The sequence below is a fragment of the Pseudomonas sp. D(2018) genome, assembly GCF_005502555.1.
GTDB lineage: Bacteria > Pseudomonadota > Gammaproteobacteria > Pseudomonadales > Pseudomonadaceae > Metapseudomonas > Metapseudomonas resinovorans.
This window is the reverse complement of the sequence record NZ_SCOK01000013.1, coordinates 1-115,343: the sequence shown is the minus strand read 5'-3', so window position 1 is coordinate 115,343 and position 115,343 is coordinate 1. Positions and strand designations below refer to the sequence as shown.

Here is a 115,343-nt window from a genome sequence, read left to right as displayed (position 1 = left end):
CTCCGGGCCCGCCCGTAATTTCGGCGATAGCGGCTGGGCGGCACACCCGACCAGCGCGGCAACGCATGCGGCAACAAGGACAGGGCGGAACAAACGGCTCAGGACGGGCACGGCAACACTCGCTGTAGGCAACCTCGAACGATCGAAGATGATACTGGCAGGAGCCCACCGGGTACATTGCGGCGCTAGCCCGCTGCTATCAGGAACAATGCCAGAGCACTCTGTATACCCTGCAAACCGACAAAAACGCACAACGCCCGGTACAAAAGTCGCTTACCCGTTCATTTCAGCGACAAAAACTTAGTTTTTCACGACGTGCTGTGACTTATCAGTCGGGTCTCGCCATCCACATTCACGACAGTGCAATAAAGGCGTGAAGCCGCACCGTCACCTTCATTGGGCACAATATGGAGAGACCCCTCCCATGAATACTCCGCTGCGTTTCAACGAAGCACTGATCATCGCAGGTCGTGCTTTCAAACCCTTTCAGTGTGTTGCCTGGGCCCTGCAAGACGGCACCGGCGAACTCAGCATCAGCGTGATCGACCGTACCAGCACCCGCCTGCTCGGCCGTTCGAAGATCCCTAGCAGCACTTATTCCGATCCGGAGCAACTGGCAAGCATCCTCAAGCAGTCCCGCGAGGAGTTGAGCCGCAAAGGCTACAACCTCGAGCCCTGGTCGATGCCGGAATAATCGCACCAGCGCCAGTGCCCAATGCGCGGCGGGCAGGCCTTCCCTGCTCGCCCCGGCCGTTCTTTCCCTGCAGTCCCCCTCCCTCACCCACACCAACACCAACACCAACACCAACACCAACACCAACAAGCAAGCTGACCACCCCAGCGGGTGATTGATTTCGCCTTTGGCGATATCTGTGGGCTTATTGTCATTGTTGCCACCCTCCATTCGCTGCAGACTGACGCCATCTCCTTCATCGAGATCGTCATGGACCCGATTCGCCACATCGCCTGCCTGGCCTTTCCCGAGGTGATGAGCCTGGACGTCACTGGCCCGTTGCAAGTGTTTGCCTCGGCCAATGTCGAGCGCCAGCGCCAGGGCCTGCCCCCCTCTTATGTGCTGCATCTCCTCGGCCCCGAAGCAGGTCCTGTGAAAACCTCGGCCGGCTTTGGCCTGGTTGCTGAGCAGGCTTGGCGCGAGGTCGACCCTGCCAGCCTGGACACGCTGTTGATTCCTGGCGGCACGCACATGCAAAGCCTCTGCGAAGACACCGAGCTTCTGGACTGGCTGCGACAGGCCGAGCCCCATGTACGCCGCCTGGGCTCGATCTGCTCAGGCGCCTTAGTCCTGGCTGCGACCGGGCTACTGGATGGCCGCCAAGCCACGACGCACTGGTCGGATGTAAAGGCACTTAGCCGCCACGCCGAGGTGGACGTGCAAGGAGACCGCTTGCATACCTACGACCCGGAGGGCCTGGACGGCGATACGCATGTTTTTACGTCTGCAGGTGTCACCGCCGGCATCGACCTGGCGCTGGCCCTGGTGGAGGCGGACCTGGGTCGTCCGATTGCACTGGCAGTGGCCCGGCATCTGGTGCTGTTCCTACGTCGCCCCGGCGGACAGGCACAATTCAGCGCCCTACTCACCCCGGACCCCAGACGCACACCGCGGTTGGCCGCCCTGCTGGAATGGATTCCCGCCAACCTGGGTGCCGACTTGTCCCTGGAAGCCCTTGCGGCCCAGGCGAAGATGGCGCCGCGCAGTCTTTCGCGTCTCTTCGCCCAGGAACTGGGCATGGGCCCTGGCAAGTATGTGGAACGGGTCCGTGTGGAAGCGGCCCGCACGCTACTGCAGGACGCCCAGGCGTCCATCGCCACGGTGGCGCACCTGACCGGTTTCGGTCACCCCGAGAATCTGCGTCGCACGTTTCACAAACACCTGTCCGTCAGCCCGCAGGAATACGCGGAGCGCTTCGGACGCCCGACATCTGACTGAGGATCCCGCCATGCTTGAACTGCGCCCCAATTGCGAATGCTGCGACAAGAATCTGCCGCCCGAGTCCACCCAGGCAGTGATCTGCTCATTCGAATGCACGTTCTGCCGCGATTGTGCCGATCAGCGTCTGCACGGCACCTGCCCCAACTGCGGTGGTGAACTGCTTCGACGGCCTATCCGTCCAGCGACGGCGCTCGCGAAGTATCCCGCTTCAGACCAGCGCATCCTGAAAGCCGCCGGCTGCCCGAGCTGAAGACCAGCGCAACAAGCTGGATTGATGCGGTTAGTGACGAATGCCACGCCGCTCGCGATGAATATTTGCGGCTTCTTTCTGGAGTATCGCGCTGAGCTGATCCGCTGGCGTACCCTCGGGACCTTCCTGCCTGCTTTCAAAGCATTGGGCTTCGCGCAGCTCAGCCGCAACTACGATGGGGAGGCCCCATGAGCATGAAAAAGGCGACCCGAAGGTCGCCCTTTCAATGCGCTGCACGCCTTCTTAGTAGTAGGCGTTCTCGCGGTTGCTGTGGTCGGTGACGTCACGCACGCCTTTCAGCTCCGGAATGCGCTCCATCAGAGTCTTCTCGACGCCATCCTTCAGGGTCATGTCGACCATGCCGCAGCCCTGGCAGCCGCCGCCGAACTGCAGCACAGCGATGCCCTCTTCGACGACATCCACCAGGCTCACCTGGCCGCCGTGGCTGGCCAAGCCGGGGTTGATCTCCGTCTGGAGGTAGTAGTTGATGCGCTCGTTGAGCGGGCTTTCTTCATTGACCATCGGCACCTTGGCGTTCGGCGCCTTGATGGTGAGCTGACCACCCATGCGATCAGTGGCGTAGTCCACCACGGCATCTTCCAGGAAGGGTTCGCTGACACCGTCGATCCAGGCGGTGAAAGCGGCCAGCGCAACGGCGTTATCCTCGGGCTTCTGCTCGCCCGGCTTGCAGTAGGCGATACAGGTTTCGGCGTACTGGGTGCCCGGTTGGGTGATGAAGACTCGAATACCGATGCCCGGGGTGTTCTGCTTCTCCAGCAGGTCAGCCAGATAATCCTGGGCAGCTTGGGTAATGGTGATGGCGCTCATGGCAACTCCTCGCAAACATGGGCGCAGTGTACGCCAAAGGGGAACAGGGGTTAAAGCCCTACCAATTTAGTAGGAATAATTCGCGTCCAGCTCGGTCCCGGAGGCTGCTGACGATTTAGCGCACGCGAGAATGGCCGAGGATGCTGGGTTTACGAGCCGTAAAGCACACAGCCGATACCATTCTCAACGCAGTTGTTCTGACGCGAAGCAAGTCGTCGGCAGGTACTCACAGGTTCTGATAGCGGTTCATGTCCAACTCCCCCGCCTCCACCGGCTCCGTTTCGCGGATATGGGCGACCAGGTCGTGGAAGTAGAACCAGAATTGCGGATGGGTACGCCGAATACCCCAACGCTCCACCAGCTTGTCGAACGCGGCACCATCCTTCGCCTGTTCCAGGGCGTTGACGAAAGCCTCCACCTCCTCCGCCTTGAGGTTGAACATGAAGTTCGGGTAGCTGGAGAGCACACCAGGATAGAGGGTCAGCGTGTCCAGCCCTGGCTGGTAGCGCAGCTCCTCACCCAGCATGAAAGCCACGTTGCTGTGGGCGCGATTGCGCAACAGACTGTAGACCTCGCGCTGTCCATCGGGGAGCTCGACGCGCAGCAGGGTTGCTTCCGGCAATTGCTCGATCACCTTCAAGCCCGCTGCCGGCCGGCTCACCAGGCGACTGAGCACCTGCTCCGCATCCTGCAACTCCGGCACGATGCCAGGACGGTAGCAGCGGCCGTCAAGGCAGCGGTTGATCGGATCAGGACGCGCATTGAGGCCCGCATAGCGCATCAGCAGTTCCTGGGCGAAGGTGCGTTTCGGGTCCTTCTCGGGCAAGGACAAGGCCGTTGGGGTGTCCTTGTCGATGCTTTGATAATCCATCCACATCTTCACCTTGCCGCTTTTCTGGTACCAGTCACCCAGCAAGACCGCGCGAGATTCGGCCGGCATCAGACGAAGGAAGTTGACCTCAGCGCCATTGCGGATCAGGTCGAAATAGAGCCGCGTCTGTGCCTGGTGGGAAACGTTGCCGAACACGTCGAAGTTGACCACCAATTGGTAGTAGGTGCGCTCGAGAAGCGGATAGTCCATCCACCAGATGGTCTGGGGGACTTCGCCGATCAGGCCTTTACGCACCGAGGCGCTGTCGTGCTGGCGGAAGATGGACAACAGCGCATTGTCGTTGCCAGTCCAGATGTGCGCCCAGCTTGGCGACGGCGCATCGGCGTACGCCTCCATGCGTAGCGCTTCGTACTCGTTGCGCTTGTCGCGGTAGGTGCGCCAGAGGCCGAGCAAGTCACCGATGTCGTCGAACTGACCCGGCATCGCCAGCAACGGCGTCGCTTGCTCACGGTACTCGGTATCGGTGATGTAGAGGTCGTGGGCGGGAGCCTGGAACAACGCCCAGAAGTTATCGCGGATGACGTCGGTGGCAATCTGCCCACGGCAGACGGGGCCGCGGATGAAGGTACGCACGAAGTACTCGGCGTTATCCAGCATGAACTGGTAGCGCGCTTGTGCCGGAATGGCCTGGAAGGTCTCGAAGGGATTGGCGCGACGCTGCGCACCATAACCAGGCACCTGGTCCACGGCCCAGTCGCCGGAATAGAACAGCTCCTTGACCCGCGCCATCTTCGCCGCGCTCAGCGGATAGGTGATGTGGGTCTTGTGCACGATCACGCCCTGGATGGGCCAGAGACGGTAATAGAACGTATTACCCGGATCTTCGTTAGGCCGGCGCGTGGCAATGGGATCGATGGGTTGCCCACTGGGAGTGCGCGAGCGCACCAACTGGAAGAAATGACCAGACTCTCCGTCCTCGAAATAGAGATGCGCAAGGAACAGGTGCTCGAACAACCAGCGCCCTACCAGCGTTTCACGGGCACCCGGAGCATTCAGCAGCGCCTCCCACTCAGCTACCTGGCGTGCCTCGGCAGCGCTGGGCTGTACCACTTGTTCCTCCACCTTGGCACCTTCGGCGATCCAGCGTTGCAGCTTCTGATACTCCGCCTCGCTGAGGCCAGTCACGGCGAACGGCATTCCGGCTCGGGCGTGCTTGCGTGCGTAGTCGTCAAACTCCCCGGGTAAAGGGCACTGATTCTGCCGGTTGATACTGATATCGAGATTGGCCGGTAGTTTCGCGTTGGGTTTCGGCGGGACGGACCGCCCCAGCTCCAGCATCCGCGCCATCAGCGCGGCCTGGGCGCCGTTGGCGTCCAGTACGGAATGGAAACCTTTGCGTCTCCACGCCTCCGCGCCTTGGGCATCGACGTACAGACGCGTGATTTCCTGGGCCTTGGTGCGCCCACCGTCATATACCGGAAGCTTATTCGCGCCGCGCGCTGCACCTTCAGCACTGCCGAGATTGAGCTGGCAGGGGGCGTCGTAGCAGGCGTGGCATGCCACGCACTTCTGGGTGAAGATCGGCTGGATGTCACGGCTGTAGGACAGCTCGTCCGCCCACGTCGGGCGAATCCACAGCATGAGCAAGACAACCAGGGTGGCGAGGGCTCGCAGCGACATAACTCGATCCATGAGGAGCAAAGGGGCGGATTCTACTGGCTTGCAGATCGGAGCGGTGATCTCGCCCCACCACCAACATGAACAGAATTCATGGAAATGGCGAACAAGCTAAAAATTACTAAGGTTTTGTTATCATCCCCGCCTTTGTTCACGCCACCCCTCAGGTAGTTCCCATGTCCGACCGCATCGCCCGCCAGCAAGCCCTGCAACAGGCGCTCAAAGAGCGCATCCTGATCCTCGACGGCGGCATGGGCACCATGATCCAGAGCTACAAGCTGCAGGAAGAGGACTATCGGGGTACCCGCTTCGCCGACTGGCCGAGCGACGTGAAGGGCAACAACGACTTGCTGCTGCTCTCCCGCCCGGATGTGATCCAGGCCATCGAGAAGGCTTACCTGGACGCCGGCGCGGACATCCTCGAAACCAATACCTTCAACGCCACTCGCGTGTCCCAGGCCGACTACGGCATGGAAGCGCTGGTCTATGAGTTGAACGTCGAAGGTGCACGCCTGGCCCGTGAAGTGGCCGACGCCAAGACCGCAGAGAATCCGGCCAAGCCGCGCTTCGTTGCCGGCGTACTTGGCCCAACCAGCCGCACCTGCTCCATCTCCCCGGACGTGAACAACCCCGGCTACCGCAACGTCACCTTCGACGAGCTGGTGGAGAACTACACCGAAGCCACCCGCGCACTGATCGAGGGAGGTTCGGACCTGATCCTCATCGAGACCATCTTCGACACCCTCAACGCCAAGGCGGCGATTTTCGCCGTGCAGGGCGTATTCGAGGAGTTGGGCTTCGAACTGCCGATCATGATCTCCGGCACCATCACCGACGCCTCCGGCCGCACCCTGTCGGGCCAGACCACCGAGGCATTCTGGAACTCGGTTCGCCACGCCAAGCCAATCTCCGTAGGCCTGAACTGCGCGCTCGGCGCCAAGGACCTGCGTCCGTATCTCGAAGAGTTGTCCAACAAGGCCGAGACACACGTCTCCGCCCACCCGAACGCCGGCCTGCCCAATGCCTTCGGCGAGTACGACGAAACGCCAGCGGAAATGGCCTCGGTGGTCGAGGAGTTCGCGGCGAGCGGCTTCCTCAACATCGTCGGCGGTTGCTGCGGCACTACCCCGCCGCACATCCAGGCCATCGCCGAAGCCGTGGCCAAGTATCCGCCGCGCGCTATCCCGGATATCCCCAAGGCCTGTCGCCTGTCTGGCCTGGAACCCTTCACCATCGATCGCAACTCGCTGTTCGTGAACGTCGGCGAGCGCACCAACATCACGGGCTCCGCCAAGTTCGCCCGACTGATCCGCGAAGAGAACTACACCGAGGCCCTGGAGGTCGCCTTGCAGCAGGTTGAAGCCGGCGCCCAGGTGATCGACATCAACATGGACGAGGGCATGCTGGACTCGAAGGCGGCCATGGTCACCTTCCTGAACCTGATCGCCGGCGAGCCGGACATCTCCCGCGTGCCGATCATGATCGACTCCTCCAAGTGGGAAGTGATCGAGGCGGGCCTGAAATGCATCCAGGGCAAGGGCATCGTCAACTCCATCTCCATGAAGGAAGGCGTGGAAGCCTTCAAGCACCACGCCCGCCTGTGCAAGCGTTACGGCGCCGCCGTGGTGGTGATGGCCTTCGACGAGGTCGGGCAGGCCGATACCGCCGCGCGCAAGAAAGAAATCTGCAAGCGCAGCTATGACATCCTGGTCAATGAAGTGGGCTTCGCACCGGAAGACATCATCTTCGACCCGAACATCTTCGCCGTGGCCACCGGCATCGAGGAGCACAACAACTACGCGGTGGACTTCATCGAAGCCTGCGCCTACATCCGCGACGAGTTGCCCTATGCGTTGTCTTCAGGCGGTGTGTCCAACGTCTCCTTCTCCTTCCGCGGCAACAACCCGGTGCGCGAGGCGATCCACTCGGTCTTCCTGTACCACGCGATCAAGAACGGCCTGACCATGGGCATCGTCAACGCGGGCCAGTTGGATATCTACGACGAAATTCCCGCCGAGCTGCGCGAAAAGGTCGAAGACGTCGTGCTCAACCGCAACCCTGACTCCACCGAGGCCCTGCTGGCCATCGCCGACAACTACAAAGGCGGCGGCGCAGTCAAGGAAGCCGAGAACGAGGAATGGCGCAGCTATCCGGTGGGCAAGCGACTGGAACACGCCCTGGTGAAAGGCATCACGACCTTCATCGTCGAAGATACCGAAGAGTGCCGCCAGCAATGCGCACGCCCGATCGAGGTGATTGAAGGGCCACTGATGTCAGGCATGAACGTGGTGGGCGACCTGTTCGGCGCCGGCAAGATGTTCCTGCCCCAGGTGGTGAAGTCCGCGCGCGTCATGAAGCAGGCTGTTGCCCACCTCATTCCCTTCATCGAAGAGGAAAAAGGCGACAAGCCGGAAGCCAAAGGCAAGATTCTCATGGCCACCGTGAAGGGTGACGTGCATGACATCGGCAAAAACATTGTCGGCGTGGTGCTGGGTTGCAACGGCTACGACATCGTCGACCTCGGCGTGATGGTTCCGGCAGAGAAGATCCTCCAGACCGCCATTGCCGAGAAGTGCGACATCATTGGCCTTTCCGGCCTGATCACCCCGTCCCTGGACGAGATGGTCCATGTCGCCAAGGAAATGCAGCGCCAGGGCTTCACCCTGCCGCTGATGATCGGCGGCGCCACGACCTCCAAAGCCCACACAGCGGTGAAGATCGACCCGCAGTACAGCAACGACGCCGTGGTGTACGTCACCGACGCCTCTCGCGCCGTGGGCGTGGCCACCCAACTGCTGTCCAAGGAACTGAAGGCCGGCTTCGTCGAGAAGACCCGCGCCGACTATGTCGAGGTGCGTGAGCGCACCGCCAACCGCGCTGCACGCACCGAGCGCCTGGCCTATTCCGACGCCCTGGCAAACAAACCTCAGTTCGACTGGACCGGCTATCGCGCACCCAAGCCGAGCTTCACCGGTGTGCAAATGCTGGAGGACATCGACCTGTCGGTGCTGGCCCAGTACATCGACTGGACCCCCTTCTTCATCTCCTGGGATCTGGCCGGCAAGTACCCGCGCATTCTCACCGATGAAGTGGTGGGCGAAGCGGCCACCTCCCTGTTCAATGACGCCCAGGCCATGCTCAAGCAACTGATCGACGGCAAGCTGATCAAGGCCCGCGCAGTATTCGGCTTCTGGCCGGCCAACCAGGTGGATCATGACGACGTGGAGGTGTACGACGGCCACGGCAAGGCCCTCGCGCGCCTGCACCACCTGCGCCAGCAAACCATCAAGCCCGACAGCAAGCCGAACCTCTGCCTGGCCGACTACGTAGCGCCCAAGGAGAGCGGCATCACGGACTACGTCGGCGGTTTCATCACCACCGCCGGCATTGGCGCCGAGGAGCTGGCCAAGCAGTACGAGGCCAAAGGCGACGACTACAGCGCCATCATGGTCAAAGCACTGGCAGACCGCCTGGCCGAAGCATGCGCCGAGTGGTTGCATGAGCGCGTGCGTAAGGAATACTGGGGCTACGCTGCCGACGAGCGCTTGGACAACGAAGCGCTGATCAAGGAGCAGTACAAAGGCATCCGCCCCGCTCCAGGCTATCCGGCCTGCCCGGATCACACCGAGAAAGGCACCCTTTTCCACCTGCTCGACCCACAGGGCACCAGCGGCGTGACGCTCACCGAGCACTACGCCATGTTCCCGGCGGCCGCGGTCAGCGGCTGGTACTTCGCACACCCCGAAGCCCAGTATTTCGCGGTGGGCAAAATCGAGCGCGACCAGATTGAGAGCTACAGTAAACGCAAGGGTCAGGACCAGGCCGTAAGCGAGCGCTGGCTATCGCCGAACCTGGGTTACGAGAACTAGAAAGACCCGTGCTGCACCATTGCGACGGAACTGGTCCGTCGCAATGGTGCTCAGCCGCAGGCCCTATGAAGGCATGGGCACGAAAGTGCGACAGCACGTCAGCACTATCGGTAGCGGACTCTGTAGAGCGGCATTGACCATCCCGCTGCTGCGCTACATCGGCCATTCCGACCAGGACTCCCCGCACCATCGGAGCGTGAGCGGTCCCTCGTGTGACGTCTGCGGTCCAACGCCATGGACCTATCCAAACAGCGCGGCGCAATGGGTATGACTGGCGCGACCTGGTCGCTGCCCAGCGTCGCGCGTTGAAGTGCAGCGGTATTCAGCGGGTTGGGTCGGGAGGTGGCCAGGGTGCTCGGGCGGCGTATACGTGCCGCCCGATCAACCGCGTAACCGGTTAACCCTTGGTGCGCCGCACGAACTTGATCGACCATTCGAAGTTGGGCTTGCGCGTGACACTGATGGCGCGGCGGGTAACGGTGTCGAGGGTGACGTTCCAGAAGCCCGTGCTGGGGATCACGATCTTCGCCGGGAAGCGGTCGAAGGCGCCGCCGTGGTAGCTGTGGCGACCGCCGTTCTTGAAGCTGCGGAAGTTCGCATCGCTCATCAAACGGATGTTGCAGGTCTGCGAGCACTGGATGACGACCAGATCGCCCTCGTTGAGGTGCTCGCGTTGATGGATGAACTTCATGAACAGCTCCAGAATCGCTGAATCGAACAGCGCGCCAGAATACCACGGAGGCAAATGCCACCGCCTCGCCTACGCTGAACAAGCCGACCAGGCGGATTGCCCGGGCGAAACGGAATGTTCGCCACGTGCGCATCCAATCCTTCTGGAACCCGAACGACCAAGGTGAACACAACATGCCCTACGCTATCCGAATTCCCGCACTCCTGATTGCCTTCGGACTAATCACGGCCTGCAGCAGCCATGCCGAGAACGATGGTTTGAACGTGACCACCAGCGCCGCCGAAGCCTACGCCCAGGGTGTGCCCGGCGGCGTCGCGTCCGAGACTGAGCAGATCTCGGCGGTTGTCACGGCCGTCGATCATCAGAAGCGGACCTTCACTCTCGAGGACGAGCAGGGTAACCGCCAGACCTTCAATGCGGTGCCGGAAATGCGCAATTTCTCGCAGCTTAAAACCGGTGATCGGGTCAAGGCGGTGGTGACTCACGAGCGCGTTATCCAACTGCGCGCACCAGGCGAAGCCCAGGAGGATGGCGCGGCGGGACTGGTGGCGACGGCGCCGGAAGGCAGCAAGCCGGGGTTGCTGATCGCGGACACCATGGAAATCACTGCCGTGGTCAAGGCCATCGACACCACCCAGCACACCGCCACCCTGGAGTTCGCCGATGGCAGCCGCAAGGTCGTGAGAGTGCGTCCTGACATTGAGCTCAAACCCACCTACCTCAACCAGGAAGTGGTGATTCGACTGACCTCAGCCCTGGCCATCAGCGTAGAGGCGCCCTGACGCGCGTCTACCGGCTGCTCGGCGGGCCTGCCACCTCATGGGGGACAGTGGTAGGATGCGCGCCCCATGCGTATCAGCGATATCCACCAACGCCTCGCCGACCTAGGCGCCCTCCCCGTCCACAGCGGACGGGTGGTGCGTGCCTGGCTGCAGGGCAAGCCCCTGGATGCCGGCACCCGCCGCCAACACACCGAGCACTTCCTGCCGCTCAGCGTCCGTGACGGCTTGCCCGCGCTGGCCGACGAGTTGGAGGCACTGGTTCACCTACGTTCGGAGCACCCCGGCGTAGACGGCTCTGCCCGCCTGCTGGTGGCATTGCGCGACGGCCAGATGGTGGAGAGCGTGCTGCTGCCCCGCGACGGGCTTTGCGTATCGACCCAGGTCGGCTGCGCCGTGGGTTGCGTGTTCTGCATGACCGGCAAGAGCGGACTGCTGCGCCAGGTGGGCAGCGCCGAGATCGTCGCCCAGGTCGCCCTCGCCCGCCGCTTCCGGCCGGTGAAAAAAGTCGTGTTCATGGGCATGGGCGAGCCGGCGCACAACCTGGAGAACGTGCTCGAAGCCATTGATCTGTTGGGCACTGACGGCGGTATCGGCCACAAGAACCTGGTGTTCTCCACCGTCGGCGACATGCGCGTCTTCGAGCGCCTTCCCCAGGAGCGGGTCAAGCCGGCCCTGGCCTTGTCCTTGCACACCACCCGAGCCGACCTGCGCGAACAGCTGCTGCCCAAGGCACCGCGCATCGCTCCGGATGAGTTGGTTGAACTGGGCGAGCGTTATGCCCGCACCATCGGCTATCCCATCCAGTACCAGTGGACGCTGCTCAAGGACATCAACGACAGCCAGGAAGAAATGGACGGCATTCTGCGCCTGCTCAAGGGCAAGTACGCGGTGATGAACCTCATCCCCTACAACAGCCTGGATGCAGACGAATACCAGCGCCCCGATGGTGACCGAATCGTGCAGATGGTCCGCTACCTGCACAGCCGCGGCATCCTTACCAAAGTGCGTAATTCTGCTGGCCAGGACGTCGAGGGTGGCTGCGGCCAGTTGCGCGCCCGAGCTGTGGAACTGGTCAACACTCGCCGCTTGCGGCACCCCGCCTCCTGAGCGATCGGGCAACAGGTTCGTGCCGACGAGCTAAGCTCAGGCCAGGAGGTGTCCCATGGACGACAAAAATCACGACCAACCCCTGAGCTTCCGCGAAATGCTGCAGAGCGTGCTGGCAGCCGCCTTCGGCGTGCAGAGCGGGAAGAATCGCAGCCGCGACTTCAGTCGCGGCAAGCCCAGCCACTTCATCATCCTCGGCGTGCTCTTCACCGTGGTCTTCGTGCTGGTGCTCTATGGCCTGGTGCGCCTGGTGCTCCACTTCGCCGGCCTCTGAAGCCTCAGTCGATCAGAGGCGCCAGGGAGAAGCGATAGTCGCGCGCGCCTTTCTTGCCCACCAGGCTGAAGGCCCGGAAGTCCAGGTCGAAGCCATACCGCTCGATATGTTGCAAGAGCCGCGTTGCCTTGTCCCGGTCCAGGGCCATGAACAACCGCACTTCGCGATCCTTGCCACCATGACGGGCGAAATCCACGCCAGCGTCGTAGTCATGCAACAGCACCATGGCCCAGCCGCCCAAAGTGAAGTGGCCACTGACCAAGGCGCTGATCTTCCCATCAAGATAAGTACGCAAGACTTCCGGTGAATTGTTCAGTGCGGAGAAAAGGAGGTCCTGCCCAGGCTTGCGCCCCAACTCGGTGGCGGCCTGCATCGCGCCAAAGGCCATTTCATCGTTGGCCGACCACACCAGCTTCACGTCCGGATAGCGCTGAAACAGCTGCAGGGCCTGGGTGTAGGCGCGCTCACGATTCCATTCGCTGTAGACCAACTGGCGCAGATGGGCATTGGGGAATTCGGCCAGGGCCTGCATGAGGCCTCGCTCACGTCGCTGGGCCGCGGGCGTCTGTTTGACGCCGGAAAACGCCAGCATGTCGAAGGGCTGGCCAGGCGCCAGGCGCTCCTGTTGTTCCAGCAGCGAGCGCGCCATCAGGTAACCGGCCTCCTCATCATTGGGGACCATGCTGCCAATCCAGTCGGGGTAGCGCTCCCGGGTGCCCCCGGTCAGTAACTGCTGATCAGGCGTCAGGTTGCTGTTCACGGTAAACAGCTTGACCCCACTGCCGCGCGACAGACGCAGGATTTCAGGCGCCGCGTATTGCTCGTTGACGAACACCAGGTAATCAGGACGATCCGCCCCCTGCAGCACTTCGCGGGCCTGGTCGAGCATCAAGTCCAGGTCGCGCTCGGCATAGCGGATTTCAAGATCCATGCCGAGGTCATTGGAGGCCGCCTGCATGAACTGCGCATAACTCGCCCAGAAGGGTTCGTTGTGACGCCCCGGATTGAGAAAAACCACGGAAGCGGCGCTCAGCGTCTGGCTAACGCCCAGGCAGAGGCACAGTAGAAGGCAGGCACCCAGTCCTTTCATTCCATCACCCAGGAAAAATCGGCGGCGCAGTATAACTGCTTCTTACCGGGTGATCGGAGGTAACGGGGCCGCCAGGCCCCGTTCTTTACTGGTGGCTGACCCAGAACACCGCAGTGGAAACGGCGATCAGGATCAAGAAGAAGATGGCCCAGGCATCGACCTTGCTGTCGTGGCTGGAATCTTCGGAATGCTCGGTCATGACGTCCCCCAATTGTTGTGGTTATAGGCGGCTTGCACTTCGAGTAAAGACCAGCCCCCGCCGGGCCTCAAGCCGAAGGGTTATGCGCGACCCCAAGGCAATAACTTCTGGTTCTTTACATATACTCAAACATCACTTTTGCGCATAACCCCGAACTGGTATCTTCCTCCGGCTCCGCGGGGAGTGCGCGGCCGTGCGCGCAGAAAAGCTGTAAGCAGCCTGACAACAGGACATTTCATGTACGTATACGACGAGTACGATCAACGGATCGTCGAGGACCGCGTCAAGCAGTTCCGCGATCAGACCCGCCGCTATCTGGAAGGCGAGCTTTCGGGTGAGGAATTCCGCCCGCTGCGCCTGCAGAACGGCCTGTACATCCAGCGCTACGCGCCCATGCTGCGTGTCGCCGTGCCCTACGGCCTGCTCTCTTCCGTCCAGGTGCGCAAGCTGGCGCAGATCGCTCGCGATTACGACAAGGGCTACGCCCACATCAGCACCCGCCAGAACGTCCAGTTCAACTGGCCGGAACTGGAAGACGTGCCGGAAATCCTCGCCGAGCTGGCCACCGTGCAGATGCACGCCATCCAGACCAGCGGCAACTGCATCCGCAACACCACCACCGACCAGTTCGCCGGCGTTGCCCGTGACGAACTCGTCGACCCGCGCCCCTGGTGCGAGATCATCCGTCAGTGGTCCACCTTCCACCCGGAATTCTCCCACCTGCCGCGCAAGTTCAAGATCGCCGTCAACGGCGCTGTGAGCGACCGTGCAGCCATCGAAGTCCACGACATCGGTCTGGAAGCGGTGCAGAACGAAGCCGGCGAACTGGGCTTCCGCGTATCAGTCGGTGGCGGCCTGGGCCGTACCCCGATCGTCGGCAGCTTCATCAACGAGTTCCTGCCCTGGCAGCACCTGATCAGCTATCTCGACGCGATCCTGCGCGTGTACAACCGCTACGGCCGTCGGGATAACAAGTACAAGGCGCGCATCAAGATCCTGGTCAAGGCGCTGACCCCGGAAGTGTTCGCCGAGCGCGTGAACGCCGAATGGGTACACCTGAAGGATGGCCCGACCACCCTGACCGAAGCCGAAGTGGAGCGTGTCGCCAAGCACTTCGTCGACCCGACGTACAAGACCCTGGAAGACCAGGACGCCGCCCTCGCTGCCCTGGATGCCGAGCACCCGGGCTTCGCCCGCTGGCGCGAGCGCAACGTGATTGCCCACAAGAAGCCCGGCTATGCCGCCGTGACCCTGTCGCTCAAGCCCACTGGCGTCGCGCCGGGCGATGTCACCGACAAGCAGCTGGACGCCATCGCCGACCTGGCTGATCGCTACTGCTTCGGCGAAGTGCGCAACAGCCACAACCAGAACATCATCCTGGCCGACGTCGAGCAGGCCCAGCTCTTCACCCTCTGGGGCGAGCTGCGCGAACTCGGCTTCGCCACCCCGAACGTGGGTCTGCTGACCGACATCATCTGCTGCCCGGGCGGCGATTTCTGCTCCCTGGCCAACGCCAAGTCGATCCCGGTGGCCGAAGCCATCCAGCGTCGTTTCGACGACCTGGACTATCTGTTCGACATCGGTAACCTCGACCTGAACATTTCCGGCTGCATGAACGCCTGCGGCCACCACCACGTCGGCCACATCGGCATCCTCGGCGTGGACAAGAAGGGCCAGGAGTTCTACCAGGTGTCCCTCGGCGGCAGCGCCGGCCGTGATGCCAGCCTGGCGCAGATCCTCGGCCCGTCCTTCGCCCAGGACGAAATGGCCGACGTGATCGAGAAGATCATCAAGGTCTACGTGGAACAGCGCACCGAAGACGAGCAATTCCTCGACACCTTCCGCCGCATCGGTATCGACCCGTTCAAGGAGCGCGTTTATGCAGCGAATCATTAAAAACGGTCAGGTCATCGACGAAACCTGGCATCTGCTGGCCAAGGACGCGACCCTGGACGGTATCCCCAACTGTGACGACATCATCATCCCGCTGGCGCTCTGGCGCGATCACGCCCATGCACTGAAAGCCCGCGACGGTGGCCTCGGTGTCTGGCTGGACAGCGACGAAGAGATCGAAGAGATCGCCGACGACCTGGAACACTTCCAGGTCATCGCGCTGAACTTCCCGGCCTTCACCGACGGCCGCCACTCCTCCACCGCCTACCTGCTGCGCCAACGCTACGGCTACAAGGGTGAAGTACGCGCCATAGGCGACGTGCTGCGCGACCAGCTCTTCGCTCTCCAGCGTTGTGGCTTTGACGCCTTTGCACTGCGGGCGGACAAGGACCCGTACGACGCCCTCAAGGCCTTCGAAGAGTTCTCCGAGGTCTACCAGGCATCCAGCGACCAGCCCCTGCCGCTGTTCCGCCGCCGTACGGACTGAGTGATGCGCCAACAAAGAGCCCCGCACACGCGGGGCTTTTTGTTGGGCCAATCGATCTCTTGCAGGTGCGAGTAAACATCCACGTTCGTAGAACGTGGACTTGCTTTTAACCCCCCCCATAAGGGAGCGTCTCGGAGGCGGCCGGCAAATCGTAGCCCAGATAAAATCCGAGAACGGCGGTTGGACTTCTCCCGGACTTCATTCGGGCTACTGACGTGCAGGAGCGAGCTTGCTCGCGAAACTTCGTGCCTGGGCTGTTCGCGAGCAAGCTCGCTCCTACAGACAGTCCGATTTCATCCTGCTAGTGGCTTCCCAAGTTCAAATGAATCCGCCCCTGCCGTTTCCAGCTTACGGCGCGCGAACCGCATCCCAGGCCACCTGTATGAACAGCTCGCGGCAATCGGCCAGACTGGTGCGGGTACGCCCCGCCAGCCAATTGCGGGTGAAGTCCTGGACCGGCCCGATGACGACAGAAACGAAGCAGTCGCGTGGCATCTCGCGATAGGCCCCTCTCTCACGATAAGGCCGCAGTATCTCTTCAATGCGCCCATGGTGCAGACGGTTGGTTTCCCGTAGCTGCTCACCCAGCTCGCTCGCCTCCACCCTCCCCCGGCTGTGCAGGATGAACCGTGCCCAGTCCGGGTTCTCCAGCACCCAGTCGACATAACAGGCCACCAGCAGCTTGATGCAACCCTCGGCGCTATCCACCTTGGCGAACCCCGCCTCCAGCAAACGCGCATAGCCACTCACCCCCTCCAGATAGAGAGCGGCAATGATGCGTTCCTTGTTGCCGAAATGGTGGTAGAGGCTGCCGATGCTGGCACCGGATCGGTCGCGGATCATCTCGATGGTGGTGGCATCCACGCCCTGTTCACTGAAGCAGGCCAGCGCGGCCTGGAGGATGTCGTCTTTTCGGGAGGGACGGCCCATTGGATTCCTCTAATGAAACTAGAATATTTTTCTAGAATAACTTTCTATCTTTCGTATACTGCCCGGGTTCGCGTTTTTCCAGAAGCCCTTTCCAAAGCCAGGACGGATGCAATGATCAGTTCGACAGAATCCCGGATCGACAACGGCAACGGCCACCTCATCAGCACCAATTGGTTCCGCCCCGAAGGCGAGGCCCTGGCCGCGGTGCTGATAGTACCCGCCATGGGCGTACCCCAGCGCTATTACGCGCCCTTCGCCACCTGGCTAGCGGAACGCGGCTATCTAGTTGCCACTTTCGACTATGTCGGTATGGGCCAATCTCGCAACGGCCACCTGCGGGACCTGGACGTGGATATCCTCGATTGGGCCCGCCATGACTGCAGCACCATGCTTTCGCTCGTGGCCAACGCCGCCGGGGACAAACCGCTGTACTGGATCGGCCACAGCCTGGGCGGGCAGATCCTGCCCTTCGTCGAAGGAGCCGAGCGCATCAGCAAGGTGCTGACCATCGCCACCGGCAGCGGCTACTGGCGGGAAAACACCGCGGAGCTGCGTCGTCGGGTCTGGCTGTTGTGGTTCCTGGTGGCACCGCTGGTCACGCCGCTGGCCGGCTACTTCCCTGGCAAGCGCCTGGGCATGGTGGGCGACTTGCCCAAGGGCGTGATTCAACAGTGGCGCCGCTGGTGCCTGAACCCGGAATACGCGGTGGGCGCTGAAGGTGAGCGTGTGCGGGAAGCCTATTCCGCGGTACGCACACCGATCACCTCCATCTCTTTCACCGACGACGAGATGATGTCCGGGCGCAACACCGAGTCGCTGCACAGCTTCTATCGCCAGGCGCAGAAGAGCTTCAAGCGCATCGCCCCGGCAGATGTGGGCGAGAAAAGCATCGGTCACTTCGGCTTCTTCAAGCCGCAGTACGAACGCTCCCTGTGGCAAAGCGTGCTGCTGCCCGAGCTGGCCTGAGCCAGCCCGGGCCCGTTGGGCTCATTGCCAGAAACGCTGCTGGCTGAGGCGTCCCCACCAGTTCAGCAGCACTCGATCGATGGCCACACTGGCGGCAAGGCCGACGCGCTCCTGCAAGCTTTTGCGCGCCGCATAGTGCAGGTGGAACAGCTCGGCTTCCTTGGCGCGTTCAGCCAGGTACTCGTCGCTGGTGCGCAGTTCGTCCACCAGTTGCTTCTCCAACGCCGCCATGCCCAGCCAGACCTCGCCCGTGGCGATTTCGGCCATGTCCAGCTGAGGTCGGTAGCGACCGACGAAACCCTTGAACAGCTCATGGGTGGTCTCGAGGTCTTCCTGGAACTTCTGCCGTCCCTTCTCGGTGTTCTCACCAAACACAGTGAGGGTGCGCTTGTACTCGCCGGCAGTGAGCACTTCGAAGTCGATATCGTGCTTCTTCAGCAAGCGGTGCACGTTGGGCAGCTGCGCCACGACGCCAATGGAGCCGATGATGGAAAACGGCGCGGCAAGGATCTTCTGGCCGATGCACGCCATCATGTAGCCGCCGCTGGCAGCCACCTTGTCCACACAGATGGTGAGCGGCACACCGGCGTCGCGAATACGGGCCAGTTGCGACGACGCCAGGCCGTAGCTGTGCACCATGCCGCCGCCGCTCTCCAGGCGCACCACCACCTCGTCCTTGTCCGTGGCCATGGACAGCAGTGCAGTCACTTCATGGCGCAGGTGATCGGTGGCCGAGGCCTTGATATCGCCATCGAAGTCCAGCACGAAGATCCGCGACTTCTGCCCTGCCGACTTCTTCGCCTGTTTCGCCGCTTTGGCTTCGGCCTTGCGCAGTGACTTCAGGCGCGCTTTGTCCAATACCGAGTGCTCCAGGCGCTCGCGCAAGTCCTTGTAGAAATCGTTGAGCTTGCGGACATCCAGATGGCCGCTGGCCACGCGCCGGTTGCGGCCACGCAGTGCGGCGATAGCCGCCAGCACCACCAGGATGGCCACCAGCACGGTTACCGTCCTGGCCAGAAAGCCTGCATACTCGGCAAAGAATTCCACGTGTATCCCCCTTGTCATCCCCGCTGGCGCCAGCCTTTCGGCGGCGCAAAGACCAGCAAGCATAACGGCGCGAACCCCTGCTCGCCAGCGAGCTGAAACGTCTGCATAAACAGTGGGAATGCATTCAAACAAGCGTATGTTTTTTCGTTGACAGGCCTAAGGCTTCCTCATACCCTCGCGGAACTTTCAACCTCGCGGGACGGCAGCGTACGTGGGCAGCATCTACCTGATTCGACATGGCCAGGCTTCCTTCGGTGCCGACGACTACGATGTGCTTTCGCCCATTGGCATTCGTCAGGCCGAGATACTTGGTGAGCATCTCGCCCGACTGGGCCTGCGCTTCGATCGCTGCTACAGCGGTGACCTCCGTCGTCAACAGCACACGGCACAATCCGCCCTGGCGCAATTCAGCGCTACCGGCCTGACAGCACCCGCCATCGATATCGACCCGGCCTTCAACGAGTTCGATGCAGACGCGGTGATCCGCGCCCTGCTCCCCGACCTGCTGCCGGAAGAACCCGAAGCCTTGCACGTCTTGCGCAATGCCGCGCAAAACCGCGCCGATTTCCAACGACTGTTCTCCAAGCTGATCCTGCGCTGGGTCTCAGGCGCCCACGACAAGCCGGGGCTACAAAGCTGGCTGGAGTTTGTCGAGCAGGTTCGCGGAGGCCTGGAACGCATCCTGGCCCAGGCGGACAGCAAACAGAACATTGCCGTATTCACCTCCGGCGGCACTATCACCGCCCTGCTCCACCTGGTTGCCGGCATTCCGGCCGAAAGCGCCTTCGGGCTCAACTGGCAGATCGTCAATACCTCGCTCAACCGTCTGAAGTTCCGCGGTAGCGAGGTGACCCTGGCTTCCTTCAACAGTCATGTGCATCTGGAACTGTTGAAGGCGCCGGAGCTCATCACTTATCGCTGAGCCCGGCCCATTGCGGCTGGAACAAGCCGCTAGAAAAAACCCTAGAAAAAGGAAAACACCATGACCAACGTTGCTGACATCGTCAAAACCATGCAGTCCAAGTTCAACGCCGGTGCCGCCGCTGGCCTGGATCTGGTATTCCAGTTCAACATCGAAGACGGCGACAACCACTACCTGGTGGTCAAGGACGGCACCTGCGACGTACAACAAGGCGACGCCCCGAACCCGAACGTCACCCTGATCATGGACAGCGCTACCCTGAAGGGTATCACCAGCGGTGAAACCGACGGCATGCAGGCCTTCATGGCCGGCAAGCTGCGCGCCGAAGGCGACATGATGCTGGCCATGAAGCTCGGCGAACTGTTCCCGGTCTAAGCTTTTCCCGCGAAAAGCCATGCACCAAGAAACCGGAGTCCATGGGCTCCGGTTTTTTTTCGCCCAACACAAGCGGCACGGGCGAATCAGGCAGCCTGATTGTGCTGCAACACCTTTGTCTATAACGGCTCGTTCGGCTTGTGACGCCCCTGAGGCGGCATTAGATTAGCGAATAGTCTCGGGCCCCCATCATAAGTAGAAGGGATAAGCATGACGCTTACTGATCAGTCCACCCGTATCCGCGAAGGCGAAGAGCTCGACGCCGCCGTTATCGACCAATACCTCAAGGCCAACATTCCCGGCCTGGAAGGCACCCCGAGCATCAGCCAATTCCCTGGCGGCGCCTCCAACCTGACCTACCTGCTGGAATACCCCAACCAGGAGTTCGTGCTGCGCCGCCCTCCCTTCGGCCACAAAGCCAAGTCCGCACACGACATGGGCCGCGAGTTCCGCATCCTCAACCAGCTCAACGCCGGTTTCCCGTACTGCCCCAAGGCCTATGTGCACTGCACCGACGAATCGGTGATCGGCGCCGAGTTCTACGTGATGGAACGGGTCAAGGGCGTGATCCTGCGCGCCGACCTGCCGGCCGACATGACGCTCGATGAAGGCCAGGCCCGCGAACTGTGCCTGAGCTTCATCGACAAGCTGGTGGAACTGCACAACGTCGACTACAAGGCCTGCGGCCTGGGCGACCTGGGCAAACCGGAAGGTTATGTGCAGCGCCAGATCGCCGGCTGGACCGACCGCTACGAGAAGGCCCTGACCCCGGACGCCCCGACCTGGGAACCGGTCAAGGCGTGGCTGCGCGACAAGATGCCGGCCGACCACCACAAGCCGGCCATCGTCCACAACGACTACCGCTTCGACAACGTGATCCTCGATCCGAACAACTCGATGGAGATCATCGGGGTACTGGACTGGGAACTGACCACCATCGGCGATCCGCTCATGGACCTGGGCAACACCCTCGCCTACTGGATCGAAGCCAAAGACCCGGCCCCCGTGCAGTTGATGCGTCGTCAGCCGAGCCACCTGCCAGGCATGTTGACCCGCCAGGAGTTCGCCGACTACTACGCCGAGCGTGCCGGCCTGCCGCGCATCGACAACCTCGACTTCTACTACACCTACGGCCTGTTCCGCCTGGCCGGCATCGTGCAGCAGATCTACTACCGCTACTTCCACGGGCAGACCCAGGACAAGCGCTTCGCACAGTTCATTCACATGAACAAACTGCTGGAGCAGATGAGCCTGCAAGTCATCAACCAATCACGGCTGTAAACCGGCTTACAACAAGGGGAACCCCATGTCCAAGACCCATCTGTTCGACCTCGACGGCAAGATCGCCTTCGTTTCCGGCGCCAGCCGCGGTATCGGTGAAGCCATTGCCAAGCTGCTGGCCCAGCAAGGCGCCCACGTGATCGTTTCCAGCCGCAAGATCGAAGGCTGCCAGGCCGTTGCCGACGCCATCATCGCCGAAGGCGGCCAGGCCACCGCCATCGCCTGCCACATCGGCGAAATGGAACAGATCCAGAGCGTCTTCGCCGAGATCCGCGAGAAGTTCGGCCGCCTCGACATCCTGGTCAACAACGCCGCCACCAACCCACAGTTCTGCAACGTGCTGGACACTGACCTGTCGGCCTTCCAGAAGACCGTGGACGTGAACATCCGTGGCTACTACTTCATGTCCATCGAAGGCGGCAAGCTGATGAAGCAGAACGGCGGCGGCAGCATCATCAACGTCGCCTCCATCAACGGCGTTTCCCCCGGCGAGTTCCAGGGCATCTACTCGGTGACCAAGGCCGCCGTGATCAGCATGACCAAGGTCTTCGCCAAGGAATGCGCCCAGTTCGGCATTCGCTGTAACGCCCTGCTCCCGGGCCTGACCGACACCAAGTTCGCCTCGGCCCTGGTGAAGAACGACGCCATCCTCAACGTCGCCCTGCAACGCATCCCGCTCAAGCGCGTCGCGGACCCAAGCGAGATGGCCGGCACCGTCCTCTACCTTGCCAGCGATGCCTCCAGCTACACCACAGGCGTTGCGCTGAACGTCGACGGCGGCTTCCTTTCCTGAGGATATCGCCCATGAATAAGGGAGCCCGAGGGCTCCCTTTCTCGTTATTGCGCATAGCACCGTAAGATGGGTAGAGCGGAGCGAACCCCATGCAGTCACGGGCGATGGGTTGCTCAGGCGCGCGGAGCGCCACCCGCCCCCTACCGCTTGCAGCCCGGAATCAGCGCCAGTCCTTCAACGCTTCCTTGGCCACCTGGTTCAACGGCTGAGCCAGCAGACCTGTGGGCGACAGGCTCACGGAATAGACGGCTCCATCGGCCATTGGCAGATAGGTCACCCGCTGCGCCTCAGGCACGAACAGGAAGAAGTCGCGCTGGGCCAGTCGCAACCAGCGCCACAGATCAACGCCGTATGGACTCGCCGCCAATTGCACGCGAGGATGCTGGGCCAGCGCCTGCTGTTCGATGGCGAGGAAGCGCCCCGATAGTCGCTCCAGGCGATAGCCCGGTTGCAGACCGAGCAACTCACCCAGGCCTTTCCACTTGAACAGTCGCGCATCCAGTTGCCAGAGGTCGCCATCCAGCAACACCTCACGCTCGGTGCCGCCCTCCAATAGCGTGACCTGGTAGCTCTGCGGGCCCGTGGACTTGAAGTTCAGGGTCACCAGCGGCTTGTCTTCAGGCAGTGCGTTGTAGCTCCACAGGTCCTTGGCTACCAATGCCACCAGCAGCGCCAGAACCAGGAACGCCAGGCCGCAGGTACCGCGAAGCCAACCCAGAAACCAGCCGCGATCGAAGAGGATACGTCCCGCCACCACCGCGACCAACACTGCCAGCAGGGCGGTTGCCCAGGCCAGGCCGTCATACTGCATGGAGCCCATTCCTTATGCGTGAAAATGCCGGCATTATGCGCAACTCCCCACGCCGCAGCCACAAGCCACGCGGCAGTTGTAGACACGGACCTCGTTTTCCATGCCATTCCCCATTGAGCTGGCGGTCGATCCCGCCACACTGGCGATTCTCGCCGCTGTCGCGTTTCTTGCCGGATTCATCGACGCCATCGCCGGTGGCGGCGGACTGCTGACCATCCCTGCCTTGCTTACCGCCGGGCTGCCACCGCACCTGGTACTGGGCACCAACAAACTCTGCGCCACCTTCGGCTCGGCCACCGCCAGCTTCACCTTCTATCGGCGCAAATTGTTCGATCCCGGCAAATGGCGCCATGCGCTGATTGCCACCGCCATCGGTGCCGCCCTGGGCGCGGTGATCGCCCATTGGCTTCCCGCCGCCTGGCTCAACCAGATGCTGCCGGTGGTGGTCTTCGGATGCGGCCTTTACCTGCTGTTCGGCAAGACCCCGGACGTGGCGCATAGCCAGGATGCTGTCATCCCTCGCGGCCGCCAGTGGCCCCAGGGCCTGGGCCTCGGTTTCTACGACGGTGTCGCCGGCCCGGGCACAGGTGCCTTCTGGACCGTCAGCAGCCTGCTGCTCTACCCGCTGGACCTGGTACGCGCCAGCGGCGTCGCCCGCAGCATGAACTTCGTCAGCAACGCCATGGCCCTGGTGGTCTTCATCGCCGCAGGACAGGTGGCCTGGGCGCTGGGCATCAGCATGGGCGTGGCATTGATGGCAGGCGCTTTCCTGGGTGCGCGCACCGCCATCAAGGGCGGTGCCAAGTTCATCCGCCCGGTGTTCATACTGGTGGTATTGGTGCTGACCGCGCGCCTAGCGTGGCAGCACTGGATCGGCTGAGCCGAGGCGCCGCGCCACGTAGAGATCGATGAGGTAACGCGCGATGGAGCGCTGCGCCGGCAAGGGCGGCAGCGCATCCACGGGGAACCAGCGGGCATCTTCTATCTCACCCGGTTGCGGCACGATCTCGCCGCTACGGTATTCAGCATGGAAACCGAGCATCAGCGAATGCGGGAAAGGCCAGTTCTGGCTGGCGATGTACTGGATATTGCCGATTTCCACGCCGACTTCTTCCCGCACCTCGCGGGCCACGCACTCCTCCACCGACTCGCCCGGTTCGACGAAGCCGGCCAGTGTGCTGTAGACGCCGCTGACGAAGCGCGGAGAACGCGCCAGCAAAAGCTCATCACCACGACTGACCAGCACGATCATGCTCGGCGACAGTCGCGGATAGTGGTGGACTTCGCAACTCGGACAGCGCATCGCCCGCTCGCCCGCAACCGGCTCCATGCGCTGGCCGCAGCTACCACAGAAGCGGTTCTGGTCAGCCCAGGTTCCGATCTGACTGGCATAGCCGAGCATGCGGAAGACATCGGGATCACCCTGCAGCATGACCTGGCGCAGGCCCTGCCAATGGCAACCAGGCACTTCAGCCGGATGGGCCAATTCAAGCAGGTAGATGGAATCGCCGTCGAAGTGGCCGATACCATGCTCGGCCAGCACCGGCAGTTCCTGGCGCTTCAGCCACTCACGTGGGAAGAGCACGCCGTTGCTGTCGGTGAGAAATTGCTGGCGACAATGGGCCACCGCCCAGCCTCCAGGCTTGGAGACATCCAGCAGGCCCGAATGCCAGCGTTCACCAGTCATGTCAGGCTGCCACTGGCAGGCCCAGGGCCCGCACACTGTTGGCAGCCAGGTCGAGGACGTCGACCTGGAAGCCACGGCGCATGCCGGCACCGCCTTCGAGGTAGTACTCAAGGCTGGTCAGGGCATCCGCCAGGGTTTCCAACATCTGCTCCGAAGGCATGAGAGAGGTCTCCAGCATCTGCTGTTGGATGTACTCGGCACAGGCACCGACCAAGGCAGCAGCACGCTCCTGACCAAGGAACCAGAGTCCTCCGCGAACGGCCTGCAGGCTCACCGGCACGTTGGCCAGATGCGGTTTTTCGCCGTTGGACTCCAGGTAGGCGGTAATGGCGCGCTTGGCCAGGGCGAGTCCGGCCTGGGCTTCGTCCAGTACCACGATACGCGCTTCGGCCAATTGGTGGTTGGCAAAGGATTCCGCCTCGTGTCCCGGTTCAGCCACCAGCCGCGCACCCCGGCGCTCACCACTGTCGAGACCGGCCACCATGCTTTCCACATAGAGCACGGCATCGGCCAGCTTGAGCAACTCGCTGGACTCGACCGGCGCGCTTGCGCTCCAGGCGGCAACCATCGGCAATTGCGACTGCAAGGCGTTGCCGGGGGAGTTCAAGCCAACCATGACCAGAGTCTTGGCCAGCTTGCCCAGCAGGGTATGAAGACTCTCGAAGGACTCGCTCGGCGCAGTGCCACGCTCGATCAGGTCGATCATGTCCTTGACGCTGTTCAGCTCTTCGAAGATGGCCGAGGACAGCGAACGCATCACCGCCTGCCCCGGCCCTGACAGGCGCTGGTATTCCTGCTCCAGAAGCTGATCGGAGAAAGGTAGCGCGGTCATGCCGAAGACTTCGCGCAGCTCGCGGGAGCGCGGCCCCTGACTGTCGGCGAGCGCCACCAGGTAGAGGAGTTCTTTCTGCAAGCTGCGTGGCGCCTCGTAGGCCGAGTTGGCCAAAAGCAGCTTGAGCTCTCGGTCCAGGCGCGAGAACAGTTGCTTGCGCGACTTGCGCGCCAGCAACTGGCCGTCGAGCTGCGACTCGATGGCCGCCGCGCCGATCCAGCAGAGACGGCCACGGGACTGCTCGGCGAACAGGCGCTCCAGGCCACCCAGGGCGCGCTCCATCATGCGCAGGGCACTGGGCACCTTATGCCCCCGCAGGAAGCCAAGCAGACCCTGCTGGTAGGCTTGACGGAAACGTCGGGCCAAAGCCTCCGGATCGGCACCCGCAGGCAAACTGCATGCAGTCGCCCCTTGGCGCGTCTGGTCCAGGCGCACGCTGAAAAAATAGCTTTCCGGCAGCGGCGGCTGGCCGCCGGCCTGGCGCAAGTCATTGATCGCCGGTAGCAGCAGCTCAGGCATTTCCTGGCGGTGCACATCCAGGTTTTCCAGGTAGCGACGCAGCACGTGCAGCGCATTGCTCTGGGCCGCCAACTGGACGTCGCGCTCCTCACCGGCCCCGGCGGGAATGTCCGTAGCCTGGTCCAGCAGCTCCTGGGCCAGCAGTTCAGCGCCGGTCAGCTCAATCAGTTTGAGTGTTCCACGCACCTGGTGCATGGCCTCCACCGCTTGCTGCAACAGGCTGCCATTCTGGCGTTCGGCGATGAACTGCTCGAGGCTCTGTTCAGCCTGCTCCATGGTGGCGAACAATTCGTCGCGCACCAGCCCCAGCGAAGTGACTCCGGTGACCATGCCTTAATGCGCCTCCCGCGCGAGTGTGCGGTAGCGCATCAGTCAGCGAACTCTGGCTTCTGTTTGCTCATGTGGGCTGCCATGGCCACGCGCAAATCGGCCGATTGCAACATGGCCGCGTTCCAGGTGGCGATGTACTCGAGGCCATCGTCGACGCGGTGGTCACGCATGTAGCGGATCATTTCCTTGGTGCCGCGCACTGCGATGGGGGACTTGGCGGCAATCTCGTGGGCAATGCCGAACACCCCATCGAGCAGGGCATCCTGATCGGCGTAGGTTCGATTGACCAACCCCAGGCGCTGGGCCTCCTCGCCCTGGATGGTGCGACCGGTGTAGGCCAGCTCACGCATCATGCCGTCACCGATGATGCGTGGCAGGCGCTGCAACGTGCCGACGTCAGCCGCCATTCCGATGTCGATTTCCTTGATGGCGAACTGCGCATCGACAGTCGAATAGCGCATATCGCAGGCGGAGATCAGGTCGATGGCACCGCCCAGGCAGTAGCCCTGGATAGCCGCGATCACCGGCTTGCTGCAGTTGTCGATCGCGTTGAACGAGGCCTGCAGTTCGAGAATCTTGCGGCGCAGGGCACGTGCGTTGCGACCGGCATCCGGACCAAGCTGGGCGCCGACCGAGGCCAGCATCATCAGGTCGATGCCGGACGAAAAATGCTTGCCCGCACCGGAAATCACCACCACCCGCACTTCGTCGTTGTCTTCGATCTCGCGGAATATCTCGACGATCTCTTTCCAGAAATCGGCGTTCATCGCGTTGATCTTTTCCGGACGGTTGATCTGCACATGGGCGATCTTGTCTGCCAACTCTACGCGGAAGGCTTTGTAATCAGGCACGGGACAGTCCTCGGCGTGCGCCACAGAAATGGAGTCGTTCAGGAAGCCCGGCAACTATAACAAGCACGATGTAAAAGTCGATGCTGCCCACTGTGACGCAGGCCACGCCATGCAACTGCCACTTCACATCGAAAACCCGGCTTAAACGCTTGATCTACAGGGACCGGGCTGGCACCTTCCCAGCGCCCTCCAACAATTAGAAGACCAAGGACAACCTCGATGCCCGCCTCGCCCGCCGCCGCACTCGGTCGCAACTTCCTCGGCAACTCGCCCCGTTGGTACAAGCTGTCGATCATCGCGTTCCTGGTGCTGAACCCGCTGGTGCTCTGGCTGTTGGGCCCCGTTCTGTGTTCGTGGCTGCTGGTGGGCGAGTTCATCTTCACCCTGGCGATGGCGCTCAAGTGCTATCCGCTGCTGCCCGGCGGCCTACTCGTGATACAGGCCCTGCTACTCGGCCTGGCGACTCCCGACGCGGTGTACAAGGAGCTCGAGCACAATTTTCCGGTGCTTCTGCTGCTGATGTTCATGGTGGCGGGGATCTACTTCATGAAGGACCTGCTGCTCCTGCTGTTCTCTCGCCTGCTGCTCGGGGTGCGCAGCAAGAGCATGCTGGCGCTGATGTTCTGCCTGTTGTCGGCCTTCCTGTCGGCTTTCCTCGATGCCCTGACCGTGACCGCGGTGATCATCAGCGTCGCCGTGGGCTTCTACGCCGTCTACCACCGTGTGGCCTCCGGCAAGGGCGCGGGTGACGAGCACAGCCACGACTCCGACCATGAAGTGACGAGCGCCAGCCGTGAGGACCTCGACGCCTTCCGCGCCTTCCTCCGCAGCCTGCTGATGCACGCCGCCGTGGGTACCGCCCTGGGCGGCGTCTGCACCCTGGTGGGCGAGCCGCAGAATCTGCTGATCGGTCATGAGGCCGGCTGGCACTTCAAGGAGTTCTTCCTGCGCGTGGCACCGGTCTCGATGCCGGTGCTGGCTGCGGGCCTGCTAACTTGCGTGCTGCTGGAGAAGTTGCGCTGGTTTGGCTACGGCGCCGAACTGCCCGAGAGCGTGCGCCAGGTGCTGGCCCACTTCGACGATGAAGAAACTGCCCGACGCACCCAGTCCCAGCGCATCGCACTTATAGTGCAAGGCGCTGCTGCGCTGATCCTGATCCTCTGCCTCGCGCTGCACCTGGCCGAGGTGGGTCTGATCGGCCTGCTGGTGATCGTGCTGATCACCAGCCTCAACGGCGTGACCGATGAACACCAGATCGGCCGCGCCTTCCAGGACGCCCTGCCCTTCACCGCCCTGCTGGTGACCTTCTTCGCGGTGGTGGCGGTTATCCAGCAGCAGCACCTGTTCACCCCGATTATTCACGCTGTGCTGGCACTGCCGGCGGATGAGCAGCCAGGCATGTTGTTCATCGCCAATGGCTTGCTCTCGGCCATCAGCGACAACGTCTTCGTCGCCACCATCTACATCACTGAAGTGAAGAACGTGCTGGACTCCGGCGGCATGACCCGCGAGCACTTCGACACGCTGGCAGTGGCCATTAATACCGGCACCAACCTGCCCAGTGTGGCGACCCCCAACGGCCAGGCAGCCTTCCTCTTCCTGCTCACCTCATCCATCGCACCGCTGGTGCGCCTGTCTTACGGACGCATGGTGTGGATGGCGCTGCCCTACACCATCGTGATGGGCGTGCTCGGCTGGTGGGCAGTCAGCCACTGGCTCTGACGGCGGCGTCCGCCTGTACCCGGTTGCGCCACTGGCGCCAGGTGTAGAGCGGGATACCGGCCATCAGCACGAGGAAGCCCCAGAAGATGGCCTGCTCGCCGGTGCCATACAGGGCCCAGATGGAGTAGACGAAACCCAGCACGCCGATGGCCACCAGCCGCCCACGTTCGCCTTCGGAGAAGTCGCCGGGTTTCACCGCCAGTTGCTGCAGCAGGGCGGCGGTGCAGAAGGCATACGGCACGACGCCCGTCATGGTGCCGAGCAGGATGATCACGTTGAACACGTCCACCAGGTCGCCCTGGCCATCCACCAGCACCAGCGCGGTGACCAGCACCCCGGAAATCAGCAGGCCATTGGCCGGCACGCCGTGCTTGTTGGTCTTGGCCAGGGACTCAGGCAGCAGGCCGTCGCGGGCGGTGGCCATGGGGATCTGGCCCTGCAGCAGGACCCAGCCGTTCAGCGCACCGAGACACGCGATCACCGCACCGCCGGCCACCAGGTGGTAGCCCCACTCCCCTACCAGCACCCGCGCCGCGTCGGCGAAGGGTGCGGTGGAGCGCGCCAGCACCTCGGGTGGCAACACGCCCTGCACAGCAGTGATGGAAAGGATGTACACGCCGGCCGCCACCAGGGTGCCGAATACCGTGGCTCTTGGGATGGTGCGCTTCGGGTTGTCCACGTGATCCGCCGGCACGGTTGCCGACTCAAGGCCGATGAAGGACCAGAGGGTCAGCGCCGCCGTGGTGGCGATGGCCTGGGCGTAGCCAACCCCACCGGGAAGCTCACTTGCCTCGGGTATTCGCAGGTACTCGGGATTGAAGGAAAACCAGCCCAGCACGCCCACCAGCAGCAGGGGCACCAGCTTGAGCACCGTCAGCAGGTTTTGCGCCAGGCCGAAGGCGCCGATACCGCGCAGGTTGATCAGGGTACAAAGCCAGATGGCGCCGATCGCCGTGGCCACCATCAGCACCGGGTCGCGCAAGGCCGGAATGAATACCTGCAGATAACCCACCAGCGTCACTGAGATGGCGGCATTGCCGATCCAGGCCGCCTTCCAGTAGGTCCAGGCACAAAGGTAGCCGGCGAAGTTGCCGAATCCGTCTCGCGTGTAGGCGTAAGGACCGCCCGCCGCCGGGCTGAGCCGCGCCAGGCGGGCGAAGGTGAGGGCGAGGATCACGGCACCAGTGCTGGAGATCAGCCAGCCGAACAGGCTGAGCCCACCGTAGGCCGCGAGGCTGGAAGGCAGCAGGAACACCCCCGAACCAATCATGTTGCCGACCACCAGCGCGGTGCAGGTCCAGAAGCCCATGCTGCCCCGCGTCTTCTCCCCTTCCCCAGTCGCCATCGCGTCCCCCGCTGGCCGATTTATTCCCTGATGCAGTCCACTGTATAGCAGCGACCTGTAGGACTTTCCTGACAGTGGAGGCCATGCACATCGATATCGAAGCCAGGGAAGCTCAGGTCGAAGATGCGCGCGAATTCCAGGTAATCGATTATTGCGCGGGTTTCCGGGGTGAAGCGCTCACCCGGCATGATCAGTGGTATGCCCGGCGGATAGGGCACCAGCATCACAGCCGCGATGCGCCCTTGCAGCTTGTCCAGCGGCACGGCCTCCACCTCGCCGCGCACCAGCTTGTCGTAGGCATCGGCGGGCTTCATCGCCAGCTCCGGCAGTTTCGTGTACATGCGTCGCAACGCTTTTGGCGTAGCGCTGTTGCGGTAGCAGGCATGCAGCGCGTCGCAGAGGTCACGCAACCCCATGCCGGCATAACGGGCCGCATGAGCGGTGGCGATCGAGGGCAACGCCTCGGCCAGGCTCTGGTTGGCGTCGTAGCCGCGCTTGAACTCCAACAGCTCAGTGAGAAGCGTGCTCCACTTGCCCTTGGTGATCCCCATGGAGAACAGCACCAGGAAGGAATAGAGGCCGGTCTTCTCCACCACCAGCCCGCGCTCCCAGAGGAACTTGCTGACGACGGCCGCGGGAATGCCCTGGTCGCCCAGCTTGCCATCGGCCGTCAGGCCCGGCGTTACCAGCGTGACCTTGATCGGGTCGATCAGCACATAGTCTTCCGACACATCGCCGAAACCGTGCCAATCGGCATCCGGGCGCAGTAGCCAGTCCACCGTGGCGACGCTGTCGGCGCCCTCCACCAGCGGCGGCTGCCAGATGCCGAACCACCAGTCGTCGGTCGTCAGGTTCTGTCGCACATTGGCCAGTGCCCGGCGAAAGCGCAGCGCCTCGTCGAAGGTTTCCTGGATCAGCGAGCGCCCGGCGGGACCTTCCATCATCGCCGACGCCACATCGAGCGAGGCGATGATGCCGTACTGGGGCGAGGTGGAGATGTGCATCATGAAGGCTTCGTTGAAACGATGCCGGTCCAGCTGGCGCGCGCCGCCATCCTGCACGTGGATCATCGAAGCCTGGCTGAACGCCGCCAGCAGCTTGTGGGTGGAATGGGTGGTGAACACCAGCGGCGAGCGTTCATCCCGGCCAGTACACATGCCGTAGCGCCCAGCGTAGAACTCGTGGAAGGCGGCATAGGCGTACCAGGCCTCATCGAAATGCAGCACATCCACCGAGTCGCCCAGGGCCTGTTTGATCAGCTCGGCGTTGTAGCAGAGGCCGTCATAGGTGGAGTTGGTCACTACTGCCAGCTTGACCTTGGGCGCGCGGCCTTTGGCCAGGGGGCTGGCGTCGATTTTCGCCTGGATCGCCTCACGGCTGAACTCGCTGAGCGGGATCGGTCCGATGATGCCCAGCTCGTTGCGCTCCGGCGTCAGGTACAGCGGAATGGCACCGGTCATGATGATCGAGTGGACGATGGACTTGTGGCAGTTGCGGTCCACAAGCACCAGGTCATCGCGGCCCACCATGGAGTGCCAGACGATCTTGTTGGCCGTCGAGGTGCCGTTGATCACGAAGAACGTGTGGTCGGCACCGAAGTTTTGCGCTGCCCGCGCTTCGGCTTCGGCCAACGGACCGGTGTGATCGAGCAGAGACCCCAGTTCCGGCACTGAAACAGAAAGGTCCGAGCGCAGCGTGTTTTCGCCAAAAAACTGGTGGAACGCCTGGCCTACCGGGCTCTTGCGATAAGCAACGCCGCCACCATGCCCCGGCGTGTGCCAGGAGTAGTTGGACTGCGCGGTGTGTTCCACCAGGGCGCGGAAGAACGGCGGCAGCAACCCTTCCAGATAACTGCGCGCGGCGCGGGCCACCTGGCGTGCCAGGAAAGGCACGGTGTCTTCGTAGAGATAAAGCAGGCCGCGCAGTTGGTTGAGGTCGGCCATGGCCTCGGCCGGCGCATTCTCGATGGTCACTTGCTCGCCGAGGGCGAAGATCGGTAGCTGCGGCGCGCGCACCCGTGCAACGCGGATCAACTCCACCATGTCCTGCAACAGCCGCTGGTTCTCCCCGGCGCCTTCGGCAGCGACCAGGATGCAGGCGAGACCATGGTGGGTCGAGGCAACGATGCGCCCTTCGGCGGAGCTGGCGGTGGAGAGAATGGTGAAGCCTTCCTGCTCGAGCTCCCGGGCGATGCAGCGCACACGGTCGCCGGCAACGGTGTCGGCCTTGATGTCACGGTGGACGATGAGGACGGGGAACTTGAGCTCTTTATACATTGTGGCTCCCTGAGGGGCGGGCCTGCCCGCCTATGCCCTCAGGGTAGAAGCTCGTTCGCAGGGGCGGTACCCCTGCTGCCACTGCCTGTACGTAAAAGTCGCAATCAGGAAGCCGGCGGCGCGTCCATCTGAACCCAGAGTGCGGGTGAGCCGGCGGACTTTTCGATGGCCGCCAGGCGGGAAGCATGGGCAGCCAGCTCTTCTTCGCTGGCGCGGATCACTCGGCTGCGTGTGCGATCGGCCGGCAGACGGCGGATCGGCGAAGCCTGAGCACGGCCACCGCCGCCGTCGCCACCATCGCCGGCGAGGGACAAGTTGGTCTGACCACCGGTCATCGCCAGGTAGACGTCGGCAAGGATCTCGGCGTCGAGCAATGCGCCGTGCAGTTCACGATTGGAGTTGTCGACGTCGTAGCGCTTGCACAGGGCGTCCAGGCTGTTGCGCTGACCCGGATGGCGCTCGCGGGCCATCATCAGGGTGTCGAGCACCGTGCAATACTCGGTGACGTCGCTGCGGTCGGACTGCCCCAACAGGGCGAATTCGTTATTGATGAAGCCGATGTCGAACGCCGCGTTGTGGATGATCAGCTCGGCGCCCTTGATGAATTCGAAGAACTCATCGGCAACATCCTTGAACCGCGGCTTGCCCACCAGGAACTCGTTGGTGATGCCGTGTACCGCGATGGCGCCTTCATCCACCTCGCGATCGGGTTGCAGGTAGACGTGGAAGTGCCGCCCGGTGAGGCGCCGGCCTTCCATCTCGACGCAGCCGATCTCGATGACCCGGTGACCATCGGTAACCGGCATGCCGGTGGTTTCAGTGTCGAGGACTACATAACGCATGTTCAGAACCTATGAAGGAGATTGCCGCAAGGGCGGAATTCTAGCGGGCATTCAACTCAGCGACACCCCGATTGGCCAACTGGTCGGCCCGCTCGTTGCCGGGGTGGCCGGTATGGCCGCGCACCCACTGCCAGCGCACGTTGTGGCGATTCACCTGCTCGTCCAGGGCCTGCCAGAGATCGGCATTCTTCACGGGCTGCTTGGCCGCGGTCTTCCAGCCGCGCTTCTTCCAGTTGGGCATCCATTCGGTGATGCCCTGCATCACGTACTGGGAGTCGGTGATGATTTTCACCTCGCATGAACGCTTGAGCGCGACCAGCCCCATGATGGCGGCCATCAGCTCCATGCGGTTGTTGGTGGTATCGCGCTCGCCACCCCAAAGTTCGCGCTCGGCGCCCTTGTAGACCAGCAGCGCACCCCAGCCGCCAGGGCCAGGATTGCCCTTGCAGGCGCCATCGGTATAGATCTCGACCAGATCGCTCACTTATGCCTCATGTTTCGAATCGCACCGGCTGACTTTGGCCACCGGCATGGGAACCAGCTTGCCCATGGGCTCGCGCCGGGCCTGACGCAGTGGCCGCAAGCCGATCACCAGCTTGCGCGCCACCAATAGATAGAAGCCCGCACCGAATCCTTGTCCGGCGGCGCCCCAACGCTCCAGGCGGGCCAGGCGGGATTGCCAGGCGGCTGAAGCGAGCGGCGGACGATAGCACCCGAAGCGTCGTTTCTCCAGCGCGAACCCCAGCAGGTTGAGCCAGTCGTTGACCCGCGTTGGCGAGATGCAGCGCGCCTGGCGCAGGGCGTCGCGAGCGAAGAAATGGCGCACGCCCCAGGCACTCCATGGATTGACTCCGACGATGATCAGATGACCGCCGGGCCGCACACTGCGGGCAGCCTCGCGCAACAGGCTATGGGGAGAAAGACAGAAATCCAGGCCGTGCTGCAGCACCACCACGTCGGCGGCATGCTCGCTCAAGGGCCAGGCGGCCTCTTCGCAGGCGATTTCCACCCCCGGAAGGGGCGCCCCCAGGTGCACGCTGCGCTGGATCTGCTTGGCACCGGGCGGTAGTTCCGCGCGCGGGCCGTAATGCACCAGGTAACCGCCGAAGTAGCGCGCCAGTTCGTCCTCCAGCAACCGCTGTTCTTCGAACAGCATCAACCCGCCCAAGGGGCCTGCGAACCAGGAACGGGCCCCGGTGATTAGCTCGAGCCAGTCGGCATCGGCTTGAGCGAATGCTTTCTCGGTCATGGCAATCTCCTGCGTCAGAGCCCTAAGATGCTCCATTGCTCTCTGCTTGGCGACTCCCTTCATGATCCAGATCGATGCCCTCCCCGCCTTTTCCGACAACTACCTCTGGCTGCTGCAAGATGCCGAAAACCGTCACTGCGCGGTGGTCGACCCGGGTGACGCCGGGCCGGTACTGGCCTGGCTTGAAGCCCATCCCGGCTGGCAGCTGACCGACATTCTGGTCACCCACCACCACCACGATCACATCGGTGGCGTGGCGCGCCTGAAGGAAGCCTGCGGCGCCCGCGTGCTGGGGCCGTCCCGGGAAAAGATCCCCTTGCGCGACCAAGCGCTGGACGAAGGCGACCGGGTACAGGTGCTGGGCCTGGAGTTCCAGGTGATCGAAGTCCCCGGCCATACCCTGGGCCATATCGCTTACTACCATGCGGACGCCACGCAACCGCTACTGTTCTGCGGCGATACGCTGTTCGCCGCCGGCTGTGGCCGTCTGTTCGAAGGCACCCCGGAACAGATGCACCACTCCCTCACCCGCCTGGCAGCGCTTCCGGTGGCCACCCGCATCTACTGCACCCATGAGTACACGCTCAGCAACCTGCGCTTCGCCAAGGCCGTGGAACCCACCAACCGCGCTACGGCCACGCGATTCGACGAAGTCACCCGGCTGCGCGAGCAAGGGGGGATCAGCTTGCCCTCTACCATCGCCCTGGAACTGGCCACCAACCCCTTCCTGCGGGTAACCGAAACATCCGTTAAACAAATGGCCGACGAGCGGGCCGGCCGGGATAACCCTACGCCAACCGAGGTCTTCGCCACCCTCCGAGCCTGGAAAGACCAGTTCTGAACAGTCGGTCAAGCTTTGGTGGACTGGTGAAAACTTGACCAACCATAGGTCGATTTCTAGAATCGCCGGACTTTTTTGCCGGAAAAACCTCACAGCCAATGTTATCTACGCCGATCAAAACCTTCGACCTGGATGCATTGGCACGAGCCGCGCGGGCGCTCGTGGTGGTGTGTGCGGTTACGCTTGCAGGCTGTTCTGGCATGGGCCAGAAGGACGATGACCAGGGCCGCGACACCGACCGCGCGCTGGGCATGAACCAGCAGCCCCAATGGCTGGAAGAAGCCGAAACCGAGCGCGAGCCCCAGGACATCTGGGAGCGCATGCGCAACGGCTTCAAGCTGCAGGATGAAATCGGCGTCAATCCGCGCATTGAGCGCCAGCGCCTCTGGTACGTCAGCAAGCCCTCCTTCCTGGAAAGCGCCAGCGAGCGTGGCAGCCTCTATATCCACTACGTGGTAGAGCGCCTGGAAGAACGCAACATGCCCCTGGAGCTTGCCCTGCTTCCGGTGGTGGAAAGCGCCTACAACCCCTTTGCCTATTCGCGCAGCCATGCTGTGGGCATCTGGCAGTTCATTCCGTCCACGGGCCGCTACTTCAACCTGCGCCAGACCAACTGGTACGACGGCCGTCGCGATATCACCGCCTCCACCAACGCCGCGCTGAACTACCTGGAACGCCTGCACGAGATGTTCAACGGCGACTGGCTGCTAGCACTGGCCGCCTACAATGCGGGCGAAGGCACGGTCAGCCGGGCCATCGAGCGCAACCAGAAACTCGGCCTGCCGACCGACTACTGGAACCTGCCATTGCCCAAGGAAACCCAGGATTATGTGCCCAAGCTGCTGGCACTATCGCAACTGGTGATGGCACCTGAAGCCTATGGCGTGAACCTCGATCCCATCGCCAACGAACCCTACTTCGAGGTGGTGGAAGTCAAGCAGCAGCGCCTCGACCTGTCGCAGGTGGCCGAGCTGGCCGACATGGAAGCCGACGAGATGTACCAGCTCAACCCGGCCTTCAAGAAACGCATCACCATGGACGGCCCGCAACACCTGCTGGTGCCGACCGAGAAGGCCGAGCTGCTGACCGCCAACCTCGCCCTGATGAAGCCCCAGGAACTGGTGGACTGGCAGCAGTACCGGGTGCGCAATGGCGACAGCCTGCACGGCATCGCCAACCGTTATCATGTAACGGTCAAGACCCTGAAGGAAATCAATGGCCTTTCCGGCAACCACCTGCGTGTAGGCCAGCAATTGAGCATTCCGGTCGAGCCAGGCCTGAAACCCGGGCAGCCGCTGTTCCAGAACGTCGCCAGTGCTCCTGCACCCGCCCCGACGCGCAGCCACAAGGTGAAGAGTGGCGACAACCTCTGGTCCATCGCCCGCGAGTACAAGGTGAATGTGCAGGACATCAAGCGCTGGAACCAGCTCAAGGGCAATCACCTCAAGGCCGGTCAGGTCCTGAAACTGCAAGGCGGCGCCCTTCAGGTCGCCAGCGCCAGCCAAGGCGGCACGTCCAAGGGCAAGGGCCGCGAATCAGTGACCTATTACAAGGTCAAGCGGGGCGACTCCCTCTACCTGATCGCCAAGCGTTTCAACGTCGAGATGAAACACCTGCAACGCTGGAATCCGCGCAGTGGCACCGGCCTGAAGCCGGGCCAGACCCTGACCGTCTATCTGCCCTGACGCCCTCCACCCACACGGTGTAAATCGGCGTCGAGCAAAGCGCGACCCAGTATCACCTGCAGCCCCCCGCTGGGCCTCACGGCCCCTGACCGCGGCTATTTCTGCGCCATCGCCGCCAGGCACCGCCCCGCTGCCTGAGCGAAATGCTGAAATGCCACGAACTGCTCATGCCTGAGCGCCCGGCCAGAAAGTCGGCAATCAGCGTAGATCACCCCGATCTCGCGCTTGCCGGCCAGCAGTGGCGCGACGAAGAACATCCCCTGCCCCAGCCACTCGCGCATCGGGCGCGTCACCAGGTCGTTCAGGCTGTAACTGGCGGGAACGCCCATCCACAAGGTCTCGCGGGTACGCAAGACGTAGCTGAACAGGTTGGCCTGCTCGGGCAAGTCGGCCGGCAAGGCGAAGTCACTCAGCCACCGCTCGCTGCCCTCACCCACTGCGCGGCGCGCCGTGAAGCGACTGCGCTGGTCTGCCAGCACAGCCACCATTACCCGCTCTATCCCGGCCCCCCGGTGCAAGCCCTGAAGCAGGGTATCCAGCACCAGGTTGACGTCGGCCTTGCGCGACACCAGCATGCCGAGTTCCTGCAGGGCCTGCTGCATGACCAGCAGGTTGGGTTGAAGCAACTGCGCCTGGCGCTGCTCGCGCTGAACGCGAATCTGTTCCGGGTCGGTGTGGGGAATCAGGTGGCAAAGCTTGCTGGCGCCAAAGGTCGTCGCCACCTTGACCGCCTCATCGGCATTGGCCAGAACCTGCTGAAGCGCCTCCTCCCGACCGAGGCCCACCAGGCTGGCGAACTGCTCCACCAGTAGCGTCATGGCTGGAGAGTCCCAGCCCTGCAGGGCTGACTCACTGATGCGCACACCCAAGCTCACAGCCTTCACCGCCGGGTCGCTCTGGGACGAGCCGACGTGGGCGAGGCTCGCCAGTTCCCCCAGGTTCCAGCTACGCACCAGTCCCAAGGTCAGCTGGCGAAAACTGGTGCCCAGCACGTCGCGTACGGCCTGCTCTTCGTCGACCCCTGGTTGCGCCAAGGCTGCGGCCAGCTCATCGGCCTGATCGCCGCCACAGCCCCAGAACGCCAGCTCCCCCAGATTGTGCAGCAGGGCGGCAATGAATACCTCTTCCTGGCTGCGCGCCAGCAGGTAGCCTGCAATGTTGCGTGCCTGCACCGCGGCATGGAAGGAACGCGCCAGGAGCGCCGGCAGTTGCTCCCGTGGGCCGCGAGTCAGCAGGCTGTCGATCAGGCTCACGGAGAGACCAATCAGGCGCACGTTCTCGAAACCGATCAGTACGATGGCGCGGGAGATCGTGCGGATCGCCTCCTGGGAGGGGTTGTAGTAGACGCTGTTGGCGACCTTCAGCACCTTGGAGGTCAGGGTCGCGTCACGCAGTAGCACATCGGCCAACTGCTGCACGGAGGATTTGTCCTGTTGGGCCATATGGTGCAAGTCCTGCACCACCGCGGCCAGGGCGGGCAATTCGGCCTCGTTGAACCGGTCTATCCATGACTGCAAACCATGGCTGCGTTCACCCAAGATTGGCACCTCTGCAAAAAATTCCGGATGGTGGCCAGAATGCTGGCCAGCTAGCCGCAGGCTGGCTCTTTTTTCTTGCCTGTACAAGCTGTTACTGTACTTGCCAGCCGTCACCGCCGACACCCGCAGCGCGTGACCCCCGACACGATTTCGCCGGCCCGAGGCCCGCGCCTTCCCGCCAGCGAGGCCAGCGCCCATATGCCCGACACAACAGCCATGGATCGGACCCCCGCCTGATGCGTCGCCTTGCGTTCATGCTCATCGGCCTGCTGGCCCAACCCTGCTTCGCCAGCCTGATTGAAAGCCACGGCTATGCGCAGTTCGGCACCCTGAAGTACCCCGCCAACTTCGACCATTTCGACTGGGTCAACCCCAGTGCCCCCAAGGGCGGAACACTGCGGGTCATGGCCTTCGGCAACTTCGACACCCTCAATCCCTACACTTTCAAGGGCACCAGTCCGGTGGCCACGCCCAACTTTCTGCAGTACGGCGTCACCGAACTGAACGAGCCATTGATGGTGGGTACCGGCCAGTACGACCCGTCCGGGGACGAGCCCGCCTCGAGCTACGGGCTGATCGCCAGGAGCGTCGAATACAGCGAGGACCGAAGCTGGGTGGTATTCAACCTGCGCGAGGAAGCCCGCTTCCACGACGGCAAGCCGATTACCGCCTATGACGTTGCCTTCTCCTACCGCACGTTGGCCGAGAACGGCCATCCGCAATACCGCACCAGCCTGCAGGAAGTGAAGCGGGTCGACATCCTCAACCGCCACCGCATTCGCTTTGTACTCAAGCGCGCCGGCAACCCGCTGTTGATCCTGCGCCTTGGCGAATTGCCCGTTCTCCCCCAGCACTACTGGGAAAACCGCGACTTCAAGGCCACCACCTTCGAGCCCCCCCTGGGCAGCGGTCCTTATCGCATCACTCAGGTCCGGCCTGGACGCAGCCTGGTATTCGAGCGGGTCAAGGACTGGTGGGGCAAGAAACTGCCGGCCAACCGTGGCAAGTACAACTTTGATCGGGTCGAAGTGGAGTTCTACCGCGACAGCAACGTCGCGTTCGAAGCCTTCAAGGCTGGGGAGTTTGATTTCTACATCGAGCATCAGGCGAAGAACTGGGCCAATGGCTATCGTTTCCCGGCCATCGCCCGTGGCGACGTCATACGCGCCGAGATCCCGCACCAGATCCCAACCCAGACCCAGGCCCTGTTCATGAACACCCGCCGCGCCGTATTCAGTGACCGCAAGGTGCGCGAAGCGATGGGGCTGATGTTCGACTTCGAATGGACCAACCGTACCCTGTTCAACAACGCCTATATGCGCTCCACCAGCTACTACCCCAATAGCGAGTTCAGCGCCCAGGGCAAGCCCGAGGGGCACGAGTGGCTGCTGCTGTCACCCCACCGCAAGGAGTTGCCGGAGTCGCTGTTCATCCAGCCGTTCCAGGTGCCCACCACCGAGGGTCGCGGCATCCCGCGGGAAACCCTTCGCCGCGCCATCGGTCTATTGGCCGGAGCCGGTTGGAAGCTGTCTGGCCAGCGCCTGGTGAATGATCGTGGCCAGCCGCTGCGTTTTGAAATCCTGCTGGTCAACCCGAACCTTGAACGCATCCTCCAGCCCTATCGCGAAAACCTTGCCAGCATCGGCATCGACGTCAGCCTGAGGACCGTGGACCGCGCGCAGTACAAACAGCGCCTCGACCACTTCGACTACGACATGATCCTGATGACCCTGCCGCAGACCCTGAGTCCTGGCCTGGAGCAATACCTCTACTTCCACTCCAGCCAGGTGGGCGTGAAGGGCAGCAAGAATTACGCGGGCGTCGCCAACCCGGTGACCGACGACTTGATCGACAAGCTACTCGGCGCCCAGAGCCGCGACGAACAATTGGCCGCCGCGCGAGCACTCGACCGCACCCTGCTCTGGGAGCACTACAGCATCCCTAACTGGTACATCAATTATCACCGCCTGGCCTACCGCAACCGGTTCGCCTTCGTCACCACGCCGCCCTACACCCTGGGCCTGCGTGCCTGGTGGCTGAAGCCCACGGAGAACGCCCGATGAGCAAAACGCTGCGCAACCGCTGCCTGCAAGGTTGTGGCGCCCTGCTGCTGTCCCTGGCCGGCCTCGCCACGGCCGAGCCCAAGTACGCCATCACCCTGTATGACGAGCCTGCCAAGTACCCGGCAAACTTCACGCACTTTTCCTGGGTCAACCCGGAGGCTCCCAAGGGCGGCGTCCTGCGTCTCGCCGGCGTCGGCGGGTTCGACAGCCTCAACCCCTTCATTCCGCGGGGCAATTCGGCCGACCAGATCGGCCTGATCTACGACAGCCTGACCTTCCATTCCCCGGATGAACCCTTCACCGAGTACGGCCTGCTGGCGGAGCGGATCGAAAAGGCGCCGGACAACAGCTACGTGCGCTTCTACCTGAATCCCAAGGCGCGCTTCCACGATGGCCAGCCGGTGACGGCCGAGGACGTGATTTTCACCTTCAACATCCTGGTCGAACATGGCGACCCCATGTACCGCCACTATTACGCCGACGTGGCCAAGGTGGAGGCCGAGGACAGGTTGCGCGTGCGCTTCGACTTCAAGCACGCGGGCAATCGCGAACTGCCGCTGATCCTCGGCCAGATCCAGGTACTGCCCAAGCACTACTGGGAAGGTCGCGACTTCGGCAAGACCGACCTCTCTCCGCCGCTCGGCAGCGGCCCTTACCGCATCGCCAAGGTGGACGCTGGCCGCTCCATTCGCTATGAGCGGGTCAAGGACTGGTGGGCCAAAGACCTTCCGGTCACGCGCGGTTACTACAACTTCGATGCGATAACCGTCGACTACTACCGCGACATGTCGGTGTCACTGGAGGCCTTCAAGGCCGGCCAGTTCGACTTCAACCTGGAGTACTCCGCCAAGGACTGGGCCACCGGCTACGAAAGCCCTGCCCTGCGCGCCGGCAAGATCATCAAGGAAGCCATCCCGAACCACAACCCGACCGGGATGCAGGGCTTTGCCTTCAACATTCGCCGACCAGCATTCCAGGACCGTCGGGTACGCGAGGCCATCGCCCAGCTGTTTGACTTCGAATGGGCCAACAAGCAGCTGTTCTTCGGCGCCTACAAACGCACCAGCAGCTACTTCGAGAACTCGGAGATGGCGTCCCACGAGATGCCTGATGCCGAGGAGCTGAAAATCCTCGAGCCGCTGCGTGACCAGGTGCCGAGCGAAGTCTTCACCCAGGTGTTCAAACCGCCGGTGAGTGACGGCAGCGGCATCATCCGCGACCAGAAACGCCGCGCTTACCAGTTGCTCATGGAGGCCGGCTACAAGATCGAGAACGACAAGATGGTCGGTCCGGACGGCAAGCCCCTGGCCTTCGAGATCCTCATCGCCCAGGCCAACCTGGAACGGGTTATCCTGCCCTTCAAGCGCAACCTGGCGGAGTTGGGCATCGATCTGCAGATTCGCCGCGTGGACGTTTCCCAGTACATCAACCGCCTGCGCTCGCGCGACTTCGACATGATCCCTGCCACCTGGGGGCAGTCCAGCTCGCCAGGCAACGAACAGATGGAGTTCTGGCACTCGCGCAGCGCCGACAGTGCTGGCAGCCGCAACTTCATCGGCTTGCGCGACCCTGCCATCGACAAGCTGGTGGAGGGCCTGATCCGCGCCGACTCGCGCAAAAGCCTGGTGAAACACGCCCGCGCCCTCGATCGGGTGCTGCTCTGGGGTCACTATGTGGTGCCTAACTACTACGTCGACACCTGGCGCGTGGCCTACTGGAACCACTTCCAGCGCCCCGAAACGACGCCGCTCTATGACTACAGCCTGATGACCTGGTGGCAGAAACCGGGCACGGAAACTGCTGACGAGTCCGAGCAAGCCCCCTCCGAGCCGGATGCCCAGTAAATGCTCGCCTACATACTGCGTCGACTGCTGCTGATCATTCCCACCCTGTTCGGCATCCTGCTGATCAACTTCATCATCATCCAGGCCGCTCCCGGTGGCCCGGTGGAACAGATGATCGCCAAACTGGAAGGCTTCGATGCCGCGGCCGGTGGCGCCACCGGACGCATCTCCGGCGGCGGCTCGGAAGTGGCCACGGCCGGCTCGAACTACCGCGGCGCCCAGGGCCTCGACCCGGAACTGGTGGCCGAGATCGAGAAGATGTACGGCTTCGACAAGCCGGCGCCGGAACGCTTCTGGCTGATGATCACCAACTACCTGAAACTGGATTTCGGCAATAGCTTCTTCCGTGATGCCAAGGTCACCGACCTGATCATCGAGAAGTTGCCGGTATCCATCTCCCTTGGGCTCTGGAGCACCCTGATCATGTACCTGGTCTCCATACCCCTGGGGATCGCCAAGGCCGTGCGCCACGGCAGCGCCTTCGATGTCTGGAGCAGCACGGCGATCATCATCGGCTACGCCATTCCTGCATTCCTGTTCGCCATCCTGCTGATCGTGCTCTTCGCCGGTGGCAGCTACTTCGACTGGTTCCCCCTTCGCGGCCTCACGTCGAACAACTTCGACGAACTGAGCCTGACCGGCAAGATTCTCGACTACTTCTGGCACCTGGCCCTGCCAGTGACTGCGCTGGTGATCGGTAACTTCGCCACCCTCACCCTGCTGACCAAGAACAGCTTTCTCGATGAGATCAACAAACAGTACGTGACCACCGCCCGCGCCAAGGGCCTGTCGGAAAACCGCGTGCTTTACGGCCACGTATTCCGTAATGCGATGCTGCTGATCATCGCCGGCTTCCCGGCGGCCTTCATCGGCCTGTTCTTCACTGGATCGCTACTGATCGAGGTGATCTTCTCCCTCGACGGCCTGGGCCTGTTGAGCTTCGAGTCCGCGCTGAATCGCGATTACCCCGTGGTGTTCGGCACACTCTTCATCTTCACCTTGCTGGGACTGGTCGTGAAACTGATCGGCGATCTCACCTACACCCTGGTCGATCCACGCATCGACTTCGAAAACCGGGAGGGTTGAGCATGGCCCTCTCCCCAATCAACCAGCGCCGCTTCGCACGTTTCAAGGCCAACAAGCGCGGCTGGTGGTCACTCTGGCTGTTCCTGATTCTCTTCGTCCTGAGCCTGGGCGCCGAAATGATCGCCAACGACAAGCCATTGATGGTCGACTACGACGGCCAGTGGTACTTCCCTTTCCTCAAGCGCTATCCAGAAACCACCTTCGGCGGCGAGTTCCCGCTGGAAGCCAACTACAAGACGCCCTATATCCGCGAGCTGATCGAATCCAAGGGCGGCAGCATGATCTGGGCGCCCATTCCCTTCAGCTACGACACCATCAACTACGAACTCAAGGTACCGGCTCCAGCACCGCCCTCGGCGGAAAACTGGCTGGGTACGGACGACCAGGGGCGCGATGTGATGGCCCGGGTCATCTATGGCTTCCGCATCTCGGTGCTGTTCGCCCTGACCCTGACCCTGCTGAGCTCCATCATCGGTGTGATCGCGGGAGCCTTGCAGGGCTTCTACGGCGGCTGGGTGGACCTGGCCGGCCAACGCTTCCTGGAAATCTGGTCCGGCCTGCCGGTGCTCTACCTCCTGATCATCCTGGCCAGCTTCGTGCAGCCGAACTTCTGGTGGCTGCTGGGCATCATGCTGCTGTTCTCATGGATGAGCCTGGTGGACGTGGTGCGTGCCGAATTTCTCCGTGGCCGCAACCTGGAATACGTGCGCGCGGCCCGCGCACTGGGCATGGAGAATGGCGCCATCATGTTCCGCCACATCCTGCCCAATGCCATGGTGTCCACCATGACCTTCATGCCATTCATCCTCACCGGCGCCATCGGCACCTTGACCGCGCTGGACTTCCTTGGCTTCGGCCTTCCACCGGGAGCCCCCTCTCTCGGCGAGTTGGTGGCCCAGGGCAAATCCAACCTGCAGGCTCCCTGGCTGGGTATTTCTGCCTTCATGGTGCTGGCGACCATGCTGACATTGCTGGTGTTCATCGGCGAAGCCGCGCGCGATGCGTTCGACCCGAGGAAGTGAAATGAGCGAGAACCTGATCGAAATACGCGACCTCGCCGTCGAGTTCGTCACCGGCGAGAAGGTCCAGCGCGTGGTCGAGGGCGTCAGCTTCGACATCCGCAAAGGCGAAACCCTGGCCCTGGTGGGCGAAAGCGGCTCCGGCAAGTCGGTAACCGCGCACTCCATCCTGCGCCTGTTGCCCTACCCGCTCGCCCGCCACCCGAACGGCAGCATCAACTACGCCGGCAAGGACCTGCTGAAGCTGCCCGAAAGCAAGCTGCGCGCTATTCGCGGCAACCGCATCGCCATGGTCTTCCAAGAGCCCATGACCTCGCTCAATCCGCTGCACAGCATCGAGAAGCAGATCAACGAAGTGCTGGGCCTGCACAAGGGGCTGACTGGCAAGGCCGCCACCAAACGCACCCTGGAGCTGCTGGAGCTGGTCGGCATCCCCGAACCGCACAAGCGCCTCAAGGCCTTTCCCCACGAGCTTTCCGGTGGGCAACGGCAACGGGTGATGATCGCAATGGCTCTGGCCAACGAGCCGGAGCTCCTGATCGCCGACGAACCCACTACTGCGCTGGATGTCACCGTCCAGCTGAAAATCCTCGAGCTGCTAAAGGAACTGCAGGCACGCCTGGGCATGGCGTTGTTGCTGATCAGCCATGACCTCAACCTGGTGCGGAGAATTGCGCATCGTGTATGTGTCATGCAGCGAGGTTGCATCGTCGAACAAGCGTCGTGTGATGAGCTGTTCCACGCACCGCAGCATCCCTACACCAAGGAACTGCTCGGCGCCGAGCCTTCGGGCCAGCCGGCACAGAACCCGGTGGGAGCACCACTGCTGGAGGTCGATGACCTGCGCGTGTGGTTCCCGATCAAGAAGGGCTTGCTGCGACGCACCGTGGATCACGTGAAGGCCGTGGACGGCGTCAATTTCAGCCTGCTGCAGGGCCAGACCCTGGGTATCGTGGGCGAAAGCGGCTCCGGCAAGTCCACGCTGGGCCTGGCGATTCTCCGGCTGCTGGGCAGCCGGGGCGGCATCCGTTTCCAGGGCCAGGCACTGGACGGACTGTCGCAGAAGGACGTGCGGCCGTTCCGGCGCGAGATGCAAGTGGTCTTCCAGGACCCCTTCGGCAGTCTCAGCCCCCGCATGTGCGTGGGCCAGATTGTCGGCGAGGGGCTTCGAATCCACCGCATCGGCACCGAGGCGGAGCAGGAACAGGCCATCATCGACGCGCTCCTGGAGGTAGGGTTGGACCCGGAAACCCGGCACCGCTACCCCCACGAGTTTTCCGGAGGGCAACGGCAGCGGATTGCCATTGCCCGGGCGTTGGTGCTGAAACCGGCACTGATCCTGCTGGACGAGCCCACCTCGGCGCTCGACCGGACGGTTCAGCGCCAAGTGGTGGAGTTGTTGCGTAGGTTGCAGACCAAGTACGACTTGACCTACCTGTTCATCAGCCATGATCTGGCGGTGGTCCGGGCATTGAGCCACCAGCTGATGGTGATCAAGCACGGACAGGTGGTCGAGCAGGGTCCAGCCGAAGGCATCTTCGCCTCACCGCAGCACAGCTATACGAAGCAGTTGCTGGAAGCCGCATTCCTGGCTCCAGAAACTGCCCATTAACCAGAAGAGGATGAAAGCACATGGGTTTTCTCGCCGGTAAGCGCGTACTGATCGTTGGCGTAGCCAGCAAACTGTCCATCGCATCGGGCATCGCTGCAGCCATGCATCGCGAAGGCGCCGAGCTCGCCTTCACCTACCAGAACGACAAGCTGAAAGGCCGCGTCGAAGAATTCGCCGCAAGCTGGGGCTCCAACGCCGAACTCTGCTTCCCCTGCGACGTCGCCAACGACGAAGAAATCGCCGCTGTCTTTGAGGCCCTCGGCAAGAAGTGGGACGGCCTGGACTGCATCGTCCACTCGGTCGGTTTCGCTCCGGGCGACCAACTGGACGGCGACTTCACCGAAGTCACCACCCGCGAAGGCTTCCGCATCGCCCACGACATCAGCGCCTACAGCTTCGTGGCCCTGGCCAAGGCCGGTCGCGAAATGATGAAAGGCCGCAATGGCAGCCTGCTGACCCTGTCCTACCTGGGCGCCGAGCGCACCATGCCGAACTACAACGTCATGGGCATGGCCAAGGCCAGCCTGGAAGCCGGTGTGCGTTACCTGGCCGGCAGCCTCGGCCCAGAAGGCACGCGCGTGAACGCCATCTCCGCTGGCCCGATCCGCACCCTGGCGGCTTCCGGCATCAAGAGCTTCCGCAAGATGCTCGCCGCAAACGAGAAGCAGACCCCCCTGCGTCGCAATGTGACCATCGAGGAAGTCGGCAACGCCGGCGCGTTCCTCTGCTCCGACCTGGCCTCGGGTATCAGCGGCGAGATCATGTACGTGGACGGCGGTTTCAATACCACCGCCATGGGCAACATCGAAGACTGATAGCCACACTTACGAAGAAGCCCGCACTTATGTGCGGGCTTTTTTGTAGGTGCGCCCGGCTTGGCGCGTAGCGCCCGTGACTGGCGCCCCCAAAGAAAAAGGCCGCATAGTGCGGCCTCTTTCATACATCACACGTCAGAAACGTTCGATCTTCGCCTTCTCTTCCAACTGGCGACGGTAGGCAGCAAAGTCTTGCTGACCACTCCGCGAGGCGAGGAAGCGGCTGTACATCGCCTTCTCCTGCTCAGACAGCTTCTCATCCGACTGACTGATGCCGTTCAGCCGGATCACCACGTAGTCGCCGTTGCCGAGTTTCACGCCAGTGAACTCGGGCTTGTCGGCGGCCGCAGGTTTCGGCATGCGGAACAGAGTCTGCAGCACCACCGGCTCGATACCTTCCTGGCTGCGGGTCGCGGCTTCTACCACCTGCCAGGATTGACCGTCCTGAGCCTGCTCAACCGGGGTCTTACCTTCGCGCAGGCTGGCAATCAAGGCGTCACCTTTGGTCTTGGCGGCTTCGCCGGCCTTCTGCTCCATCAGGTGCTGACGGATACTGTCACTGACCTTGTCCAGCGCCAGCTGTTCGGGCTTCTTGTGCTCTTTGACACGCAGAACGACTACGGTGTCCGGATCGAGCTCAATGGCAGAACTGTTGGCGCCGTCTTCCAGCACTTCCGGACTGAACGCGGCCTGGAGGACTTGGCGGTTTGCGGTCAGGCCTTCGCCACCTTCACGACCGAATGGGGCGCTGGTCTTCACTTCAAGGTTCAGCTCCTGCGCAGGCTGCGCCAGATCCGAAGCCTCGAATGCAGCATCTTCCAGCTCCTTGCTTACCTCGACGAAGCGCTGCTCGACCTGCTGGGCCTTGATGTCGTGCTCCAGTTTCGGCTTCAGGCTCTCGAAGCTTGGTACCTCGGGCGCCTGCACACCCAGCAGTTTGATCAGGTGCCAACCGTACTGGGTACGCACCGGAGCGGAAACCTCGCCCTGATTCAGCGCGTACAGCGACTCTTCGAAAGCCGGCTCATAGACGCCAGGGCCGGCAAAGCCCAGGTCCCCGCCATTGGTAGCGGAGCCGGAGTCGTCAGAGAACTCCTTGGCCAGGGCGGCAAAGTCTTCGCCCTTGTCCAGACGCTGCTTGATCTGCTCGATCTTGGCCTTGGCCTGTTCCTCATTGAGCTTGTCGCTGACCTCTACCAGGATGTGGGCGGCCTGACGCTGTTCGGCAAGGTTGCTGATCTCTTTCTGGTACTGGGCCTGGAGGTCTTCCTCCTTGGCCTCAACCTGGCTGAAGAAAGCAGCTTTCTTCAGTTCGACGTACTCGATCACCACCTGCTCGGGGCTCATGAATTGGTCGACGTGACCGTCGTAGTAGGCCTTGAGCTCATCCTCAGAAACGCTGACTGCAGCCGGATCAGCCTTCAGGGTCAGAGTCGCGAAATCGCGAGTCTGTTTCTCCAAACGAGCAAAAGCTTCAACTTCTGCATCGGTTACGAAACCACTACCAGCCAGACCGGCACGCAGTTGGCCGATGAGCATCTCCTGCTCAAGCATCTGGCGGAACTGCAGGCGGCTGTAGTTCATCTGACGTATCACCTGATCGAAGCGGTCGGCATTGAATTTGCCGTCCACTTGGAACTCCGGCGTCTGCAGGATCAACTGGTCAATAGCACTCTGCGAGAAGGCAAAGTCGGCCTCTCCAGCGCCTTGCAGCAGGAGCTTACGTTCGATCAGCCCCTTCAGCGCGGCTTCACGCAACAGCTTCTCGTCCAGCAGGGAGGCGTCGAAGTCCTTACCCAACTGTTGCTGCAACTGGCGGCGCTGCATGTTCACGGCTTCGCTCAGTTGGTCCTGGGTGATCTCATCACCGTTGACCTCAGCCGCGATCTGGCGATTGCTGGTGGCATTGAAGATGGCGTCGAAGCCGGTCAGTGCCAGCAGTGCGATGATGACGCCAATGATGGTTTTGGCAATCCACCCCTGTGAATTGTCCCGTATGTTCTGCAGCATGGGTCCCCCAGAAACGGCCACATTGAGTCGCAGCCGAGTAACGCGGGTAGAGTATCCGAATAAGAGAAAGGCGCATCCTAGGATGCGCCTTCTCGTAGCTTGCGGAGTCTGAGATTCAACCTCTCTGGTGGTAGGAAGAAACCCTTCGCCTCCACCGCTCCGCTATCAGGCCAGGCTTGCCCGGCCCGATCGGGCAAAGCCCAAAAGACGCTTAGTTGACGGCGTCTTTCAGAGCTTTACCGGCCTTGAAGCCAGGGATCTTGGCAGCAGCAATCTTGATCGGCTTGCCAGTCTGCGGGTTGCGGCCAGTACGAGCAGCACGCTCTTTAACAGCGAAAGTACCGAAGCCAACCAGGACCACGGAGTCACCAGCCTTCAGAGCGCCAGTAACGGATTCGATAACTGCGTCCAGCGCGCGGCCAGCTACAGCTTTCGGGATGTCAGCAGATGCGGCGATAGCATCAATCAGTTCCGACTTGTTCACTCTTAAGTCCCCTTATTTCTGTTGAGTTGTTTCTTAGTTGTTTGGTGTAAGCAAAGCGGGTGCTGGTTGGCCTGCTAACACATAAGAGCCGCTTTATAACAAGGGCTCTAAAAATGTGTCAAGGAAGCCCCCCGGCTAATGCGTGCTGATTCGCTCCTTGGAATCAGTCTCGCGCTTGTCATCCTTTGCAACCATCTCCGGAGCCGCATCGGGCAAGGGCTCCGGGGCGTATTGCAGCGCAATTTGCAGGACCTCGTCAATCCATTTAACTGGTTTAATCGCCAAGTCTTGCTTGATATTTTCGGGAATTTCTTTCAGATCGCGCACATTCTCTTCGGGAATGATCACGGTCTTGATTCCACCACGATGTGCGGCCAGCAATTTCTCTTTCAGACCACCAATCGCTAGTACCTGCCCCCGCAGTGTAATTTCCCCGGTCATAGCCACATCAGCACGAACCGGAATCTGCGTCATGGCCGAAACCAGAGCAGTGCACATACCGATACCAGCGCTGGGGCCATCTTTCGGAGTAGCGCCCTCGGGCATGTGGATGTGGATATCACGTTTCTCGTGGAAGTCCGCCCGAATACCCAGGCTCTTCGCCCGGCTACGCACCACGGTAAGAGCCGCAGTAATGGATTCTGCCATCACATCACCCAGCGAACCGGTCTTGGTCAATTGCCCCTTGCCAGGGACGACCGCCGCTTCGATGGTCAGCAATTCGCCGCCAACCTGAGTCCAGGCCAGCCCAGTTACCTGACCAATCTGATCCTGCTGCTCGGCCAGACCGTAGCGATATTTACGCACACCAAGGAAGTGTTCCAGCGATTCGGCAGTGACCTGCACCGCGAAACGCTTCTCGCGAGCGTGTTCCTTCACGGCCTTGCGGCAGACCTTGGCAAGCTGGCGCTCGAGGCTACGCACACCGGCTTCTCGGGTGTAGTAACGAATGATGTCGCGAATGGCCGCTTCGTCGAACTCCAACTCGCCCTTCTTCAGGCCGTTGGCCTTGGTCTGTTTGGGTGCGAGGTACTTGACGGCGATGTTGACCTTCTCGTCTTCGGTGTAACCCGGCAGCCGAATCACTTCCATACGATCCAGCAGCGGTGCCGGAATGTTCATGGAGTTGGCCGTGCACAGGAACATCACGTCCGAGAGGTCGTAGTCGACTTCCAGGTAGTGGTCGTTGAAATTGTGGTTCTGCTCGGGATCAAGCACTTCCAGTAGCGCAGACGCAGGATCCCCGCGCATGTCGCTGCCCATCTTGTCGATCTCGTCGAGCAGGAAAAGCGGGTTGCGCACGCCGACTTTGGTCATCTTCTGGATCAAACGACCTGGCATGGAACCAATGTAGGTACGACGATGACCGCGAATCTCGGCCTCGTCACGCACACCGCCCAGGGCCATGCGCACGAATTTGCGATTGGTGGCACGTGCAATGGACTCGGCCAGCGAGGTCTTGCCAACACCGGGCGGGCCAACCAGGCAGAGAACTGGCCCCTTGACCTTCTTCACGCGCTTCTGCACGGCGAGGTATTCGAGGATTCGCTCCTTGACCTCCTCCAGGCCGTAATGATCAGCGTCTAGGATATCCTCGGCCTTGGCCAGATCCAGTCGAACCTTGCTTTCGGCCTTCCATGGGACATTGACCAGCCAATCGATATAGGAGCGCACCACGGTCGCTTCGGCGGACATTGGCGACATTTGCTTCAGCTTGTTCAGCTCGGCGTTAGCCTTGGCAAGTGCCTCTTTGGTCAACCCAGCGTTGTCGATACGTTTTTTCAACTCCTCGACTTCGTTGTGACCCTCATCAATGTCGCCCAGCTCTTTCTGAATAGCCTTCATCTGCTCATTCAGGTAGTACTCGCGCTGGCTGCGCTCCATCTGCTTCTTCACGCGGCCACGAATGCGTTTCTCGACCTGCAGCAGATCGATTTCGGCATCCAGCAACGCCAGGACATGCTCGACACGCTCGGGAAGGTCGGTCAGTTCGAGGATTTCCTGCTTCTGCTCGATCTTCAGCGCCATATGGGCAGCCATGGTGTCCACCAGGCGACCCGGCTCATCGATACTGTTCAGCGACGAAAGCACCTCGGACGGGACTTTCTTGCCCAATTGAACGTACTGTTCGAACTGGCTGAGCAGACTGCGGATAAATACTTCCGATTCGCGCTCGCCTGCATCGACTTCGTCGACCAGGCTGACTTCAGCGCGGCAATGGCCGTCAACTTCGATGAAACGCTCGATGGCGCCCCGCTGCTCGCCCTCAACCAGCACTTTCACTGTGCCATCGGGTAGCTTCAAGAGTTGCAGAACGGTGGCGACAGTACCCATGCGATACAGGGCATCTTCGCCCGGATCATCGTCGGCCGGGTTCTTCTGGGCAACCAGGAGGATCTGCTTGTCCCCCGTCATCGCAGCCTCGAGAGCCTCGATGGATTTCTCACGCCCCACGAAAAGGGGAATGACCATGTGCGGATAGACCACGACATCGCGCAATGGCAGGAGAGGTAATTCGGCAGTCGTATTCATGGTATCAGCTCTACGGCGGCCCTCGGGCCGTAAACAGATGGGAAAACCCTTGGCCCTAAGATGGGGTTAGGCCCGGGAAAAAACAAGCTTTAAGGCAGTAAATACAAAGGGGCCCGTAGGCCCCTTTGTTTCATCAAGCGTCAGGCGCCGCCTTGGCAGGCTGCTCGTTGTTCTCGTAGATCAACAGAGGCTTGGACGATCCTTCGATGACACTTTCGTCGATGACTACCTTGCTTACATCTGTTTGAGAGGGAATCTCATACATGGTGTCGAGCAGGATACCTTCGAGGATGGAGCGCAGGCCACGTGCACCGGTTTTACGCTCCAGCGCCCGGTGGGCAACGGCTTTGAGCGCATCCGGACGGAACTCGAGGTCAACGCCTTCCATTTCGAACAGTTTGGCGTACTGCTTGGTCAGCGCGTTCTTCGGCTCGGTGAGAATCTGCATCAGCGCAGCCTCATCCAGTTCGTCGAGGGTGGCAATGACCGGCAATCGACCTACGAACTCCGGAATCAGACCGAACTTCACAAGGTCCTCCGGCTCGACTTCACGGAGGGCTTCGCCCACCTTCTTACCCAGATCCTTGCTGCGGACTTCGGCATTGAAACCGATACCACCTCTGGTCGAACGGTTCTGGATCACTTTCTCCAGGCCAGCAAATGCACCACCGCAGATGAACAGTATGTTGCGGGTATCAACCTGCAGGAATTCCTGTTGCGGATGCTTGCGACCGCCTTGCGGCGGTACCGAGGCAACGGTGCCTTCGATCAGCTTCAGCAGGGCCTGCTGCACACCCTCGCCCGATACGTCGCGGGTGATGGACGGGTTATCCGACTTGCGGGAAATCTTGTCGATCTCGTCGATATAGACGATGCCCATCTGGGCCTTCTCTACATCGTAATCGCACTTCTGCAGCAGCTTCTGGATGATGTTCTCAACGTCTTCGCCAACGTAACCCGCCTCGGTGAGGGTAGTGGCATCAGCGATGGTGAAGGGTACGTTAAGCAGGCGAGCCAAGGTTTCAGCCAGCAACGTCTTGCCCGAACCGGTGGGCCCGATCAGCAGGATGTTGCTCTTGCCCAGCTCGACGTCATCTTTCTTGTCGCGCTGGTTCAGACGCTTGTAGTGGTTGTACACCGCTACCGCGAGAACCTTCTTCGCGCGCTCCTGACCAATCACGTATTGGTCGAGGATGGTGCGAATTTCCTTGGGCGCGGGCAGTTTGTGCGCACTGCTCTCGGCCTGGGCTTCCTGCACCTCCTCACGGATGATGTCGTTGCACAGGTCGACGCACTCGTCGCAGATAAATACGGAGGGACCGGCAATCAGTTTGCGTACTTCGTGCTGGCTTTTGCCGCAGAAAGAGCAATAAAGCAGTTTGCCGTTGTCCTCGCCGTTGCGGGTGTCAGTCATTCGATCGATCCAATCGGGTAGGCTTGAAACACAAGATGAAGGCAAATGCGGGCATTTTCAACCCCGCGAAACGGCCGGATATTCTCCGGCCGCAGTCTTGCGGAAGGGCTTAGCCCACGAGCTGGCGCTTACTGAGCACCTGATCGATCAGGCCGTATTTGACTGCCTCATCACCACTCATGAAATTGTCGCGGTCGGTGTCGCGTGCGATCACGTCGATCGGCTGACCTGTGTGGTCCGCCAGGATCTTGTTCAGGCGCTCGCGAATGGTGAGTATCTCACGGGCATGAATCTCAATGTCCGAGGCCTGCCCCTGGAAACCGCCCAGCGGCTGGTGAATCATCATACGCGAATGCGGCAGGCAGAAACGCTTGCCCGCAGCTCCACCAGCCAGTAGTAGCGCTCCCATACTGCACGCCTGACCAATGCACAGGGTCGAAACGTCGGGCTTGATGAACTGCATGGTGTCGTAGATCGACATACCGGCAGTCACTGAGCCACCTGGGGAGTTAATGTAGAGTTGGATGTCCTTGTCGGGGTTCTCGGCCTCGAGGAAAAGCAGCTGCGCCACCACCAGATTGGCCATGTAGTCTTCTACGGGGCCCACCAGGAAGATCACGCGCTCCTTCAACAGGCGCGAATAAATGTCATAAGCACGTTCGCCACGGGCGGACTGCTCAATCACCATCGGCACCAGACCGCCAGCGGCTTGGATGTCAGGCATTTGCTGCACGAAAGAATTGCGGGACATGTCCTGCGATCACTCCCTAATTAGATAGTCATGTCTCAAAGACGCATAAGCCAGCTCGGAGGCTGGCTTATGGTGTGTTCGAAGGAGGCGGAACGATCAGTCGGCTTTCGGAGCTTCTGCCGGCTTGACTGCCTCTTCGTAGGAAACCGACGTGTCGGTTACTTTGGCCTTCTGCAGGACAGTATCTACAACTTGTTCTTCCAGCACAACCGAACGGACTTCGTTCAGTTGCTGGTCGTTCTTGTAGTACCAGGCCACGACTTGCTCCGGCTCCTGATAGGCGGAGGCCATCTCTTCGATCAGCTCGCGCACGCGAGCTTCGTCGGGCTTCAGCTCGAACTGCTTGACCACTTCGGCCACGATCAGACCCAGGACCACGCGGCGCTTGGCTTGCTCTTCGAACAGCTCAGCCGGCAGTTGCTCGGGGTTGATGTTGCCACCGAACTGCTGAACAGCCTGGACGCGCAGACGGTTCACTTCGTTGCCGATCAGAGCCTTCGGCACCTCAACCGGGTTGGCAGCCAACAGACCATCCATCACCTGGTTCTTCACCTTGGACTTGGTGGCCTGACGCAGCTCACGCTCCATGTTCTTGCGAACTTCGGCGCGGAAGCCTTCCAGACCACCTTCCTTGATGCCGAACAGAGAGAAGAACTCATCGTTCAACTCAGGCAGCTGGGGAGCGGAAACACTGTTCACGGTCACGGTGAACTCTGCAGCCTTACCAGCCAGGTCCAGGTTCTGGTAGTCAGCCGGGAAGGTCGGATTGATCAAACGCTCTTCACCGGCCTTGACGCCAACCAGAGCCTCTTCGAAGCCCGGAATCATGCGACCGGAACCCAGCACCAGCAGGGTGCCTTTGGCGGAGCCGCCAGCAAAGACCTCACCGTCGACCTTACCGACGAAATCGATGTTCAGCTGATCACCGTTCTCGGCGGCGCGCTCAACAGCTTCGAAACGGGTGTTCTGCTTGCGCAGGATGTCCAGCATGTTGTCGACATCAGCGTCGCCAACCTCAGCCTGCAGGCGTTCGATGGCGATCTCTTCGAAACCGGCAACCTTGAATTCGGGGAACACTTCGAAAGTGGCGATGAATTCAAGATCCTTACCCTTCTCGAACACTTTAGGCTCGACAGACGGGGCACCGGCCGGATTCAGCTTCTGCTCGACAACAGCCTCATAGAAGGAAGACTGGATCAGGTCACCCAGGACTTCCTGACGAGCGGAGTCCTCGAAGCGCTGACGAATAACGCTCATCGGCACTTTGCCCGGACGGAAACCGGCAACCTTGGCGCGGCGGGCAGTCTGCTGCAGGCGCTTGGTCACTTCGTTCTCGACGCGCTCGGCCGGCACGCCGATGGTCATGCGGCGCTCAAGAGCGGAGGTGCTTTCTACAGAAACTTGCATGGATAATCCTCGTTGCACAGACATAAGCCGGCCGTTCCGGCCCCAGAATCAAGGGCATGCATTCTAGTGGGTCGATTTACAGAAGTCACCCGCCAGAAACAGCCGGCAAATTGAAGAGAGAGAAGAAAGGGAATTCGCGATGCCTCGGGAAGGCGGGCAGCGCCCCGATTCCGCACCACGCCGGAGTCGCCTCGATCCGGAAATGAAAACGCCAGGCAATGAGCCTGGCGCTTTCATGAATATGGGGTGGACGATGGGAATCGAACCCACGACACCAGGAGCCACAATCCTGTGCTCTACCAACTGAGCTACGCCCACCATATTGCACATTTACTGATTTTCATCAGCAACGGTAGCCAATGGGGCCACCGACTTACAACGAGAATCGCCAAGAACCTGCGGAACACCCACCATTCAACACGATTCGAACATCATGGTGCGGACGGAGAGACTCGAACTCTCACGCCTTGCGGCGCTGGAACCTAAATCCAGTGTGTCTACCAATTCCACCACGTCCGCAGAGACAACACTTGAAACGAAAACGCCAGGCATGCTGCCTGGCGCTCTCCGGAATATGGGGTGGACGATGGGAATCGAACCCACGACACCAGGAGCCACAATCCTGTGCTCTACCAACTGAGCTACGCCCACCATATTACGCATTGCTTGAGCCAAATGTGCCAAATGGCACGCCCGGCAGGACTCGAACCTGCGACCATCCGCTTAGAAGGCGGATGCTCTATCCAGCTGAGCTACGGGCGCTTATATCTGCGAGCAGACTATAAAGCTTCGGCCTAGACCGAATCACTTGGATTCGTCTTTGCCGTCTTACCCAGCGACAGGCTGTGCTCGACAAGCGGGGCGCATCTTATAGCCAGCCCCACCCATCGTCAACAGGAAAATTTAAAAAAATCAGAAAGATATAAGCGTCAGGACAAAATGCAGACCGCCCGCCTTTGCCCGCCCGCCCCTCCATGCGAGAATACGCGCCCTTTTTAGCCCTTCCCGATGGTTAATCTAGCGTCATGACCGCACAACTGATCGACGGCAAAACGATCGCCGCCCGCCTCCGCCAGCAGATAGCCCTACGTGTCGCCGAGCGTCGCCAGCAAGGACTTCGCGTCCCCGGCCTCGCCGTGATCCTGGTCGGCAGCGATCCCGCCTCCCAGGTCTATGTCGCCCACAAACGCAAGGATTGCGAGGAAGTCGGCTTTCTGTCGCAGGCCCATGACTTGCCCGCCAGCACCAGCCAGACTGAGCTGCTGGCCCTGATCGACCGCCTCAATGAAGACCCGGCGATCGACGGCATACTGGTTCAACTACCACTGCCTGAACACCTGGACGCCTCGCAGCTGCTGGAGCGCATCCACCCCGACAAGGACGTGGACGGCTTCCATCCTTATAACGTCGGCCGCCTGGCCCAACGCATCCCCCTGCTCCGCCCCTGCACTCCCAAGGGCATCATGACTCTCCTGGAAAGCACCGGCGCCGACCTCTATGGCATGAACGCCGTTGTTGTGGGCGCCTCCAACATCGTCGGCCGCCCCATGGCCCTCGAGCTTCTGCTCGCCGGCTGCACCGTAACGGTTACACACCGATTCACCAAGGATCTGGCCGGCCACGTAGCCAACGCAGACCTGGTGGTAGTGGCCGCCGGCAAGCCAGGCCTGGTGAAGGGAGAGTGGATCAAGCCCGGCGCGATCGTCATCGATGTCGGCATCAATCGCCAGGACGACGGCAAGCTGGTGGGGGACGTGGAATATGACGTGGCCGAGCAGCGCGCCAGCTGGATCACCCCGGTCCCAGGCGGCGTCGGCCCCATGACTCGCGCCTGCCTGCTGGAAAACACCCTTTACGCCGCCGAAACGCTCCACGCGTAAGGCACCAGCCAATAGAAAAGGCCGCATCAAGCGGCCTTTTCTATTGGGCGAATCCGATTAAGTCGACTCAGTCAGCGAGACGCCAAGTGGTACCACCCTTCCCATCTTCCAGCACTACGCCCATGGCGCTCAGCAGGTCGCGGATACGGTCGGATTCGGCCCAGTTCTTCTCTGCGCGCGCCTGCAGGCGCGCCTGAATCAGCCTCTCGACCTCAGCAGCGTCCACCTTGCCTTCGGCACCGGCGCGCAGGAAGTCATCCGGTTCCAGCTGCAGAACACCGAGCAATCCGCCCAGCGTCTTGAGCTGCGCCGCCAGGGCAGCAGCAGCCGGCAGATCGCCATCACGCAGACGATTCACCTCACGCACCATCTCGAAGAGCACTGCACAGGCCTCAGGACTGTTGAAGTCATCGTCCATGGCCGCAGCAAATCGCTCGACGAAAGCCTCGCCACCTGCCGGCGCCGCATCGGGCAGACCACGTAGCGCATGGTAGAAACGCTCAAGGGCGCCCTTGGCTTCCTTGAGGCTCTCTTCGGAGTAGTTGATCGGGCTACGGTAGTGGCTGGACACCAACAGGTAGCGCACCACCTCGGGATGGTACTTTTCCAGCACCTCGCGAATGGTGAAGAAATTGCCCAGGGACTTGGACATCTTCTCGCCATCTACCCGCACAGCCCCCGCATGCATCCAGGCATTAGCATAGAGCTTGCCGGTGGCCGCCTCACTCTGGGCAATCTCGTTCTCGTGGTGCGGGAACACCAGGTCCGGACCACCGCCGTGGATGTCAAAAGTTTCGCCCAGGCAGCAGGTGGACATAACCGAGCACTCAATATGCCAACCCGGGCGACCTGGGCCCCATGGGGATTCCCAACTTGGCTCACCGGGCTTGGCGCCTTTCCAGAGCACGAAGTCCAGTGGGTCTTCCTTGGCTTCATCCACTTCGATACGGGCACCAATGCGCAGATCTTCAATCTTCTTGCGCGAAAGTTTTCCGTAACCGACGAACTTACCGACTCGGTAGTAGACATCACCATTGCCCGGGGCATAGGCGAAGCCCTTGTCGATCAGCGCCCGGATCATCTCGTGCATGCCGGCGATATGGCCGGTGGCTCGCGGCTCCATGTCCGGACGCAGCACCGACAGACGCGCCTCATCCTCATGCATCGCGGCGATCATGCGCTCCACCAGCGCCTCGAATGGCTCGCCATTCTCATTGGCGCGACGAATGATCTTGTCGTCGATGTCGGTGATGTTGCGCACGTAGGTAAGGTCGTAACCGCGATGACGCAGCCAGCGCGCCACCACGTCGAAAGCCACCATCACGCGAGCGTGGCCGATATGGCAGAAGTCATAGACCGTCATGCCGCAGACATACATGCGAACCTGATTGCCGACCAGCGGCTTCAACGGTTCCTTGATCTTGCTCAGAGTGTTGTAGATCGACAGCGTCATCATTGGCCCCAGGAATCACGCAGGGTCACGGTACGGTTGAAAACAGGCTTGCCGGGACGGGAGTCCTTCAGGTCGGCGCAGAAATAGCCTTCACGCTCGAACTGGAAGCGATCCTCAGGCATTGCCTGGGCCAGGGACGGCTCAGCACGGCAACCGGTCAACACCTGCAGGGAATCCGGGTTGATGTTGTCGAGGAAGCTACCCCCCTCTTCCGACTTCTCCGGGTTCGACGAACGGAACAGGCGATCGTACAGACGTACTTCGCACTCCACGCTGCCTTCAGCCGGAACCCAATGGATCACTCCCTTGACCTTGCGACCTTCGGGGTTCTTCCCAAGGGTGTCCGGGTCATAGGAGCAGCGCAACTCAACGATATTACCGTCAGCATCCTTGATCGCCTCGTCAGCGCGGATCACGTAGCTGCCGCGAAGGCGTACTTCGCCGCCAGGGATCAAGCGCTTGTAACCGGCCGGCGGGACTTCCTCGAAGTCACCGGCATCGATGTACAGCTCGCGGGAGAACGGCAGGACGCGCACGCCCATGTCTTCCTTCGGATGGCGCGGCAACTCAAGGTTCTCGACCCGGCCTTCCGGGTAGTTGGTGATGACCACTTTCAGGGGCTTCAGCACGCACATCGCACGCGGTGCGGTGGCATCGAGGTGATCGCGGATGCTGAACTCCAGCATGCCAATATCCACTACGCCACTGGCACGATTCACGCCGATCATCTCGCAGAAGTTGCGGATGGACTCCGGGGTGTAGCCACGGCGACGGTAGCCGGACAGGGTCGACATGCGCGGGTCATCCCAGGCGCTGACGTGACCTTCATCAACCAGCTGCTTGAGCTTGCGCTTGCTGGTGATGGTGTAGTTCAGGTTGAGGCGCGAAAACTCGTACTGGCGAGGCTGGGCCGGGACCGGGAGATGCTCCAGGAACCATTCATAGAGCGGGCGGTGATCCTCGAATTCCAGGGTGCAGATGGAATGGGTGATGCCCTCGATGGCGTCCGACTGACCGTGAGTGAAGTCATAGCTCGGGTAGATGCACCACTTGTCGCCAGTCTGGTGATGGTGGGCATGGCGGATACGATAGAGGATCGGATCGCGCAGGTTCATGTTCGGCGAAGCCATGTCGATCTTCGCGCGCAGGGAACGGGTGCCATCCGGGAACTCACCGGCCTTCATACGGGCGAACAGGTCCAGGTTCTCCTCAACCGAACGATCACGGAAGGGGCTGTTCCTGCCCGGTTCGGTCAGGCTGCCGCGGAACTCGCGCGCCTCTTCCGGCGACAGGTCGCAAACGAACGCCTTGCCGGCCTTGATCAACTCGACGGCCCAGTCGTGCAACTGGTCGAAATAATTGGAGGCGTAACGCACCTCGCCGGCCCAATCGAAGCCCAGCCACTTCACATCGCTTTCGATGGCGTCGATGTACTCCTGGTCTTCCTTGGCCGGGTTGGTGTCGTCGAAGCGCAGATGGCAATCACCGCCGAACTCCTTGGCCAGGCCGAAGTTCAGACAGATCGACTTGGCATGACCGATATGCAGGTAGCCGTTGGGCTCCGGCGGAAAGCGGGTGACGATCCTGGTGTGCTTGCCGGCGTCCAGATCCGCCTGGACGATCTGGCGCAGGAAGTTGGAAGCGGCGGGAGTCTCTGGCTTGCTCATGGGGTCCTTACATCTAGCTGGTGCGCGGCTCAGGGTAGGCCGGCCAAATCAAAGCGCTTATCATAGCCGAAGCTGGTGCGACACGCATGTGCGTGTCCCGGTAGGTTTGGATAGCTGACCCAGGTCCTCAAACCCTTGAAATTCAAGGGGTTGGAATTCCAAAAGAAGCAGCACTCTGTAAAAGGCAACGGCCTGTTTTCTCCCCGTAACGGGGTCATCCAATACCTCTCAGGAGGTTTGGCATGAGACAAGAAGGTGGGCCGTGCGCCCTCTTTTTGCCCTAAAACAGGCACTCTGAAACAACTTGTTACATTTAAGTTGATCCAGAGGTTCGAGCACAAAGCGGCCGGAAACCACTCCGCCGCCACCCTTCCTGGGGAGGTCATCCCCACAAGGGATTTCTCTCAATCAGGTCGGTTTCAAATGCTCGCGTTACCCCTAATGTCGTGATGACATGGGGACACGGTGCTACCTATCGGGACCGCCTGCTCCGATTTGTCATTATCCAACCACTGTCTCTTCGAAGTGGTAGCGGATCTGCTATGCGACTAGCAGTAGCCTAGGAAGATGTGCGTCACTGGCAACGGTGGGGTGCAAAGCTCTTCCAACAATGTAACCCCCGAAAGGGCACGAGGAACCGCGAGGGGACTTGTGATGGCTCGGAGCAGTACCGGGTCTGGGTGCTAGGCTGGCTGGCATGGGTAACATAAGTGAACTGCTGATAAACACCGTAACTATGAGCGTGCCCAAACTGCTGTTGGCACGGACCAAAAGGTACGAGGTCTAGCTGCTCTCGTCGGCTTCGGGAGTACGTCGCTAACATGACCTCCGGTGGAAAGGCGGACCCTAAACCAGTCGTGTGACAATCGGGGAACGTGGTAAGCCCGTATGGCTGCCCTTAGGGCAGGCGAACCGCAAGGAACGCTGTTGGCTGTGCGGGTATGGGATAGCGGAAAAAGCGAATGCCGGCCTGTAATGGGTCGGATAGGGGTTGCGACATTACCTCACCCGAAAGGGAGCAGACTTCCGCGTGGTCTTACGTCGCAAGACGCCTGACTAACCTCACTCAACCAAGTGGTAAGGCACCGAGCTCGACCCCGCAGGGGGTCGGAACTCACAAGGAGAAATGATGAAAGGCATTGCACACGAGATTATCTCTGCGGCAAGACAGGCCCCAGTCATCTACTTTGCGCCGCTGATTGGCGCGGTTCGAGAAGTGAGGGCCCTATGGAAGCGCCTGCAGGCGTCACCCCGGGCTCGGATCGAATAGAACCGCTCTAGCGCCAAAGCCCACGAACCTCTGGATTCGTGGTCACCACATCAAATCATCCCGAAGGGAGCCAAGACTCCCCTCGGGGATCATATGGCTTCCGCTCGGGATCAACCTGAGAGGAATGCAGCATGAAAGAGCACGGACCATCCGTGTCTGCGCTTCCAAACGGTCCGCAACACTGGCACGACATCGATTGGTGTCGAGTCCAGAGGAACGTCCGAGGAATGCAGTTACGTATTGCGAAGGCTTGTCGGGAAAACGACTGGCGTAGGGCGAAAGCTCTACAACGGATGTTGACCCGCTCTCGCTCGGCCAGACTCCTGGCCGTACGCAGAGTCACCGAAAACCAGGGGAAACGCACGGCGGGAGTCGACCGGGTCCTCTGGGATACACCTGACGCCAAGTTCGCGGCCACGTCGCGACTTGGGCTCCGTGGATACCGACCGCAGCCACTACGGCGGGTCTACATCCCCAAATCCAATGGCAAGGAACGCCCGTTGGGCATTCCCACTATGCTCGACAGGGCCATGCAGGCACTCCACCTGCTAGCACTAGCCCCCATCGCAGAAACAAGAGCCGATCCGAACAGCTACGGCTTCCGAATCGAACGTTCTACACATGACGCAATGGGTCAGCTTTTCGTCTGTCTATCCAAGAAGGTGTCCCCGCAGTGGGTACTGGAAGGTGACATAGAAGGATGCTTCGACAACATCAATCACGACTGGCTCACCAGCAACGTCCCCATGGACCGCAAGGTGCTCCAGAAGTGGTTAAAGGCTGGGGTAGTCCACAAAGGCCAGCTTTCGGCAACGGAAGCCGGCACGCCTCAGGGTGGGATCATCTCCCCTACCCTGGCGAACATCGCGCTGGATGGTATTGAGTCCGACCTGAAGAAACATCTGGGGAAGACCCGAGCCAAAACGCTGAAAATCAACGTCGTGCGCTATGCGGATGACTTCGTCATCACGGGAGCAACAAGGGAGGTCCTTGAAACTGAGGTCCGCCCCTGGGTCGAGCAGTTCCTAGCTACAAGGGGATTGAAGCTCTCTCCCGAGAAAACCCGCATCACCCACATCGACGAAGGCTTTGACTTCCTTGGTTGGAACTTCCGCAAGTACCCCGCTGGGAACAAGCGAAAGCTACTGATCAAGCCGAGCAAGAAGAACGTTAAGGCGTTCTACCGCAAGGCGAAGGAGGTCATCAGCGACAACAAAACGGCGCGGCAGGAGAATCTGATTCGCCTGCTGAACCCGATGCTGCAGGGCTGGGCGCTGTACCACCAGCCTGTAGTCGCTAAAAAGGCGTTTAGCTTGATAGACCATCTGGTCTTTAGAGCTCTATGGCGTTGGGCAACACGACGTCACCCACGGAAAGGGCTCAGCTGGATACGAAAGAAGTATTTTCGTTCTGACGGTCTTAGAAACTGGGTGTTCGCCACGACACACGTGGATGAGAAAGGTAACAAACGGAACGTCGAACTCTTCCGCACTGCCGGAATCGACGTGGTACGTCACAAGAAGATCAAAGCGGAATACAACCCCTTTGACCCGGCTGACGAGCAAGATGGGGAGAAACTGCGAATGGCGCGGATGCTGAATAAGCTGAAGTACCGGAAGCAAATCACCCGTCTGTTCGTAGAGCAGAAAGGCCTGTGCGTACTGTGCAACCTCCCTATCTCCAAGGAAACTGGCTGGCACGACCACCACATCGTCTACCGCTCACAAGGCGGTAATGACACCTTGGAAAACCGGGTATTATTGCACCCCGAATGTCACCAACAGCTCCACGCACGTGGACTAAAGGTGAGTAAGCCGGCCCCTTCAAGGGGCTTAGTGAAGGCTTGAGCCGTATGCGCTGAAAGGCGCACGTACGGTTCTCAGGGGGCCCCGGACCAGTAATGGTTCGGGGCCACCCGACTCAATCCCCTGACAGGCCTTGGATTTCTCGATAGAGCGAATAGCCAAATGATCAAGCTGCATACCAACCACGGCGTCATCACCCTGCAACTCTTTGAAGACAAAGCCCCGGATACCGTGGCCAACTTCAAGGAGTACGTGAAGGCCGGCCATTACGACGGCACCATCTTCCACCGCGTGATCGGCAACTTCATGATCCAGGGCGGTGGCTTCGAGCCGGGCATGAAGCAGAAGTCCACCCGTGCCCCGATCAAGAACGAGGCCAACAACGGCCTGTCCAACAAGGTCGGCACCGTCGCCATGGCCCGCACCATGGAGCCGCACTCGGCCTCCGCGCAGTTCTTCATCAACGTCGCCGACAACACCTTCCTGAACCACAGCGCGCCGACCGTTCAGGGTTGGGGCTATGCCGTGTTCGGCGAAGTAGCCGAAGGCATGGACGTGGTGAACAAGATCAAAGCCGTGGCCACCACCATGAAGTCCGGCCACCAGGACGTTCCGGTTGATGACGTGATCATCGAGAAGGCCGAGATCGTCGAGTGATATTGCTGATCTCCGATCTGCATCTTGAAGAGGAACGCCCGGACATCACCCGGGCGTTTCTTTCTTTCCTGCAGACCCGCGCCCCGCGCGCTGAAGCCCTATACATACTCGGCGACTTCTTCGAAGCCTGGATCGGGGACGACGCCATGACTCCGTTCCAGCACTCCATCGCCCAGGCACTACGCACGCTGGCCGATGGTGGCACGCGCATCTTCCTGATGCATGGCAATCGCGACTTCATGATCGGCAACGGCTTCTGTCGCGAAGCAGGATGCACCTTGCTGCCAGACCCGAGCCTGGTACAGATGAACGGCGAGCCGGTGCTGCTGATGCATGGCGACAGCCTGTGCACCCAGGACGAAGCCTACATGCGCTTGCGCCGGTGGCTGCGCAACCCCGCGACCCTGTTCATCCTGCGCCACCTGCCGCTGGCCACCCGCCACAAGCTCGCACGCAAGCTGCGCAAGGAAAGTCGGATGCAAACCCGCCAGAAAGCTGCGGAAATCACCGACGTCACCCCTGGAGAAATCCCGCGCATTCTTCGCCAGTACGGCGTCAGGACTCTGATCCACGGCCACACTCACCGCCCGGACGTCCACGAACTGGACCTTGACGGTCAATCCGCCCGACGCATCGTCCTGGGGGACTGGGACCGACAAGGCTGGGCGCTGCAGGTAGACGAGCAGGGATTCCTGCAAACCCCATTCAACCTCGTCTGACATTTCCTGCGAGATGTTCCTCGCAGGCCGACTCGCCGCCTCTTGACGAGGTGGCTATCGGCCAGCAGCATCGCCGCTCCGATTCAACGTCAAGGAGCGACCATGCCTCTTACCAAGGCACAACTCATCAAATACGCGGGCGGCCCCGTCGTCCTCGCCACCCTCGCCTTCGCCCTCTTCAACGGCATCTTCTTTTATAACGAGGCCGGCTTCTCCACTCACGTGCGAACCATCTTCGGCGAGGAAAAGGTAGTCGATGACGTCGGCTACGCCACCAAGTGGTTCGGCCGCGCGACGGCATGGAAGAAAGCACTGAGCGTGCAGTCGGTGTTGACCGAGGCACTCCAGAAAAGCCGCAATGACGACAGCGATAACGATTCCCTCGGCGCCACCATCGAAGCCTTCCCGATCGTCTTCCTCGGCAACGTCGACGCCAAGGTAGAGTCCTCCGCGCGCTTCCGCCTTCCCGGCGGCGACCAGTTCCTGAGAATTGCCCAGGAATACCGCAATCCCGAGAATTTCATCGGCACCGCACTGGTACCAGCCATCAAGGAAACCCTGCAAGCCACGGCGTCCTTGATGAGTGCCGACGACTTTTACGCGGGTGCGCGCAGCGAGTTCGCCGCCGAGTTCGAAAACCAGCTCAACGACGGCCTCTACCTGATCAAACGCAAGGAAGTCCGCGCCCCACGTGGCGCCATGCCTCACCAGACGGCCATCCTTCAGGCTGGCACCGAGCAAGGTGCCTTCGGCGACAACAGCGCCAGCCAGTTCGTCACCGAGAAGGTTACTGATACCAAAGGCATTCCCGTCCGCAAGCAACAGCAGTTCCGCAAATACGGCGTTGAAGTGGTGGAAGCACGTATCACCAACGTCGACCCCAACCCGCAGTACAAGCAACGCATGGTCAAGGTGCAGCAGGCCCTCGCCGAACTCGCCGTGGCCCGGCAGAACCGCCTGAAGGAAGAGGAAGAGAAACTGCTGGTTACCGCGCGCGGCGAGAAGGAAGTCGAAGCCCGCCGCCAGGAAACCCTGCGCGACCAGATCGAGCGCACCACCCAGGCGGAAACCGAGAAGCAACTCGCGATCATCAACGCCGAAAGGGAAAAAGGCCGCGCCGAAATCGAGAAGCAGACTGCCGAACTACTGCGCGACAAGGCCTCCATCACCGCCGACGCCACCAAGATCACCGCCGACGCTGAAGCCTATGCCCGCGAAGCCGTCATCAAGGCGGACGGTGCACTGCAACCCAAGCTGGATGCACTGATTGCGATCAACAAGGTCTGGGCCGAAGCCGCCGCCCAGGCGCCGGTTCCCAGCGTCATGATGGCCGGCGGCCAGGCCTCCGCCAGCAGCCGACAGGACGAGATCGGCCAACTGATGGGCGTGCTCGCCACCAAAGCCGCCCGAGACCTCGCCCTGGACATGAAGGTCAAGGATTAGAACCCAACCGAACGAAAGCGCCGACCAGGGCGCTTTTTTGTAGGTCGGTCAGGCCGGCACGCCGCTGTGGAAGCGGAACTCCACGTCCGTCGACTCGATCAGCTCCCGCTCCGCCGCCCTCACTTTCTGGATGGTGCGATCAACGTCCTGAGTCTCGCCGTACTGGTAGGCCAGCTTCAGATAGCCCTGGTAGTGACGGGATTCGCTCTTCAGCAAGCCACCATAGAACTTGCCCAGCTCCTCATCCAGATGCGGCACCAAGGCTTCGAAACGCTCGCAGGACCGAGCCTCAATGAAAGCGCCCACCACCAACGTATCCGCCAGCTTCTGAGGCTCATGACTGCGCACCAGCTTGCGTAGTCCAGAGGCGTAGCGCGACGCAGACACGGGTATGAGGTCGATCCTGCGCCTTTTCATAATGCGCAGCACCTGCTCGTGGTGTACCAGTTCCTCGCGAGCCAGTCGCGACATGAAGTTGATCAGATCCAGATGAGTGGAGTACTTGGCCATCAGCGCCATGGCAGTGGACGCCGCCTTGAACTCGTTGTTCTTGTGGTCGATCAGCAGGGTTTCCTGATCGGCCAGTGCAGCCGTTACCCAGGCAGCAGGGGTAGGGCAGCCAAGAAATTCATGGATCTCAGGCAAGTTCACAGGTAGCTCTCATCATGCTGGGCGCCACGCTGGCCGGGCTCCCGAAGGCGGAGCATTATACGAATGCAGGACGCGACGACCAGCCCGACACACTTGATATATGTCAAGAACGCAAAAGCCGAATCCGGACTACATTTGATTTGGCTATAAGCCATCGACAGGGAGATGAGGACCATGCAAGCCATTCGCAGCATTCTGGTGGTATTGGAACCGGACCGGCCGGAGGGCCTTGCCCTGAAAAGGGCAAAACTGATCGCGGGGGTGACTCAATCTCACCTGCACCTCTTGATCTGCGACCGCAAGGGCGACCATACCGACTACCTCAGCGATCTGGCCGATTCGCTCAAGGCCGAGGGCTATAGCGTCAGCACCCAGCAGAGCTGGCTGGATAGTCAGCACCAGACCATCATCGCGTCCCAGCAGGCCGAGGGCTGTGGCCTGGTGATCAAACAGCATGTGCCGGACAATCCGCTGAAGAAGGCCCTGCTCACTCCGGATGACTGGAAGCTCCTGCGCTACTGCCCAGGCCCCGTGCTGATGGTAAAGACTGACAAACCCTGGACCAACGGCAATATTCTCGCCGCGGTCGACGTGGGCAATAGCGATGGCGAGCACCGCACGCTGCACGCCACCATCGTTAGCCATGGCTACGACATCGCCGGACTCGCCCACGGCACCCTGCACGTGATCAGCGCCCACCCCTCCCCCATGCTCTCCGCGGCGGACCCAACGTTCCAGCTCAAGGAAACCATTGAAGCCCGCTATCGCGACGAATGTCGCGTTTTCCAGGCCGAGTACGACGTCAGCGACGAACGGTTGCATATCGAGGAAGGTCCGGCAGATGTACTCATCCCCCATGTCGCTCACAAACTGGAAGCAGTGGTCACGGTGATCGGCACCGTAGCCCGCTCCGGCCTTTCCGGTGCGCTGATTGGCAATACCGCTGAGGTGGTGCTGGATGCCCTGGAGAGCGATGTGCTGGTGCTCAAGCCCGAGGCCATCATCGCCCACCTGGAAGAGCTGGTCGCCCAGCGCTGACTCCCCCTGAACGAAAGAAGCCGCCTGATGGCGGCTTCTTTCGTGACGTCAGACGCGAATCTCGACACCTTCGCGCAGGAAGCGCGGCGCGATGTAACGCTCGTAGTGAGCTTCGGACAGCAGGAAGAATTCCCGATCGATGGCTTCCCGCACGTCCGGCAAGGCCCAGTCGCGAAACTCGGGGAGAAGCGCGACCCCATAGGCATCCAGGCGACTGATCATGCGTGAAGCCCGCGCGATCAACTGATACGCCCAGCAGTAATGGGACTGCTCGGGTACGAATCGCACCTGGTGCTGCTCCAGCTGATGACGCAGTCGCGCTGGATCGAATACCTCCAGCTTGGCCGCCATCACCTGCACCAAAAGAATTTCCAGGCGCCGCCACACCGCTCGCTTCTCGTCTTCGTTGTACAGGTTCCAGTTCACCACTTCATGGTGGAAACGCTTGCAGCCCCGGCAGACATGGTCGCCATAGACAGTGGAACAGAGGCCGACGCAAGGCGTCTTGATGCGCTGGTTGGACATGGTGAAGGAGGATTCGGCAGGTGAAACAGGCCAGCCATCTTAGCCCTTTGTCTAATCAGGGTCACCCTCAGTGAATTCGGGATTTCGTCTTAACTTTGCCGAGCCTTTCCTTTAGAATCAGCCCGCCATTTAAGGCGCCGATATCCGTTGGAAGCTGTTTTCAAAGCGTCACGAGCACAGTTCATCCGGCAGGAAATAATGGCGCCGGGCATCCCGCCAGGGATGTCCGCCGCCAGCCCTCATCAGGTCTTCCTTCCGGCGTAAAACTTTGAAAACAGCTTCTCGATGGAGGCCGCCGAAACCTTGGCCAGACAGCCCAAAAAGCTGTGCGGCGCATGCGTTCGGCGGATTCCTGGATGAGCGCCCTGGACATTCCAGGGCCACTGATGAGGGTAAAACTGTGCTTGAAGCCTATCGCAAACACGTAGAAGAGCGTGCCGCCCAGGGCGTTGTGCCCCAGCCGCTGAACGCCGAACAAACCGCAGGCCTGGTCGAACTGCTGAAGAACCCGCCGGCCGGCGAAGAGGCCTTCCTCCTCGACCTGATTACCAACCGTGTTCCGCCGGGCGTCGACGAAGCCGCCTACGTCAAAGCCGGTTTCCTCTCCGCTGTCGCCAAAGGCGAAGCCACCTCGCCGCTGATCAGCAAGGCCCGCGCGACCGAACTGCTGGGCACCATGCAGGGCGGCTACAACATCGCCACCCTGGTCGAGCTGCTGGACAGCGCCGAACTGGCCACCACTGCTGCCGAACAGCTCAAGCACACCCTGCTGATGTTCGATGCCTTCCACGACGTCGCCGAGCGTGCCAAGAAAGGCAACGCCTCCGCGCAAGCCGTGCTCAAGTCCTGGGCCGATGGCGAGTGGTTCGTCAACAAGCCTGCCGTACCGGAAAAAGTCACCCTGACCGTGTTCAAGGTCCCTGGTGAAACCAACACCGACGACCTGTCTCCGGCGCCTGACGCCTGGTCCCGCCCCGACATCCCGCTGCACGCCCTGGCCATGCTGAAAATGGCCCGCGAGGGCATCGAGCCGATCCAGCCGGGTTCCGTTGGTCCGCTGAATCAGATCGAAGCAGTCAAGGCCAAGGGCTTCCCGGTTGCCTACGTCGGTGACGTGGTCGGTACCGGTTCTTCCCGCAAGTCCGCCACCAACTCGGTGCTGTGGTTCTTCGGCGACGACATCCCGTACGTTCCGAACAAGCGCGCTGGTGGCTTCTGCTTCGGCACCAAGATCGCCCCGATCTTCTACAACACCATGGAAGACGCCGGCGCCCTGCCGATCGAATTCGACTGCACCAACCTGGCCATGGGCGACGTCATCGACGTGTACCCGTATGAAGGCAAGGTCGTTCGCCACGACAGCGGCGAAGTGGTCACCACCTTCGAACTGAAAACCCCGGTCCTGCTGGACGAAGTCCGCGCCGGCGGCCGTATCCCGCTGATCATTGGCCGCGGCCTGACCGAGAAGGCCCGTGCCGAACTTGGCCTGGGTGCTTCCGACCTGTTCAAGAAGCCAGAGTCCCCGGCTGACAGCGGCAAAGGCTTCACCCTGGCGCAGAAGATGGTTGGCCGCGCCTGCGGTCTGGCAGAAGGCCAAGGCGTACGTCCGGGCACTTACTGCGAACCGAAGATGACCACCGTCGGCTCCCAGGACACCACCGGCCCGATGACCCGCGACGAGCTGAAAGACCTCGCCTGCCTCGGCTTCTCCGCCGACCTGGTAATGCAGTCCTTCTGCCACACCGCCGCCTATCCGAAACCCATCGACGTCAACACCCATCACACCCTGCCGGACTTCATCAAGACCCGCGGCGGCGTGTCCCTGCGTCCGGGCGACGGCATCATCCACAGCTGGCTGAACCGCATGCTGCTGCCTGACACCGTCGGCACCGGTGGCGACTCCCACACCCGTTTCCCGATCGGCATCTCCTTCCCGGCCGGTTCCGGCCTGGTCGCCTTTGCCGCCGCCACCGGCGTAATGCCGCTGGACATGCCGGAATCGGTACTGGTGCGCTTCAAGGGCAAGATGCAGCCCGGTATCACCCTGCGTGACCTGGTGCATGCCATCCCCTACTACGCCATCCAGTCCGGTCTGCTGACTGTCGAGAAGAAGGGCAAGAAGAACATCTTCTCCGGCCGCATCCTCGAGATCGAAGGCCTGAACGAGCTGACCGTCGAGCAAGCCTTCGAGCTGTCCGACGCCTCCGCCGAGCGTTCTGCTGCCGGTTGCACCATCAAACTGCCGGAAGAGGCCATCGCCGAGTACCTGCGCTCCAACATCACCCTGCTGCGCTGGATGATCGGCGAAGGCTACGGCGACGCCCGCACCCTGGAACGTCGTGCCCAGGCGATGGAAGCCTGGCTGGCCAAGCCGAACCTGCTGGAAGCCGACAAGGACGCCGAATACGCTGCCGTGATCGAGATCGACCTGGCCGACGTCAAAGAGCCTGTGCTCTGCGCGCCGAACGACCCGGACGATGCCCGCCTGCTGTCCACCGTGGCCGGCGACAAGATCGACGAAGTGTTCATCGGTTCCTGCATGACCAACATCGGTCACTTCCGCGCTGCCGGTAAGCTGCTGGACAAGGTCAAGGGCGGTATCCCGACCCGCCTGTGGCTGGCCCCGCCGACCAAGATGGACCAGCACCAGCTGACCGAAGAAGGCTACTACGGCATTTACGGCAAGGCTGGCGCGCGCATGGAAATGCCGGGCTGCTCGCTGTGCATGGGTAACCAGGCTCGCGTACAGACCGGTGCCACCGTGGTCTCCACCTCCACCCGTAACTTCCCGAACCGCCTGGGCGACGCCACCAACGTCTACCTGGCCTCCGCCGAGCTGGCGGCTGTTGCCTCGATCCTGGGCAAACTGCCGACCGTCGAGGAGTACATGGAATATGCGAAGAATATCGACAGCATGGCTGCCGATATCTACCGCTACCTGTCCTTCGACCAGATCGCCGAGTACAAGGAAGCCGCTGCAAACGCCAAGATCCCGGTGGTCCAGGCCTAAGCCTGCATCGGTATCCCGGTAACGAAGAAGCCCCGCCCCGTGCGGGGCTTTTTCTTTGCGCCGTCAGGCGACCGCACATCGATCGGAGCCGCACCGAACGACTCCGCCAGGCCACACACTTTCGACAGAAGGGCGCCCTCTCTGCCTTGCAGCTGCTCCGTCAGCAGCTATGTTCCAGTTATCAGTTGCCACGACGGGGAGCGTCGTCATGAAACTCTGGAACCTGATCCTCTTCTGCGCCCTTGGCTTGGTTGGCTGCTCCAGCGAGTACCTCATCGCCACGACCGATGGCCAGATCATCACGACCCACGAGAAACCCGAACTGGACAGTGACACCGGCATGCTCGAATTCGAGGATGACGAAGGCCGCAGCCAACAAATCCCGCAAGCGCAGGTGAAACAGATCATCGAACGCTGAGGCGGCCCCGAGATCGATCCACTACCCCGCTCCTGCGAGGGTTTCTTCCCCCTCTGGCATATCGCTTGCTTGCTCAGCATCAACAATACTCACTCCAACGGCGGAGCGGGTTGATGACAATGGCGTCGATTCCGGCCGGCCCCGGCTGCTCCGGATCGGCGCCATTTTGCTGATAGGTGGCAACCAAGATGACGGACAAGCAGAACACCACGCGAGCAGACAATCTGGCCTGGGTCACGGGCAGCGACGCGCCAGAGAAGTGCATGCTCAACCTGGGCTTCATGCCCCTGACCGACTCGGCCTCCCTCATAGTCGCCGCCACCCAGGGCTTCGCCCAGCCATACGGCCTCACCCTTAACCTCCAGCGCCAATCGTCCTGGGCCACGCTGCGCGACAAGCTGCTCTCCGGCGAACTGGACGCCGCGCAAGCACTCTACGGACAAATCTACGGGATAGAGCTGGGCATTGGCGGCCCCTGCGCCGAAATGGCCATCCTCATGGGCCTGTGCCAGAACGGCCAGGCCATCAACCTCTCCGAACCACTCAAGCGCATCGGCGTGACCAGTTCCGAGGCACTGATCCGCCACGTGCGCCATGGTGGTGCACGCCTGACCTTCGCCCAGACGTTCCCTACCGGCACCCACGCCATGTGGCTGAACTATTGGCTGGCCGCCCAGGGCATCCATCCGTTGCGGGATGTCGATACGGTCGTTGTACCGCCCTCGCAGATGGTCGCTCACCTCAAGGCGGCTCGCATCGACGGCTTCTGCGCTGGTGGCCCCTGGGGCGCATTGGCGGTGGACCAGGGCCAGGGGTTCACCTTGGCCACCAGCCAGATGATCTGGCCGGACCATCCGGAAAAGGTCCTCGGCGTCACCCGCGAGTTCGCCGAGCAATACCCCAACACTACCCGAGCCCTGACCATGGCCGTCCTTGAAGCGAGCCGCTTCATCGACGCCAGCCTCGAGAACCGGAGCAGCACCGCCCAGTTGATCAGCGGCAGCGACTACGTAGACGTCCCGTTGTCGGCCGTTGAGCCGCGCTTCCTTGGCCACTACGAGGATGGATTGGGCAACGCCTGGGAGGACGATCACCCGCTGCGCTTCTTCGAGGGCGGCCAGGTGAACATGCCCTACCTCTCTGACGGTATCTGGTTCATGACCCAGTTCCGCCGCTGGGGCCTGTTGCGGGACGACCCCGACTATCTCGCCATCGCCCAGCGCGTCCAGCGGCTGGATCGCTACCGCGAAGCCGCCGAAGCCCTCGGTATCCCCGTTCCCGCCCCGATGCGCAGCGCCACACTGATTGACGGTCGTACCTGGGACGGCAATGACCCCGCTGGCTACGCCCGCAGCTTCCCCATCCACTCCCTGGCCGGCAATGCCCGCGCCATTGCCCTGTAGCCGTTAGGGAAGACCGCCGCCATGCTGCGCATCCTGCTGATCAACGACACCGCCAAGAAAGTCGGCCGCCTCAAGGCCGCCCTGGTGGAAGCCGGCTTCGAGGTCATCGACGAATCCGGTCTGACCATCGACCTGCCGGCCCGAGTCGAAGCCATTCGCCCGGACGTGGTCCTGATCGACACCGAATCCCCGGGCCGAGACGTGATGGAACAGGTTGTGATGGTCACCCGTGACCAGCCCCGCCCCATCGTCATGTTCACCGACGAGCACGACCCCAAGGTCATGCGCCAGGCCATCCAGGCCGGCGTCAGCGCCTACATTGTCGAAGGCATCCAGACCGACCGCCTGCAACCGATCCTCGACGTCGCCATGGCCCGCTTCGAGAGCGACCAAGCCCTGCGCGCCCAGCTCACCGTGCGCGATCAGCAGTTAGCCGAGCGCAAGCGCATCGAACTGGCCAAAGGGCTGCTCATGAAGATGAAAAACTGCAACGAGGAAGACGCCTATACCCTGATGCGGCGTCAGGCCATGAGTCGCCAGCAGAAGCTGATCCAGGTCGCCGAACAGATCATCGCCATGCACGACATGCTCGGAAACTGAAGCCCGGCCCCAGTCCTTCTTGCAAGCGTGGGCTCCGCTCGGGGAAGCGCAGCCCTCCCGCCCGACGGGGTGCCATCAGGCGTATCCGCGGGCGCAGGCGAAACAGCCCTCGACAAGGACACGGCGAAGCCCTTATCTTCGCCGCCAGGCCACCACAGTGGCCGACGTCGCTCGGACGGTTCCGGGCGCTTACGTATCCGAGGAAAGCATGGCTGACCAGCGTTCACCGCGCCGTTTTGCGCGCATCGATCGTCTCCCCCCCTACGTCTTCAACATCACCGCCGAACTCAAGATGGCAGCACGCCGTCGCGGTGAGGACATCATCGACCTCTCCATGGGCAACCCCGACGGCGCCACTCCGCCGCATATCGTGGAAAAGCTCGTGCAGGTCGCCCAGCGTGAAGACACCCACGGATACTCCACTTCCCGCGGTATTCCCCGCCTGCGCCGAGCCATCTCGCGCTGGTACGAGGACCGTTACGACGTGGAGATCGATCCAGAGTCCGAAGCCATCGTGACTATCGGTTCCAAGGAAGGCCTGGCGCACCTGATGCTCGCCACCCTGGACCATGGCGACACGGTACTGGTCCCTAACCCCAGCTATCCGATCCACATCTATGGCGCGGTAATCGCCGGCGCGCAGGTGCGCTCGGTGCCCCTGGTACCCGGCGTGGACTTCTTCGCCGAACTGGAACGGGCGATTCGCGAGAGCATCCCGAAGCCGAAGATGATGATCATCGGTTTCCCCTCCAACCCCACCGCCCAGTGCGTGGAACTGGACTTCTTCGAGCGCGTGGTTGCCCTGGCCAAGCAGTACGACGTGCTGGTCGTGCACGACCTGGCCTACGCCGACATCGTCTACGACGGCTGGAAGGCGCCCTCCATCATGCAGGTCCCCGGCGCCAAGGACATCGCGGTGGAGTTCTTCACCCTGTCCAAGAGCTACAACATGGCGGGCTGGCGGATCGGCTTCATGGTCGGCAACCAGGAACTCGTCAGCGCCCTGGCACGAATCAAGAGCTACCACGACTACGGCACTTTCACCCCGCTGCAAGTCGCCGCCATTGCCGCTCTGGAAGGCGACCAGCAGTGCGTGCGCGATATCGCCGAGCAATACCGCCAGCGCCGTAACGTCCTGGTGAAGGGCCTCCACGAAATAGGCTGGATGGTGGAAAACCCCAAGGCATCGATGTACGTCTGGGCCAAGATTCCCGAGCCTTATGCCACCATGGGTTCCCTGGAGTTCTCCAAGAAGCTACTGGCCGAAGCCAAGGTCTGCGTATCGCCCGGCCTGGGCTTTGGCGACTACGGTGACGATCACGTACGCTTCGCCCTGATCGAGAACCAGGACCGAATTCGCCAAGCCGTTCGCGGCATCAAGGGCATGTTCCGTGCCGACGGAATTCTTGAGCCGTCGACAGCGCCCAAACCCCGGAAGTCCGGCAAGGCCTGACGCCCGATTACGTCCCCTGGTCACAGGGGACACACTCTCCGCTGAACTTTCCCGAAACCTGCGCCCGGCAAGGTTTCCTCGCCTTTTCAAGCGCTTGAAGCCCCCTCCCACGCACAACCGCTCGTCGGCTTTCAGATCGTTTTTTGAACAAAATCAAGGGTTCACCACTCTGATGATAGCCTGAGTACATCGCGTCACTTTTGAGCCATGGTCGGTGGATGGCGCGCATGTCTTATTCCCCTTGAGTCCGGAGCGATTCCAAATGTACAAGTTCATGTGCACGAGGTTTCTGTGTCTCAAAAAAGGAGGAGTGCGTATGAAGACATGAAATATACATAGAGATGTAGAGCAACCTGACCACCACTCAAAGTCCAAAGAGACCAAAGAGTAAGAAAACAACATATATCGGTGCCCTTACTGCATCAGCACACCAACTTACTTTGTAAAACAAGAGGTAAACCATGGAGCTGTACCATCTCATTACTTCCCTGTTCAAACAGGAAGCAACCATGGAACTAATGCGCATGGGTGTTGTTTATGCCCACTTGATCGCTTGCTGCGTGGCAATCGGCTTGGTCCTGACCAGCGACTATGCCATGATCAAGCAGATGATCACTGGCAAAGACGACGCTATCCATAGCGACAAAACCCATCTTGATACTCTGAAGAAAACTGTACTGCTTGCACTTGCGGCACTCTGGGTAACAGGGATAGGTATCGTACTGCTGGACTACTCTGTCAAAGGCGCGGTGTATTTCCTCAACCCCAAACTCCAGGCGAAAATCCTGGTCGTGGCACTGTTGACCGTAAACGGTTTCCTGCTTCACAGCGCTGTACTGCCTGCCATCAAAAAAGCCGGCACGCTGGTCAAGATGGAAACCAACGCCCGCACCCTCGCGGTGTTCGCGGGTGTCGTCTCCGGAGTCTCCTGGTTCTATGGAGCCATGCTGGGCATCGCTCGTCCGCTTAGCTGGAAATACTCCCTTGGCGAAATCATGTTCGCTTACCCGCTGTTCATCTGCCTTGGCTTCGTCGCGATGACGCTGCTGGTGAAGTGGGCAAGCAACAGAGCTGAAAATCTCACTCCTTCTCGAGTGAATCCCGCACTCGCCTCGATGTAAGAGATGACTGGGCAGGGATGCCCAGTTTCAGCTCAAGGCCTCATCGAATTGTTTGCCCATTAACTTCATCACCCACTTTCAATCGATACAACACCTCCTGCGAACACCCTCTCCTGCCTCTTCCTCACGAATAGGCACCAAAGTCCAAATTCCCCCCCTCATTCAAGCTGGCCCGGAACTTTTTCACCCTCTGCATGTACGAACTGCTGCCCCCTAGGTATTCAGCAGTAAGGACATCCAGTGATCGACCTAAGCACCTGGAACCTCACGGTCCCAGCCACCAGCTCCAATACCCTCATCACCACCGATCGCCTTAACAATGGCTACGAAAGCCAATACTTTCGGCGAAATGCTGACGGTAGTATCAGCTTCTGGGTACCCGTGAATGGGTCTCGCACCGAAGATGCCAAATACCCCCGAACCGAACTACGGGAAACCCAGGCTGATGGCACCCTCAGTTACTGGTACCACGCCAGCGCCGATAACTACCTCAGCGCGGTGCTCTCGGTAGAGCAGGTACCCAGCCAGAACAAGATCATCATCGGCCAGATCCACAGCAAGGACGAACCCGGCAGCGAGAACGACCCCCTACTCAAGATTCAGTACCACTACTTGCGCGGCAACGGCCGGGTCGAGGCGCTGCTTCGCAAGCGCCCGGGCGACAAGGAGGTGGAGAACATCCTGCTTGCCGAGAACGTCGACCTGGGCGAGCGCTTTGGCTACGACCTGCGCATCACGCCTACCGGCAAACTGGGTATCACCGTCACCAGCAACGGCGATGATGGCAACCTCTATCGCAAACTGAGTGGCTACTGGGGGGCCCAGCAGCTCTACTTCAAGGCCGGCGCCTATATCCAGGACAACTACGGAGCCGACAACGAAGGGGGCCGCGTCATCTTCTACTGGTTGAACGGCCTGCACCGCTGACATTCAGCCCCGAAATGCCGGGCTATCCGATCATGCAGGCGTAGAATCGGCGCTTTGCCGCTTCTACGCCCGAGATTCCCATGGCCCGCCTATCCCTGAACTTCCCGGAAGACCAGTACTGCTACTCCACCCACCTGACGGTGCGCGTCACCGATATCAACGGGGCAAACCACTTGGGCAACGACTCGATGATCTCGATGATCTCGGAAGCCCGCGCGCGATTCCTGTTCGAGTTCGGCGTCAGCGAGACTGCCGAAGACGGTACCGGGATTATCGTCACCGACCTGGCCACCACCTACCGGGCCGAAGCCCACGCCCGCGATCAGTTGTTGTTCGAGGTGGGTGTCATGGACTTCAACAAGTACGGTGGCGACATCACCTTCCGCATCACCCGCCCGGTCGATGGCCGACTGGTCGCCATGGCCAAGTCCGGCTTCGTCTTCTTCAACTACCGGGCGTCTTGCGTGGTCGCGATGCCTGACGGTTTCCGCAACACCTTTCCCAAGGTGAACTGGCTGGAGTGAGGCCGAGTGGCCTCAACTCGGTGCATCCCTCCTCCCCATGCCCCTTTTTGAATCAGGCCAGGTTTCCGTCAGAAACCCGCTAACCGCTCTGGAATAGGTATTCCAAAGATTGGCCCGGCTCTTGCTCTGCATCTGGCAGAGGTAGCCAACGGCGGTTGCCCATCACACGACAAAGGCGTCGCGTCACTCCGCAGCAATGCGGGCAGTGGTGCGACGCCTTTTTCGTTCCGGCCCCAGCGATGGGGCGGTGGACGGGCCGCGATCCGGACGTTCGCTTGCAGCTCACTCACTCCCGCTGCGGCTTGTGCCGCAGGACGAAGCGCCACAAGCGCGACGTTTTACCGGGAGGTGCGACCGCCGTGCCCACGATCACGACAGGCGCGCCTCCCGGCCCCTAACTGCAGATGAGGTGTTCGATGACAACGAGTTTCTGGAAAGCCGGCCACACGCCCACCCTGCTCTCCGCCTTTCTCTACTTCGACCTGAGTTTCATGGTCTGGTACGTGCTTGGCCCGCTGGGCGTGCAGATCGCCACCGATCTCCAACTCACCACCCAGCAGCGCGCCATGATGGTCGCGACCCCCATCCTGGCTGGCGCGGTATTGCGTTTCCTGATGGGCATGCTGGCTGACCGCACCTCGCCCAAGACCGCTGGCCTGATCGGTCAGGTGGTGGTGATCATCGCGCTGTTCGTTGCCTGGCAGGTGGGTGTCCGCACCTATGAGCAGGCGCTGCTCCTCGGCCTCTTCCTTGGATTCGCCGGTGCATCCTTCGCCGTGGCGCTGCCGCTGGCCTCCCAGTGGTATCCGCCGCAGCACCAGGGCAAGGCCATGGGTATTGCCGGTGCCGGCAACTCCGGCACCGTGCTGGCCGCTCTTTTCGCACCGGGCCTGGCCGCCCTCTACGGCTGGAACAACGTATTCGGCCTGGCGCTGATCCCTCTGGTACTGACCCTGGCAATCTTCTCCTTCGCGGCTCGCAACGCACCCAACCGTCCGGCTCCCAAGGCGCTTGGTGATTACCTCAAAGCCCTGGGCGACCGAGACAGTTGGTGGTTCATGCTCTTCTACAGCGTGACCTTCGGCGGCTTCCTCGGCCTGGCCAGCACCCTGCCCGGCTACTTCCACGACCAGTACGGCCTGGCCCCGGTGACCGCCGGCTACTACACCGCCGCCTGCGTGTTCGCCGGGAGCCTGATGCGCCCGCTGGGCGGCGCCTTCGCCGACCGCATCGGCGGCATCCGGACCCTGCTGGTGGTCTACACGGTAGCCTCCATATGCATTGCCGCCGTGGGTTTCCACATCGCAAGCTCCACCGTCGCACTCGCCCTCTTCGTAGTCGCCATGCTCAGCCTCGGTGCCGGCAATGGCGCGGTATTCCAACTCGTACCCCAGCGCTTCCACAAGGAAATCGGCGTGATGACCGGCCTGATCGGTATGGCCGGCGGGATTGGTGGTTTCTGCCTCACCGCAGGCCTGGGTGCCATCAAGCAGACCACCGGCGACTACCAGCTTGGCCTGTGGCTGTTTGCCAGTCTGGGCGTAGTGGCGTGGTTCGGCCTATACGGCGTCAAGCAGCGCTGGCGCACCACCTGGGGTTCGGCCGCCGTCACCGCTGCCCGCGTCTGAGCTGATGCCCACTTCGGCGCCAAAAGCGGCGCCGAACCCGACCCGACAAGGAGCGCCTCGCGCTCCTTTCGCCATACAGGACGCCCATCCAGATGACCCTGCAACTCAGCTTCGGTGAGGCCAGTGCCACCGGTCCGCGCACGGAGAACCAGGACGCCCTGCGGGTAGTCACGCCAGCGCCTGCCCTGGCCGCCAGCAAGGGCTACCTATTCGCCCTGGCTGATGGGGTCAGCCAATGCGCCGACGGCGGCCTGGCCGCTCGCGCCACATTGCAGGCCCTGGCGCTGGACTATTACTCCACCCCGGAAACCTGGGCCGTGGCCCAGTCCCTGGACCGGTTGCTGGTGGCCCATAACCGCTGGCTCCAAGCCAACGGCGGCGGCCAGCCATTGCTCACCACACTGACTGCCATGGTGTTACGCGGACGCCGTTTCACCCTGGCCCACGTGGGGGACTGTCGCGCCTATCGCTGGGACGGCCAGCAGTTGCTTCGCCTCAGCGAGGACCATGTCTGGGAACAGCCCGGCATGCAGCACGTGCTCAAGCGCGCGCTCGGCCTGGATCAGCACCTGGTGGTGGACTACCTGGACGGTGAGCTGGCGGAACGCGAGGGATTCGTGCTGGTCAGCGATGGCGTCTGGGCCGTACTCGGCGACCAGGGTATCCAGCGCATTCTCCAAGATGAGCAGGACCTCCCCGCTGCCGCCCAGGCGCTGGTCAGCGCCGCGCACCTGGCGGGCGGCCAGGACAACGCCAGCGCGTTGCTGATTCGCGTGGAAAACCTGCCGCAGGCGGGACTGGCCGATACATTGGCGCAGCTGGATCACTGGCCGTTGCCGCCCCGCCTGCTGGATGGGCAGGACTTCGAGGGCTGGCAGGTCGATCGCCTGATCGCCGAATCCCGCCAGTCCATGGTCTATCGGGTGCGCGACGGCCAGGAACGGCGCTGGTTGCTGAAAACCCTGCCTACCTGCCGCCACGACGAGCCTGGAGCCGCCCCGGCGCTGATGCTGGAGGAGTGGTTCCTGCGCCGCGTCGCCGGGCGCCACTTTCCCGAAGCGCATCCCCTACCCCAGCGCCAGCACCTGTACTACGTGCAGCGCGAGTATGCAGGACAGACCCTGGCCGAACATCAGCGGCTTAGCGGCACGATGGCGCTGCCGGAATGGCTGGATATTGCCCCGCGCCTGCTCAAGGCCCTGGGACAGCTGCACCGGCGCAACATCCTGCACAGAGACATCAAGCCAGAGAACCTGCTCTGGGGAGATGACGGTGAGCTGCGCCTGCTGGATTTCGGCCTGGCCTATTGCCCCGGACTGTCCCAAGACCAGGCCCACAGCCTGCCCGGTACGCCCAGCTACATCGCCCCGGAAGCCTTCGCCGGAGCACCGCCGTCCCCCCGACAGGATCTGTACGCCGCGGGAGTCACTCTGTATCACCTGCTAACCGGTCACTATCCCTATGGTGAAGTCGAAGCCTTCCAGCATCCGCGCTTTGGCACGCCCACTCCGGCCAGCCGCTATCGGCCTGACCTGCCCACCTGGCTGGACGAATGCCTGGCTCGTGCCATCGTCGCCGACCCCGCCGGACGCTACGAAACGATGGAGGAATGGCTGCTGGCCCTGGAGCAAGGCGAGCGCCGAGCCCTGGCCGCCAAACCCAGGCCGTTGCTGGAGCGCGAGCCGCTGAAGGTTTGGCGCGGGTTGGCCCTCGCATCCCTGCTGCTCAACCTCGTACTGCTGATCGCCCTGCTGCAAGGCTGACGCACCAGATCGGGGCAATGCGCCCCAGGCAAGTGCGAGACGACCCACAAGTCATTGCGCAAGACCGCGAAGTACAAGGCCTCCGAGGGTTGGCACGGCGCCTGCAACATCCGCTTCGACAATCTACAAAAAGCGCCCGCCTCAACGACGAGACGGCACTTTCCCGATCGAACGGGACTTGGACAAAGGCGTCCTGCTGGAAACAGCGGGACGCCTTTTTTGTTTGTTCGACGTTTATGCAGGAGTGTCCTGGCATGAAGACATCCAAGCTGGTGGTGATCGGAAACGGCATGGCCGGAGTGCGTACCCTCGAAGAGTTATTGCGTCTTGCGCCAGAGCGATACCAGATCACCGTGTTCGGTGCCGAACCCCATCCGAACTACAACCGCACCCTCCTCTCCCCAGTTCTGGCCGGCGAACAGTCGTTCGAGGAAATCATCCTCAACGACCTGGCCTGGTACGCGAAGAACAGCATCGATCTGCTACTCAATCGCAAGGTGGCAAAAATCGACCGCCAGCGTCGCCAGGTGATCGCCGAAGACGGTACCACTGCCGCATACGATCGCCTGGTCATTGCCACCGGCTCCACGCCTAGTCGCCTGTCCATCCCCGGCAACCGTCTGCAAGGGGTGATTGGCTACCGCGATATCGCCGGGGCCCGCGCCATGATCGAAACGACCCGCACTCACAGCCACGCGGTGGTGATTGGCGGTGGACTGCTTGGTCTGGAAGCAGCCAATGGCCTCAAACAGCGCGGCATGGACGTCACGGTCGTACATCTGGCTGACTGGCTGCTGGAAAAGCAGCTCGACCCGCTGGCCGGCGAGAAGCTACTGCGCGCGCTGCAGGCTCGCGGTATCCGTTTCCGCCTGGGCACCGCCACCGAAGAACTGATCGACAACGGCGACGGCCGTGTTTGCGCCGTGCAACTGGCTGGCGGAGAGGTGATCACGGCGGACCTGGTGGTAATGGCAGCCGGCATCAAGCCCAACACCGAACTTGCCGAACAGGCGGGCCTACCTTGCAGCCACGGCATCCTGGTCGACGACACCCTGCAGACCTATGACCCGCGCATCTACGCCATCGGCGAATGCGCAAACCACCGCGGTATTTCCTACGGGCTGGTCGCCCCGCTGATGGAGCAGGCCAAGGTCTGCGCCAATCATCTGGCCATGCTCGGTTTCGCGCGCTACCAGGGTTCCAGCACGGGAACCCAGCTCAAGGTGGCCGGCATCGAGATGCTGAGTGCAGGTGACGCGCCCCATCCCGGCCAGGTCGCCGGCATGCGCGGCGCCTGCCCCTTGCACGACTGGCAGATCGAACTGACCAACAACGACGTGCTGGCCTGGACCTGAATCATTTAGGGCGCGAGCTGCGCCGAGGAGAATCCCGATGAACGGCAAAGTCTGGCTGGTAGGTGCAGGCCCCGGCGACCCCGAACTCCTCACCCTGAAGGCGGTAAAAGCGCTCAATCAGGCGGAGGTGGTGATGATCGATGACCTGGTCAATCCGGCGGTACTGGAGCACTGCCCCAATGCCCGGGTTATCCGCGTGGGCAAGCGCGGCGGCTGCCGCTCAACGCCCCAGGCGTTTATCCATCGCCTGATGCTGCGCTATGCGCGCCAGGGCAGGTGCGTGGTGCGGCTGAAGGGCGGCGATCCGTGCATTTTCGGCCGCGGCGGTGAAGAGGCCGAATGGCTGGCCGAGCGCGGCATCGAGAGCGAACTGGTCAATGGCATCACCGCAGGCTTGGCAGGCGCCACCAACTGCGGCATATCCCTCACCCTGCGCGGAATCAGCCGTGGTGTCACCCTGGTCACCGCCCACACCCAGGACGACAGCAGCCTCAATTGGGGGGCTCTCGCGCAGTCCGGCACGACGCTGGTGGTTTACATGGGCGTCGCCAAGCTTGCCGATATTCGCGAGGGGCTTCTGGCGGGCGGCATGTCCGGTGCCATGCCCGTGGCCATGATCGAGAATGCCTCCCTGCCCCACCAACGCGAATGCCGCAGCACCCTTGGGCAGATGCAGACAGACGCCCAGGCCTTCGAACTGAAAAGCCCGGCCATCCTGGTCATCGGCGAGGTTGCCGCAGCCGAAGCTGTCCTCCCGATGGCACGAAGCGCCTAAATCTCTCTTCGCTCCTGCGAAGTAGTGTTTGCCCGGCCATGCCGGGCTTTTTTTCATCCGGATCAGCGCACGACACTTTCTTCGGGCAAAGAAAAACCCGGCCGAGGCCGGGTTTTTCTGAGGCTCAAACCAATTACTTGGCCTGGGCTTCCACTTCAGCTTCTACGCGGCGGTTAACAGCGCGGCCGTCAGCGGTGGCGTTGTCGGCAACCGGGCGGGTTTCGCCGTAGCCAACAGCGTTCACGCGCTCGGAACCTACACCGTACTGGTCAACCAGCACGTCGCGTACGGCGTCAGCACGACGCTCGGACAGCTTCTGGTTGTAGGCGTCGGTGCCGACGGAGTCGGTGTGGCCTTCAACAGTGGTGGTGGTAGCCGGGTACTGGTTCATGAAGTCAGCCAGGTTCTTGATGTCACCGTAGCTTTCTTCTTTCACCTTGTCCTTGTCGAAGTCGAACTTCACGTCCAGCTCAACGCGTACGACTTCGGCAACAGCCGGGCAGCCATCAGCGTCAACGGTAACGTTGGCCGGGGTGTCCGGGCACTTGTCGACGTTGTCGCAAACACCGTCGTTGTCGCTGTCAGCGCACACTTCGGCAACCGGAGCCGGAGCCGGCTCTTGCTTGGTGGAACCACCGAAGTTCACGCCAACGCCTACGCCAGCCATCCACTCGGATTCCTGGGCGTCCAGGTTGTACATGCCGTCCAGGCTCGCCTTGGCGAAGAAGTTCTCGGTGAAGTAGTACTTCAGACCGGTGCCAACGTTGGCGAAGGTGCTGTGATCACGACCGGAACGATCCGGAATGTTGCTGATGCTCTGGTGAGCAAAGCCGCCGGAAACGTAGGGACGCAGACCAACACCCGGAGTACCGAAATGGTAAACAGCGTCGAGAGAAGCCAGGCTGCCCTTGATGTCTTTGTGGCCGTCGACGCCGAAGGCATCGTCGGAGGTCATGTCGTGGTACTCGCCGTACGACAGAGCCAGGGAAACGTCGTCGGTCAGGTAGTAGCCTACCGAGCCGCCGTAAAGGTTGCCGTCCTCGAGACTGCGAGAACTGTCGGTGAAGTAACGCTTACCGAAAGCCTCCACCTCAACTGCGCCTTGGCCCTGAGCCAGCGCGTTCATCGAGAGAGCGGCAACAAGAGAGCCAACGGCTACGCCTAAGGTGTTTTTCAGTTTCATCCGTAAATCCCCATCATTGGTGGTCAGAAGTTGTCGAACAATCTCCAGACAACTTGGTCGGCAATTCTAGCAGAACATACCGGCCCTTAAGAGATAATTTTTCCCAAACTAAGTTTCGGAAAGGCCCGAGAATTTTTCGCGCAGTCGATCCAGTGCACGCTTGTAGCGCATTTTCGTGGCGCTCAAGCCCATATGCATAATGTCAGCGATCTCCTGAAACTCCAGCTCTGCGACAAAACGTAGCACAAGAATTTCCCTGTCAATGGGATTTACATGTACCAGCCATCGCTCCAGGCCTCCCCGCTCCTCGACTTTGGGTGCTTTCTCTTCCGAAGCCTCCTCAAGAGGATCCAGACTCAGCGCATCGAGCAAGCGTCGCTTTCGGCGCTCTTTCCGATATTGGGTAATGCACTCGTTGTAGGTGATGCTATATAGCCATGTCTTGAACTTCGACTTGCCTTCGAAGTTCTTCAATCCATAGAGCACCTTCAGCATCACTTCCTGGCAGACATCATCTGCGTCGCGGTCGTTCCCTAAATAGCGGGCACAGACGTTGAACAAAGTGCGCTGATAGCGCCGCATCAATTCTTCATAGGCGCGCGTGACATGGAACAGCTCGACATGCGCGCGCTCCACCAGCTCCTCATCAGAGAGCTCGCGTGGGTCATAGCGCAAGGAAAGCGATTGGGGCTTGTTCAAAACGGGTCGGGCCGACAGTCAGGTCAAAAGCCGCCGGGGCGCGAGGTTCGCGCACCCTGTCTGGCGGCATACATTAGCAGGGAAAAGCCGTCGTGTTAGCGGCTGGTTACCCGTTGATCGAGCAAAGTACGATTCGACACCGAAACCAGCTCACCTTCCTCGGTAAGCAGCAGGGTCTTCACCGTGCCAATTTCCTCGATCTGACCTTCGACATCGCCCACCTTCACTTGTTGCCCAACCTGATAAAGCTCGCGCACATAGATGCCGGCGAGGATCTGACCGGCAATCTCGCGGCTGCCCAGTCCCAGCGCAAGCGCCGCTGCCAGGCCGATGGAAATCAGCACGATGGCAATGACGTTGTTCAGCAGGTCGGTCTTGACCTCCAACTGGCCGATGGCCACAGAGATGCTGATGATGATGACCAAACCTTGGGCAATACGGCCCAGGCCATGGGCATACTCCAGCCCCACACCTTCCGCGGCACCCCGCACCACGCCGCTGACCAGTTGCGCCAGCAGCACACCGGCCAGCAGCACCAGGGCTGCGCCCAGCACCTTGGGCAGGTAGAGCGCCAGTACGTCCAGGGTCGCCGAAACGCGGTCCAGCCCCAGGGACTCGGCAGCAGTCACGAGGAAAATCAACAGCACGAACCAGTAGACGATCTTCCCGATCAGGGTCGAAACCGGTACCTGGATACCCGCGCGGGACAGCATCTTGGTCAGGCCAGTGCCTGCCATCAGGCGATCCAGACCCACTTTGGCCAACAGCTTCGACAATAGGGTATCCAGCAACTTGGCTACCACGAAGCCCAGCAGTACCACCACCAGCGCGCCGAACAGGCGCGGAATAAAGCCCGCCACCGGTGCCCACACCGAGGTCATGGCGTTAACGAGTCCTTGAGTCCAGGGGTCGAATTCCATGTTCAATCAGCCTTATCTGCAGAACGGACAGAAGCATTGCGGCGCGATACAGGCGCCAAGTGAGGCGAGCCATTGTTCAGGGCGATCATCATGGCCTCGAGCCAATGGCCCATCAGACTGAACAGATCCCCGGCGCCTACCTGGCGGTTGGCGGTCTTGAGTACCCGACCCAGCGTGGCGTCATCATCGTGATCGGGTTGCGGTGACGCCTTGAGCAGGTCCCGCAGGGATTCTTCGAACGGATCGTGCATGCGCACCTCGCGTGGATATGTCGGCTAGACGAGACAGGAGCCACCCAGGTCACATCAGAGCCAACGCAGCCGACGGAAAAGCCACAACTGGAAACCGGCAATTCCCAGGATCAATACGCAGGCCAGGACGAAGCCATAACGCGTCTCATCGCCGGGGATGCCGCCTACGTTCATGCCCAGCAAGCCTGTGATGAAGCTCAGCGGCAGGAAAAATCCGGTAGTAATACCCAGCAGGTACATGGTGCGGCTGGTGCGCTCACCTTGGCGACGGCTTTCGCTTTCCAATACCAGGCCGATGCGCTCGCGGATCAGCTCCAACTCCTCCAGGTAACGGGTCAGGCGATTGTTCAGCTCGTTCCAGTAATCGCTGTCGCCTTCGACGAACCAAGGCATACGGCTGCGCGCCAGTTGCCCGTAGATATCTCGCTGGGGAGCCAGAAACCGCTTGAGCCCAGCGGCTCGGCGGCGGACCTGCAGCATCAGGTCATGGTTCGGACGGAACCGTTCGCTGTTGTCGAGGTGCTCCTCCTGCTCATCGACCTTCTCTGACAGGTCGGCGACCAGCGAATCGACCTTGTCGGTCAGGTGCTCCGCCATGTACAGCAGCACCTCGGAAGCCACCTTCGGCCCGGTACCCCGCGCCCACTGTTCGATCAGCTCATCCGTGGCGTGCAATGGCCGCAGGCGCAGGGAGAGGATGCGCTGCGCCGAGGCGAAGATCCGTACCGAGACCATATCCTCCGGGACAGCGCCGGGATTCAGGTTCACGCCGCGCAGGAACAGCAGCAACTCGTCATCGGGCAGCGCCAGCATCCGCGGCCGGGTGCTCTCCTCCAGAAGCAGGTCGCAAGCGAACTCGGACAGCCCGCTTTGCTCCCGTAGCCAGCGCCGCGCGAGTGGATGACTGCGATCCCAGTGCAACCAGAGGCTCTGTGCAGGCGCAAGCTGCAAGTTGGCCAGCGCCTCCCGGGAGATCGGCTCGGCGCCACCCTGCCCGTCCAGCACGAAGGCATGTACCAGCCCCCACTGGGCGTTCTGCTCCTCGAACATTCAGTCTCCTTGGAAGAAAAAGCCCGGCTACCAGACTGCGTGAGGACGTCGCGAGCGAAGGTCCGGCAAGGCGAAGCCGCCGAAAAAGCGCAGTTTACGATCTGTAAATGAGCATTTTGAGGCGGCTTTCAACGCAGCGTCACCGAGCGCAGCAGTTCTCACTCAGAACTGTCCCGCCGGGCTCATTCAATCAGGCCGGCATTTCCAGGGGTTTCGGCGAAATGATGATGCCGTTGTTGTCAGCGTATACATACTCACCCGGGCGGAAGGTGACGCCGCCAAAAGTGACCACGACATTCAGGTCGCCGATACCACGCTTGTCCGTCTTCATCGGGTGGCTGGCCAGGGCCTGGACGCCCAGGTCAGTCTGGGCGATCACGTCGACATCACGGATGCAGCCGTAGACCACGATCCCTTCCCAACCGTTCTTCGCAGCCTTCTCGGCCAGCATGTCGCCCAGCAGGGCGCGACGCAGGGAGCCTCCCCCATCGACCACCAGCACCTTGCCCTTGCCCGGCAAGTCGACCTGCTCCTTGACGAGGGAGTTGTCCTCGAAGCACTTGATGGTGACGATCTCACCGCCGAAGGAGTCGCGACCGCCAAAGTTGCTGAACATGGGTTCGACGACCTGGACCAGGTCCGGATAGGCATCGCACAGATCAGGGGTAACGTATTGCATGGACTTCTCCTTGATAGCAGTTACAGATCGAGACCGATGCGGTCGCCGTCGTAGGCCAGCGGCAGACGCCGCAATGGAGGGCAAGGCGCACTGACCGGACGGCCGCTGGCCAGGTCGAAAGCAATGCCATGCCTGGAACAGCGCAGCACCCCGCCTTCGAGGGTGCCGGTGTGCAAGGGCGCGCCCTGGTGTGGGCAACGATTTTCCATGAGGATCGGCTGCTGATCAACGACGATCAGCAACAAATGCCGCCCCTGAACCTGAAAAATACCTCGGTAGCCGTCCTGCAGATTGATCAGTCGTTCCAGCGCTACGAACATGGAGCCTCCACCGCTCCGCGATTCCGCCATCTTTAGCACAGCCTCCTGCCATCCGAAACTGGAAACCGTCGGCAGGCAGCGAGCTAGAGCGTCACGACCTCAGCTCCCTGAACAGCGACCGGCAGGGACTGATGCCCCAGCCAATGCGCCACCAACGGCCAAACCTCTCGCTCGGCAACCTTGCTCACCAGCATCTCGATGTGGCCGAAGTCGTCGCTGAACCCTGCGTCCCGCGCCAGACGCAGGAAGTGACGGTTCTCCTCGGGGACTTGCTCCACCAGTTTTCGGCAGGCCCAGGCCGGGTCCTGCAGATCGCCTGCAGCCGCTACAGCCAAAACGGGAACCCGCACGTCCGCCAGTCCGGCCCACCAGTCCCGCTCGGCATCGCCGAAACGACCGAACAGGCCGTGCCAGCGCATGCTTTCCAGGGCAAGACCGATCGGTTCGTCCTCGGGCCCGCGCTTGAGCCATGACCCGGAGAGCACCTCGAACCGCTTGAGCAACAGACGACCGCTCCACTCCACTGGGGGCACCTTGAGCGGCCAGTAGTTACGACTGATCTGACTGCCGAACAGCGCGACCGACGCCGCATCTCCGTCACCCAAGTAGTGCCCACCCAGGGCCGCAGCGAGTGTCGTTCCACCCAACGAGTGGCCGAGCCAGTGCGGCACCTGCCCACACTGCTCACGAACGAATGCAGCGATGGCTGGCAGGTCATAGCGCGCGTAGTCCGCCACTCGGTTGCGTCGGTAGTGCTGGTTACGCGGCGACAGGCCGTGGCCACGCATCTCGACGATCCACACGTCGAAGCCGGTGCGTGTCAGGTAAGGTCCGAGTCCAAGCCCCTTGGGCGAGTACCAGAAGCGCCGATTGGAAAAGCTGCCGTGCACCAGGATGACCGGTACGCCACGCTCATCCTCCTGGCCAAAGCGCCCAAGGCGGGTCAGAACCAGTTCTACACTCGCGTCCGGGCTGTTGCCGGGCTTCAGGCGATAGACGTCTTCGGTCAGGTCGCCACGGAGTTCTGCGCTCATCAGCGCAACGGGAAAGAGATCACTACTGCTTTGCATGATTGCTGCTTGCACAAAAAAGGGCGGGTTTCGAACCCGCCCTTTTCGTTTCGACTAACGAAGGGTCAGGCCTGACCTTCCGCCAAGAAGAACCAGGTATCCAGTACGGAGTCCGGGTTGAGGGAAACGCTCTCGATGCCCTGTTCCATCAGCCACTTCGCCAGATCCGGGTGGTCGGAAGGGCCCTGACCGCAGATGCCAATGTACTTGCCAGCCTTGTTGCAGGCGGCGATGGCATTGGCCAGCAACTTCTTCACGGCCGGGTTACGCTCGTCGAACAGGTGGGCGACGATGCCGGAGTCGCGGTCCAGGCCCAGCGTCAGCTGGGTCAGGTCGTTGGAACCGATGGAGAAACCGTCGAAGAACTCCAGGAATTCATCGGCCAGCAGGGCGTTGGACGGCAGCTCGCACATCATGATGACCTTCAGGCCGTTCTCGCCGCGCTTCAGGCCATTGCTGGCCAGTAGCTCGACCACCTGGGAAGCCTCTCCCAGGGTTCGCACGAACGGCACCATGATCTCGACGTTGGTCAGCCCCATCTCGTTACGCACTTTCTTCAGCGCACGGCATTCCAGCTCGAAGCAGTCGCGGAAGGACTCGCTGATGTAGCGGGAAGCGCCGCGGAAGCCGAGCATCGGGTTCTCTTCTTCCGGCTCATAAAGCTTGCCGCCGATCAGGTTGGCGTATTCGTTGGACTTGAAGTCCGACAGGCGCACGATGACTTTCTTCGGCCAGAAGGCCGCTGCCAGGGTGCTGATGCCTTCAACCAGCTTCTCGACGTAGAAGCCAACCGGGTCGTTGTAGCCGGCAATGCGCTTCTCGACGCTTTCCTTGATCTCCACCGGCAGGCTGGCGAAGTTCAACAGCGCCTTGGGGTGCACGCCGATCATGCGGTTGATGATGAACTCCAGACGGGCCAGGCCCACACCCTCGTTGGGCAGCTGGGCGAAGTCAAAGGCGCGGTCCGGGTTGCCGACGTTCATCATGATCTTGAACGGCAGATCAGGCATGGCGTCGACGGAGTTGGTGCGAATGTCGAAACCCAATTGGCCTTCGAAGATAAAGCCGGTGTCGCCCTCGGCGCAGGAAACGGTCACGCCCTGGCCATCCTGCAGCGCCTGGGTGGCGTTGCCGCAACCCACGACAGCCGGAATGCCCAGCTCACGAGCGATGATCGCCGCGTGACAGGTACGGCCGCCGCGGTTGGTGACGATAGCGCTGGCGCGCTTCATCACGGGCTCCCAATCCGGGTCGGTCATGTCGGAGACCAGCACGTCGCCCGGTTGGACCTTGTCCATCTCGGATACGTCGTGAATCACGCGAACCGGGCCGGCACCAATGCGCTGGCCGATAGCGCGGCCCTCTACCAGGACCTTGCCCTTTTCCTTCAGCAGGTAGCGCTCCATCACCGTGGCGCTGGCGCGGCTCTTTACGGTTTCCGGACGAGCCTGCACGATGTACAGCTTGCCGTCGTCACCGTCCTTGGCCCACTCGATGTCCATCGGGCGGCCGTAGTGTTTCTCGATGATCAGGGCCTGCTTGGCCAGTTCGGTCACTTCGGCGTCGGTCAGGGCGAAGCGAGCACGGTCGGCGCGGTCCACGTCGACGGTCTTCACCGACTTGCCAGCTTTGGCTTCCTCGCCGTAGACCATCTTGATTGCCTTGCTGCCGAGGTTGCGGCGCAGGATGGCGGGACGGCCGGCTTCCAGGGTGTGCTTGTGGACATAGAACTCGTCAGGGTTCACGGCGCCCTGCACCACGGTTTCACCGAGGCCGTAGGCGGCAGTGATGAAGACCACGTCACGGAAGCCGGACTCGGTATCCAGGGTGAACATCACGCCGGCAGTACCCGTTTCCGAACGAACCATGCGCTGCACGCCAGCGGACAGGGCAACCAGCTTGTGGTCGAAGCCCTGGTGCACTCGGTAGGCGATGGCGCGGTCATTGAACAGGGAGGCAAATACCTCTTTGGCAGCGCGGATCACGTTGTCCACGCCACGAATATTCAGGAAGGTCTCCTGCTGACCGGCGAAGGAGGCGTCGGGCAGGTCTTCAGCAGTGGCGGAGGAGCGCACGGCTACGGCCAGGTTGTCGTTGCCCTTGGCCAGTTCGGCGAAGGCAGTGCGAATTTCGGCGTCCAGGCGTTCCGGGAACTCGGCATCCATTACCCACTGGCGGATTTCGGCGCCGGTCTTGGCGAGGGCGTTGACGTCGTCCACGTCGAGGTTATCGAGGGCCGTGTGGATGCGATCGTTCAGGCCGCTCTGATCGAGGAAGTCACGGTAGGCCTGAGCGGTAGTAGCGAAACCACCGGGAACAGAAACACCGGCGCCAGCCAGATTGCTGATCATCTCGCCCAGGGATGCGTTCTTGCCCCCCACATGCTCAACATCGTGAACGCCGAGCTTATCGAGGGAAACTACGTACTCTACCAAGGTGATCTCTCCACTATTTGTTGGAAAAGCTCATGCGGAACAGCTCCGCAGCGTTCTGGCGTTGGTCCAGAAAAATACGTCACAATGCCGACCGGCTCGGGCCTGGCTGAAAACGCGGCCTATCATAGCCAAGAATCGTTCCTGACTTAAGGCCTTTGGCGCAAATGAAACGAACCGCTTTCTTCATCTCCGACGGTACCGGCATCACTGCGGAAACCCTTGGCCAGAGCCTCCTGGCGCAGTTCGAAACCATCACCTTCAACAAGATCACGCGACCGTACATCGACAGCGTTGAAAAAGCGCGCGCCATCGTACAGCAAATCAATAAGGCTGCGGAGCTGGACGGCTCCCGCCCGATCATCTTCGACACCATCGTGAACCAGGAGATCCGTGACATCCTGGCCACTTCCAACGGCTTCATGATCGACATCTTTTCGACCTTCCTTTCGCCGCTGGAACAGGAACTTACCTCGCACTCCTCGTATTCCGTCGGCAAATCCCACTCCATCGGCCACCACGCCAACTACATGGAGCGGATCGAGGCGGTTAACTTCGCCCTGGACAACGACGACGGCGCCCGTACGCACTACTACGACAAGGCCGACCTGATCCTGGTGGGTGTGTCCCGGTGCGGCAAGACACCGACCTGCCTCTACATGGCCATGCAGTATGGCATCCGCGCCGCCAACTACCCGCTGACCGAAGAGGACATGGAGCGCCTGCAACTGCCCTCGGCCCTCAAGCAGCACAAGAGCAAGCTGTTCGGCCTGACCATCGACCCCGACCGCCTCACCGCCATCCGTAACGAGCGCAAGCCCAACAGCCGTTACGCGAGCTTCGCACAATGCGAGTTCGAAGTGCGCGAGGTGGAGAACCTGTTCCGTCGCGAAAACATCAACTTCATCAACTCCACCCATTTCTCGGTAGAAGAGATTTCCGCCAAGATACTGGTGGAGAAAGGCGTCGAACGGCGCCTCAAGTAACGCGATCAATGATGAAAAAGCCCGCTTCCGCGGGCTTTTTCATGGACCAATCATTTAGAACGCATCGCCAGGCACACGCACCCAACCTTCCATCAGCACGCGAGCACTGCGGCTCATGATGGCCTTGGTGACGGTCCATTCGCCTTCCACTCGGACGGCTTCGGCGCCAACGCGCAGAGTGCCCGACGGATGACCGAAGCGCACGGCACTGCGCTCGCCGCCACCGGCGGCCAGGTTCACCAGGGTGCCTGGAATGGCGGCGGCAGTGCCGATGGCCACGGCCGCGGTGCCCATCATCGCGTGATGCAGCTTGCCCATGGACAAGGCACGCACCAGCAGGTCGACCTCTTCAGCCTTGACCGTCTTGCCGCTGGAGGCCAGATAGTCCCTGGGTTTTGCCACGAAGGCGATTTTCGGGGTGTGCTGCCGCGTGGCGGCCTCCTCCGGGGTCTTGATCAGGCCCATGCGCAAGGCGCCAGCAACCCGAATGGCCTCGAATCGGGCTAGTGCCTCGGGGTTTGTGTTGATGTTTTCCCGCAACTCGGTCCCGCTGTAGCCGATGTCCTCGGCATTGACGAACACCGTGGGGATGCCGGCGGTGATCATGGTCGCCTTGAGGGTGCCAATGCCGGGCACATCCAGGTCGTCGACCAGGTTGCCGGTAGGGAACATCGAGCCTCCCTCTTCCCCATCATCGGAGGGATCGACGAATTCCAGCACGATTTCCGCAGCCGGAAAGGTCACACCGTCGAGCTCGAAGTCACCGGTTTCCTGGACCTGGCCGTTGGTCACCGGCACATGGGCAATGATGGTTTTCTGGATGTTGGCCTGCCAGATGCGCACCACGCAGGTGCCGTTCTCCGGAATACGCGCCGGATCCACCAGCCCGGCATGCAGGGCGAAGGCCCCGGCGGCGGTGGACAGGTTGCCGCAGTTGCCACTCCAGTCGACGAAGGCCTTGTCGATGGAGACCTGGCCATAGAGGTAATCCACATCGTGATCGGGCTGGCTGCTCTTCGACAGGATCACGCACTTGCTGGTGCTGGAGGTGGCCCCGCCCATGCCGTCGATATGCGCGGCGTACGGGTCGGGACTGCCGATTACACGCATGAACAGCCGGTCACGGGCCTCGCCCGGCACCTGGCAGCGCTCTGGCAGATCCTGCAGGCGGAAGAACACCCCCTTGCTGGTGCCACCGCGGATATAGGTGGCGGGGATTTTGACTTGAGGTACGTGGGGCATGAAGTTTGTCCTGAAAGACTATGAACGCCCTTCTCCTCCTGGGAGAAGGTGCCCGAAGGGCGGATGAGGGAAGGCAACCTCCCTCACCCCAACCCTCTCCCGGAGGGAGAGGGGGCTGTCGCGGGCCTCAGCCGACGGCTTTTTGCGACGAGGACTCGAGGAAGTCCTGTGCGAATCGCTGCAGCACGCCACCGGCCTCGTAGATCGACACCTCTTCGGCGGTATCCAGACGGCAGGTCACCGGAACCTTGATGGACTCGCCATTGGTGCGGCGGATCACCAGGGTCAGGTCGGCACGCGGCCTACGCTCGCCGATCACGTCGAAGGTTTCGGTGCCGTCGATGCCGAGGGTCTTGCGGGTGGTGCCCGGCTTGAACTCCAGCGGCAGCACACCCATGCCGATCAGGTTGGTCCGGTGGATACGCTCGAAGCCTTCAGCGACGATCGCCTCCACACCCGCCAGGCGTACACCCTTGGCCGCCCAGTCACGGGACGAGCCTTGGCCGTAGTCGGCGCCAGCGACAATGATCAGCGGCTGCTTGCGCTCCATGTAGGTCTCGATGGCCTCCCACATGCGCATCACCTTGCCTTCGGGCTCGACGCGAGCCAGGGAGCCCTTCTTGACCTCGCCATCGACCACCGCCATCTCGTTGACCAGCTGCGGGTTGGCAAACGTGGCGCGCTGGGCGGTGAGATGGTCACCGCGGTGGGTGGCGTAGGAGTTGAAGTCCTCCTCCGGCAGGCCCATTTTCGCCAGGTATTCACCCGCCGCCGAGTTCGCCATGATGGCGTTGGACGGTGACAGGTGGTCGGTGGTGATGTTGTCCGGCAGCACCGCCAGCGGACGCATGCCCTTGAGGCTGCGCTCACCCGCCAAGGCACCTTCCCAGTAGGGCGGACGGCGAATGTAGGTGCTCATCGGGCGCCAGTCGTACAGCGGATCGACTTTCGGGCCGGTGTCTTCCTGGATGGTGAACATCGGGATGTACACCTGGCGGAACTGCTCCGGCTTGACCGCAGCCTTCACCACGGCATCGATCTCTTCGTCAGTCGGCCAGATGTCCTTCAGGCGGATTTCCTTGCCATCCACCACACCCAGCACGTCCTTCTCGATGTCGAAGCGGATGGTACCGGCGATGGCGTAGGCCACCACCAGCGGCGGCGAGGCAAGGAACGCCTGCTTGGCGTAGGGGTGGATACGCCCGTCGAAGTTGCGGTTACCGGACAGTACGGCGGTCGCATAGAGATCGCGATCAATGATCTCCTGCTGGATTGTCGGGTCCAGCGCGCCGGACATGCCGTTGCAGGTGGTGCAGGCGAATGCCACCACGCCGAAGCCGAGCTGTTCCAGCTCCTGCTCCAGGCCGGCTTCCTTCAGATACAGCTTCACCGCCTTGGAACCCGGAGCCAGGGAGGACTTCACCCAGGGCTTGCGCACCAGCCCCAGCTTGTTGGCGTTGCGTGCCAGCAGGCCGGCAGCGATCACGTTGCGCGGGTTGCTGGTGTTGGTGCAACTGGTGATGGCGGCGATGATGACAGCGCCATCCGGCATCAGGCCATCGGCCTCCTGGGCACGAGCCTTGTCCAGGTCGACGGCAATGCCGCGCTCGGCCAGGGCGCTTACCGGCAAGCGGCGATGCGGGTTGGACGGACCCGCCAGGGTACGTACCACCGAGGACAGGTCGAAGCTCAGCACGCGCTCGTACTGCGCATCATCCAGACTGTCAGCCCAGAGGCCGGCCTGCTTGGCGTAGGTTTCCACCAGCTTGACCTGCTCGTCGTCGCGGCCGGTCAGCTTGAGGTAATCGATGGTTTGCTGGTCGATATAGAACATCGCCGCAGTGGCGCCGTACTCCGGGGCCATGTTGGAGATGGTGGCGCGGTCGCCCAGCGTCAGGGCGGCGGCACCTTCGCCGCGGAACTCCAGGTAGGCACCGACGACCTTTTCCTTGCGCAGGAATTCGGTAAGCGACAGCACCACGTCGGTGGCCGTGATACCCGGCTGCGGCTTGCCGGTCAACTCGACGCCGATGATCTCCGGAAGGCGCATCCAGGATGCGCGACCGAGCATGACGTTTTCGGCTTCCAGGCCACCCACGCCCACGGCGATCACGCCCAGGGCGTCGACGTGCGGGGTGTGGCTGTCCGTGCCGACGCAGGTGTCCGGGTAGGCCAGGCCCTTGTCGTTGTGGATGACCGGCGACATCTTCTCCAGGTTGATCTGGTGCATGATGCCGTTGCCCGGCGGGATCACATCGACGTTCTTGAAGGCCTTCTTGGTCCACTCGATGAAGTGGAAGCGGTCCTCGTTGCGACGGTCCTCGATGGCGCGGTTCTTCTCGAACGCTTGCGGATCGAAGCCCCCACACTCCACGGCCAGGGAGTGATCGACGATCAGCTGCACCGGCACCACCGGGTTGACCTGAGCGGGGTCACCGCCCTGGTCGGCGATGGCGTCGCGCAGGCCAGCCAGGTCCACCAGCGCGGTCTGGCCGAGGATGTCGTGGCAGACCACACGGGCCGGGAACCAGGGGAAGTCGCGCTCACGCTTGCATTCGACGATCTGCGTCAGGCACTCATTGAGGATTGCCGGATCGCATTTGCGCACCAGGTTCTCGGCATGCACACGGGAGGTATAAGGCAGACGCGCCCAGGCGCCAGGCTCGATGGCCTCGACCGCCGCACGGGCGTCGAAGTAGTCCAGCGCCGTGCCGGGCAGGCTCTTGCGGTATTGGCTGTTCATGGTTATGGGCGATCCTTGAGCGGCACGAATTTCAGGTCTTCCGGGCCGACGTAATTGGCGCTCGGGCGGATGATCTTGCCGTCGATACGCTGCTCGATGACGTGAGAGGACCAACCGGAGGTACGGGCGATCACGAACAGCGGGGTGAACATGGCGGTAGGCACGCCCATCATGTGGTAGCTGACGGCACTGAACCAGTCGAGGTTGGGGAACATCTTCTTGATTTCCCACATGGTCGACTCAAGACGCTCGGCGATATCGAACATCTTGGTGTTTTTCTGCTCGGCGGAGAGCTCGCGAGCCACTTCCTTGATCACCTTGTTGCGCGGGTCGGACACGGTGTAGACCGGGTGGCCGAAGCCGATCACTACTTCCTTCTTCTCGACGCGGGCGCGGATGTCGGCTTCCGCCTCGTCCGGGTTGTCGTAGCGCTTCTGGATCTCGAAGGCCACCTCGTTGGCACCGCCATGCTTCGGCCCACGCAGCGCGCCGATGGCGCCGGTGATGCAGGAGAACATGTCGGAACCGGTGCCGGCGATAACGCGGGAAGTGAAGGTGGAGGCGTTGAACTCGTGCTCGGCGTAGAGGATCAGCGAGGTGTGCATGGCGCGGACCCAGGAGTCGCGCGGCTTCTCGCCATGCAGCAGGTGCAGGAAGTGACCGCCGATGGAATCGTCGTCAGTCTCCACGTCGATGCGCTTGCCGTTGTGGCTGAAGTGGTACCAGTAGAGCAGCGCCGAGCCCAGGCAGGCCATCAGCTTGTCGGCGATGTCACGGGCGCCCGGGTGGTTGTGATCATCCTTCTCCGGGGACAGGCAGCCCAGCACGGAAACGGCGGTGCGCATCACATCCATCGGGTGGGCGGACGGCGGCAGTTGCTCCAGCGCGGCCTTCACGCCAGCCGGCAGGCCGCGCAGGGCCTTCAGCTTGGACTTGTAGCCAGCCAGCTCGGCAACGTTCGGCAGCTTGCCATGCACCAGCAGGTGAGCGATTTCCTCGAACTCACAGGCAGTAGCGAAGTCGAGAATGTCATATCCGCGGTAGTGCAGGTCGTTACCGGTGCGGCCAACGGTGCACAGGGCGGTGTTGCCGGCAGCGGTGCCACTCAGGGCCACGGACTTCTTGGGTTTGAAGGCAGTGGTATTTTCGGTAGCGCTCATCGCGTGATTCTCCTCATTTCAATCCGGTTGCTTGTGTCTTGTTTTATCCGCAGGCCGCGATGCTGAGAACGCGGCCCGCGTCCGGTTACTTCTTGGCGGCGAACAGGGCGTCGAGCTTCTGCTCGAAGGCGTGGTAGCCGATACGGTCATACAGCTCGGCGCGCGTCTGCATCAGGTCGATAACCTCTTTCTGATGGCCATCGCGGCGAATGGCGGTGTAGACAGCCTCAGCCGCTTTGTTGGCGGCACGGAAGGCCGACAGCGGGTAAAGCTGGATGGCGACGCCGACCGAAGCCAGTTCGTCGCGGGAGAACAGCGGGGTGGCGCCGAACTCGGTGATGTTGGCCAGCACCGGCACACCCAGCGCATCGACGAAGCGCTTGTAGGTCGGCAGATCGTAGGCCGCTTCGGCGAAGATGGCGTCAGCACCCGCCTCCACGTAGCGCAGGCAGCGCTCGATGGCGGCATCAACACCCTCGGCCTGAATGGCGTCGGTGCGGGCGATCAGGAAGAAGTTCGGGTCGGTCTTGGCATCGGCAGCGGCCTTCACGCGATCGGCCATTTCCTCGGTGGAGACGATTTCCTTGCCCGGACGATGGCCGCAGCGCTTGGCGCCGACCTGGTCTTCGATATGGGCAGCAGCAGCACCCGCCTTGATCAGGCTCTTGACCGTGCGCTCGATATTGAAGGCACTGGGACCGAAGCCGGTGTCGATATCCACCAGCAGCGGCAGGTCACACACGTCGGTGATACGGCGCACGTCTGTGAGCACGTCATCCAGGGTGTTGATGCCCAGGTCCGGCAGGCCGAGCGAGCCGGCGGCAACACCGCCACCGGACAGGTAGATGGCCTTGAAGCCGGCACGCTTGGCCAGCAGTGCATGGTTGGCGTTGATGGCGCCGATCACCTGCAGCGGATGCTCCTCGGCAATCGCGTCGCGGAAGCGCTGGCCGGCGGTTTTCTGACTCATGACTCACCTCGTGTTTTGGACGGGTTGGCGAGCGCTTCCTTGTAGTGGCGCTCGATATTGCGCTTGGAGGCACCGATGTGACGGCGCATCAGCAACTCGGCCAGTTCGCCGTCTCGGTCGGCGATGGCATCGAGAATTCGGTGGTGCTCGTTGAAAGCCTGGCGGGGCCGGTTCGGCACCGTGGAGAACTGAAGGCGATACATGCGCACGAGCTGATAGAGCTCACCGCACAGCATCTGGGTCAGGGTCTGGTTGCCGCTGCCCTGGATGATCCGATAGTGGAAGTCGAAATCGCCTTCCTGCTGGTAGTAGCCACGCCCTGCCTGGAAGGCCTCGTCGCGCTCGTGGGTATCCAGCACCCGACGCAGCTCGTCGATCTCGGCCTGGCTCATGCGCTCGGCGGCCAGACGGCAGGCCATGCCCTCGAGGGACTCACGGATTTCGTAGAGTTCGATCAGCTCGGCATGGCTGAGCGACACCACCCGCGCACCGACATGCGGCACCCGCACCAGCAGGCGCTGCCCTTCCAGGCGGTGGATCGCCTCACGCAGCGGCCCGCGGCTGATGCCGTAGGTACGCGCCAGCTCGGGCTCGGAGATCTTGCTACCCGGGGCGATCTCTCCACGCACGATGGCGGTCTGGATACGCCGAAAGACACTCTCGGCAAGCGTTTCCGAGTCAAGCGGTTCAGCGACGGGGTTTTCAGTGGCGTCCAGCATGATTGTCGACACATTCTTGTTTGGTGACGCAAAATTACTGCTACCAAAGCTAGCCTGTCAAACCAAACCCGACCAATTGTCGACAATCCATCTTAAGCCCGGAAATTCCATCTACACCATCACGCCCTGAGCTTTGGCGGCATAAGCGTCTGTCGCGCCGGAAAATCCGCGTGTTAGAATGCGCGCCGCCAGCGCCAGTCTGGGCGCCAATGACTTGCCTGCTAGACTCCCAGACCAGGCGCCGCAGCCAAGATGGCCGTGGGCCGGGCTCCTGGACCGATGACCGCGTTACGCTCAAAGGACTTATGACACTCAAGCCCTTCGCCCTGTTTGCCTGCCTGCTCGCCCTCCCCAGCCTTGGCCTCGCCACCGAGAAGACCGTCTACGGTCTCAACGAATACGCCAAGCTGAAGGATCTCGACCTGGAAGTCGCAGCCAAGCTCGATACCGGCGCCAAGACCGCCTCCCTCAGTGCGCGCGACATCAAGCGCTTCAAGAAGGATGGCGAACCCTGGGTGCGCTTCTACCTGGCCATAGACGATGCCCACGAACATCCGATCGAACGCCCCCTGGCGCGAATCAGCAAGATCAAGCGCCGCGCCGGCGACTATGACCCCGAGGAAGGCAAGACCTACACTGCACGCCCGGTCATTGAACTGGACGTGTGCATGGGCACCGCCCTGCGGCAAATCGAAGTGAACCTCACCGACCGTAGTGCTTTCCAATACCCGCTTCTGATCGGTTCCGAGGCGCTCAAGCGCTTCGATGCACTGGTCGACCCGAGCCTTAAATACGCTGCCGGCAAACCCGGTTGTGCCACCGACGCAAACTCTGACGAGTAACCCACATGCGCTCTCTTACCCTGCATCTGAAAGTCCTGATCACCCTCCTGGTGAGCCTGGGCATTCTGATAACGGCCTACCAGATATTCATTCAGGGCATCCCGATCACCGAGGATGAGACCGACGACCTGTGGAACATCGACGCCAAGGTCGAGTTCCAGGCCAGCCCGCGCGATCCGGTCAAGGTCCAGATGTTCGTCCCGCCACTGAACCGGGACTACGTCAGCCTCAACGAGAGCTTCATCTCCAATAACTACGGGGTGAGCATCAATCGCGTTGACGGCAACCGCAAAGTGACCTGGTCCGCCCGTCGTGCCAGCGGCAACCAGACGCTCTACTACCGCCTGGTACTGACCAAGCGCTACAGCGCCGAGAAAGCGAAGGACAAGGGCCCGATCTTCCGAGACAGCATCCCGGTCGAAGGCCCCGAGAAGATAGCTGCCGAAGCCCTGCTGGCACCCATCCGCCAGCACTCGGCGGACGTCGAGACCTTCATCAGCGAGACCATCAAGCGGGTCAACAACCTCAACGATGACAACGTCAAGCTGCTGCTGGCCGGCGATCAGAGCACACCGAACAAGGCCAAGGTCATTGAACTGCTGCTGTCCATCGCCCACGTACCGATGGAACGCGTCCATACCATCCGCCTGGTGAGCGAGCAGGCCCAAAGCCCCGAGCTCTGGCTGCGCAGCTTCAACGGCGAGAACTGGCTGTACTTCAACCCGGATACCGGTGAGCAAGGTCTGCCCAACGACCGCCTGATCTGGTGGACCGGCGACAACAACCTGATCACCGTCGACGGCGGCAAGAAGGTCCAGGTGACCTTCAGCATGAACAACAGCGAGATGAACGCCATCCGCCTGGCCAAGCTGACCGACGAGAACACCGACGCGGACTTCCTCGAGTATTCGCTCTACGGCCTGCCGCTGCAGACCCAGCAGACCTACCAGATCATGATCATGATCCCGATTGGTGTGCTGGTGATCCTGATCCTGCGTAACCTCGGCGGCCTGCAGACCCTGGGCACCTTCACCCCGGTGCTGATCGCCCTCGCCTTCCGCGAAACCCAGCTGGGCTTCGGCATCGTGCTGTTCACCATCATCACGGCGCTCGGCCTGTCGCTACGTTCCTATCTCGAACACCTGAAGCTGCAGATGCTGCCGCGACTATCGGTGGTGCTGACCTTCGTGGTGGTGCTGATCGCGGTCATCAGCCTGCTGAGCCACAAGCTCGGCCTGGAGCGCGGCCTGTCGGTTGCCCTGTTCCCGATGGTGATTCTGACCATGACCATCGAACGCCTGTCGATCACCTGGGAAGAACGCGGCGGCGGCCATGCCTTCAAGGTGGCGATCGGAACCCTGGTCGCGGCCACCCTGGCGCACCTGCTGATGACCGTGCCGGAGCTGACCTACTTCATCTTCACCTTCCCGGCTGTGCTGTTGATCATGGTGGGCTTCATGCTGGCGATGGGTCGCTACCGCGGCTACCGCCTGACCGAACTCTTCCGCTTCAAAGCCTTCCTGAAGGACTGAGCCATGTTCGGCCTGATCAAGACCTGGAAAGCCCTCGAAGCCAAAGGCATCATGGGCATCAATCGGCGAAACGCAGACTACGTGCTGAAGTACAACAAACGGCACCTGTACCCGATCGTCGACGACAAGATCATCACCAAGCAGCGCGCCATCGAGGCGGGGATCCACGTACCCGAAATGTACGGCGTCATCTCCACCGAGAAGGAAATCGAGAAGCTCGACGAGATCATCGGCGAGCGTAACGACTTCGTGATCAAGCCGGCGCAAGGCGCCGGCGGCGACGGCATCCTGGTGATCGCTGATCGCTTCGAAGGCCGCTACAAGACGGTATCCGGCAAGATCATCAGCCACGAGGAAATCGAGCACCAGATTTCCTCGATCCTCACCGGCCTCTACTCCCTCGGCGGGCACCGTGACCGCGCGCTGATCGAGTACCGCGTGACCCCGGACCAGATCTTCAAGAGCATCAGCTACGAAGGCGTGCCGGACATCCGCATCATCGTGCTGATGGGCTACCCGGTGATGGCCATGCTGCGCCTGCCGACCCGGCAGTCCAACGGCAAGGCCAACCTCCACCAGGGCGCCATCGGCGTCGGTGTGGACCTGGCCACCGGCGTTACCCTGCGCGGTACCTGGCTGAACAACAAGATCGCCAAGCACCCGGACACCACCAACGCGGTGGACGGTGTGCAGCTACCGAACTGGGATGGATTCATGAAGCTGGCCGCCGGCTGCTACGAGCTGTGCGGCCTGGGCTACATCGGTGTCGACATGGTGCTGGACCAGGACAAGGGCCCGCTGATCCTCGAGCTCAACGCCCGTCCCGGCCTGAACATCCAGATCGCCAACGACTGCGGCCTGACCCATCGCGCCCACGCTGTCGAGGCCCGCCTCGAAGAGCTGAAGGCCAAGGGTATCCAGGAAACTCCGGAAGAGCGCGTTCGGGTATCCCAGGAGCTCTTCGGCCACGTGCGGCCGACGGAGATCTGATCCACCCCTCCATGAAAAAGCCCGGCCAAGTTGCCGGGCTTTTTCATTCTGCTTATCCGGCCAAGGCCAAATGCAGGCTTCATCAGTAGGGTGGACCACGCTTCACCGGTCCACCACTGGAGGGCAGCGGGGCACCGCTGGTGGATGAAGAAGCGCCATCCATCCTACTAAAGCAGAAATAAAGAAGGGGCCTTCCGACCCCTTCTTCGTCTACCCGCACACCTTCAATCGTTGCTCGGCTTGTTCACCGCGTGCAGCACGTACTGCGGCAGGGCGAAGGCGCCGACGTGGATTTCCGGGTTGTAGTAACGGGTAACGATGCTGCTGCCAGCGTAGCGCTGGCGCAGGGTTTCCACCGGCAGTTTGCGCATTTCCGGGTCGGTTGCGCCCCAAGCGAAGGTCATGGCGCCACCAATGTAGGTGGGCACGGCGGCCTGGTAGAAGTGCCAATCGGCAAACAGGCTGTCCATCCGGCTGGCAGTGGTTTGCACTTCGCCCAGCTGCATGAAGGGGGTGCCGTTCTGGGTCACGAGGACACCGCCATCGTTCAGGCAGCGGCGGCAGGCCTGGTAGAAGTTCTCGGAGAACAGCACCTCGCCCGGACCGATGGGGTCGGTGGAATCGGAGATGATGACGTCGAACTTCTCCTGGGTGGTCGCGACGAAGCGCATGCCGTCATCGATCACCAGATTCAGGCGCGGGTCTTCATAGGCACCCTTGGAGTGGTTCGGCAGGAATTCCTTGCACATTTCCACCACTGTGCCGTCGATCTCGACCATGGTGATGCGTTCGATATCACGGTGCTTGCGCACTTCGCGCAACATGCCGCCATCACCACCGCCAATGATCAGCACGCTCTTCACCGCGCCATGGGCGAGGATCGGCACGTGGGTGAGCATCTCGTGATAGATGAACTCGTCGGCCTCGGTAGTCTGGATCACGCCGTCCAGCGCCATCACGCGGCCCATGCGCGCGTTCTCGAAGATCACCAGGTGCTGGTGTTCGGTGCGCACTTCGTGCAGCAGCTTGTCCATGCGGAAGCGCTGGCCATAACCGTCGTAGAGAGTTTCCTGGTAATCGCTCATGGGTTGTCTCCCCTGCTGGCTGTATTAGCGGACGGTGCCTCCGCCCCATGAAAAGGCGCGCATTCTACGATGGCTTCGATGTCAGGTCGAACCGCGGCGGGAGAATTTGAAAGTCAGTTTTGCAGAGACGACGCGGCGCCAAGAGAATATCGTCGCTCCATGACTGCAATTGCTTCCACCATTCGAACCCGCGAGCCCATCGAGCCCATGCGCCTTCATTACTTCGAGCCCTGGAGCTGGAAGCAGTTCCAGCAACATTTTGCCCTGCGACGCCTGCCTGGCGTCGAGCACCTGACGCCCGACAGCTATTGCCGCAGCTTCCGCCTGGGCGCGCGCAGCGGATGGTTCCGTCTGCGTCCGATACCCGGCGCCCTGGAGCTTGAACTGAGCCCGTCGGCTCAGGACCTGGAGCCGCAACTGACACCGCGCATCCGGCAAATGTTCGACCTGGATTGCGATCCGGCTGCCATCGCCCAGCACCTGGGCCGTGACCCGCTGCTGCAAGGGCTGCTGGCACGTTATCCGGGGTTGCGCCTACCCGTTGCGTTCGACCCTTTTGAGCAAGGGGTGCGTACCATCATCGGTCAACAGGTGACGGTGAAGGCGGCGGTGACCATCGCCGGGCGCCTGGTGGAGCGTCTTGGCGAGCCATTGGCAGATGCCGAAGTCGAAGGCCCGCAACGGCTCTTCCCTACTCCGCAGACCATCGCCGACGATCCACTGCCTGGTATCGGGATGCCTGGCAAACGTGTCGACACATTGCGTCGATTTGCCCAGGCAGTGGCCGATGGCAGCCTGGAACTGAACTTGGCGGCGGGCATCGAATCCCTGATCGAGCGTCTCTGCGCCCTGCCCGGTGTCGGCCGCTGGACCGCCGAATACATTGCCCTGCGCGCTTTCGGGCAGCCGGACGCCTTCCCCTCCGCCGACCTCGGGTTGCTCAAGTCGCCACTTTGGGGGCCAGAGGGCATCAGTGCACGGGAACTGGCCAGCCGTGCCGAACCATGGCGACCATGGCGCGCCTACGCCGCCGTCTATCTCTGGCAGAGCTACGCCGAGGAGAAGTGAAAATGCATTACCGCTACCACGACAGCCCCACCGGCCCGCTGTTGCTCGCCGGGGACGACTCGGGCCTGCAATTGCTTTACATGGACAACACCGAACGCTGGCAGCCCAACACTGGCTGGGTGCCAGCCGGTCGACAACTGGACGAACCCTGCCGCCAGCTTGACCTTTACTTCGAGGGGCACCTGAAGCGCTTCGACTTGCGTCTCGCGCCACGGGGTACGCCCTTCCAGCAGCGGGTCTGGCAGGCCCTGCTGGATATCCCCTACGGCCGCACCACCAGCTACAGCGAACTGGCCGAACGCATCGGCAACCCGAAATCCGTGCGCGCCGTCGGCACCGCCAATGGCGCCAACCCCATCTCCATCATCATCCCCTGCCACCGGGTGATCGGCCGCGATGGCAGCCTGACCGGCTATGCCGGCGGCCTGCCGCGCAAGGCACTGCTGCTGAAGCTGGAAGGCGTGAAGCTGCAGCCGGAGCAGGACCAACTGCTGCTGATCTGAACGTTCAGGGCTGACGGATACGCGCCATGACCTTTGGTGGGTCGGCCAAGGGCAACTCGATGATCAACCCCTCCCCGTTCTTCGCCAACACTCCCGTCAAGGCTTTGATATTCACCTGGTGGCTGACCATCACCACCGGCCTGTCCTTGGGCACCTTGTCGATGGCCTTGCGCAACTCGACAGTCTGCGCAGCCTGGCTGTCCGGATCACTGAAGAAGGAGTCCAGCGCGGAGAGGGTTTCCACCGCCCCCAGGCCCATTTCCTGGGCGGTGTCCTGGGCACGGCACCAGTTGCTGGTATAGAGGCGCGGTTGCTCCACCTTGCGCCGCACCAACAGCTTGCCCCACCGCTTCGCCTCCTGGCGTCCCTTGTCGCTGAGATTGCGTTGGGTGCTGCAATCCCCCAGGCGAAAGCCTTCCGGGTCGCCAGTACCCGGGGCAGTGGTATGACGCAACAGCAGGAATGCCTTGCCTTCGCGCAGAGCCTGCCAGGCTGACTTCTGGTCAGCGGGCGCTGGCAACGCCAGCAACGCGAGCAACATCAGGACGAATAGACGGGTCATGGCCAGAGCGCCAGTTCCAGCACCCACCCGCCAACTGCCCTGTAAAGGATCGGATCGGGACAAGCCGCAACGACGCAGAGGCAGGAACCCATGGGGGACGCTCACGGTTGGATGCAGTCACCCCAAGGATAGATCGGCCGACGACAGCCTTCCTCACGCTCCGTCAGACGATTTCAAACAGCGTCAAAAGCGTGTCAGGTCGATCACCGCAAAACTCGCCACGGTTTCATGGCCGTCCAGCACGCCACCCTCGCGAGCCAGGCCAATAGTCTGCATGCCAGCCTCGCGCGCAGCATCCAGCTCCTGGACCACGTCGGAAAGGAAGAGGATCTGCTCGCCCGGCAGGCCAATGGCGGACGCGATGCGCTGATAGGACGCGGCCTCTCGCTTGGCTCCCGAGGTGGTATCGAAATAGCCGGAGAACAACGACGCCAGATCGCCCGCCTCGGAGCAACCGAAGATCAGCTTCTGCGCCTGGATGGAACCCGAAGAGTAGACAAAGAGGTCATAGCCCTCTTCCTTCCAGCGGCGCAGTGCCTCAACGGCATCTGGGTAGACATGGCCCTTGAGCTGGCCAGCCTGGTAGCCCTGCTCCCAGACCATGCCCTGCAACGCCTTGAGGGGCGTGGCCTTGCGGTCTTCGGCGATCCAGCCAAGGAGGATGTCCACCACCCGCTCCAGGCCAGCCCCGGCCTCTCCGCTTTCGGCCCGCACGGCGTCGATCTGCTGCGCCACCGCCGGCTCGCCGGCATGGGTCAGGACGAACTCCGGCAGGTGGCACGCAGCAAAGGGGAAGAGCACGTCGAAGACGAAGCTCACCGCGCTGGTGGTGCCCTCGATATCAGTGAGGATGGCCTTGATGGGCATTGGGAACTCCAGATGAATCGGTATGGCTGTCGTAGGAGCGAGCTTGCTCGCGAAGGTACCTCGTACCCATTCGCCGGCAAGCCGGCTCCTGCAACTCAGTCTTCCAGCTGCGGGAAACGCTTGGCGATCTCGTCGCCGGTGAACTTGGCGACCCAGCCTTCCGGGTTGTTGAACAGGCGGATGGCGACAAAATGCGGGTGCTCGCCCATGTCGAACCAATGACGGGTGCCGGCCGGCACCGAGATCAGGTCGTTCTTTTCGCAAAGCACGGCATAGACGTAGTCGTCTATGTGCAGAGTGAACAGGCCGCGCCCGGCGACGAAGAACCGCACCTCGTCTTCGCCATGGCGGTGCTCGTCGAGGAACTTGGCTCGCAGTTCGTCTTTCTGCGGGTGGTCGCGGGTCAAGCTGACGACGTCGACGGTGACGTAGCCCTGCTCCTGCATCAACCGGTCGATCTGCGGGCGATAGGCGGCGATCACCTCCTCCTGGCTGGCACCCGGCGCGATGGGGGCGGAAGCCTCCCAACGCTCGAAGCGCACTCCGACGGACGCGAGGGTGGAGGCGATGTCATCCAGGTGGGTCAGCACCTTGTTCGGCAGGTCGGGGCTGGATTCGTGGTAAACGGTCAGGCTGCTCATCTGGGTACTCCTTGCGGGTGTCCTCCCGGCTCTTTGGCGGGTCGGACGACACCGGTATCAGTCAGGCATCTTCATGCGAAGGAAGCTTCAGCGCTGGGTGATCGAGAGCGTCTTCAGCTCGCACTCGAAGAGGAACTCGAAGGCTTCGACCTGGCGCAGGGCGTCGCTCATGCGCGGCCCCCAAGTATAGAGGCCATGGCCACGGATCAGGTAACCCACGCAGTCAGCGTGCTGGTCCAGCCAGGGCTGCACCTTGGCGGCCAGACGGGCGATGTCCTGGTCATTGTCGAAGATCGGCACCAGCACCTGGGATTCGTGGGTGCTGATGCCGCTGAAGGCTTTCTGCAGCTCGTAATCGGCGAACACCAGGGAATCGGCCAGCGTCAGGCGCGACAGCACAGTGGCATTCACCGAATGGGTATGCAGCACTGCGCCGATTTCCGGTTTCCAGCGGTAAAGCTGGGTGTGCAGCAGGGTTTCCGCCGAGGGCTTCTTGCCTGGCTCCAGGCTGTTGCCGTCCATATCCGTGGCCAGCACATCGTCCGGGCCGAGCTGACCCTTGTGCTTGCCGGAAACGGTCAGCAGCGCCTCGGTCGCGGACAGCCGCGCCGAATAGTTGCTGCTGGTGGCCGGCGACCAGCCACGGTCGTACAGGAAACGGCCGGCTTCGATGATTTCCTGGGCGAGTTGTTGGCGATTCATGCCCGCTCCTCCTGCAATTGGGTGGCAATGATAACGGCTGCGGCGAGCGCCGCGAGCGTAGCGATAACGTAAGTCCAGACCGGTCCCAGGCTGCTCCAGCTGTAGCCCGAGTAGAGCGCACCGAGGGCGCCGCCGATGCCGGCCAGGGCGGCGTAGAGCGCCTGACTCTGCCCCTGCTGGCGCGGTCCAAACCGACGTTGCACGAAATGGATGGCGGCAGCGTGAAAGCTGCCGAAAGTAGCGGCATGCAGCAGTTGTGCAAACAGCAGTACCGGCAACTGGTCGGCGAAATTACCGATCAGCAGCCAGCGCAGGGCGGCGATCAGGAAACTGGCCAACAGCACCACGCGAACCGAATAGCGCGTGAGAATGCGCGCCATCACCATGAACAGCAGCACCTCAGCCACCACGCCCAGCGCCCAGAGCTGGCCGATCAGGCTGCGCGAGTAGCCAAGGGATTCGAGGTAGATGGTCTGGAAACTGTAGTAAGGCCCGTGGGACAGCTGCATCAGGCCCACGCTCAGATAGAAGGCCAGTACGCCCGGCTGGCGCAACTGGTCGATAAAGCCGCTCTGCCCCGGCACGTCAGGGCGCGCCTGGGGCGCGGCATTCGGCACCCAGAAACTGCTGAGGACGATACCGCTCATGATGAACACCAGCGCCCAGGGATAGAGATCAAGGCTGAACAGCTCGAACAGCTCGCCCAAGCCAATCACCGTAAGGATGAAGCCGATGGAGCCCCAGAGACGTACCTGGCTGTAGCGCGCCGCCTGCTCCCGGAGATGTGCGAGGGTGATCACCTCGAACTGCGGCAGCACGGCATGCCAGAAGAAGGCATGCAAGGCCATGATCAGCGCCAGCCAGGCGTAGCTTTGGCTGACGAATATCAGCGAGAAGGTCAGCAGGGTGCAGAAGGCGCCGAAGCGCACGATGTCCAGGCGCCGGCCGCTGCGGTCGCCCAGCCAGCCCCAGAGGTTGGGCGCTACGCAGCGCATCAGCATGGGGATCGCCAGCAGCTCGCCGATACGTGCGCTGGAAAAGCCCAGGTGTGCGAAGTAAAGACCGAGGAAGGGCGCCGTGGCGCCCAGCAGGGAAAAGTAGAAGAGATAGAAGCTGGAAAGCCGCCAATAGGGCAGCGCGTTCGCGCCGCCCGTCACAGCTGGCCGAGCACCGGGGTTTCGACCCGAACGCCGGCATTCTGCGCGCGGTGGCGCAGCAGGTGGTCCATCAGCACGATGGCCATCATGGCTTCGGCGATCGGGGTCGCGCGAATGCCCACGCACGGATCGTGGCGGCCTTTGGTGACCACATCCACCGGGTTGCCATGAACGTCGATGGAGCGACCGGGCGTGGTGATGCTGGAAGTCGGTTTCAGCGCCAGATTGGCGACAATCGGCTGGCCAGAGGAGATGCCGCCGAGGATGCCGCCGGCGTTGTTGGAGAGGAAGCCTTCCGGGGTCATTTCGTCGCGGTGCTGGGTGCCACGCTGGGCCACGCTGTCGAAGCCAGCACCGATCTCAACGCCCTTGACGGCGTTGATGCTCATCAGCGCATGGGCCAGTTCGGCGTCCAGCCGGTCGAAGATCGGCTCGCCCAGGCCCGGCGGCACACCTTCGGCAACTACGGTGATCTTCGCGCCGACAGAGTCCTGGTCACGGCGCAGTTGGTCCATGTAGGCCTCCAGTTCGGGGACCTTGTCCGGGTCAGGGCTGAAGAAGGCGTTCTGCTCCACCGAATCCCAGGTCTTGAAGGGAATCTCGATGGGGCCGAGCTGGCTCATGTAGCCGCGCACGGTGATGCCCTGAGTAGCCAGGAACTTCTTGGCGATGGCGCCAGCGGCCACGCGCATCGCGGTTTCCCGCGCCGAGGAACGGCCGCCGCCACGGTAGTCGCGAATGCCATATTTGTGGTGGTAGGTGTAGTCGGCGTGGGCCGGGCGGAACAGGTCCTTGATCGCCGAGTAGTCCTTGGACTTCTGGTCGGTGTTGCGGATCAGCAGGCCGATGGCGCAACCGGTGGTCTTGCCCTCGAATACGCCAGAGAGGATTTCCACCTCGTCAGCTTCCTGGCGCTGGGTCGTGTGGCGGCTGGTGCCCGGCTTGCGGCGGTCCAGGTCACGCTGCAGGTCCTCGAGGGACAGGTCCAGCCCCGGCGGGCAGCCGTCGACGATGGCGACCAGCGCCGGACCATGGCTTTCGCCAGCAGTGGTGACGGTGAACAGCTTGCCGTAGGTGTTGCCGGACATGCACAGTGCTCCGCAGAAATGGGCCTCGTTCGAAGGTCGAGCAGTATACCCGCGGCGTCCGGCCAGTTCACCCCTCGAACCTTGCGCCCGCTGCCGCGTCCAACCCGCCATTCCGGATATCGACTTCAAAGCAATGCTGCGACTTCTAATGCTGATCCTTCCCCTTCTTGCCGGTCTGGCCCAGGCCGCCCCCCAGAGCGTGCTGCAACGCCCGATCGAACTGGACACTGGCAGCGGCATCCTGCGCGGCACCTTGCTGCGCCCGAAGACCGATCAGCCCGTGCCTGTAGCGCTGATCATCTCCGGCTCCGGCCCCACCGACCGTGATGGCAACAATCCCCTCGGCGGGCGCAATGACAGCCTGAAGAAACTTGCCCAGTTGCTGGCGCGCAATGGAATTGCCAGCGTGCGTTACGACAAGCGCGGCATTGCCGCCAGCCAGGACGCAGGAGTGGATGAGCGCCAGCTCAGCATTGAGCTCTACGCCGGTGATGCCGCAGCCTGGGGCCAACAGCTGAAGCAGGACGCGAGGTTTTCCCAACTGATCCTGATCGGTCACAGTGAAGGAGCGCTGATTGCCAGCCTCGCGGCGGCGGCAGCGGGTGCTGATGCGCTGGTCAGCATTTCCGGTAGTGCCCGCCCGATCGACCAGTTGCTGCGCGACCAGTTGCAGGACCGCCTGCCCCCTCCCTTGCTGACCCAGAGCGAAGCCTTGCTGGCCAGCCTGCGGGCGGGCCAGCAGGTGGCAGAAGTGCCGCAACCGTTGGAAGTACTGTTCCGCCCCAGCGTGCAGCCGTACCTGATTTCCCTGTTTCGCCAGGACCCGGCACGGGCCTTTGGCCAGCTGCCAATACCCGCGCTGATCTTGCAGGGCAGCCACGATATCCAGGTGAGCGTGAGCGATGCCGAGCTGCTCAAGGCCGCCAAGCCGGACGCCCAGTTGGCCATCATCAAGGGCATGAACCATATGCTGCGTATCGTGCCCATGGATATGGAGCAGCAGATGGCATCCTACCGCGACCCACGACTGCCCCTGGCACGAGAGCTGGGCGAGCGCATCCTGGCCTTCATCCAGGAACTGCCCGACTCCAGAAATGCGAAGAACGGTCGATAAAGGCGAAAGATTCTGTAGGAAATCTCGCCTGACACGGGCAATTACATACAGAATCCGCACTGACGTACCAAGTCAGTCGTCGCAGGTTCTTGCAAGGTACTTCCCGATGAGCGAAAGCCCAGCCGAACAGCAGAGCGCCACAGAAGCCGCCCCCCCGCCCCATCCCTGGGCGGAGCTGGCGGCCGAGCATTTCGACCTGCTACGCCTCGCCCCCCAACCCATCGACCGCCACACCGGCACACGACCACTGCGCTTTGTCGAACTGGGCCGAGTGGAACGGCACAACAAGGAGCAGAGCGTGCTGCGCCTGAGCATCGGGCTTCCCGGCCAGAAGGTGCGCAAGGAGCAGAACCTGCTGGAAGTCTGGGCTGATCACCGCAGCAAGGAAGTCCGCTTCGGCCCGGACGGCGGCCTGCAACTGGAACCGCAGAACCGCGGCTTGGGACGCTTTCTACTGGCCCAGGGCATCGCCTGGGCCAAGCAACGCTGGGCCCACTATCGAATAGAGGGCGGCGCCCTGCCCGCCAAGGACGCCCTGGAAAACGAGGCGCGCCTACGTCGCGACCACGTCCTCAAGGCGCAGGGATTCGAGATCAATTACCTGGACAACCTGCAGCTAAAGGCGAGCTACAGCGCTGGCCGGATCAGCGAACTGCACGGCGACTGGCACCGCGAGAAGGTCCAGTTGGTGGGTCTGCAGGAAGCCGCCGCGATGCTTGAACAGGCTGACCAGAACTTGCGGCGGCAGGAGGTGGAGATTCGCAAACTTGAAGAGCGCATTGCCCTCTACAAACGTGAAGACAGCGGCCTGCGCTTTACCATCGCCTGCCTGGTGGCCTTCGCGGTATTTCAGGCGGGTCTGCTGATCTGGGTCATCACCCGCTGACCCGAAGGGTCAGGGATTCAGTCGCGCGCGGAACAACGACTGGTGTTCCCGGCACTGCCTGGCGCTAAGCATGAATACACCGTGTCCGCCATGCTCGAAGTCCAGCCAGAGGAAATCCACCTCCGGATAAAGTGCCTCGACGTGCAACTGGCTGTTGCCCACTTCGACAATCAGCAAGCCCCTCTCTGTCAGGTGGTCAGCCGCCTCGGCCAGCATCCGCCGCACCAGGTCCAGACCATCATTGCCACAGGCCAGGCCCAGTTCGGGCTCGTGGTGGTATTCAGCCGGCATGTCGGCAAAGTCTTCGGCATCCACATAGGGTGGGTTCGACACGATCAGGTCGAAGCGCTGCCCCGGCAGGCCGTCAAAACCATCGCCCTGTACCGTGTAGACGCGCTCTTCCAGGCCGTGGCGCTCGATATTCAGGTTGGCGACTTCCAGGGCGTCGAAGGAAAGGTCAGCGAGCACCACCTCCGCGTGCGCGAACGTATGGGCGCAGGCGATACCGATGCAGCCCGAGCCCGTGCACAGGTCGAGGACACGCGCCGGGTCCTGGGGCAACCAGGGTGCAAACTGCTGCTGAATCAACTCGGCGATGGGCGAGCGCGGCACCAGCACCCGTTCGTCGACCACGAAAGGCATGCCGCAGAACCAGGCCTCGCCCAGCAGGTAGGCAACCGGAACACGCTCGTCGATGCGCCGACGCAGCAGCTCGCGCAGGTGAGCGCATTCGTCCTCTTCCAGTCGACAGTCCAGGTAGCTGTCAGAAATCTCGTAAGGCAAGTGCAGTGCGCCCAACACCAGTTGACGGGCTTCATCCCAGGCGTTGTCGGTGCCATGACCGAAGAACAGGTTCTCAGCATGGAAACGGCTGACAGCCCAGCGGATGTGGTCACGCAGGGTGCGCAGGCGGGATTCGGACACGGCAGCTACCTCGGAAAACGGGCCGAAGATTCTAGCACCCCTACCGTCTTGGGGCAGCCCGCAGGCGCCGACGAACGGCCCCCCGAAAACGCCGCACAATCCACCCTGCAGCCCGCCTGGCAGTTGAGCGCCGCGTCCTCGCCGGGCAACTGGACCTTGGCCCATGGTTCACTTATTGCGCCGCAGGGCGGACAATGGTGGCCATGTCGTACCTGGAGATTCGCATGTCCGCCCCGAAATCCATGTTCCAGCTCAGTGGCCGCGGCTATCCGCCGGCCAACCTGAACAATGCCACCCTGGTGATCATCGACGCTCAGGAAGAGTACCGCAGCGGCGTCCTCGCCCTGCCCGGCCTCGATGCCGCCCTTGGCGAGATTGCCAGCCTCCTTGCCGCCGCCCGCGCCATGGGCAGCGCCATCGTCCATGTGAAACACCTCGGTGTACCCGGCGGCATCTTCGATCCCCGTGGCGAACGCGGAGAGCACCTGCCCGAGGTCGCGCCCCTGCCGGGCGAGATCGTGGTCGAGAAACGCTTGCCCAACGCATTCGCCGGCACCGACCTGCATGACCGCCTACAAGCTATCGGGCACCTGGACCTGATCGTCTGCGGATTCATGACCCACTCCAGCATCAGCACCACGGTCCGCGCTGCCAAGGACTATGGTTATCGCTGCACGCTGGTGAGCGCAGCCTGCGCGACCCGCGACCTGCCAACCGTCGACGGCGGCGTTATCAGCGCGGAAGACATGCACCGTGTCGAGGTGATCGCCCTCGCCGACAACTTCGCCAGTGTGGTGCCGCAGGCCAAGGCGCTTATCTAACGAGGCGTCGCAATATCCCGCGACATCCGCGACGGGGTTGACCGGAACCACCGCCAGCTGGCGCCGGTCATACCCCGATCAAGCAAGAGGACGTCCGGATGAAGTTATCCGATGGTTTCGATGCCCGCCGCCTGCGCCCACGCGGCCCAGGCAGCTGGCGCTGGCGTTTCGCAGCGGCACTCGCCGCGCTGTTGGCCAGCTTCGGCGTACTGCTCGCAATGGCCGGCGCCGCCACCCTCC

At 61.9% G+C, this 115,343-nt stretch carries 100 protein-coding genes, 4 tRNA genes and 2 pseudogenes (1 of these 106 running past the window's edge); 53 read left to right on the top strand and 53 right to left on the bottom strand.

Going from position 1 to position 115,343, the window contains the following annotated elements; translation table 11 throughout:
- Positions 1-111: the 5' portion of a PA2778 family cysteine peptidase gene (locus FFS60_RS11285; protein WP_137822008.1), read on the bottom strand. It extends 558 nt beyond the left edge of the window; 111 of the gene's 669 nt are visible here — the first part of the coding sequence; it begins with the start codon at positions 109-111; its stop codon lies off the left edge, out of view.
- A gap of 313 nt (positions 112-424) precedes the next feature.
- Between FFS60_RS11285 and FFS60_RS11280 the strand changes: the two genes are divergently transcribed.
- The 4 genes from FFS60_RS11280 (at position 425) to FFS60_RS28670 (ending at position 2,396) form a co-directional block, all read left to right on the top strand.
- Positions 425-694, top strand: a complete 270-nt coding sequence (locus FFS60_RS11280) for a hypothetical protein (RefSeq protein ID WP_137822007.1) — start codon at positions 425-427, stop codon at positions 692-694.
- Between the two features lie 249 nt (positions 695-943).
- Complete coding sequence (locus FFS60_RS11275) at positions 944-1,951, top strand: GlxA family transcriptional regulator (protein WP_137822006.1); 1,008 nt, start codon at positions 944-946, stop codon at positions 1,949-1,951.
- Positions 1,952-1,961: 10 nt separating this feature from the next.
- The gene (locus tag FFS60_RS11270; protein WP_028627724.1) at positions 1,962-2,204 is read left to right on the top strand and encodes a DUF1272 domain-containing protein; all 243 of its coding nucleotides are present in this window, start codon (positions 1,962-1,964) and stop codon (positions 2,202-2,204) included.
- Positions 2,205-2,228: 24 nt separating this feature from the next.
- Complete coding sequence (locus FFS60_RS28670; protein WP_155945688.1) at positions 2,229-2,396, top strand: hypothetical protein; 168 nt, start codon at positions 2,229-2,231, stop codon at positions 2,394-2,396.
- A 51-nt stretch (positions 2,397-2,447) separates the two neighbouring features.
- On the opposite strand, the gene nfuA is transcribed toward FFS60_RS28670, so the two are convergent.
- Both nfuA and FFS60_RS11260 read right to left on the bottom strand, forming a co-directional pair.
- On the bottom strand, positions 2,448-3,032 hold the full coding sequence (gene nfuA, locus FFS60_RS11265; RefSeq protein ID WP_028627725.1) for a Fe-S biogenesis protein NfuA: 585 nt from the start codon (positions 3,030-3,032) through the stop codon (positions 2,448-2,450).
- 226 nt (positions 3,033-3,258) lie between these two features.
- A complete protein-coding gene (locus tag FFS60_RS11260) occupies positions 3,259-5,505 on the bottom strand; it encodes a fatty acid cis/trans isomerase (protein WP_256658070.1) in 2,247 nt (748 codons plus the stop codon).
- A gap of 212 nt (positions 5,506-5,717) precedes the next feature.
- On the opposite strand from FFS60_RS11260, the gene metH reads away from it, so the two are divergent.
- The gene (gene metH, locus FFS60_RS11255; protein ID WP_137822004.1) at positions 5,718-9,410 is read left to right on the top strand and encodes a methionine synthase; all 3,693 of its coding nucleotides are present in this window, start codon (positions 5,718-5,720) and stop codon (positions 9,408-9,410) included.
- Positions 9,411-9,807: 397 nt separating this feature from the next.
- Here metH and FFS60_RS11250 read toward each other — a convergent pair whose 3' ends face one another.
- Positions 9,808-10,101 carry a DUF1883 domain-containing protein gene (locus tag FFS60_RS11250; RefSeq protein WP_069084458.1) on the bottom strand — a complete coding sequence of 98 codons (294 nt, stop codon included), beginning with the start codon at positions 10,099-10,101 and terminating at the stop codon, positions 9,808-9,810.
- Between the two features lie 173 nt (positions 10,102-10,274).
- Between FFS60_RS11250 and FFS60_RS11245 the strand changes: the two genes are divergently transcribed.
- The 3 genes from FFS60_RS11245 to FFS60_RS11235 all read left to right on the top strand — a co-directional run bounded on the left by FFS60_RS11245 (position 10,275) and on the right by FFS60_RS11235 (position 12,264).
- Complete coding sequence (locus FFS60_RS11245) at positions 10,275-10,883, top strand: hypothetical protein (RefSeq protein WP_028627730.1); 609 nt, start codon at positions 10,275-10,277, stop codon at positions 10,881-10,883.
- A 66-nt stretch (positions 10,884-10,949) separates the two neighbouring features.
- A complete protein-coding gene (locus tag FFS60_RS11240) occupies positions 10,950-11,990 on the top strand; it encodes an RNA methyltransferase (protein ID WP_137822003.1) in 1,041 nt (346 codons plus the stop codon).
- Positions 11,991-12,045: 55 nt separating this feature from the next.
- Positions 12,046-12,264, top strand: coding sequence for a DUF2970 domain-containing protein (locus FFS60_RS11235; RefSeq protein WP_137822002.1), 219 nt, complete (start codon positions 12,046-12,048; stop codon positions 12,262-12,264).
- A gap of 4 nt (positions 12,265-12,268) precedes the next feature.
- On the opposite strand, the gene FFS60_RS11230 is transcribed toward FFS60_RS11235, so the two are convergent.
- A complete protein-coding gene (locus FFS60_RS11230) occupies positions 12,269-13,354 on the bottom strand; it encodes an ABC transporter substrate-binding protein (protein WP_028627733.1) in 1,086 nt (361 codons plus the stop codon).
- Positions 13,355-13,790: 436 nt separating this feature from the next.
- Here FFS60_RS11230 and FFS60_RS11225 point away from each other — a divergent pair, with 436 nt between their 5' ends.
- Positions 13,791-15,449 (top strand): nitrite/sulfite reductase, encoded by a 1,659-nt coding sequence (locus FFS60_RS11225; protein ID WP_028627734.1) that lies wholly within the window; start codon positions 13,791-13,793, stop codon positions 15,447-15,449.
- On the top strand, positions 15,433-15,933 hold the full coding sequence (locus tag FFS60_RS11220) for a DUF934 domain-containing protein (RefSeq protein WP_137822001.1): 501 nt from the start codon (positions 15,433-15,435) through the stop codon (positions 15,931-15,933). Before FFS60_RS11225 ends, FFS60_RS11220 begins: the two co-directional genes overlap by 17 nt.
- A gap of 348 nt (positions 15,934-16,281) precedes the next feature.
- Here FFS60_RS11220 and FFS60_RS11215 read toward each other — a convergent pair whose 3' ends face one another.
- Positions 16,282-16,863, bottom strand: a complete 582-nt coding sequence (locus tag FFS60_RS11215; RefSeq protein ID WP_028627736.1) for a TetR/AcrR family transcriptional regulator — start codon at positions 16,861-16,863, stop codon at positions 16,282-16,284.
- 111 nt (positions 16,864-16,974) lie between these two features.
- Here FFS60_RS11215 and FFS60_RS11210 point away from each other — a divergent pair, with 111 nt between their 5' ends.
- Positions 16,975-17,829, top strand: coding sequence for an alpha/beta fold hydrolase (locus tag FFS60_RS11210; protein ID WP_028627737.1), 855 nt, complete (start codon positions 16,975-16,977; stop codon positions 17,827-17,829).
- A gap of 21 nt (positions 17,830-17,850) precedes the next feature.
- Here the strand turns inward: FFS60_RS11210 and sohB are convergent, their stop codons facing one another.
- Entirely contained in the window at positions 17,851-18,876 is a 1,026-nt protein-coding gene (gene sohB / locus FFS60_RS11205) for a protease SohB (RefSeq protein WP_137822000.1), read from the bottom strand.
- A gap of 211 nt (positions 18,877-19,087) precedes the next feature.
- On the opposite strand from sohB, the gene FFS60_RS11200 reads away from it, so the two are divergent.
- The 4 genes from FFS60_RS11200 (at position 19,088) to FFS60_RS11185 (ending at position 22,247) form a co-directional block, all read left to right on the top strand.
- Positions 19,088-19,798, top strand: a complete 711-nt coding sequence (locus FFS60_RS11200; protein WP_028627739.1) for a histidine phosphatase family protein — start codon at positions 19,088-19,090, stop codon at positions 19,796-19,798.
- A gap of 60 nt (positions 19,799-19,858) precedes the next feature.
- Positions 19,859-20,173: an SCP2 sterol-binding domain-containing protein gene (locus tag FFS60_RS11195; protein ID WP_028627740.1), complete on the top strand. Its 315-nt coding sequence runs from the start codon at positions 19,859-19,861 to the stop codon at positions 20,171-20,173.
- A gap of 210 nt (positions 20,174-20,383) precedes the next feature.
- Positions 20,384-21,454, top strand: a complete 1,071-nt coding sequence (locus FFS60_RS11190; RefSeq protein WP_137821999.1) for a phosphotransferase family protein — start codon at positions 20,384-20,386, stop codon at positions 21,452-21,454.
- Between the two features lie 25 nt (positions 21,455-21,479).
- Positions 21,480-22,247, top strand: coding sequence for an SDR family oxidoreductase (locus FFS60_RS11185; protein WP_028627742.1), 768 nt, complete (start codon positions 21,480-21,482; stop codon positions 22,245-22,247).
- Positions 22,248-22,407: 160 nt separating this feature from the next.
- Here the strand turns inward: FFS60_RS11185 and FFS60_RS11180 are convergent, their stop codons facing one another.
- Positions 22,408-23,058 (bottom strand): hypothetical protein, encoded by a 651-nt coding sequence (locus tag FFS60_RS11180; RefSeq protein WP_028627743.1) that lies wholly within the window; start codon positions 23,056-23,058, stop codon positions 22,408-22,410.
- Between the two features lie 100 nt (positions 23,059-23,158).
- Here FFS60_RS11180 and FFS60_RS11175 point away from each other — a divergent pair, with 100 nt between their 5' ends.
- Complete coding sequence (locus FFS60_RS11175) at positions 23,159-23,938, top strand: TSUP family transporter (RefSeq protein WP_028627744.1); 780 nt, start codon at positions 23,159-23,161, stop codon at positions 23,936-23,938.
- Here the strand turns inward: FFS60_RS11175 and nudC are convergent.
- The 3 genes from nudC to FFS60_RS11160 are packed head-to-tail and all read right to left on the bottom strand — an operon-like array spanning position 23,912 to position 27,277.
- Positions 23,912-24,745, bottom strand: a complete 834-nt coding sequence (nudC, locus tag FFS60_RS11170; RefSeq protein ID WP_028627745.1) for an NAD(+) diphosphatase — start codon at positions 24,743-24,745, stop codon at positions 23,912-23,914. The genes FFS60_RS11175 and nudC overlap by 27 nt on opposite strands.
- A gap of 1 nt (position 24,746) precedes the next feature.
- The gene (locus tag FFS60_RS11165; RefSeq protein WP_028627746.1) at positions 24,747-26,426 is read right to left on the bottom strand and encodes a hypothetical protein; all 1,680 of its coding nucleotides are present in this window, start codon (positions 26,424-26,426) and stop codon (positions 24,747-24,749) included.
- A gap of 38 nt (positions 26,427-26,464) precedes the next feature.
- Complete coding sequence (locus FFS60_RS11160; RefSeq protein WP_028627747.1) at positions 26,465-27,277, bottom strand: crotonase/enoyl-CoA hydratase family protein; 813 nt, start codon at positions 27,275-27,277, stop codon at positions 26,465-26,467.
- A gap of 219 nt (positions 27,278-27,496) precedes the next feature.
- Here FFS60_RS11160 and nhaB point away from each other — a divergent pair, with 219 nt between their 5' ends.
- Positions 27,497-28,999, top strand: a complete 1,503-nt coding sequence (gene nhaB, locus FFS60_RS11155; RefSeq protein ID WP_137821998.1) for a sodium/proton antiporter NhaB — start codon at positions 27,497-27,499, stop codon at positions 28,997-28,999.
- Here the strand turns inward: nhaB and FFS60_RS11150 are convergent.
- The 5 genes from FFS60_RS11150 to FFS60_RS11130 form a co-directional block, all read right to left on the bottom strand.
- Positions 28,983-30,344: an amino acid permease gene (locus FFS60_RS11150; protein WP_137821997.1), complete on the bottom strand. Its 1,362-nt coding sequence runs from the start codon at positions 30,342-30,344 to the stop codon at positions 28,983-28,985. The two genes, nhaB and FFS60_RS11150, sit on opposite strands and share 17 nt — an antisense overlap.
- Positions 30,345-30,364: 20 nt before the next feature.
- On the bottom strand, positions 30,365-32,620 hold the full coding sequence (locus FFS60_RS11145) for an arginine/lysine/ornithine decarboxylase (protein ID WP_137821996.1): 2,256 nt from the start codon (positions 32,618-32,620) through the stop codon (positions 30,365-30,367).
- Positions 32,621-32,724: 104 nt separating this feature from the next.
- On the bottom strand, positions 32,725-33,462 hold the full coding sequence (gene dnaQ / locus FFS60_RS11140; protein ID WP_137821995.1) for a DNA polymerase III subunit epsilon: 738 nt from the start codon (positions 33,460-33,462) through the stop codon (positions 32,725-32,727).
- Between the two features lie 40 nt (positions 33,463-33,502).
- Positions 33,503-33,946, bottom strand: coding sequence for a ribonuclease HI (rnhA, locus tag FFS60_RS11135; RefSeq protein ID WP_028627752.1), 444 nt, complete (start codon positions 33,944-33,946; stop codon positions 33,503-33,505).
- Positions 33,947-34,711, bottom strand: a complete 765-nt coding sequence (locus tag FFS60_RS11130; protein ID WP_028627753.1) for a methyltransferase domain-containing protein — start codon at positions 34,709-34,711, stop codon at positions 33,947-33,949. It lies immediately after the preceding gene.
- 61 nt (positions 34,712-34,772) lie between these two features.
- Between FFS60_RS11130 and gloB the strand changes: the two genes are divergently transcribed.
- Together gloB and FFS60_RS11120 are read left to right on the top strand one after the other, a co-directional pair.
- On the top strand, positions 34,773-35,552 hold the full coding sequence (gloB, locus tag FFS60_RS11125) for a hydroxyacylglutathione hydrolase (RefSeq protein ID WP_137821994.1): 780 nt from the start codon (positions 34,773-34,775) through the stop codon (positions 35,550-35,552).
- A gap of 98 nt (positions 35,553-35,650) precedes the next feature.
- A complete protein-coding gene (locus FFS60_RS11120; RefSeq protein ID WP_137821993.1) occupies positions 35,651-37,237 on the top strand; it encodes a LysM peptidoglycan-binding domain-containing protein in 1,587 nt (528 codons plus the stop codon).
- 95 nt (positions 37,238-37,332) lie between these two features.
- Here FFS60_RS11120 and FFS60_RS11115 read toward each other — a convergent pair whose 3' ends face one another.
- Positions 37,333-38,775 (bottom strand): HDOD domain-containing protein, encoded by a 1,443-nt coding sequence (locus FFS60_RS11115; protein ID WP_171016513.1) that lies wholly within the window; start codon positions 38,773-38,775, stop codon positions 37,333-37,335.
- Positions 38,776-39,011: 236 nt separating this feature from the next.
- Here FFS60_RS11115 and FFS60_RS11110 point away from each other — a divergent pair, with 236 nt between their 5' ends.
- Genes FFS60_RS11110 through fabI form a run of 6 tightly spaced genes read left to right on the top strand, consistent with a single transcriptional unit; the run spans position 39,012 to position 47,214 of the window.
- Positions 39,012-40,838: an extracellular solute-binding protein gene (locus tag FFS60_RS11110; RefSeq protein ID WP_137821992.1), complete on the top strand. Its 1,827-nt coding sequence runs from the start codon at positions 39,012-39,014 to the stop codon at positions 40,836-40,838.
- Positions 40,835-42,682, top strand: coding sequence for an extracellular solute-binding protein (locus tag FFS60_RS11105; RefSeq protein WP_137821991.1), 1,848 nt, complete (start codon positions 40,835-40,837; stop codon positions 42,680-42,682). Before FFS60_RS11110 ends, FFS60_RS11105 begins: the two co-directional genes overlap by 4 nt.
- Complete coding sequence (locus FFS60_RS11100) at positions 42,683-43,768, top strand: microcin C ABC transporter permease YejB (RefSeq protein WP_028627757.1); 1,086 nt, start codon at positions 42,683-42,685, stop codon at positions 43,766-43,768.
- Between the two features lie 2 nt (positions 43,769-43,770).
- A complete protein-coding gene (locus FFS60_RS11095; RefSeq protein WP_028627758.1) occupies positions 43,771-44,790 on the top strand; it encodes an ABC transporter permease in 1,020 nt (339 codons plus the stop codon).
- A gap of 1 nt (position 44,791) precedes the next feature.
- Complete coding sequence (locus FFS60_RS11090) at positions 44,792-46,399, top strand: ABC transporter ATP-binding protein (protein ID WP_137821990.1); 1,608 nt, start codon at positions 44,792-44,794, stop codon at positions 46,397-46,399.
- A gap of 20 nt (positions 46,400-46,419) precedes the next feature.
- Positions 46,420-47,214 carry an enoyl-ACP reductase FabI gene (fabI, locus tag FFS60_RS11085; RefSeq protein WP_028627760.1) on the top strand — a complete coding sequence of 265 codons (795 nt, stop codon included), beginning with the start codon at positions 46,420-46,422 and terminating at the stop codon, positions 47,212-47,214.
- A 135-nt stretch (positions 47,215-47,349) separates the two neighbouring features.
- On the opposite strand, the gene FFS60_RS11080 is transcribed toward fabI, so the two are convergent.
- The 10 genes from FFS60_RS11080 to FFS60_RS11035 all read right to left on the bottom strand — a co-directional run bounded on the left by FFS60_RS11080 (position 47,350) and on the right by FFS60_RS11035 (position 56,574).
- The gene (locus tag FFS60_RS11080) at positions 47,350-49,224 is read right to left on the bottom strand and encodes a SurA N-terminal domain-containing protein (protein WP_028627761.1); all 1,875 of its coding nucleotides are present in this window, start codon (positions 49,222-49,224) and stop codon (positions 47,350-47,352) included.
- 211 nt (positions 49,225-49,435) lie between these two features.
- A complete protein-coding gene (hupB, locus tag FFS60_RS11075) occupies positions 49,436-49,708 on the bottom strand; it encodes a nucleoid-associated protein HU-beta (protein ID WP_003087931.1) in 273 nt (90 codons plus the stop codon).
- Between the two features lie 135 nt (positions 49,709-49,843).
- A complete protein-coding gene (gene lon, locus FFS60_RS11070) occupies positions 49,844-52,240 on the bottom strand; it encodes an endopeptidase La (RefSeq protein ID WP_137821989.1) in 2,397 nt (798 codons plus the stop codon).
- Between the two features lie 133 nt (positions 52,241-52,373).
- Positions 52,374-53,654 carry an ATP-dependent Clp protease ATP-binding subunit ClpX gene (clpX, locus tag FFS60_RS11065; RefSeq protein WP_028627763.1) on the bottom strand — a complete coding sequence of 427 codons (1,281 nt, stop codon included), beginning with the start codon at positions 53,652-53,654 and terminating at the stop codon, positions 52,374-52,376.
- A gap of 109 nt (positions 53,655-53,763) precedes the next feature.
- On the bottom strand, positions 53,764-54,405 hold the full coding sequence (gene clpP / locus FFS60_RS11060) for an ATP-dependent Clp endopeptidase proteolytic subunit ClpP (RefSeq protein WP_028627764.1): 642 nt from the start codon (positions 54,403-54,405) through the stop codon (positions 53,764-53,766).
- 96 nt (positions 54,406-54,501) lie between these two features.
- Positions 54,502-55,812: a trigger factor gene (gene tig, locus FFS60_RS11055; RefSeq protein ID WP_137821988.1), complete on the bottom strand. Its 1,311-nt coding sequence runs from the start codon at positions 55,810-55,812 to the stop codon at positions 54,502-54,504.
- A 242-nt stretch (positions 55,813-56,054) separates the two neighbouring features.
- Positions 56,055-56,130 (bottom strand) — tRNA-His (locus FFS60_RS11050).
- 116 nt (positions 56,131-56,246) lie between these two features.
- A tRNA-Leu gene (locus tag FFS60_RS11045) sits at positions 56,247-56,331 on the bottom strand.
- Between the two features lie 56 nt (positions 56,332-56,387).
- Positions 56,388-56,463: transfer RNA gene (locus FFS60_RS11040), tRNA-His, on the bottom strand.
- A 34-nt stretch (positions 56,464-56,497) separates the two neighbouring features.
- Positions 56,498-56,574: transfer RNA gene (locus FFS60_RS11035), tRNA-Arg, on the bottom strand.
- Positions 56,575-56,837: 263 nt separating this feature from the next.
- Here FFS60_RS11035 and folD point away from each other — a divergent pair.
- Entirely contained in the window at positions 56,838-57,692 is an 855-nt protein-coding gene (folD, locus tag FFS60_RS11030; RefSeq protein WP_028627766.1) for a bifunctional methylenetetrahydrofolate dehydrogenase/methenyltetrahydrofolate cyclohydrolase FolD, read from the top strand.
- 67 nt (positions 57,693-57,759) lie between these two features.
- Here folD and cysS read toward each other — a convergent pair whose 3' ends face one another.
- Positions 57,760-59,145, bottom strand: coding sequence for a cysteine--tRNA ligase (cysS, locus tag FFS60_RS11025; RefSeq protein ID WP_137821987.1), 1,386 nt, complete (start codon positions 59,143-59,145; stop codon positions 57,760-57,762).
- The gene (locus FFS60_RS11020; protein WP_028627768.1) at positions 59,145-60,812 is read right to left on the bottom strand and encodes a glutamine--tRNA ligase/YqeY domain fusion protein; all 1,668 of its coding nucleotides are present in this window, start codon (positions 60,810-60,812) and stop codon (positions 59,145-59,147) included. The genes cysS and FFS60_RS11020 overlap by 1 nt, the downstream gene beginning before the upstream one ends.
- 1,401 nt (positions 60,813-62,213) lie before the next feature.
- Between FFS60_RS11020 and ltrA the strand changes: the two genes are divergently transcribed.
- The 4 genes from ltrA to FFS60_RS11000 all read left to right on the top strand — a co-directional run bounded on the left by ltrA (position 62,214) and on the right by FFS60_RS11000 (position 66,706).
- The gene (ltrA, locus tag FFS60_RS11015) at positions 62,214-63,929 is read left to right on the top strand and encodes a group II intron reverse transcriptase/maturase (RefSeq protein WP_137821986.1); all 1,716 of its coding nucleotides are present in this window, start codon (positions 62,214-62,216) and stop codon (positions 63,927-63,929) included.
- A 120-nt stretch (positions 63,930-64,049) separates the two neighbouring features.
- A complete protein-coding gene (locus FFS60_RS11010; protein ID WP_028627769.1) occupies positions 64,050-64,544 on the top strand; it encodes a peptidylprolyl isomerase in 495 nt (164 codons plus the stop codon).
- A complete protein-coding gene (gene lpxH / locus FFS60_RS11005) occupies positions 64,541-65,263 on the top strand; it encodes a UDP-2,3-diacylglucosamine diphosphatase (protein ID WP_137821985.1) in 723 nt (240 codons plus the stop codon). The genes FFS60_RS11010 and lpxH overlap by 4 nt, the downstream gene beginning before the upstream one ends.
- A gap of 102 nt (positions 65,264-65,365) precedes the next feature.
- Entirely contained in the window at positions 65,366-66,706 is a 1,341-nt protein-coding gene (locus FFS60_RS11000) for an SPFH domain-containing protein (protein ID WP_028627771.1), read from the top strand.
- Between the two features lie 48 nt (positions 66,707-66,754).
- Here FFS60_RS11000 and FFS60_RS10995 read toward each other — a convergent pair whose 3' ends face one another.
- Entirely contained in the window at positions 66,755-67,357 is a 603-nt protein-coding gene (locus tag FFS60_RS10995; RefSeq protein WP_028627772.1) for a tRNA-(ms[2]io[6]A)-hydroxylase, read from the bottom strand.
- A 174-nt stretch (positions 67,358-67,531) separates the two neighbouring features.
- On the opposite strand from FFS60_RS10995, the gene FFS60_RS10990 reads away from it, so the two are divergent.
- Positions 67,532-68,395, top strand: a complete 864-nt coding sequence (locus FFS60_RS10990) for a universal stress protein (protein ID WP_028627774.1) — start codon at positions 67,532-67,534, stop codon at positions 68,393-68,395.
- A 48-nt stretch (positions 68,396-68,443) separates the two neighbouring features.
- Here the strand turns inward: FFS60_RS10990 and FFS60_RS10985 are convergent, their stop codons facing one another.
- On the bottom strand, positions 68,444-68,920 hold the full coding sequence (locus FFS60_RS10985) for a DUF1289 domain-containing protein (RefSeq protein WP_028627775.1): 477 nt from the start codon (positions 68,918-68,920) through the stop codon (positions 68,444-68,446).
- A 400-nt stretch (positions 68,921-69,320) separates the two neighbouring features.
- On the opposite strand from FFS60_RS10985, the gene acnB reads away from it, so the two are divergent.
- The 12 genes and pseudogenes from acnB (at position 69,321) to cobA (ending at position 83,897) form a co-directional block, all read left to right on the top strand.
- Positions 69,321-71,930 carry a bifunctional aconitate hydratase 2/2-methylisocitrate dehydratase gene (acnB, locus tag FFS60_RS10980; protein ID WP_028627776.1) on the top strand — a complete coding sequence of 870 codons (2,610 nt, stop codon included), beginning with the start codon at positions 69,321-69,323 and terminating at the stop codon, positions 71,928-71,930.
- Between the two features lie 208 nt (positions 71,931-72,138).
- Positions 72,139-72,348, top strand: a complete 210-nt coding sequence (locus FFS60_RS10975; RefSeq protein WP_028627777.1) for a YgdI/YgdR family lipoprotein — start codon at positions 72,139-72,141, stop codon at positions 72,346-72,348.
- Positions 72,349-72,536: 188 nt separating this feature from the next.
- Entirely contained in the window at positions 72,537-73,751 is a 1,215-nt protein-coding gene (locus FFS60_RS10970) for a CmpA/NrtA family ABC transporter substrate-binding protein (RefSeq protein WP_137821984.1), read from the top strand.
- Positions 73,752-73,772: 21 nt separating this feature from the next.
- Positions 73,773-74,351 (top strand): ANTAR domain-containing response regulator, encoded by a 579-nt coding sequence (locus FFS60_RS10965; protein ID WP_028627779.1) that lies wholly within the window; start codon positions 73,773-73,775, stop codon positions 74,349-74,351.
- A 208-nt stretch (positions 74,352-74,559) separates the two neighbouring features.
- Positions 74,560-75,804, top strand: coding sequence for an alanine transaminase (gene alaC / locus FFS60_RS10960; RefSeq protein ID WP_137821983.1), 1,245 nt, complete (start codon positions 74,560-74,562; stop codon positions 75,802-75,804).
- A gap of 461 nt (positions 75,805-76,265) precedes the next feature.
- Positions 76,266-76,925, top strand: a complete 660-nt coding sequence (locus FFS60_RS10955) for a hypothetical protein (RefSeq protein WP_028627781.1) — start codon at positions 76,266-76,268, stop codon at positions 76,923-76,925.
- A gap of 240 nt (positions 76,926-77,165) precedes the next feature.
- Positions 77,166-77,852: a polysaccharide lyase family 7 protein gene (locus FFS60_RS10950; protein WP_028627782.1), complete on the top strand. Its 687-nt coding sequence runs from the start codon at positions 77,166-77,168 to the stop codon at positions 77,850-77,852.
- Between the two features lie 80 nt (positions 77,853-77,932).
- Positions 77,933-78,376, top strand: a complete 444-nt coding sequence (locus tag FFS60_RS10945) for a thioesterase family protein (RefSeq protein ID WP_028627783.1) — start codon at positions 77,933-77,935, stop codon at positions 78,374-78,376.
- 416 nt (positions 78,377-78,792) lie between these two features.
- The gene (locus tag FFS60_RS10940) at positions 78,793-80,004 is read left to right on the top strand and encodes a nitrate/nitrite transporter (protein WP_028627784.1); all 1,212 of its coding nucleotides are present in this window, start codon (positions 78,793-78,795) and stop codon (positions 80,002-80,004) included.
- A gap of 92 nt (positions 80,005-80,096) precedes the next feature.
- Positions 80,097-81,767: a bifunctional protein-serine/threonine kinase/phosphatase gene (locus FFS60_RS10935; protein WP_028627785.1), complete on the top strand. Its 1,671-nt coding sequence runs from the start codon at positions 80,097-80,099 to the stop codon at positions 81,765-81,767.
- Between the two features lie 254 nt (positions 81,768-82,021).
- A pseudogene (locus FFS60_RS10930) lies at positions 82,022-83,023 on the top strand (NAD(P)/FAD-dependent oxidoreductase); the annotation flags it as partial.
- Between the two features lie 136 nt (positions 83,024-83,159).
- Entirely contained in the window at positions 83,160-83,897 is a 738-nt protein-coding gene (cobA, locus tag FFS60_RS10925; protein ID WP_137821981.1) for a uroporphyrinogen-III C-methyltransferase, read from the top strand.
- A 133-nt stretch (positions 83,898-84,030) separates the two neighbouring features.
- Here cobA and FFS60_RS10920 read toward each other — a convergent pair whose 3' ends face one another.
- From FFS60_RS10920 to ppsA, 9 genes are all read right to left on the bottom strand, one after another.
- The gene (locus tag FFS60_RS10920) at positions 84,031-85,080 is read right to left on the bottom strand and encodes an OmpA family protein (RefSeq protein ID WP_137821980.1); all 1,050 of its coding nucleotides are present in this window, start codon (positions 85,078-85,080) and stop codon (positions 84,031-84,033) included.
- Between the two features lie 108 nt (positions 85,081-85,188).
- Positions 85,189-85,779 carry an RNA polymerase sigma factor SigX gene (sigX, locus tag FFS60_RS10915; protein ID WP_028627788.1) on the bottom strand — a complete coding sequence of 197 codons (591 nt, stop codon included), beginning with the start codon at positions 85,777-85,779 and terminating at the stop codon, positions 85,189-85,191.
- A 95-nt stretch (positions 85,780-85,874) separates the two neighbouring features.
- A complete protein-coding gene (locus FFS60_RS10910; RefSeq protein WP_028627789.1) occupies positions 85,875-86,699 on the bottom strand; it encodes a mechanosensitive ion channel domain-containing protein in 825 nt (274 codons plus the stop codon).
- Between the two features lie 2 nt (positions 86,700-86,701).
- Complete coding sequence (locus FFS60_RS10905) at positions 86,702-86,956, bottom strand: CrfX protein (protein WP_169338769.1); 255 nt, start codon at positions 86,954-86,956, stop codon at positions 86,702-86,704.
- Positions 86,957-87,004: 48 nt separating this feature from the next.
- Entirely contained in the window at positions 87,005-88,000 is a 996-nt protein-coding gene (locus FFS60_RS10900; RefSeq protein ID WP_028627791.1) for a zinc transporter ZntB, read from the bottom strand.
- Between the two features lie 190 nt (positions 88,001-88,190).
- Positions 88,191-88,679 (bottom strand): ribonuclease E activity regulator RraA, encoded by a 489-nt coding sequence (rraA, locus tag FFS60_RS10895; RefSeq protein WP_137821979.1) that lies wholly within the window; start codon positions 88,677-88,679, stop codon positions 88,191-88,193.
- A 20-nt stretch (positions 88,680-88,699) separates the two neighbouring features.
- Positions 88,700-88,999 carry a Rieske (2Fe-2S) protein gene (locus FFS60_RS10890; RefSeq protein WP_137821978.1) on the bottom strand — a complete coding sequence of 100 codons (300 nt, stop codon included), beginning with the start codon at positions 88,997-88,999 and terminating at the stop codon, positions 88,700-88,702.
- Positions 89,000-89,082: 83 nt separating this feature from the next.
- Entirely contained in the window at positions 89,083-90,069 is a 987-nt protein-coding gene (locus tag FFS60_RS10885) for an alpha/beta fold hydrolase (RefSeq protein ID WP_028627793.1), read from the bottom strand.
- 65 nt (positions 90,070-90,134) lie between these two features.
- Complete coding sequence (gene ppsA / locus FFS60_RS10880; RefSeq protein ID WP_028627794.1) at positions 90,135-92,504, bottom strand: phosphoenolpyruvate synthase; 2,370 nt, start codon at positions 92,502-92,504, stop codon at positions 90,135-90,137.
- A gap of 164 nt (positions 92,505-92,668) precedes the next feature.
- Between ppsA and FFS60_RS10875 the strand changes: the two genes are divergently transcribed.
- Positions 92,669-93,487 carry a pyruvate, water dikinase regulatory protein gene (locus tag FFS60_RS10875; RefSeq protein ID WP_028627795.1) on the top strand — a complete coding sequence of 273 codons (819 nt, stop codon included), beginning with the start codon at positions 92,669-92,671 and terminating at the stop codon, positions 93,485-93,487.
- Between the two features lie 54 nt (positions 93,488-93,541).
- On the opposite strand, the gene prpF is transcribed toward FFS60_RS10875, so the two are convergent.
- From prpF to FFS60_RS10850, 5 genes are all read right to left on the bottom strand, one after another.
- Positions 93,542-94,729 carry a 2-methylaconitate cis-trans isomerase PrpF gene (prpF, locus tag FFS60_RS10870; protein WP_137821977.1) on the bottom strand — a complete coding sequence of 396 codons (1,188 nt, stop codon included), beginning with the start codon at positions 94,727-94,729 and terminating at the stop codon, positions 93,542-93,544.
- A gap of 127 nt (positions 94,730-94,856) precedes the next feature.
- Positions 94,857-97,472 carry a Fe/S-dependent 2-methylisocitrate dehydratase AcnD gene (gene acnD / locus FFS60_RS10865; RefSeq protein WP_137821976.1) on the bottom strand — a complete coding sequence of 872 codons (2,616 nt, stop codon included), beginning with the start codon at positions 97,470-97,472 and terminating at the stop codon, positions 94,857-94,859.
- Between the two features lie 2 nt (positions 97,473-97,474).
- Complete coding sequence (gene prpC, locus FFS60_RS10860) at positions 97,475-98,632, bottom strand: 2-methylcitrate synthase (protein WP_137821975.1); 1,158 nt, start codon at positions 98,630-98,632, stop codon at positions 97,475-97,477.
- Between the two features lie 85 nt (positions 98,633-98,717).
- Positions 98,718-99,602, bottom strand: a complete 885-nt coding sequence (prpB, locus tag FFS60_RS10855) for a methylisocitrate lyase (protein ID WP_137821974.1) — start codon at positions 99,600-99,602, stop codon at positions 98,718-98,720.
- Positions 99,599-100,321 carry a GntR family transcriptional regulator gene (locus FFS60_RS10850; RefSeq protein ID WP_137821973.1) on the bottom strand — a complete coding sequence of 241 codons (723 nt, stop codon included), beginning with the start codon at positions 100,319-100,321 and terminating at the stop codon, positions 99,599-99,601. Before FFS60_RS10850 ends, prpB begins: the two co-directional genes overlap by 4 nt.
- Before the next feature lie 305 nt (positions 100,322-100,626).
- Between FFS60_RS10850 and FFS60_RS10845 the strand changes: the two genes are divergently transcribed.
- Genes FFS60_RS10845 through FFS60_RS10835 form a run of 3 tightly spaced genes read left to right on the top strand, consistent with a single transcriptional unit; the run spans position 100,627 to position 103,685 of the window.
- Positions 100,627-101,163: an ATP-dependent zinc protease gene (locus FFS60_RS10845; RefSeq protein ID WP_137821972.1), complete on the top strand. Its 537-nt coding sequence runs from the start codon at positions 100,627-100,629 to the stop codon at positions 101,161-101,163.
- A 5-nt stretch (positions 101,164-101,168) separates the two neighbouring features.
- Positions 101,169-102,695, top strand: coding sequence for an inactive transglutaminase family protein (locus FFS60_RS10840; RefSeq protein ID WP_028627802.1), 1,527 nt, complete (start codon positions 101,169-101,171; stop codon positions 102,693-102,695).
- 3 nt (positions 102,696-102,698) lie between these two features.
- Complete coding sequence (locus FFS60_RS10835) at positions 102,699-103,685, top strand: alpha-L-glutamate ligase-like protein (protein ID WP_137821971.1); 987 nt, start codon at positions 102,699-102,701, stop codon at positions 103,683-103,685.
- Positions 103,686-103,909: 224 nt separating this feature from the next.
- Here the strand turns inward: FFS60_RS10835 and speE are convergent, their stop codons facing one another.
- Positions 103,910-104,770, bottom strand: coding sequence for a polyamine aminopropyltransferase (gene speE / locus FFS60_RS10830; RefSeq protein ID WP_028627804.1), 861 nt, complete (start codon positions 104,768-104,770; stop codon positions 103,910-103,912).
- A gap of 159 nt (positions 104,771-104,929) precedes the next feature.
- Between speE and FFS60_RS10825 the strand changes: the two genes are divergently transcribed.
- Both FFS60_RS10825 and FFS60_RS10820 read left to right on the top strand, forming a co-directional pair.
- Positions 104,930-105,838 carry a DNA-3-methyladenine glycosylase gene (locus FFS60_RS10825; RefSeq protein WP_256658069.1) on the top strand — a complete coding sequence of 303 codons (909 nt, stop codon included), beginning with the start codon at positions 104,930-104,932 and terminating at the stop codon, positions 105,836-105,838.
- 2 nt (positions 105,839-105,840) lie between these two features.
- On the top strand, positions 105,841-106,341 hold the full coding sequence (locus FFS60_RS10820; protein WP_137821970.1) for a methylated-DNA--[protein]-cysteine S-methyltransferase: 501 nt from the start codon (positions 105,841-105,843) through the stop codon (positions 106,339-106,341).
- A 4-nt stretch (positions 106,342-106,345) separates the two neighbouring features.
- Here FFS60_RS10820 and FFS60_RS10815 read toward each other — a convergent pair whose 3' ends face one another.
- The 6 genes from FFS60_RS10815 to aroC all read right to left on the bottom strand — a co-directional run bounded on the left by FFS60_RS10815 (position 106,346) and on the right by aroC (position 111,358).
- Positions 106,346-106,903 carry a histidine phosphatase family protein gene (locus FFS60_RS10815; protein ID WP_028627807.1) on the bottom strand — a complete coding sequence of 186 codons (558 nt, stop codon included), beginning with the start codon at positions 106,901-106,903 and terminating at the stop codon, positions 106,346-106,348.
- Between the two features lie 183 nt (positions 106,904-107,086).
- Positions 107,087-107,770 carry an acireductone synthase gene (mtnC, locus tag FFS60_RS10810; protein WP_137821969.1) on the bottom strand — a complete coding sequence of 228 codons (684 nt, stop codon included), beginning with the start codon at positions 107,768-107,770 and terminating at the stop codon, positions 107,087-107,089.
- Between the two features lie 95 nt (positions 107,771-107,865).
- Positions 107,866-108,411, bottom strand: coding sequence for an acireductone dioxygenase (locus tag FFS60_RS10805; RefSeq protein WP_028627809.1), 546 nt, complete (start codon positions 108,409-108,411; stop codon positions 107,866-107,868).
- A gap of 87 nt (positions 108,412-108,498) precedes the next feature.
- Positions 108,499-109,113: a methylthioribulose 1-phosphate dehydratase gene (locus FFS60_RS10800; RefSeq protein WP_028627810.1), complete on the bottom strand. Its 615-nt coding sequence runs from the start codon at positions 109,111-109,113 to the stop codon at positions 108,499-108,501.
- The gene (locus FFS60_RS10795) at positions 109,110-110,270 is read right to left on the bottom strand and encodes an MFS transporter (RefSeq protein ID WP_137821968.1); all 1,161 of its coding nucleotides are present in this window, start codon (positions 110,268-110,270) and stop codon (positions 109,110-109,112) included. Before FFS60_RS10795 ends, FFS60_RS10800 begins: the two co-directional genes overlap by 4 nt.
- Positions 110,267-111,358, bottom strand: a complete 1,092-nt coding sequence (aroC, locus tag FFS60_RS10790) for a chorismate synthase (RefSeq protein WP_028627812.1) — start codon at positions 111,356-111,358, stop codon at positions 110,267-110,269. Before aroC ends, FFS60_RS10795 begins: the two co-directional genes overlap by 4 nt.
- Positions 111,359-111,491: 133 nt before the next feature.
- On the opposite strand from aroC, the gene FFS60_RS10785 reads away from it, so the two are divergent.
- Positions 111,492-112,472 (top strand): alpha/beta hydrolase, encoded by a 981-nt coding sequence (locus FFS60_RS10785; protein WP_137821967.1) that lies wholly within the window; start codon positions 111,492-111,494, stop codon positions 112,470-112,472.
- A 106-nt stretch (positions 112,473-112,578) separates the two neighbouring features.
- Positions 112,579-113,358 (top strand): hypothetical protein, encoded by a 780-nt coding sequence (locus FFS60_RS10780; RefSeq protein ID WP_137821966.1) that lies wholly within the window; start codon positions 112,579-112,581, stop codon positions 113,356-113,358.
- A 9-nt stretch (positions 113,359-113,367) separates the two neighbouring features.
- On the opposite strand, the gene prmB is transcribed toward FFS60_RS10780, so the two are convergent.
- Positions 113,368-114,282: a 50S ribosomal protein L3 N(5)-glutamine methyltransferase gene (gene prmB, locus FFS60_RS10775; protein WP_028627815.1), complete on the bottom strand. Its 915-nt coding sequence runs from the start codon at positions 114,280-114,282 to the stop codon at positions 113,368-113,370.
- Between the two features lie 224 nt (positions 114,283-114,506).
- On the opposite strand from prmB, the gene FFS60_RS10770 reads away from it, so the two are divergent.
- Together FFS60_RS10770 and FFS60_RS29020 are read left to right on the top strand one after the other, a co-directional pair.
- Positions 114,507-115,103: a cysteine hydrolase family protein gene (locus FFS60_RS10770; protein ID WP_028627816.1), complete on the top strand. Its 597-nt coding sequence runs from the start codon at positions 114,507-114,509 to the stop codon at positions 115,101-115,103.
- Between the two features lie 98 nt (positions 115,104-115,201).
- Positions 115,202-115,343, top strand: a pseudogene (locus FFS60_RS29020) (hypothetical protein); the annotation flags it as partial.

Excerpts from the sequence above, each read along its gene's own strand:
- FFS60_RS10965 (WP_028627779.1), top strand. The coding sequence starts at position 73,773 with ATGCTGCGCATCCTGCTGATCAACGACACCGCCAAGAAAGTCGGCCGC.
- FFS60_RS11190 (WP_137821999.1), top strand. The coding sequence starts at position 20,384 with ATGACGCTTACTGATCAGTCCACCCGTATCCGCGAAGGCGAAGAGCTC.
- FFS60_RS10800 (WP_028627810.1), bottom strand. The coding sequence starts at position 109,113 with ATGAATCGCCAACAACTCGCCCAGGAAATCATCGAAGCCGGCCGTTTC.
- clpP (WP_028627764.1), bottom strand. The coding sequence starts at position 54,405 with ATGTCCCGCAATTCTTTCGTGCAGCAAATGCCTGACATCCAAGCCGCT.
- FFS60_RS11090 (WP_137821990.1), top strand. The coding sequence starts at position 44,792 with ATGAGCGAGAACCTGATCGAAATACGCGACCTCGCCGTCGAGTTCGTC.
- FFS60_RS11080 (WP_028627761.1), bottom strand. The coding sequence starts at position 49,224 with ATGCTGCAGAACATACGGGACAATTCACAGGGGTGGATTGCCAAAACC.
- cobA (WP_137821981.1), top strand. The coding sequence starts at position 83,160 with ATGAACGGCAAAGTCTGGCTGGTAGGTGCAGGCCCCGGCGACCCCGAA.
- FFS60_RS10845 (WP_137821972.1), top strand. The coding sequence starts at position 100,627 with ATGACACTCAAGCCCTTCGCCCTGTTTGCCTGCCTGCTCGCCCTCCCC.
- FFS60_RS10940 (WP_028627784.1), top strand. The coding sequence starts at position 78,793 with ATGACAACGAGTTTCTGGAAAGCCGGCCACACGCCCACCCTGCTCTCC.
- folD (WP_028627766.1), top strand. The coding sequence starts at position 56,838 with ATGACCGCACAACTGATCGACGGCAAAACGATCGCCGCCCGCCTCCGC.
- FFS60_RS11150 (WP_137821997.1), bottom strand. The coding sequence starts at position 30,344 with ATGGCGACTGGGGAAGGGGAGAAGACGCGGGGCAGCATGGGCTTCTGG.
- FFS60_RS10815 (WP_028627807.1), bottom strand. The coding sequence starts at position 106,903 with ATGACCCGTCTATTCGTCCTGATGTTGCTCGCGTTGCTGGCGTTGCCA.
- nhaB (WP_137821998.1), top strand. The coding sequence starts at position 27,497 with ATGCCCGCCTCGCCCGCCGCCGCACTCGGTCGCAACTTCCTCGGCAAC.
- FFS60_RS10920 (WP_137821980.1), bottom strand. The coding sequence starts at position 85,080 with ATGAAACTGAAAAACACCTTAGGCGTAGCCGTTGGCTCTCTTGTTGCC.
- FFS60_RS10785 (WP_137821967.1), top strand. The coding sequence starts at position 111,492 with ATGCTGCGACTTCTAATGCTGATCCTTCCCCTTCTTGCCGGTCTGGCC.
- FFS60_RS10955 (WP_028627781.1), top strand. The coding sequence starts at position 76,266 with ATGGAGCTGTACCATCTCATTACTTCCCTGTTCAAACAGGAAGCAACC.
- FFS60_RS10850 (WP_137821973.1), bottom strand. The coding sequence starts at position 100,321 with ATGCTGGACGCCACTGAAAACCCCGTCGCTGAACCGCTTGACTCGGAA.
- FFS60_RS11010 (WP_028627769.1), top strand. The coding sequence starts at position 64,050 with ATGATCAAGCTGCATACCAACCACGGCGTCATCACCCTGCAACTCTTT.
- FFS60_RS11195 (WP_028627740.1), top strand. The coding sequence starts at position 19,859 with ATGACCAACGTTGCTGACATCGTCAAAACCATGCAGTCCAAGTTCAAC.
- FFS60_RS11275 (WP_137822006.1), top strand. The coding sequence starts at position 944 with ATGGACCCGATTCGCCACATCGCCTGCCTGGCCTTTCCCGAGGTGATG.
- dnaQ (WP_137821995.1), bottom strand. The coding sequence starts at position 33,462 with ATGCGTTATGTAGTCCTCGACACTGAAACCACCGGCATGCCGGTTACC.
- FFS60_RS10780 (WP_137821966.1), top strand. The coding sequence starts at position 112,579 with ATGAGCGAAAGCCCAGCCGAACAGCAGAGCGCCACAGAAGCCGCCCCC.
- FFS60_RS11000 (WP_028627771.1), top strand. The coding sequence starts at position 65,366 with ATGCCTCTTACCAAGGCACAACTCATCAAATACGCGGGCGGCCCCGTC.
- FFS60_RS11095 (WP_028627758.1), top strand. The coding sequence starts at position 43,771 with ATGGCCCTCTCCCCAATCAACCAGCGCCGCTTCGCACGTTTCAAGGCC.
- FFS60_RS10935 (WP_028627785.1), top strand. The coding sequence starts at position 80,097 with ATGACCCTGCAACTCAGCTTCGGTGAGGCCAGTGCCACCGGTCCGCGC.
- FFS60_RS10945 (WP_028627783.1), top strand. The coding sequence starts at position 77,933 with ATGGCCCGCCTATCCCTGAACTTCCCGGAAGACCAGTACTGCTACTCC.
- FFS60_RS28670 (WP_155945688.1), top strand. The coding sequence starts at position 2,229 with ATGCGGTTAGTGACGAATGCCACGCCGCTCGCGATGAATATTTGCGGC.
- FFS60_RS10975 (WP_028627777.1), top strand. The coding sequence starts at position 72,139 with ATGAAACTCTGGAACCTGATCCTCTTCTGCGCCCTTGGCTTGGTTGGC.
- FFS60_RS10820 (WP_137821970.1), top strand. The coding sequence starts at position 105,841 with ATGCATTACCGCTACCACGACAGCCCCACCGGCCCGCTGTTGCTCGCC.
- FFS60_RS11110 (WP_137821992.1), top strand. The coding sequence starts at position 39,012 with ATGCGTCGCCTTGCGTTCATGCTCATCGGCCTGCTGGCCCAACCCTGC.
- FFS60_RS11260 (WP_256658070.1), bottom strand. The coding sequence starts at position 5,505 with ATGCTGTGGATTCGCCCGACGTGGGCGGACGAGCTGTCCTACAGCCGT.
- mtnC (WP_137821969.1), bottom strand. The coding sequence starts at position 107,770 with ATGCCCATCAAGGCCATCCTCACTGATATCGAGGGCACCACCAGCGCG.
- FFS60_RS11225 (WP_028627734.1), top strand. The coding sequence starts at position 13,791 with ATGTACGTATACGACGAGTACGATCAACGGATCGTCGAGGACCGCGTC.
- fabI (WP_028627760.1), top strand. The coding sequence starts at position 46,420 with ATGGGTTTTCTCGCCGGTAAGCGCGTACTGATCGTTGGCGTAGCCAGC.
- FFS60_RS10835 (WP_137821971.1), top strand. The coding sequence starts at position 102,699 with ATGTTCGGCCTGATCAAGACCTGGAAAGCCCTCGAAGCCAAAGGCATC.
- nfuA (WP_028627725.1), bottom strand. The coding sequence starts at position 3,032 with ATGAGCGCCATCACCATTACCCAAGCTGCCCAGGATTATCTGGCTGAC.
- cysS (WP_137821987.1), bottom strand. The coding sequence starts at position 59,145 with ATGACGCTGTCGATCTACAACACTCTGAGCAAGATCAAGGAACCGTTG.
- lon (WP_137821989.1), bottom strand. The coding sequence starts at position 52,240 with ATGAATACGACTGCCGAATTACCTCTCCTGCCATTGCGCGATGTCGTG.
- FFS60_RS11165 (WP_028627746.1), bottom strand. The coding sequence starts at position 26,426 with ATGGTCACCGGAGTCACTTCGCTGGGGCTGGTGCGCGACGAATTGTTC.
- FFS60_RS11210 (WP_028627737.1), top strand. The coding sequence starts at position 16,975 with ATGATCAGTTCGACAGAATCCCGGATCGACAACGGCAACGGCCACCTC.
- speE (WP_028627804.1), bottom strand. The coding sequence starts at position 104,770 with ATGAGCGATTACCAGGAAACTCTCTACGACGGTTATGGCCAGCGCTTC.
- FFS60_RS11020 (WP_028627768.1), bottom strand. The coding sequence starts at position 60,812 with ATGAGCAAGCCAGAGACTCCCGCCGCTTCCAACTTCCTGCGCCAGATC.
- rraA (WP_137821979.1), bottom strand. The coding sequence starts at position 88,679 with ATGCAATACGTTACCCCTGATCTGTGCGATGCCTATCCGGACCTGGTC.
- FFS60_RS11245 (WP_028627730.1), top strand. The coding sequence starts at position 10,275 with ATGCCCTACGCTATCCGAATTCCCGCACTCCTGATTGCCTTCGGACTA.
- prpB (WP_137821974.1), bottom strand. The coding sequence starts at position 99,602 with ATGAGTCAGAAAACCGCCGGCCAGCGCTTCCGCGACGCGATTGCCGAG.
- acnD (WP_137821976.1), bottom strand. The coding sequence starts at position 97,472 with ATGAACAGCCAATACCGCAAGAGCCTGCCCGGCACGGCGCTGGACTAC.
- FFS60_RS11240 (WP_137822003.1), top strand. The coding sequence starts at position 10,950 with ATGCGTATCAGCGATATCCACCAACGCCTCGCCGACCTAGGCGCCCTC.
- prpC (WP_137821975.1), bottom strand. The coding sequence starts at position 98,632 with ATGAGCGCTACCGAAAATACCACTGCCTTCAAACCCAAGAAGTCCGTG.
- metH (WP_137822004.1), top strand. The coding sequence starts at position 5,718 with ATGTCCGACCGCATCGCCCGCCAGCAAGCCCTGCAACAGGCGCTCAAA.
- FFS60_RS10875 (WP_028627795.1), top strand. The coding sequence starts at position 92,669 with ATGAAACGAACCGCTTTCTTCATCTCCGACGGTACCGGCATCACTGCG.
- FFS60_RS10770 (WP_028627816.1), top strand. The coding sequence starts at position 114,507 with ATGTCCGCCCCGAAATCCATGTTCCAGCTCAGTGGCCGCGGCTATCCG.
- FFS60_RS10900 (WP_028627791.1), bottom strand. The coding sequence starts at position 88,000 with ATGTTCGAGGAGCAGAACGCCCAGTGGGGGCTGGTACATGCCTTCGTG.
- FFS60_RS10825 (WP_256658069.1), top strand. The coding sequence starts at position 104,930 with ATGACTGCAATTGCTTCCACCATTCGAACCCGCGAGCCCATCGAGCCC.
- FFS60_RS10990 (WP_028627774.1), top strand. The coding sequence starts at position 67,532 with ATGCAAGCCATTCGCAGCATTCTGGTGGTATTGGAACCGGACCGGCCG.
- FFS60_RS11270 (WP_028627724.1), top strand. The coding sequence starts at position 1,962 with ATGCTTGAACTGCGCCCCAATTGCGAATGCTGCGACAAGAATCTGCCG.
- FFS60_RS11105 (WP_137821991.1), top strand. The coding sequence starts at position 40,835 with ATGAGCAAAACGCTGCGCAACCGCTGCCTGCAAGGTTGTGGCGCCCTG.
- FFS60_RS11175 (WP_028627744.1), top strand. The coding sequence starts at position 23,159 with ATGCCATTCCCCATTGAGCTGGCGGTCGATCCCGCCACACTGGCGATT.
- FFS60_RS11180 (WP_028627743.1), bottom strand. The coding sequence starts at position 23,058 with ATGCAGTATGACGGCCTGGCCTGGGCAACCGCCCTGCTGGCAGTGTTG.
- gloB (WP_137821994.1), top strand. The coding sequence starts at position 34,773 with ATGATCCAGATCGATGCCCTCCCCGCCTTTTCCGACAACTACCTCTGG.
- clpX (WP_028627763.1), bottom strand. The coding sequence starts at position 53,654 with ATGACTGACACCCGCAACGGCGAGGACAACGGCAAACTGCTTTATTGC.
- nudC (WP_028627745.1), bottom strand. The coding sequence starts at position 24,745 with ATGACTGGTGAACGCTGGCATTCGGGCCTGCTGGATGTCTCCAAGCCT.
- FFS60_RS10970 (WP_137821984.1), top strand. The coding sequence starts at position 72,537 with ATGACGGACAAGCAGAACACCACGCGAGCAGACAATCTGGCCTGGGTC.
- FFS60_RS11215 (WP_028627736.1), bottom strand. The coding sequence starts at position 16,863 with ATGGGCCGTCCCTCCCGAAAAGACGACATCCTCCAGGCCGCGCTGGCC.
- FFS60_RS10840 (WP_028627802.1), top strand. The coding sequence starts at position 101,169 with ATGCGCTCTCTTACCCTGCATCTGAAAGTCCTGATCACCCTCCTGGTG.
- prpF (WP_137821977.1), bottom strand. The coding sequence starts at position 94,729 with ATGCCCCACGTACCTCAAGTCAAAATCCCCGCCACCTATATCCGCGGT.
- aroC (WP_028627812.1), bottom strand. The coding sequence starts at position 111,358 with ATGTCCGGCAACACCTACGGCAAGCTGTTCACCGTCACCACTGCTGGC.
- FFS60_RS10890 (WP_137821978.1), bottom strand. The coding sequence starts at position 88,999 with ATGTTCGTAGCGCTGGAACGACTGATCAATCTGCAGGACGGCTACCGA.
- FFS60_RS10885 (WP_028627793.1), bottom strand. The coding sequence starts at position 90,069 with ATGCAAAGCAGTAGTGATCTCTTTCCCGTTGCGCTGATGAGCGCAGAA.
- FFS60_RS11120 (WP_137821993.1), top strand. The coding sequence starts at position 35,651 with ATGTTATCTACGCCGATCAAAACCTTCGACCTGGATGCATTGGCACGA.
- FFS60_RS10805 (WP_028627809.1), bottom strand. The coding sequence starts at position 108,411 with ATGAGCAGCCTGACCGTTTACCACGAATCCAGCCCCGACCTGCCGAAC.
- FFS60_RS11280 (WP_137822007.1), top strand. The coding sequence starts at position 425 with ATGAATACTCCGCTGCGTTTCAACGAAGCACTGATCATCGCAGGTCGT.
- alaC (WP_137821983.1), top strand. The coding sequence starts at position 74,560 with ATGGCTGACCAGCGTTCACCGCGCCGTTTTGCGCGCATCGATCGTCTC.
- FFS60_RS10985 (WP_028627775.1), bottom strand. The coding sequence starts at position 68,920 with ATGTCCAACCAGCGCATCAAGACGCCTTGCGTCGGCCTCTGTTCCACT.
- ltrA (WP_137821986.1), top strand. The coding sequence starts at position 62,214 with ATGAAAGAGCACGGACCATCCGTGTCTGCGCTTCCAAACGGTCCGCAA.
- FFS60_RS11220 (WP_137822001.1), top strand. The coding sequence starts at position 15,433 with ATGCAGCGAATCATTAAAAACGGTCAGGTCATCGACGAAACCTGGCAT.
- FFS60_RS11100 (WP_028627757.1), top strand. The coding sequence starts at position 42,683 with ATGCTCGCCTACATACTGCGTCGACTGCTGCTGATCATTCCCACCCTG.
- FFS60_RS11130 (WP_028627753.1), bottom strand. The coding sequence starts at position 34,711 with ATGACCGAGAAAGCATTCGCTCAAGCCGATGCCGACTGGCTCGAGCTA.
- FFS60_RS10910 (WP_028627789.1), bottom strand. The coding sequence starts at position 86,699 with ATGGAATTCGACCCCTGGACTCAAGGACTCGTTAACGCCATGACCTCG.
- FFS60_RS11145 (WP_137821996.1), bottom strand. The coding sequence starts at position 32,620 with ATGTATAAAGAGCTCAAGTTCCCCGTCCTCATCGTCCACCGTGACATC.
- tig (WP_137821988.1), bottom strand. The coding sequence starts at position 55,812 with ATGCAAGTTTCTGTAGAAAGCACCTCCGCTCTTGAGCGCCGCATGACC.
- FFS60_RS11230 (WP_028627733.1), bottom strand. The coding sequence starts at position 13,354 with ATGAAAGGACTGGGTGCCTGCCTTCTACTGTGCCTCTGCCTGGGCGTT.
- FFS60_RS11185 (WP_028627742.1), top strand. The coding sequence starts at position 21,480 with ATGTCCAAGACCCATCTGTTCGACCTCGACGGCAAGATCGCCTTCGTT.
- FFS60_RS11235 (WP_137822002.1), top strand. The coding sequence starts at position 12,046 with ATGGACGACAAAAATCACGACCAACCCCTGAGCTTCCGCGAAATGCTG.
- FFS60_RS11250 (WP_069084458.1), bottom strand. The coding sequence starts at position 10,101 with ATGAAGTTCATCCATCAACGCGAGCACCTCAACGAGGGCGATCTGGTC.